This is a genomic window from Fibrella aquatica (genome assembly GCF_041321135.1).
Taxonomy (GTDB): Bacteria; Bacteroidota; Bacteroidia; order Cytophagales; family Spirosomataceae; genus Fibrella; species Fibrella aquatica.
This window is the reverse complement of sequence record NZ_JBGGWF010000007.1, coordinates 57,672-173,014: the sequence shown is the minus strand read 5'-3', so window position 1 is coordinate 173,014 and position 115,343 is coordinate 57,672. Positions and strand designations below refer to the sequence as shown.

Sequence of the window (115,343 nt, the reverse complement as noted above, 5' to 3'; positions counted from 1 at the left end):
GGCCCGTAAAGTGGGCTGGTATGCGCATAAACCGCTTACCCGACTTTTTCAGAGAGGCATCGGTGACCTCAACGCTGCTTTGGCCCAGCACGTCATCATCGTCGAGCTGATTGGCGAATTGCAGGCCCATCCCCGCCGCAGTAAGCCCGGCAGCTACGTATTTCAGAGGCGTTAAGGCTTCGACCCCCGCCAGCAGAATGCCCGCCGGTACGCTGATGACCGTATTCACTTTCTGAATCTTGCTAACCATCTCCGATGCCTTGTTGTAATCGTCGACCTCGATCAGCACCATCGACGCCACAATACGCCCGTTTTTAGGCATCGGCAACCGAACCGGTATTGCCTGACTCAGATCGGCCGAGGCACCTTTTGCCATTGGTTGCACACCCCAACCCCCGTTGATAACGCCAACGGCTTTGTTGTTGGCGTCGTAGCTCACCAGCGAATAAGCCAGCATGACCTCATCACGACGGCTAACCGTTTCTTCCAGGTTATTGGCCTTAAGTGAGTTAGGTTTCAATTCGGCCGTCAATGAGCGAGGGGCCGCGCAGGAGGCAAGGAGAAGAAGCGAAAGGCCGCAGAGCGGAAGTTTCATATGGCAATGGAGAAGCTTTACGGTACAACGGATTTGAGGCTGAAAAAAGTCTTTTCTTTGCACCATGCGCTTAGTTACCTATAACGTGAATGGCATTCGGGCGGCCATCAAAAACGGCCTGATCGACTGGCTGCGGGAGAATCCGGTTGATGTGCTTTGTTTGCAGGAAGTGAAAGCCACGCATGATGTGGTTGATCTGACGTTGCTCGATGAGCTTGGCTACACCTACCACTGGCACGCCGCCGAAAAGAAAGGCTACTCTGGCGTGGCCACCTTCGCCAAAATGCCCGCCGACAACGCCGTTATGGGTTGCGGACTGGCGCATTACGATTGTGAGGGCCGTATTCTGCGCACTGATTTCGGCGACCTCACCATTCTGAACTGTTATTTTCCGTCAGGTACGTCGGGTGACCTTCGGCAGGGATTCAAGATGCAGTTTCTGGACGAGTTTTACGACTACGCCCAGAATCTCCGGCAGTCACGACCCAACCTGATCGTGGTGGGCGACTACAACATTGCCCATACCGAGATTGATATTCACGATCCTGTTCGTAACAAAAATTCAACGGGTTTTCTGCCTGAAGAACGTACCTGGATGACGAAGTGGTTTGCCAGCGGTTTTATCGACGCCTTCCGCGAAAAGAATCCCGACGCTGTCGAATACAGCTGGTGGAGCTACCGGGCCGGCGCGCGAGCCAACAACAAAGGCTGGCGTATCGATTACATCTCCCTGGCCGAACCCCTCCGCGACCGCCTGCTTGCCGCCGGTCATCACGCGTCTGCTGTGCATTCCGATCACGGACCTGTTTGGGCGGAGATACGTAACGCGGACTTTAGTCCGCATTTATAGCGATTAAAATGCGGACTAAAGTCCGCGTTACGTTATGCACTACCTCATTTACAAACCCTTCGGTATGCTCTCGCAGTTTTCGGCGGAGGGCGGCAAGCAGACGCTGGCTGAATTGTCGTTTGCTTTTGAGCGGGATGTATATCCCGTAGGGCGACTCGATGCCGATAGCGAAGGGCTGTTGCTGTTGTCGAACGATAAATCGATCAATCACCGCCTGCTCGACCCGCGTTTCGCGCACGAACGTACCTACTACGTACAAGTCGACGGGGCCATTACAGATCAGGCGTTGCAACAACTGGCTGAAGGCGTTACTATTACCGTTGACGGAAAAGCGCACCATACGCTGCCGGCCGTGGCCCGGCGAATCGATGAGCCTGACCTGCCGCCCCGTAACCCCCCCATCCGGTTTCGCGCCAACATTCCTACGTCGTGGATTTCGTTGACATTGACCGAAGGCAAAAATCGGCAGGTACGTAAGATGACGGCCGCCGTTGGCTTTCCTACACTCCGGCTCGTGCGCTGGTCTATTGGCCATCTGACGGCCGAAGGCATGCAACCCGCTGATGTTCGTAACGTACCTGAATCTGACATTACCCAACTTCTGAACACAAATGGATCAGCCGCTCCGCGTATGCCTCTACGGCCCCGAAAGCGTTGGTAAAACAACCATGGCCCGGCAGTTGGCCGGCCATTACCAGACGGTGTACGTACCCGAAGTAGCGCGCGATCTGATTACATCGAACGATCTGACAGCCGACGATTACGCCCGAATTGCCGTGGCGCAAACCGCCGCTGTTGAACAGGCGCTGCCACTGGCAAACCGCGTGCTGATCTGCGATACCGACCTGATCACAACGCAATTGTACGCGACGATCTATGGCGTACCGCATCCGGTGATTCTGACCGAACTAGCGGCTCAGGAAACGTTCGACGCCTATTTTCTGCTCAACACCGATGTTCCCTGGGTAGCCGACGGATTGCGCGATCTGGGCCACCGTCGTGATGAGATGTATGCGCTTTTCGAGCAGGCACTCACCGAGCGCGGCATTAGGTACGTTGTTGTGTCAGGGGCCGACTATACCGCCCGAACGGAAGCCGTTATAGCCGAAATTGATCGGTTACTAGCTGGGGGAAGGTAGCCAATAGCCGATCAATTTCTGTCTGTTCTTGATCAATGGCTGAACCAACTGTCGGGGATATCCATTGGCTCGCCGCCGTTGAGGCTGTACTTGAGTTTCAACGTGAAGCCGCCACCTCCTTCGATGAAATCAACTTCGAATGGGTGCGCTCCTTTGGCCAGCGCTACCTGCCCGCTTTTTTCGATGGGCGAGTGATTGCCATCGTTGTCAACGACAAGCCGATTGGCCATTCGTAGCACGCCGCCATCGTCGCAGTTATAGAAGAAGCTGTAAATGCCCGTTTCAGGTACGTTCACGTAGCCCCGAAACTGAATGCCGAAACTGGGCGCGTTGACCGACTTAGGCACCACCACATTGTTGATGACATACGTACTGTCGGCGGTTCGGCCGGTCATGCCTTTCGTGTTGCGAAAGTATTTCTTGTAATAACTGCACTGCAAACCCGGTTGCGCATTGGCAGCACCGACCGGCGTAGCGTAGGCCTGTTGCTGATACCGAAGGGCGTACAAATCGCCCCGAACACCCGATGGCGTAAAAGCCGCCACGTTGACCACCTGCGGTTTATCGATGACCAATCCCGCGGGCAGTTCGGGCGAGGTCTGTTTAGGCTGGGTGCCATCGGTGGTGTAGCGAAGCGTATAGCTGGCGAGCGGTTTGTTGATTCGCAGCGTGGCCCGATCAACGAAAACGTTTTCCTCAGCGAAGCCCGTAAGGTCGGGGAGGCGGTAGTTGATGCCCATTGCTTCCATGCGCAGAAAATGGGTTTGTAACCGCTGCTGATACGCGGAAAAATCGGGTCGGGCGGTCCAGACTAATTCGGCGAGGGCCGTCATACGAGGCATCACCATGTAATCGGCCCGGTTTTCGGTGGGGATGTACTCGGTCCAGAGGTTGGCTTGGGCGCCCACGAACTGCTTTGCCTGCTGAGCGGTCACCCCGTTAGGAATAATGTCGAGGTTGTAGACACCTTCGACGGAGCGAATGCCGGGTGGGGCATCGAAATAGAGATTACTTCCGGGTGTCATCACTACCGTATTTCCGTTACGAGCAGCTTTGACCGGGGCATCTTTCACCCAGCTACGCCAGTACATCACGGCCGTCGACGGCTTCAAACCACCTTCGAGGGCATCGTCCCAAACCATCAGTTTCTTGCCTTTCGACTGCACGAATTGCTCAATCCGGTGCACGAAATAGCTTTGCAACTCCTCTACATTTTTGATGCCTTCCCGTTTCATCAGCTCCTGACAAGCGGCCGACTGTGCCCAGGTCGTTTTCTCTACTTCGTCGGCACCAATATGCACGTACTCACTGGGGAACAGGGCGATTACTTCGCTCAGCACCGTTTCCATAAACGTGTAAGTAGGCTCGTTGCAGGGGCAAACCGGTACCGAAAACGTTTTGCCCATCCCCGGCTGACCCGTGCAGCTCAGAAACGGATAAGCTTTAATGGCGGCGCTAAAGTGGCCGGGCATATCTATTTCGGGAATGATCTCTACATGGCGGGCGGCGGCGTAGGCAATCAGCGCGCGTAGCTCGTTTTGGGTGTAGAACCCGCCGTATTGAGTCTGGCCGTTCTGTTGCCGGAGATGGGCTTTTGGTAAATCAAAATCAGGATTGGTCACGGCTCGTTTCAACACGACTGAGTCCTGATCATTAAACGTGCGCCAGGCTCCTTCGGTGGTCAGCTTGGGATAGGCCTTTATTTCCATCCGCCACCCCTGATCGTCGGTCAGATGCAGGTGAAACTTGTTGAACTTATAAAGCGCCATCCGGTCGATGTATTTCCGCAGGTAATCCATCGAAAAAAAGTGGCGCGACACGTCGAGGTGCATCCCTCGCCAGGCGTAGGCAGGCTGATCCTGAATCTGTACGGCGGGGAGCGTCAGGGCTTGCGCGGGTTTGCCTCTCTTCTGTTCAATACCGACGGGCAGCAACTGGCGAATAGTCTGAATAGCCCGAAACATACCTGTAGGCGTGCTTGCCCGCAACGTAACCTGCCGGGGCGTGATGGTGAGCCCGTACCCCTCAGCCGACGAAATGGCCGGATCGTATTGCAACTCAATTGTCGAACCGGTGCCCCGCGCCGCGAGCGGTTTCCCCAAACTCGGTTGCAGCAATTGGTTCAACTGGTCGGCTTCTGAACGAAACCGGCTGTCGTTGACCACCAACGCTGTTTGTGTCGTAATTCTGAACTCACCTTGTGCGGGGGTAAGCGTGGTCGGAAACGGAATAAGCGGATACCGTTTGGCTAGTTCCTGAGCTTGACCAAAAGAGGTTATCAACAGGCTCACTATCAGGCAGTAAATTCGAATCATGGATTGAAGGAATAGGAGGGGAGATAAGGTCAGGGTTAGCGATAGACGTAGCCTAGATCACTACAGCAGTGATTTTGCCAGCCGTTTTGCGGAGTTCGATGCAGGCCGGGAAAACAAGACCCGGATCGTGGCGGCGCATTACCGTTTCCTGCAACGTACCCAGTGTCCGGTTCACTTTCCCCTTGAAAACGCGTTTCCCGTTGTAACGTACCTCAACAGGTTTGCTCAGGTTCATCATCGTATCGTTCAGGCGAATGATCAGGGTGTCGTACTCGTTCTTGTCGATGGTGACGACGTTGCCTTTGTATGATGCCATGACCTCGCGTCCGGTTTTAGCCTGTTCGTCGGGTATGGCCAGCCAGTAAAAATCAAGATGAGTCCGGTCGTCCTGCTTCCAGATTACTTTGTTTGGGACCGGATTCCGCCGGAAAGGCATCATCTAGGCTACGGCAACGGTGTCTTCGCGTTGCATCCAGTGGCCGCGCCCCTCATGCAACTGCACTAGGTGTTTGTAGCCGTCGGGGTCGGTGGTTTGCAGACTGTCGAGCCAGTGACCCCATCGGTCGGCAATCTTGTTGCGGTCGTAGGCTTTGTCTAACGCGCCCATGTGCAGGGTAAAGCCAATATTGCGCAGGTTTACCGGCGTTACTTCGTTGGGGTGCCCCGCCATCATCGCGGCTGCTGCCCAGCGGTCAGCCATGCGGGGAGCCAGTTGATATACCCCGTCGCCCCCCGCCGAATAGCCCATTATGTACACTTTGTTGGGATTTACACCCTCCATCAGTACAGCGGCCTGGATGAGCCGATCGAGCATCGGGTCGATGTGGGCTTCGTGCCACAGATTCCAGGTGTTGGTGGGCGCGCGTGGGGCTACATAAACGCCCTCGGCCGGTTTGTAAAGCCCGATCTGGTTTTTCCATTGTTGATCGTTGACTTCCGGCTTGGCGTTGCCACCGCCGTGCATGGATATGAACAGGCTTCGTCCGTCGGCGGGTTTGTCGCCGAACAGCCGGTACTCGAACTTCATCGTGTATTCGCCTTCGGTTAGTGTTTTGTCGGTCCAGCTTTTTTTCAGCGAAGCCGCCCGTTGGTTACGTTCATCGTTGAGTAGCAGGGCGGCGGCTTCGGCGGCTTCCTGCCGTGTCAGGCCGGCTTTGGCAGCGGGTTCACTTCGTAACGAAGGCCGTTGGGCTGAATTGGTGGTCAGCCATTTTTTCAGGTACGTTACCGGTTGGGCGTATCCTGTCGTGGTTAGCAATACAAGCGCAATCAGGGAATATAAAGGAAGTTTCATAACGATTAATTAGTGGCGGATTTGTCTGGGTTCATAACGGTTAAGGTGGGTGTCAGTTTCCAGTTGTTGTCGAAGAAACCGGCCATTCGCACGCCCCGGCTATCATCGTGCACCATGTCGAGCCTAAAGACCATAAAGTCGGGAAAACCGCTGGCCCCCGCAAAATACTGATTGGCCAACGCCCGCCCGCCTTTCAGCCCCGTGCCGACAATAACGCCTACCGATGCTGTGGCTAAGCCTTTGATAGGCCAAACGAAGTTAGCCACCAGATCGTCGCCTTGCCCTTGTTTTGGCATAACGGGGAGGGTAAATAGAGAGGGCTTTTTCTTAAAAAATTCAGCAACAAAAAGTACTGAAATTTTCAAGAAAAAGCCCTGGATAAATAGATACAAAAAGCCTTTAATTCGACGCTGTATTGCAGTTGTCGGGCTTCATATCGGGGAGTTTTTTCTTCGCAGTCGATTCGGTCACCTCTGTGAAAATGAGTTTATCACTCATAAAACGGACTTTTACATCGCCCTGAATGAAATACACTTTATTGGCTTCCAGGTCCAGGCTAAGCCCGTCTTTATCCGGAATATTCAAACCACCGGCAACGGAGGTGAACTCAACCTTTCCTGGTTTCAACTGCGCGCTAAAATACCGTTTGTTACTAAGACGGCAGAGTTCAGTCCCATTGGCGCGGATAGTGAAGTTGACGGCCGCACGGGTAAACTGTGCGGGCCGATAAAAGACAACCGTAGCCATATCTTTTGTAGGCTCTGGAATTTGGGCTGTCGCTGCGCTGGCAATAGCCAACAGGGCAACCATGGAGCAAATAAAGGAACGCATATGTAAAGGGTTTGATGTGATAATGTCGAAAGATAGGGGCAGAGAAAGTCTGTTTAAAATAATTCCCGCGCAATCTTTTGTACGTTATCGCCTTTGCCCATGGTGTAGAAATGGAGTACCGGGGCACCAGCGGCAATCAACTCTCGTCCTTGCTGAATGCTCCACTCAATGCCCACCTGACGGGCCTGTGCGTCGTTTTCGCAAGCGGCAACGGCATTCACGAGATCGTCGGGCATATGGAGGTGAAACAGGCGCGGTAAGATCTCCAACTGCTTTCGGGTACTGATTGGTTTCAGGCCGGGAATGATAGGAATCGTGATGTCATGTTCGCGGCACCGCTTCACAAAATCGAAATAGCGCGCGTTGTCGAAAAACATCTGCGTAACGATGTAATCTGCTCCTTTGGCCACTTTCTGCTTCAGGAAATCGAAATCAATATCGTGGTTTTCGGCTTCGAAATGCTTCTCGGGATAGGCCGCCACGCCAATGCAGAAGTTACTCGGTGTCATGGCCGTATCTTCTTCGTGCAGGTAATGCCCCTGATTCATGTTGGCCACCTGTTCAACGAGTTCACTGGCGTAGGAAAAACCGTTTTCTTTCGCTTTGAAGGTTTTGAACGGCTTGGCCGGGTCACCCCGCAACACCAGCACGTTATCGATACCGAGGTAATTCAGGTCGATCAGGAAATCTTCCGTTTCGTCACGCGAGAAGCCGCCGCAGAGCACGTGGGGTACGGGGTCGACGTTGAAGCGGTGCATAATGGCCGAGCAGATACCGACGGTACCGGGCCGTTTACGGGTCACGATCTTCTTAATGGTGCCGTCGGGCTGCGGTTGCTCAATGTACTCCTCGCGGTGGTAGGTAACATCGATAAACGGCGGCTTAAACTCCATCAGCGGCTCAATGTTATCGAGCAGGTTTTTCAGGCTATCGCCCTTGATGGGAGGAATGACTTCAATCGAAAAAATAGGTTTGCCATTCGCTTGGCGAATATGATCCGTAATTTTTGTCATTAGGTGGGTGTCGTTTATAAAGTAAACACTACTCGGAAACAAAACTTGTGCTGGAAATGCTCCATCGGAAAGCCACACCGCTGGCAAAACCACTGCTCCAGGGGGTTACTGATACCCGCACAGGTCGATTACCAGGTCGGTTTTCGTGCAGCCTGGGAATGCCCCATCCAGCCAGTGAACCAACGGCCGCGCCAACCAGTAAATCGCTGGGGAAGTGCTGCCCGGCTTCGTAGCGCAGGTAAGCCGTGCCCGTTGCCAGTCCGAGTGATCCAGCCCAAATCCAGGGTTTAGCCTTTGAGTTGGGATGATAGTTTCGAAAGATTTCACCCGCAAATACGGCCGTAGCAAAGGCGTTGGCAGCATGCCCCGAATAGAAAGCCCGTTGCGTATCTTTCTCCAGCTTCTCATCGAGTGGGGCGGCGGGGTTATAAGCGAATGGTCGGGTACGTTCAAACGCATTCTTAACGGTACTCTTTACCCCGTTGGTCAAGAGCATGGTTTCTACGTACATCACGCCTACGGTAAACAGTTCGCTCTTGAAAAAAGAGTTGTTGGGCGCTGAAGATGACCTGTCGGGCATGGCGTTAACGGGCGCTTTGGCCGATAGCATCACCAGTCCCGTGAGACCAATACCGGCTCCCAGCGTAAGGTCACTCAGCCGATCGGCATCGGGCGAATACTGGTCGAGGGCCGACCGGTCGAAATTGGGTACGTTGGCCCGATTGAGTTGCTGAACGGTGGTAGGTGTCAGGGGCGATAAATTTTGGTTTAGCACATAAGCGGTGCCATAGGAGGCCACGCCGGTACCCAAAATGATTGCCTCGCGGCCGGTTTTCAGGGAGTATGGCGACAGGGATTGCGCCCGTATCTGAGCCGTCAGCGAAAGGCTGATCAAGATTCCGGTAACTAGTTTTTTCATATACGCTCAACGCGGGGCACGTTTCCCAGCCAGACAATCCGGCCCTCAACGGTGGGGTAGCCCATTTCTTTGTATAAGTCGATAAAGGTAGGGAGGTATGATTCTGTTTTGGCACCCACACTCTCGTATTGCACCAGAATAACGCCACCATCGGGCTGGTGAACAACGCGGTGGGGCGCTCCTTTGGCCTGATTGCGGGTTAAAATGCTCCGATCGGTATCGATGCGCCGGTCGTAGCCAAAAACGTCGGTTAACCGTTCGTGGCTGACAATGGCGGTTAATCCATCCCGAAGATCGGCAATTTCAACCGAACGAATAACGCCTTCCCGCACCAGTCGGGCCAGGGTTTTATCAACGCAGTCGATGCCTTTTATCAAGCTTAGGGCAGCGCAAAGCTTGCGATCTCGTTCGCGGTTCTGTTCAAACGTGCGGGTATCGAAAACGCGCTCGGCCATGCGGCGTAGCTGCATATTCTGACCGCGCGACCCACTCTTGATGAGCTGAAGATCAATCGATCCCCGTTGGCTGCCGGTCATTGTTGGCGCATGTTCGTTTGGAGTTCGTGGCCCCAACCCAAGAACGAGAACGTACTGCCCACGACCTTCTGCCCACTGGCAACCGGCCTGTTCTGCTACCTGACTGTCGCGCAAAAAACTGTGTAGCCAATAAGCCGATGTAGCCTGTCCGCGTTGCGATGAAAACTCTTTCCGTTCCGCAATGATGTACAGCCGGTCGGTTGGTCGGGTAAAGGCTACGTAGAGCAGATTCATGTTTTCAATGAACGTGCGGCTTTTCTCGTTGGCGTACTGTTCCCGAACATCATCGGGCGTGGAATCGAGTTGTTGCGTCAGGGTCACCTGCGCGTTCATTAGCCGATTCATACTCCCATCCGGCATGGCTACCGACAGTGGGGCGGTGTCAACACCAGCCAGATCAACCCAGATGGTATCGCGCGGATTAGGGTCAACAGTCCAGTCGGCGAAGGGGATAATCACAACGGGGTACTCCAGCCCTTTCGCTTTGTGGATGGTCTGAATGGTAACGGCATCGGTAGTAAGACCCTCGCTGACCGATACCTTGAGGCGGGCCGTTTCCCAATGCGTCAGGAAATCGGCGAGGTGACCACTTTCGCGGCTGGTAAACGTCAGAATTTCGTCGAGAAAACGGAACAGGAAGGGCTGATCGTGCGGCCGGTCGAAGAGGTGGAAACAGTGAGCCAGTTTTTCGGCCAGTTCATATACGTTCAGCTGCACCAGGCCTGCCGGGTTTAGATCGTAACCGTCATTGGCCAGATAGTCGAACACGGGCGCTTCGTCGAGTGCATCGGCAACGTACCTGAGTGTTTCGGTTTGGGCATCGTCGGGTACGCGGTTATGCACAACGCTATGGTACAGATACAGCATTTCGTACCGTACCTGCTTTTGGCCGGGCCGACTCAGCATGGTCAGCATGGCGATCAGTAGCCGCACCGGTTCCGAAAATTGCAGGGATAACGAGTCAGCCGACGACAGTGGAATGCCCAGCCTGTTTAGTTCGTTGGCAACAAGCTGCGCACTTTTTCGGCTACGGGTCAGCACGGCCATATCACCAAACGAGTACCCGTCGGCCTGCGCCTGATGAATATGCTGGATGGTCAGCTTCACCATTTCGCTGGACACTTTGCTATCTGTGCCCAGGTCGTCGGCACCAATAAAATCGACCTGAATATGCGCCGAATCAGGTGCTTTGGGCGACGGTTTCTGCTGGAATGCTTTCAGTTCGTCATATACTTCATCGATCCGGTGATTGGTGTGGGCATACTGACGGGCTACGTAATCGAAGAAAACGTTATTAAACTCCACAATGGGCCGGGCCGAACGCCAGTTGGTGTCGAGCGTCTGGGGCGTAATCTGTCCGTGCAACGCATCAATGCGTTCGGCCGTCCAGGTGTGTTGACCGTGCAGGCGTTGCAGGGTGTTGAGGTTACCTCGGTGCAGGGCCACAATCTGATCCATGTCGCCCCCCCGAAAGCGATAAATGGCCTGTTTACCATCGCCCACCGCCAGGTTAAAATACCCGCTGCCAAGTGCGTTTTCAATCAGCGGCATCAGGTTGGCAAACTGCAATTGCGACGTGTCCTGAAATTCGTCGATCAGGATATGGTTGTATTTACTGCCCAGCCGCTCGAACAGAAACGGCACAGGTTCGGTCTCGACAATGGCTTTGATGCGCTTGTTGAACTCCGAAATATGCACCCGGTTGTCTTTTCGAAGCAGGTCCACAAATTCATCGCGGATTTGTTTCAGCAGGGCCATTTTCTGCAAGTGGGGGTCAATGGCCTTGTAAAGCGTTAGCAGTTTTTCGTTGGCATCGCGTTCCTCCCGAATGGCATTGAAGCACTGACAAAGCGAATCGGCAATGGTGTCAATGGCTGCCCGTGTATTCAGGGACGTGGTTTTGGTGCACCATTCACCGTCGTTGATGGCTTTGGTGGCGGTTGCATTGGCGGCCTTTCGCGTATCACCTTCGGCAATGGCTTTGAAGAATCCACCGATGCCTTTCTCGCCGAGTTTGAAGTCGCTGGCGCTCAATCCGGCGTTTAGAATGTGCCCCCAGGCGGTTTTTCCGTGATCCTGAATGCGGTCAGCTACGTCGGCACCAAAAGCAAGCAGCTGATTTCGGATGGTACGAATCTGACCGGGTGTTAGGTCGGCAATACGGCCTACTGCCTCGTAATGTTGATCGGAAGTAAGCACGTTGCCAAACTCGCGAAGGGCTTCGGCAATCTGATTCCAGCTTCGGCCGTCGCGGGCGGTTTCCTCAAAAATCTGGTGAAGAATGGTCGTAATATCGGCCATTTCTTCTGTGCCCACTCGCTCGATCAGGTTATCGACGGCCACTTCCAGCACCCGGTCAGTATCCATTTCTACTTCAAACGAATAGGGGAGGCCCAACTCGTCGGTAAATGCCATGACGAGCCGCTGCGTGAAGGAGTCGATGGTGGTGACCGAAAAATCGGAGTACCGGTGGAGAATAGCATGAAACAACCGCTGACAGCGTTTCCGGATCAGTTCCGTCAAAGCCGGAAAGTCGGGATGATCCGATTGTTTGAGGGTCAGTTCAGCCGTGAGTTCGGCCAGAAAACGGTCTGATTCAGGGTTATTCTGTGCAATGCCTGATACTTCGCGCAGAATCCGCTCTTTCATTTCATTGGCCGCCGCATTGGTGAACGTGATGGCCAGAATATTCCTGAAATACGTGCCTTTAAACGTGTCTGATTCTCTAATCAGCCGACCTTCACCCAACGCCAGTTTGAGGTACTCTTTGGTCAAAGTGTAGGTTTTCCCCGACCCGGCTGAGGCACTGTATACGTTGAACATGGAAGTTTTAAGTTTCAAGTTTCAGGTTTCAAGTTTCAGGTGCGCCGCTACAACATGAATTTGTTGATTTAGCAGCGCACCTGAAACTTGAAACCTGAAACTTGAAACTCTTTTCAAAGATTAAACCGTATGCCCACGCCTGAACTGAGGTTCATGAAAAGCGGGGCGGGAAGCACCTCGACATAGAGGCCCGTTTCGACAAAAATGGAGTACTGCTTGTTAGGCACAAAGTATTCGAGACCAGCCACGGCTGAACCACCCAGTGCGATGGCACTCTCGTATTCATTCAACGCTGCCAGCCGTTCGGGGTAGTACCGGCGGCTGTTGATTTGGCCACCAAAGCCGTAGTACCCGCGAAAATTGTCTTTTCCGAAGAGCCGGTCGTGCCACAGGTAATGCCCCTGAATGCTCAGGCCAACGGTTTTGTAGTTCCCGCTTCTGTAGGCCCGGTTGTTGCCGTAAAGCCCGCCATACGTACCTACGTTGAGGTCGAACGCGTGGTTGTCGCCAAAATATTTCCGGACATTGACCCCTGAGGGTTCACCTAGCCGGAACCCAAACGCCCAATTGTTATATTGGGCCACTGCCTGTTCCGGTAGGGTAACAAAGGCAGTTAGAAGTGTGATTAGTACACAGATACGGCGCATATGAAAGAAAGATAAAATGAGAATCAGTTTTCGGGCTGATTTATTACTGAAGACAAGTTTTTTTGACAGGATTAACTTGATTTACAGGATTTTATGTTTGCTCTAGAGAAAGAGAAAATCCTGTAAACCCTGTCAAAAAATAACGCGTGAACCGGCAAAGAAATCAATGAAGTACGGCAATGGAGTGAAGTACGTCGAGCAGGCGGGCGTTTTCAACTTCGGTGCCCACCGTAATGCGCAGACAATCCTCGCAACGGGTCACGCTCGACCGGTCGCGTACGATGACTTTGCTGTCGATGAGTTGCTCGAAAACGGTGTGGGCTTCGTCGAAACGAACAAGCAGAAAGTTAGCATCTGAAGGAAACACATGCTGTACGTTTGGCAACGTACCTAGCTGACTAGCCAGCCGGTCACGTTCTGCCAATGTTTGTTTCACCATGTTGTCTTTATCGACACTGTGTTCCAGGGCTTCCAGCGCCAATAGCTGCGACGGGGCCGAGATATTGTAAGGCGGTTTAATCACGTTCATCACCCGGATCAATTCAGCTGAGGCGAAGCACATGCCCAACCTCAACGCAGCCAGCCCCCAGGCTTTGGAGAACGTTTGCAGCACCACCAGATTGGGGTACGTATTCAGATACGTTGTCCAGGATTGGTAGTCTGGTCCGGCAAAATCGATGTAGGCTTCATCAACGACCACCAGTGCATTGTGGGCCGTTTCGATCACCTGCCGAATGGCGTCGGGATCGATCAGGTTACCCGACGGGTTGTTGGGCGAGCAAATCCAGATAATCTTCGTTTGCGCATCAATGGCGGCCAGTACTGCGGGAAGATCAAGTTGATAGTCAGTAGTGAGCGGCACCTTGTTCACCAGTACATCGTTCAGCCGCGCCGACACTTCGTACATGCCGTAGGTAGGCGGAAGGAGCAACACATTATCTACCCCCGGCCGGCACGTAGCCCGAACCAGTAAGTCAATCGGTTCATCAGAGCCATTTCCCAGGAAAAGCTGGTTGGGCTGTACGCCTTTCAACGGGGCCAACCGAGCTTTGATCGCCGTTTGATGCGGGTCAGGATATCGGTTATAGAGTCCCGAGTGGGTAGCTGACCCAAGGGCATTTTCGTTAGCATCCAGGAATACGCCTTCTGTACCCGTGTATTCATCACGAGCCGATGAGTAAGGCGTTAATGAAGCAATATGTGGCCGAAGAACGGCGGCTAAATCAAACATCATAGCTGGGTAAACATGTCACTTAACAAAGGTAACGCTACCGCCTTTAAGTTCAGTCTCAACTTTAGTGTCATAGACGGGTAAGATTAGCTATGTTTGTCGCTTTTCTGAAATGGTTAACTAGTAAACTCACGACATGCAACAATCTGTTAATACCGTTAAAACACAGTTTTGGGCCCTTCTCATGGCCTTTTTTCTGATTGCCAATCTGGCGTCAGCCTTTGCTCCCAAGCGCGAATATTACCAGTTGAAAGTGTATCATCTGGCTGATAACAGCCAGAAATCCAGGTTGGATACGTACCTGAAAGAGGCGTATTTACCTGCTCTGCATCGTGCGGGAATCACCAATGTGGGTGTATTCAAGCCGGGTGCAGGGGCCGACTCGCTGGTGTATGTACTGATTCCCTTTAAATCGGTCGATCAGTTCATGGGATTATCCGACAAACTGGCCAAAGACAAGGCCTACAGCACAGCGGGGCAGGATTACCTGAATGCGGAATTTAACAAGCCGGTCTTCAAAAAATTTGAGTCGGTATTGATGGAGGCCTTTGCGGGGATGCCCAAGCTGGTTCAGCCAAAATTAAACGGACCCGTGGCTGAGCGTGTATACGAATTGCGCCTCTACGAAGCCGCGACCGAGAAACTACATGAGAATAAGATCAGCCAATTCAACAACGGCGAGCTCGATATTTTCAGCCGGTTAGGCTTCAACACTGTTTTTTGTGGACAGGTGAAAGCGGGCGGTAAGCTACCCAGCATGATCTACATGACGTCGTTTGACAATAAAACCGAACGCGATGCGCACTGGAAAGCGTTCGGTGCCGACCCTGCCTGGAAAAAGCTGAATTCACTACCCGAGTACGCCCACAATTTCCTCCGCGCCGACATCTATCTGCTCCACCCAACCGATTATTCAGACATTTAACGGTCTCCAATTCAGATCACAAAAAATGCCTCAGGTACGTACCTGAGGCATTTTTATGCCAAACCCATAAGGTCTTTGACGGGCGCGCCCAGCCCTTATAGGTTTGTTTTCACTACGACTGCACCTGCATTTTGATCAGGTTCAGGGCTGAACCCGCCTTGAACCACTCGATCTGACCCTGGTTGTAGGTATGATTTACCGGGAACTCATCGGTTGAACCGTCGGCGTGATTCAGTACCACCGTCAGTTGCTGACCGGGGGCAAAGGTGGTCAGGCCTTTGATATCGATGCTGTCATCTTCCTGTACTTTGTCGTAATCGGCGGGGTTGGCGAACGTTAAGGCCAGCATACCCTGCTTTTTCAGGTTGGTTTCGTGAATACGCGCGAACGAACGAACCAAAATGGCCCGCACACCCAGGAAGCGAGGCTCCATAGCGGCGTGCTCACGTGACGAACCTTCACCATAGTTTTCGTCGCCAACCACTACCGAACCAATACCGGCTGCTTTATAAGCGCGTTGTACGGCAGGTACTTCGCCATACTCACCGGTCAGTTGGTTTTTCACAGCGTTGGTTTTCTCTGTATAGAAGTTCACCGCGCCGATCAGCATGTTATTCGAGATGTTGTCGAGGTGACCACGGAATTTGAGCCATGGACCAGCCATCGAAATATGGTCCGTCGTACACTTGCCTTTCGCTTTGATCAGCAGTTTCAGGCCGCTCAGGTCGGTACCTTCCCAAACCGGAAACGACTCCAGCAGTTGCAGACGATCTGACGTTGGCGAAACGGCGATTTGAACGGTTGACCCATCTTCGGCAGGAGCCTGGTAGCCCGCGTCGTCAACGGCATACCCGTTTACAGGTTGCTCAATGCCTTGTGGCTCGTCGAGCATGACCTGCTCACCCGCTTCGTTTGTCAGCGTGTCGGTCATTGGGTTGAACGTGATATCACCGGCAATGGCCATCGCGGTCACGATTTCGGGCGAGGCCACGAACGCATGTGTGCTGGCATTACCATCGTTCCGCTTGGCAAAGTTCCGATTGAACGACGTGATGATCGAGTTTTTGCGGGTAGGATCGTCCATGTGACGCGCCCACTGACCAATGCAGGGACCACAGGCATTAGCCAGAACCACGCCGCCAATGCTTTCAAAGGTAGTCAGCAGACCGTCGCGCTGCGCCGTGAACCGAACCAGTTCAGAACCCGGTGTAACCGTATACTCTGATTTGGTCTTCAGGTTTTTGGTCGCCGCCTGTGCTGCAATGGAAGCTGCACGGGTCATGTCTTCGTAGCTTGAGTTGGTGCATGAGCCAATCAGACCCACATCCAGTTTCTCTGGCCAGTTGTTATCACGAACGGCTTTGGCGAAGTTCGACAGGGGCCAGGCTAGATCCGGTGTGAACGGACCGTTGATGTGTGGCTCCAGCGTGTTCAGATCGATTTCGATCAGTTGATCGTAGTATGAGGCTGGGTCAGCGTATACTTCGTCATCGGCCCGGAGGTGTTGCTTCACGGCGTCGGCAGCGTCAGCAATGTCGGCGCGGCTCGTGGCACGGAGGTAGTCGGCCATCTTCTCATCATAAGTGAAAATCGACGTGGTTGCGCCAATTTCAGCACCCATATTACAGATCGTACCTTTACCCGTAGCCGACAGGCTTTCGGCGCCGTCGCCAAAGTATTCAACAATGCAGCCGGTGCCACCTTTTACGGTCAGAATACCCGCCACGCGAAGGATAACATCTTTAGCCGATGCCCAGCCCGACAGTTTGCCGGTCAGTTTGACACCGATCAGTTTTGGCATTTTCAATTCCCAGGCCAGACCCGCCATTACGTCGCAGGCGTCGGCACCACCAACACCAATGGCGATCATACCCAGACCACCCGCGTTTGGCGTGTGTGAATCGGTACCGATCATCATGCCACCGGGGAATGCGTAGTTCTCGATCACTACCTGGTGAATGATGCCTGCGCCCGGTTTCCAGAAACCGATGCCGTATTTGTTTGAAATTGACGACAGGAAATCGTATACCTCTTTGTTTTTGCTATTGGCCGTGGCTAGATCGGCGGTGGCACCCACTTCGGCCTGAATCAGGTGATCGCAGTGAACCGTTGATGGAACGGCAACCTGGGGCCGACCTGCCTGCATAAACTGCAACAGAGCCATTTGGGCAGTGGCGTCCTGCATGGCTACGCGGTCGGGAGCGAAGTCGACGTAGGCTTTTCCCCGCTCGAAAGCCTGAGAGGCCGTACCTGATGAGAGGTGAGTGTATAAAATCTTCTCCGACAGCGTCAGTGGTTTGCCCACTGCCTGACGGGCTGCTTCGACACGCTCGCCAAGTTGGGCGTACACGTGCTGAATCATATCTAAGTCAAAAGCCATAATAAAAAGAGATAACGATTACTGAATAAGGGATACACTAAAACAACCAATGAATTGCAGGAATGGATTCAGATTGTTACGCCAAAATTAGGGGATTCTCACTCGGTATGGAAATAATCTATGTACCGATCCGGTACCGGTTACCCTATAAATCACAGACCAGCGTACTGACAAACAGGGCAGATAGCTAATAATTTGTTTTGAATTACGCATCCAATGAGGTTAGTATACCGTACACTGTGTAAGCACACTGTTTGCCCTTTTATGGGTGAATAATGGAGATACGTACCTGTGTTATGTAACATTTGTGGTGTATATCTGCTTATTTAGCCGTTACCAATCAAAACTATACGATCATGTTTACAACCCGAAACCGCTTCACGTTAGCGGCCACTCTGCTTATTGGCTCTGTTCTTGGCCTAAGTAGTTGCTACGAAAATACAGCCAACACCAGCACAGCCCCGATTCCACAACCTTCTGTTCAACTAACGGCAACGCTGAATGGCGCTCAGGAAAAACCAACACCAGTTACCTCACCAGGCACAGGTACGTTCACCGGAGTAATTGATCGTACATCGCGTGTGATGAGCTATACCGTGACTTTCGCCGGTATTACACCTACTGCCGGTCACCTGCACCGCATCACCAATGCCAACGGCACCGGTGGTGTGGCCATTCCATTCGCGTCGCTTACCTCGCCAATTATCGGCACAACGCCTACCCTCCGCCAAACGCAGATCGATAGCATGACGCAAGGTTTTTTCTACGCCAACCTGCATACACCTGCTTTCCCCGCCGGCGAAATCCGTGGTGACATCCGGGTGAAGTAAGGATTAAAAGTTCAAGGGTTCAATGTCCAACGTCTAATGTTGCTCCGCGTTTAATCAAAATACGGAGCAATTTTAGACGTTGGACATTGAACCCTTGAACTTTTTAAAGTACCCCTTTCGTGCTTGGCAAGCTATCGAGGGCCTTGATGTCACGTTTCACGGCCATTTTGATGGCTTTGGCGAAGGCTTTGAAAATGGCTTCAATCTTGTGGTGTTCGTTATCGCCTTCTACCTTGATATTTACGTTGGCCTGAGCGGTGTCAGCAAATGACTTGAAGAAGTGAAAGAACATTTCGGTAGGCATCTCGCCAATCTTTTCGCGTTTGAATTCCGCGTCCCACACCAGCCACGGCCGTCCCGAAAAGTCAATGGCTACCTGAGCCAGCGCTTCATCCATCGGTAACAGGAATCCGTAGCGGCTAATGCCACGCTTGTTGCCCAACGCCTGCCGATACGCTTCGCCAAGAGCCAACGCGGTATCTTCAATTGTATGGTGTTCGTCTATGTGCAAATCGCCATTGACATGAATACTCAGATCGGCTCCCGAATGCTTAGCCAGTTGGTCGAGCATATGGTCGAAAAAGCCGAGACCGGTGTTCATGTCGGCTTTGCCGGTTCCGTCGAGGTTTAGCTCAATCTTAATCTTTGTTTCGTTGGTATTCCGTTCCACACTGGCAGTGCGGGCGGGTAAGCGCAGAAAGGTGTAAATCTCGTTCCAATCGCTGGTTGTCAGGGCAATCGCCTGCTTCATCTCATCGGTCAGACCATCGGTGTCGGCCGCCTGCGTATCGGGGTTGATATTGGGCGGGATGAACAGAATAGCTTTGGCTCCCAGGTTTAGGGCCAGCTTTACATCGGTCAGCCGGTCGCCAATGACGTAGCTGTTGGGCAGGTCATAGGCGTCGGTGAAATAGCTGGTGAGCATGCCGGTTCCCGGTTTGCGCGTGGGTACGTTATCGGCCGGGAAGGTGCGATCAATGTGCTGGGCGGCAAAATGAATATTCTCGTTTTCGAGGGTCCGCATCATTTTCTGATGCGTTGGCCAAAAGGTTTCTTCGGGAAAAATGGCCGTTCCCAGTCCGTCCTGATTGGTGACCATGACCAGTTCGTAGGGTGTTTCTTCGGCTATCTTCCGCAGGGCCGAGAGCACACTGGGAATAAATTCAAGTTTTTCGAGCGAGTCGATCTGGAAGTCAGACTGCGGTTCGATAATCAGGGTACCATCGCGGTCTATAAATAATACTGGTTGCATGGGTGCAAGTTAGTAGTTGAGCGAGAAACAATTGGCCAGAAAGGCGTTCAAACCGGTTTTTGCGCTATATTTGGGCCTAGAAAAAAAGAATCAGCCGGAAAGGTCGGCCAGTAATTATCCTTCGTATACGTTTAGCTTAATTAATTAAAGTAAAGGAATACAATTAGGTATTTGTTAGACATAAAATTAGCAAGGTTGATTAATTCATAACTCGTTTTTAGTTCATCTACCTACTTAGCTAGCTTACCAGAAACAAATTCCCAACGGCCACAATTGAGCAGTGTACTAGTTTCTCCTATTTTCATATATAATCGTTTCGTACAAAAAAATGCAGCAGTCAAGACCCACTAAACTCACCCGTATTGGCGTTTTTTATGATGGTAACTATTTTCTTCATGTAAGTAACTACTATAATTATTCGCATGAGCGCCGGAGCCGGATCAGCATCTCGGGGCTACACGCGTTTATTCGCAGTCAGGTAGCTGATGCCGAAGATACCGACAAACATCTGTGTCAGATCGTTGATGCTCACTACTTCCGGGGGCGCTTAAATGCCCACGAAGCCAGCCAACGAGGTAATCAACTGTTTTATGATCGCCTCTTCGACGATATTCTGATGTCGGAAGGGGTCGTGACCCATTACCTGCCGGTCAAAACGTATCAGGGATACCGTCAGGAAAAAGGAATTGATGTATGGTTGGCCCTCGAAACGTACGAATTGGCTACCTACAAACAGTTTGATGTGGTTGTGCTGATCACCGCCGATGGTGATTATGTGTCGCTCATTCGGAAGCTGAACACCTTGGGTACCCGCGTAATGGTACTGAGTTGGGATTTTGAATACTTAAATGATCAGGGCGAAAAAATGGTAACCCGGACGTCGCAGGATCTACTGGAAGAAGTGTCTTATCCGATTCCGATGCACGAGATCATTGATAATCGACTGAAAAAGAACGATTCCATGATTCGCGACCTGTTTGTAAAACAACAGCCCCGCACCGATGCTGTTCCCCGCCCATTCTACCAGAATGCCACGGCCAACGGTAATGACAATGGCAATGGAGCGTACCAGGCTGGGGCTTTTTCTGGCGAAAACATACAACTGTTGCCCGGAGAAAGTGAAGGCGATGATGAGCTACAGCCTGATTTCGAGGAGTCGGATGAGCGTCATATAAGTACCGTTCGGAGTCTGAAAACAGGATACGGATTCATTAACTGGCCCCCCAATAATCTGTTTTTCCATTATACCAGCGTTACTGCGGGTGATTTCAATGATTTCCAGATCGACGATGAGGTATCGTTCCGGTTGGGGAAAAATAATGAAGGCAAAGATATTGCCATTGATATACAAGTGGTTGAATACCAGCCATGAACCATTTTCGCTTCGCGGCTGCTGAGTTAATCCGTGCCGGTTTTTCAAACTGGCGCCAAACCTTACTGGCTGCTGCTGAAGTCACGTTTAATGAGGTTGTTTACCTGAATAATAACGACCTCACGTACCCTAACGACCCGTTTCCGAACCGACTGTATGCCGGTGCAGAGCGGGTCGTTCCGTTTTCGGGTAAACAGGACTTAGAAACGCTAGCCGATTTTCACCGGCAACACCGTTCCCATCTGGTTGGGTACGTTGGGTATGAGGTGAAAAATCAGCTCGAAAGCCTGCAAAGCCGCCACGTCGATTTGCTTGGATTTCCGGCTATCTGGTTCATGGAACCAATTTACCTGATTGATTTCGAGGAGGATGCCATTGTTGTTTGGACCAAAATGGCCAACGCCGGTTTGTGGGCTGATTGGCTTACGTATCCAGGTACGTTACCTGGCCTGGTAACGCCACCTACAGTGCCAGGAACGGTGCAGGCGCGAGTTACTGAAACAGACTATGTAGCCGCGGTGCAGCATATCCGGTCGTTGATTGAGGCGGGAGACGTATACGAACTGAATTATTGCATTGAGTTTTTTGCCCGCGACGTGCAACTCAATCCCGTTGAGGCCTACCAAGCACTCTGCCAGCGGTCGCCAATGCCTTTTTCGGTATTTCTCAAGCAGCAATCCAGGTACGTCCTGGGTGCATCGCCCGAACGGTTTCTGAAAAAAACGGGTCGTCGACTAGTGTCGCAACCGATCAAGGGTACGATTCGGCGTGGGCAGACGGTGGGGGAGGATGAGGCGTTGAAAAGTCAGTTACGCAACAGTGAGAAAGAACAGGCCGAAAACCTGATGATTGTAGATCTGGTACGCAACGACCTGGCCCGATCGGCCGAAACAGGATCAGTACAGGTCGACGAACTGTTTGGTATTTACACCTTTCAACAGGTGCACCAGATGATCTCGACCGTGTCGGCTACGGCGCGTGCAGACTGTTCGCTGGCCGACGTGATTGGTAACGCCTTCCCGATGGGCAGCATGACTGGTGCCCCCAAAATACGAGCCATGGAACGGATCGATGAACTCGAAGCCAGTCGTAGAGCTGTGTACTCGGGCGCAATCGGTTATATCACGCCCGCCGGTGATTTCGATTTTAACGTGGTCATCCGTAGTCTGCTTTACGATGCTTCGAGCCGATATGCCAGTTTTACGGTGGGAAGTGCCATTACCTACGATGCCGACCCAGTGCAGGAATATGCCGAATGTCTGCTGAAAGCCAGGGCCATGCGGGCTGTGCTGGAAGGGGAGTAAACCCATTTTCTCAACATCTGGTTGCGTATCTTACATTCGTTCTAAACCCCGATTTCATGTCGCTTTACATTATGGCCGCGCTATATATACTCGCGGGTATCTGGCACTTCATTCGCCCGAAATTTTATCTCCAGATCATGCCACCCTACCTGCCTGCCCACAATGAGCTGGTGTTCTGGAGCGGTGTAGCTGAACTGCTGCTTGGGCTGGGCTTGTTGTTTCCTGCTACACGCATCTGGGCTGCCTGGGGAATAATAGCCTTGTTGATCGCCGTTTTTCCCGCTAACTATTACATGGCCGTTGGTGAAAAATTTCAGCAACTGTCGCCGTGGATACGGTGGGGGAGGTTACCGCTCCAAGGCGTGTTGATCTGGTGGGCATACCAGTTTACGAAATGAGTCAGAAAACAGTCTACGAAGTCCAAAGTCTTGATAGTCGTTTTTAGCGTAGATACAGCTTGTTCATCGTTTCCAGACCGGTTATGAATCGCTTATATACCATTTTTTATTCGCTTGGTGCTTCGTTGTTTACACAACTCACACAGGCTCAGTCGCAACCCGTATCGAGCGCCGACCGGGTTCAATTTAGTCAGCAGCGTTACAATCACGGACGCACGTTGGGTTTGTCGCTGGGAGGCTATGCCCTGGCGAATTTGGCGGTCAGTGGTGTTGCGTTGGGGAAATCATCGGGCGAGACAAAGTACATTCACCAGATGAATATGTACTGGAATGCCGTCAATCTGGGTATTGCCGGCTTGGGATTGCTGAGCTTGCGAAAGCAGCATCCTGAGTCAGAAACATTGGGCGAAGCCGTGCAGAAGCATGAATCCATGAAACGGACGTTGCTCTTCAACGCGGGGCTCGATGTAGCCTACATTGCCGGAGGTCTTTACCTGACCGAACGTGCCAACTCACGCCCCGATCAGGCCGATCGATTGCGGGGATATGGCAAAACCGTAATGGCGCAGGGTGCTTTCTTGCTGGCTTTCGATGCGGTTAACTACCTTGTTTTCAAGAAGCGAGGCGACCCTCAGCAAATACAGCTAATTGGTCAGACGCCGCTGGGCATGGGCGTAACGATCCCGATAAAGTAATAATCAGGGTTTAGCGTGCTAATTTCGCCGCGGAAATACTTTATCAACCAGCAGACGCTTGTCGTCACTTTTTGAATGCCGCAACCAAAACGCGCCAGCGAATCGCATACCATCATGACTGAGATGGTATTGCCCAATGATACCAATACGCTCAACAACCTGATGGGGGGGAGGCTCCTCCACTTCATGGATATTGCCGCCGCCATTGCTGCCCAAAAGCACTCTAATCGTATTGTTGTTACCGCTTCGGTCGACAATGTGTCGTTTGCTGAGCCTATTAAACTAGGCAATATCGTGACCATGAAAGCGCAGGTGACGCGCGCATTCAGCTCATCGATGGAGGTCTTTATCGAGGTCTGGGCCGAAGATATTCCGGCCGGTATCCGGGTCAGCACAAACAGCGCCTACTACACGTTTGTGGCCGTTGATCAGAGCGGACGGCCCATCGAAGTGCCGCCAGTTATTGCGGAAACAGATGCCGAAAAAGCACGCTACGAGTCGGCCCTACGTCGCCGACAGCTACGGCTTGTGTTGGCTGGCCGTATGAAACCGCAGGAAGCCACGGAACTCCGGGCTTTGCTGGAGATGGAAAGTTAGTTGGTTTGGGTTGGTGAAATTCGGTAAACCAGCACCTCGTAAATGCCTTTGCCGCCGAATGAAACACCGTTACTTTCCTCTCCTGGAAATATGAGGCTGGTAATCTTACAAGTGGTGGATGCGCCGAATACCTCCACCGATGATCCGTCAACATAGACAGAGTAGTACAAAAACGCCTCGTTATTCCAGCCACCTATTGGCTGAAAGGGGGCTTTAATAACCGGATTTGCTACAATACTGCTTGTCATGACACCGGAGCGGCTGCGGTCAAGAACCATTTCCCGCGCAACTGAGTCGTACCGAACAACGGTTTGTTCTTGTCCTGAGCCGCTGCGTACCCGGATGTCGTGGTTGCCTGCTTTGGCCTTTATGTACAATTTGTAGCTGGTACTCCCGGCCAGAAAAGTTTTTATTCGTCGGCTGAGCTCGGTTGTATCGGTAGTGCGAACAGTAAGCGAATCACTTTTCGGCATTGGACATAGACAATCAGGAACCTGAATCAATGAATACATGCCTTTGCCGGCCGGGTCTAGTTTCAGGGTACGGGGTAAGGTCATGGCTCCCTGGAAGGACATACCAGATTGGCTTTTTGCAGCTTGTGGATTATTCATCCAGCCCATGATCTGCGGATAAGCCGCGCCATTTATGTCAGGTTTACTGATTGGAATGGCTCCGTAAAAATCAGTGCCATAGTCTAACCAGCGGGTTTGGTTGTCTTGTGGCATAAACTGACGCCCGTTGAACGTACCTATAAAATATTGAACCCCCGCCCCGCCCGATGGTGCTCCGCTGCTGACCGATACCAGCAATACCCACCGCCGGGCTAGGGATTGGGGATCAAATGGTCGGCCCTGGCGAATTACAGTAACGTGTGCCAGTGTATCGACACCTTGTTCAGTAGCAAGGCGCACTTCATGCAAGGCAGACGATACTTCGAATAGAGCCGGTGACTCCCAGTGGCCCAGACTATCGTTGGGTGCGGAAACCGAGCCGGCCGGTACCCAGTTGCGCAGGTTTTTTGATTGGTAGAACTGCACGCGCTGCTCGCTCGGAAACGCCACGCTCATCACCCAGCGGTCCAGCGATTTCCACCAAAAGACATGCGGATCAGTAAAGTCGGCCCGATTAAGATCGAGCACCGGGTTGAATGCGTATTTCTTGAACGTGCGTCCGTTGTCTAGGCTGTAGGCCAGATGCTGACTCTGGTTACCGTTCTGATGGGCCGTGTAAATGGCCACCATCGCGTTTTTGCCGAAACCCGCCGTGTTTTTACGATCAATCACACAACTTCCCGAATACGCCTCTGTCGAATCGGCGGCAAGCACCGGCGGCAGCTCTTGCCAGCGGTGAAGATCCTTGCTAACGGCATGCCCCCACGAGCTGGGTATGTGTGTTGAGTCTGGCGATTTTTGCTGAAAAAACACATGGTATTCTCCCTTGTGATGAATCAGCGCTGTTGGTTTGCCAAGCCCGTTTTTTTTTGACGTAGCATGAAACTGAGGTCGCCAATGTGGGGATGGAGATCCCGTTACGCTGAGTGGTTTAGAGGAAACAACTTGGCCGTTGACCGGGAACGTACCCAGACAGACGCACAGTAACGTACCCAAAACGGTCGCAACTGAGGCAGGTAATTTGGCAATCATCAGTAGGAAACGTTGAGGAGTATTTGGGAGTCAAAATAGGCTAAGCAACCTTAAATCCATCGCCCAGGGCAAAAATGGTTTTCAGGCACTGAGCAGTCAAAATAGCATCTTCGAGCGCGTTGTGGAATGAATCTTCGCGCTCGAAGCCAAAGTGTGCAGCAATGGCAGTCAGACTCAAGCTTTTGGGCGTGGGCTTGCCGTTTTTTTGCAATACCCTGAACACGAAGTAGCTGAGCGTGTGCAAATCGACCAGCGTGCGGGAGAAGGGCCATTTTAGTTTCTCGTCGATGTAGGCCTGTTTCAGGAAATTGATGTCGTGCATGACACTCTGTCCGCAGATGACCACATTGCGTAGAAACGGCGTTTTATCGACCTGATTGGGTGGAACCCGCAGGTTTAGCTTTTCGCAAATCCAGTTTTCAAACTCCGGAATGACATCATAGATCATCGGGGCATCGTCGAGATCGGCCAGAGAGAGATTATGCACTTTTTCGGCTGAGGCGGTGAAGGCTTCGGCGTTTTCGGGGTATACATTGCTCAGATACTGACCCTTTTCAACCCAGTTATCATCAAACAGGACAGCTCCGAGCTGAATGATTTCGTTAAATCCCGGCTCGGGGCCTGACATTTCTAAATCGAGAACTAAAAAAGGCATTGGTTCTGAACAGCCCAAGGGCTGATGTAAAGTAAGACGTGTAAACAAAAGTAAGCCCTTGTGCCGTATTGGTCGAACTTTTTGATCGGTAAATGGTTTCATTTGTATGTACAAATATAATACTCACTAAACAGATTTATCATCATGCATTATGCTATCACAGGCTCATTGGGCCACACCGCTAAACCCATTACAGAAGGACTACTAGCCGCTGGCCATACGGTTACTGTAATCACCAGTAAGTCTGAAACGGCCGCAAAAATTGAAGCACTGGGTGCCAAAGCAGCCGTCGGCGATCTGGCTGATCCATCCTTCGTTACTACTGCGTTTGCCAACGCAGACGCTGTTTATCTGATGATTCCGCCTAGGATGGATGTGACCGACTGGCGTGGGTATCAGAATCAGATCAGCGATAGTTTTGTAACGGCTATTCAGGCCAACGACATTCGGTTTGCAGTGGTGCTCAGCAGTATCGGGGCACACAAAGGTCAGGGTACCGGGCCGATTGATGGGCTTCATGATCTGGAACAGAAACTACAAACGATTGAGGGGCTGAACATCAAAGCACTTCGGCCGTCGTACTTCATGCAGAATCTGTTTACGACGATTGGTATGGTGAAAGGGGCGGGCATTATGGGCAATAACTTCGGTGATGAGCCCGTGGTATTGGTGCACACGAATGACATTGCCGAAGCCGCGCTCGACGAATTACTCCGCCTCGACTTTACCCGTTTCCAAGTACGTTACGTGGCTGGTGATGAGAAAACAGGTGCCGAAATTGCACAGATTCTAGGCAGTGCTGTCGGAAAACCCGAGACGCCCTGGATCGTGTTCACCGATGAACAAACCAAGCAAGGCATGCTTCAGGCAGGTTTAAACGAAGAAATCGCCAGCAAATACACCGAACTGGGAACCTCCCTGCGCGATGGTTCGATGCAGAGCGATTACATGGTGAACCGCCCAACGCTAAGCAAAACCAAGCTTGAAGACTTCGCTAAAAATGACTTTGCCCCAGCGTTCAACGCGTAATAAGAAGGAGTGCCGAGTGCATAGTGCCTAGTCTGGAAAGCCGTTTTAATTATGCCGAAATAGTACGATCGAACTTTCGAGGCTCGGCACTATGCACTCGACACTACACACTCGGCACTCCTTTTAACTATTTACCCTACCTTTGCCCGGCGTTACAGCGACCCGGATCGTCTTATCGCCTCGCTTTCGGGTGGGGAGGAAAGTCCGGACAGCATAGAGCACCCTACTTCCTAACGGGAAGGCGGGCGGAGGGTAACCCCCGTTCGACAGCCAGTGTCACAGAAAAGATACCGCCATTCAGTTAACAGTTATCAATGATCAGTTATCGATTTTGCGCCGAGTCAACGGCTGATAATTGTTTACTGATAACTGTTAACTGATTAGGTAAGGGTGAAAAGGGGGTGTAAGAGACCACCGCGCGCTGGGCGACCAGCGGGGCAGGATAAACCTTAGGGGCTGAAAGATCAAATATGTGCCGGATGCGGGGCTGCTCGTCTCCACGCTATCTTCGGGTGGCTGCCGGTACGGGTAGATCGATAGAGGGAGTCGGTGACGGCTCTCCCAGATAAATGATAAGACGGTTCGATGCGCCCACGGGTACGGTCGGGCCGACAGAATCCGGCTTATAGATTCGGGTCGATGTAGCGTTTCTTTTCGTACCTTTGCACCCATGTTTCACCCGGGGGACGCGTTCCCCCCATGGAAAGACGAGTTCTTTCCGGGTTTTAAAAACTCCAGACAATGGCAGTTAAAATTCGCTTAGCGCGTCGTGGACGCAAACGTATGGCTATCTATGACATCGTAGTAGCCGAGTCTAAATCACCTCGCGACGGTAAGTACATCGAGAAAATCGGTTCGTACAACCCAAACATTGACCCTGCCCGCATCGTATTGCAAGCCGATCGTGCTGTGCATTGGCTGATGGTAGGTGCCCAACCTTCAGACACAACTCGTTCGATCTTCTCACACGAAGGGATCATGCTGAAAAAACACCTTCAAGTAGGTGTTGTAAAAGGCGCGATCACGCAGGAAGCTGCCGATCAGAAATTTGCTGACTGGAAAGAAGGCAAAGCTAGCCGTGTTGCCGGTACTGCTGATACTAAAGATCAGGCGAAAGACAAAGCTCGTCAAGAGCGTCTGGCGGCTGAGCAGAAAGTATCTGCTGCCCGTGCCGAAGCTATTGCGGCCAAGTACAAAGTGGAAGAGCCAGTTGTTGAAGCACCTGCCGAAGAAGCCCCTGCGGCCGAAGAAGCACCGGTTGCCGAAACCGCCGCTGAAGAAACACCTGTTGCTGAAGCGCCTGCTGCCGCAGACGTACCTGCTACGGACGAACCAGCTGCTTAATTCGCATTCCTGTCAATGCAAAAAGCCTGTTCAACCGAGCAGGCTTTTTTTATAGAATAAATTAATAAAAAGAGTTTCAGGTTTCAAGTTTCAAGTTTCAGGTGCGCTGCTTATTAACGACTGTTTCGTAGGCGGGGCAACTTGAGACCTGAAACTTGAAACTTGAAACTCCCTTTCAAGCATGACTAAAGACGACTGCTTTCAACTGGGGCATATTACCAAGACGCACGGCCTGAATGGCGAGTTGGTGTTGTTTTTGGACGTCGATGACCCTACCGAATACGAAGACCTTGATTCGGTACTGATTGAAGTGCGTGGCGAACTGACACCCTACTTCATTGAGTCATCATCGATCAACCGCGACCGGGCTATTTTGGCGCTGGAAGATGTAGATACGCTGGACGAGGCCAAAAAACTGATCAACTGCCCGGTGTGGCTGCCTCTCGACAATCTGGAACAGATCACAGATCCCGACCGGTTTTATTACCACGAAATTATTGGCTTTCAGATTATTGACGAACAGGAAGGACCGCTTGGAACGGTCTCGTCGGTCATGGCCATGGCCACGCAGGATCTGATTGCGATGGACTATCGGGGACAGGAAATGCTGATACCGATTAACAGCGCTATCGTGAAAACGGTTGACCGTGCCGCCAAAACGCTGAACGTCAACTTGCCGGATGGATTACTCGAAGTCTACTTGTCGGAGGCTGGTTTGCCCGACGATAATGTGGATGGAGACGCCGAGGATACCGACGACGATAAAGTTTAGCTGACTCATGCGGATCGACATTATTACCTGTCTGCCCAGACTTCTCGACAGCTTTTTTGGCCACTCGATTTTGCAACGGGCGCAGCAGGGTGGACAAGTGGAGGTATATGTACACGACCTGCGCGATTACACCGAAGACAAGCATCGGCGCATCGACGATTATCCGTTTGGTGGTGGGGCCGGTATGGTGATGCAGATCGAACCAATCGCCAAATGCATCCGTAAACTACAGGCCGAACGTACCTACGATGACGTCATTTACATGACGCCCGATGGCGAACGACTCGCTCAGCCACTGGTAAATCGTCTTTCGCTGGCCCAGCATCTGATCATTCTTTGTGGTCATTATAAAGGGGTGGATGAGCGCGTACGCGAGCATTTTATCACCCGCGAAATTAGCATTGGCGACTACGTATTGTCGGGTGGGGAACTGGCGGCGGCCGTACTGGCTGATGGTATTATTCGATTGATTCCCGGTGTGCTGGGCGACGAAACGTCGGCCCTGACTGATTCTTTTCAGGACGATTTACTGGCTCCTCCCATCTACACCCGCCCTGCCAGTTTCGAAGGCTGGAACGTACCTGATATTTTACTGTCGGGCCATGAAGCTATGATTGATAACTGGCGCTACGAACAAGCCCTGGCACGTACCCAGGCCCGCAGGCCGGATTTGCTGGAATGAATTAGTTTGTGGTTTGTAGTTGGTGGTTTGTTGTTGCGCTGCCTATCAACCGGAAGGTGCTATAGCAAAGCAACTACAAACCACACACGATAAACTACAAACCTGAAAATATGAATCGTCAACAACGAATAGATGCATTTGTCAAGGTAGGCGACGTACTCCGTAATCCGGCCCGTCGGGTTGATCGGGAGGAAGCGGCTTACCGGGCTAATTCAAAAAATAACTGGTTCAACCCGGAGAATGTGCAGCGTGCGCTCGATGCTATTGCCGAGCGTATGCTCACCCGCGCGGCTCTGACTGACTGGACGAGCCATTACCCGGCCGAGGCGGTGGTGCCGCGTTGGGTTGGCGTGGTGATGGCGGGCAATATTCCGGCGGTGGGTTTCCACGATATGCTGTGCGTATTAATCAGTGGCCATAAACTACTGGCCAAACTGAGCAGTCTCGATGAACTCTTGATGCGCTATCTCATTCACACACTGATCGAGGTGGAGCCCGCTTTTAAAGAACGGATCAAAATTGTGGAGCGCCTGAACGATGCCGACGCGTTTATTGCGACGGGTAGTGACAATACGGCCCGATACTTCACGTATTATTTCGCGAAAAAGCCGAATATCATTCGCCACAATCGTTCATCTGTCGCGGTGCTTACAGGCGATGAAACTACTGATCAACTGGCGTTGCTGGGCGATGACATCCTGACATATTTCGGGTTGGGTTGTAGAAACGTATCGACCTTATTTGTGCCTGCTGATTATGACGGAAAGCCGTACAGTTTCACCCCACTGCTCCACACACTCGAACCCCGGTCGTCGGAATTTCTAAGCCAGCATAAGTACTCGAACAACTACGATTATAACCGGTCGATCTACCTCGTCAACCGCGTTGATCATCTGGACAACGGGTTTCTGATGATTACTGAGCAGCCCGGTCTGGTATCGCCTATTTCGGTGGTGTATTTTCAGACGTATCGTGATCTCGACCACCTGCAGAGCTTACTGGCCGAGCACGCCGACAAAATTCAGGTTGTGGCTTCTGCCAGCGGCTGGTATGCCGGTTCTGTTCCATTTGGACAAACGCAGTTTCCCGACCTGATGGATTATGCCGATGGCGTTGACACCATGGCGTTTTTAACGTCGTTGAACTGAATTAGGGTAGCTTAATATGTTGATTAGTTGGTAGTAAGCAAAAATGCGTAGTTTTAAGGTAGCTGTAGCCTAACCTATCTACGCCATGTTTGTCTGGCCTCTTTCGTACCTGCCACTCCGCCTTTTTCTGGATGGAATGCTGGCCATGATGGCCCTTTATGGGTTGCTGTCGTACGCACAACATCGAAAAGCGATTTACTGGCAATATGCCCTGTACATTGTTTGTATGGTCATCACCTTCAGGATCGATGATCAGGAATACGCGCAGGCCGTTTACAAGCCTGGTGTGAATTATGCCGTTACCCTGCTTGAGTCGCTGGCCTTTCTGCTGTATATCCGGTTTGCGATCATGCTGATGGATATAACCCATAACGACCCGCGTAGCTATCGGTTGCTGATGGGCATGGTTTGGTTGTTGGCGGGGCATCTACTTCTCGATACGGTGCTTTGGTGGCTGGGTACCTCGGCCGATATCCGGTCGTGGTTATACGTGGCCAACCGGACAATCCTGGCTGTTGGGGCGCTGTTTGTGGTGCCCCGCATTATTCGTCTCAGGCAGGCCGTGATGGTCTATTTTATCGTCGGCTCCTTCTTTTTCGTGATGGGTTGCCTGATAGCCCTAACCGTCAATTTTATCCCCGGTCTGTTCACCCGCGAACTTACCAACGCGTTGACGTTTCCTGTTACCTACATGCAAATTGGCGTGGTGCTCGAAGTGCTGTGCTTCACCATGGGAACCTCTCTCGCCAACCGTCAGATAGAGCGTGACCGGCTACGGGTTCAGGCTGAACTAATTCAGCAATTGCAGGAGAATGAACGTCGTCAACGACAACTGGAGCGTATTCGCGCCGATATTGCCCGTGATTTACACGACGATATTGGCGGCGATCTGAGCAGTATCAGCATGCTGAGTCAGGCAGCCGGGCGGCAGGTTGCCAAACACCCCGAACAGGCTATGGCCATATTACAGCTGATTAACGAGTCGGCCCGGCAGGTGTTGACCAACATGCGTCAGATTGTGTGGAGTCTGACCGAAACTCCCGCCGGTGGCGATGTTTTTGCCAGCCGGTTCAGCGAGATAGCACGTGCGCTTTTTGAGTTTCAGGACGTGGAACTCCACCTGAATTTTCCGCCACTTTCGGCAGGAAACCTGGTCTCGGCACCGCTGAAACGCGCCGTCTTTCTAGCCTACAAAGAGTTACTTCACAATGCATTACGGCATTCATCGGCCAGCCACATTTATGTAACGCTGTCGGTGCAAGAGTCGGTGCTGACGTTGACGGTTACTGATGATGGAGTTGGTTTCTCGGCTGATGAAGAAGCCTTTAGTGGCAATGGACTTCGCAGTTTGCAGCAACGGGCCACTGATATGGGCGGCACCCTCACCATTCGGTCAGGGCCAGGCGAGGGTGCTAGTTTAACCCTCGCCTGGCCTTTAGTTTACCCGGTAACCAGTATGCAACCTGCATAATACAGTACCGCATTAGTAACGCCAACTGGTTAGGTCGGCTCCGGCGGGGTGGTTATCGGCAATTCGTTTCAGGATTTTGTCGATGTACATGGTGTTGTAACGCAGGCGGCTGATGTAGTTAGGTACGTTCGGGTCGCCGTTCCAGCAATGCTCGAACCGGTCGCCGTAGGCCACTTCGCTTTTTGCCGCGGGGTTTTGTACTGTTTTCAGGAAGTCTTCCATCAGGTACACGGCATTGTTAAGGTAATAATTGTCCATGTCGCCGCAGTACAGGTGAATCTTGCCGGTCACTTTTGGCCCCAACGTTTTCCAGTCGCGGCGTAGGATGTGGAGCAGATCGAAATGCTCGCGCCAGTAGGCAGCAACCGTGGTATCGATCACCCCCGTTTCTTTGTTCCAAATGCGTTTGGGGTAGCCATCTGAGCCTACTGGCGAATACACCGCCTCCCATATGTCGAACTGATCGCCGGATCGTGAATGAGTACCGAGGGCCAGTTCGCGATGGTTCGTTTCTTCCATCGTTACCTTCACCTGACCCAGCGAGTTGCGCTGGCTGGGGCGTGGCGTACGCCGGAAAGGTCCTTCGGAGAAATAGGCATTCTTGTCTTTGTAGAGGTTAAAAACCGTGTAGGCGTCAAAAGCGATAGGGTCGGGGCAGGCGGCAAAACAGCCGTTAAATTCATCGGGGTAGAAAACCTGCGCTGCCAGTGCTTCCCAGCCGCCTGTGCTGCCGCCATAGGTAAAGCGCGCCCAACCCTTCCCAATGCCCCGAAATTGCCGTTCAATTTCAGGCAAGAGTTCATACATGATAGCGTCGCCGTAGGGGCCAAGATTTTGTGAATTAACCGCGTATGAGTCGTCGTAGTACGGATTGGCATGTTGAATCTCGACAATCAGCATTCGGGGAAAATTGGGGCTGGTCCACTTTTTATAGAAATCGTATGCTTCCTGTGCCACAATTTTGTTGTACCCCTTCAGCTTAAACCGGTCAATATAGTCGGTCGTGTCCATATTGGCGGGAGGGGGCGTTTCGCTGAATCCATCAAAATCGGCCGGAAAGTGGCCGTGAAACAGGCAGAGTGGGTAACGTGCTTCGGGGTGCTGATCAAACCCGGCGGGTAGTAATACGTTGGCGCCGAGATACATGGGCCGTCCCCAGAATTTGCTGAGCCGTTCGCTTTTAATCTTGATGTGCTTGATAAACCGGGTGTCTTTCGGCTCGCTAATCGGCGGATTTACCTGACTCAGGCTAATCGACATGGCCCCTTTTTGCCCTGCCCTGATCGAAATGCGTTGTGGTTTACTGAACAGGTTACCGGGAGCCGTACGCCAGTTTTGGCCCTCGCCCCGGTCCATGGGCAATTTCACAGTATGGCCGTCACTGCGGGTAAACGTTTCGTAGCGATGCAGTACGGCCTGCACGTAATACTCACCAGCGGGCAACTCGCGGAGGCTACGTTTCGGATAGCCAAATGCGCCAGCGTCAACGGTAACAGGCTTACCGGGCTGCATCCCGTTTACATCGAGACCAAAAATCTGGGCTGTTTCTACCGCATCTCCCACCTGCAATTTGGGCTCGGGCGATGCCGTTTTGGCCAGTATCAACAATACCCGCCCGTCGAGGGTGGCGGTGGTGGTACTGGCCGGGAATGATACGGTGAAAGAGGGTTGGGCGTGTAGCGAAAAAGCCAGCAGACAGCCAAACAGGAGAAGACAGGTACGTTGCATGATGGGATGGGGGAGATGTATAAGGTGGTAATATACATCGTTTCCCCGTCCGACAGCCTGGCTTGAGCCAACTCGTTTCAACAGTAAAATAAACTATTTATGGGGTGGATAGAGGCGGGAAGCCTTTTGGGTACCCCAAAGTTCGACAATCAGGTAACGCCGCGACATACCATAAAAGGGGGATGCTGACGCTCTGTTACGGATGTAAAAGCTGCGTACCTGAGTACGTACCATTGCTATTGATAAACCCGCACATAGTCAACTTCCATCCGGCGGGGCCATATGGTTTCGTCAACGCCTTTCAAGCCGCCCCAGTTGCCGCCTACAGCCACGTTTAGAATCATGAAAAACGGCTGTGTGAACGGCCATTGCTGTTGCGTACCGCCTGTAGTCTGGGCGTTCATGCTATAATACTTTTGGTCGTCTACGTAGAAGTCTATCTGGTTATTGGTCCAGTCGATGGCGTATACGTGGAAGGCAGACGTGGCTGTTGCTACCGTTGTTTTGCCTTCTTTCTGAGTGCCTTTGCCGTGATTGTATGCATCGGTATGCAGCGTACCGTGTACCACGCCTTCTTCGTAGCCCACATGCTCCATAATGTCTATTTCGCCGCAAAGAGGCCATCCGGCGGTAGAAATATTTTCGCCCAGCATCCAGATGGCCGGCCACGTACCCAGACCCGACGGAAGCTTTGCTCTTACTTCCATACGACCATAGCGCCAGGTGGCCGTTTTCTGGGTAAGCAGTCGGGCCGAGGTGTAGTTACGGCCCTGATATGACTCTTTGTGCGCTTCAATGATCAGGTTACCTTTTTCAATATGGGCGTTTTCTTTGCGGTCTTTGGTGTAGTACTGCAACTCGTTGTTTCCCCAACCATTACCGCCTACATCGTATCCCCATTTTACGGGGTCGGGCAGACCCTCTTTGTCAAATTCATCCGACCAAACCAGCTTTCGCTCTTTCGGCTCCTGCACCACAACGGTAGTGGGCGGGGTCTGTACTATGGGTTGAATCGCTGCTTTATTGCAGGCAAGCAAGACCGCCATGGCCGTAATGGGTATAATCAATTTCATGGTTCAAGAATAGTTTATTGGGTTGTTAATCAATTTGTTGGTGTAAAAGTAGCTATCAGTAGTAGCTTACTTACCAAAGGCCCAGGTCAAAAAATTGGGCATGATGGCGCTCCAGGTGTGCTGATTGTGTTCGCCGCCTACAACCTCAACATACCTGATGTCGTGGGCATTTCCATTCGCTTCGCGCTGGTAGCCTTTCTTTTCCAACTCTCGGATGATATCCATGGTGTCATCGATCGAATCGATAATTCCGTTGTTATTCCGATCGCTGGTTTCATCGTTGGTACCTGTCTGAAGCCAGAAACGAACGGCCGGTTTTTGCTTAGATTCTCTGATGAGGCTGTGCATGATTCGGTCGGTCTCGTCGTCATAAGCGCTGCTGAACTGTTTTTTACGCCACCAGAAGGAACCCGAAAAAACACCTACCCGACTAAATCGGTCGGGATTATGAAAGCCAATATCAAACGCCGATAAACCGCCCAACGAAAAGCCCGCAATTACATTCTTGTCTGGATTATTTGATACGTGGTAATGCTTCTGAATGAACGGCAATAACTCAGTTAGTACAAAATCGGAGTAGGCACCGGCTTTGCTGCCGCGCTTCATGTAGTCGGCTTGCGAAGCCGTTCCATACTCCTGAATACGGTCGACGTTGGCGTGCATGGCTACTACCACAAAAGGATTGACTGCCTGTGTTTTATACAGCGAGTCGAGCACAGCGCTCAGGTTCAGGCGCGGTATGTCTTGCCCATCATTAAGGTAGAGAACCGGATATCGGGATCCATTTTCAAGGTAAGAAGGTGGTAAGATCACGGTGAGGTGAACGGGCCGATTGAGGGGTACCGATACCAGTGAATCGTCGGGCAATACCGTCACAGAAGCCGACGGCTGGGCTGCCGCAGAGGTAAGCATAAGCACAAGCAGGGAGATAAACAGATGTTTCACAAGTGGTAAAGTTCCCACATTTTAATGAATAGTCAGTTCTGGCGGGTAGGCTTTCGTACTTTTACGGCATGAAAGAGTCGTACATCAAGTATTATTCACACCATTTGGGGCGCGACATTGAAATGCTCGTGTATGGCGACTGGGGTTATCCGGTACTGCTATTCCCAACCACGATGGGCCGGTTTTACGAAGCCCGTGATTTTCAACTTACTGAAGCTGCGCGCGGCCACATCGAAGCAGGTCGGATCAAACTATACTGTATCGATAGTGTCGACCGCGATAGTTGGTATGGTCGTCACCTGCATCCCGGCACCCGCATCTGGAACCACGTACTGTACGACCGTTTTCTTTGCGAAGAGCTGGTGCCGTATATTCAACGCGAATGTAATGTCGGAAAAATTGGCGTGGCTGGTTGTAGCTTCGGTGGTTTTCAGGCACTTAACTTTGCATTCCGTCATCCCGATCAGGTAGCGCACCTTATGTCGATGGGCGCAAAATTTGACATCCGTTCTTTCATGGATGGGTATTACGATCAAAACGTATACTTCAACAATCCACCCGACTACATACCTGGTCTTCAGAACGATCACCTTTACCAAATGCGTATTGTGCTGGGTACGTCGGAGTATGACTTTTGTAAAGAGTCAAACATTCACATGTCGAATCTGTTAGGGGCAAAAGGTATTTCGCACTGGCTCGACATTAAACCGTGGGGCGATCACGACTGGCCTGTCTGGCGCGATCAGTTTCCGCAGTATCTGAATGGTATTTGATAGCCACTTAAACCAACAAACAACTCATATGAAAAAAATTGGAATCCTATTCGGCATGGAACGCTCGTTTCCACAAGCCTTCGTTGATCGTGTTAATGAGAAGCAGTCTGATTTTCAGGCTGAGTTTGTATCTATTGACCGGGTAGAGCAAGGTGTTGCCAACGACTATGCCGTCATCATCGATCGTATTTCGCAGGATGTTCCCTTCTACAAGGCTTTTCTGAAAAACGCGGCCCTCACGGGTACTGCCGTGGTGAATAACCCTTTCTGGTGGAGCGCCGACGAAAAATTCTTCAATAACGCGCTGGCCGTTCACCTCGGTGTGCCTGTGCCGAAAACCATTCTGTTGCCCTCGAAAGAACGTCCCGACGATACACGCCACGAATCGTTCTCGAACCTGCAACACATGAACTGGGACAATATATTTCAGCATATTGGTTTTCCGGCGTTCATGAAACCCCATTCGGGCGGTGGCTGGAAAAGCGTGTATAAAGTCGATAACCCGCACGAAATGTTCAAAGCCTATGACGAAACCGGGCAACTGGTGATGTTATATCAGGAGGCTATTGACTTTACCGACTATTTCCGCTGCTATTGCATTGGTGGTAAGGATGTGCTGATTATGCCTTACGAACCCCGCAACCCGCACCACCTGCGTTACGCCACCGAAATGAAAACCACCGGCGACGCGGGTAAGAAGCTTATGGCAACCATGCACGATTACGTGCTGAAGCTGAACCACGGCCTGGGCTATGATTTCAACACGGTTGAGTTTGCCGTTCGCGACGGCGTGCCCATTGCCATTGATTTCTGCAACCCCGCTCCCGACGCCGATATTAACTCGGTAGGTCAGTCAAACTTTGAGTGGGTGGTTGAAGCGGCGGCCAATATGGCCATTGAGCGGGCCAAACTCGTTCGAAAAGGAAAGGATAACCTGACCTGGGGTACGTTTGTTCGGGGTTCGGTGGCTGGTACGGGGCTCATTCAGCCCGAGCGCGTTAAGAAAACGCCACCCGCCACAGTAGAAGTAGGCGAGGCCATGAAAGAGAGCAAGCCTAAAAAGTCTGAAAGAGGCTCGAAAGTAGAGGCCAAATCTGACATTAAGCCCAAAGAAGACAAGCCTAAAAAGAAGAAATAGGCACGTTTCTCGATAAAGATGAAAATGGTTCTTACCGGGCTTGACCGCCCGAGGAGAACCATTTTTTTGTGAACCCGCAGGTACGTTTTCCTGGCCTAAACGAGACAATTCACAGGGAGTGACTGTTATGTATGTATGAAAACGCATACGCTTCATCTTGAACTACTTACCCCAGCCCACGACGAGAGACCCGTATTTATGACGGGTAATTTTTGTAACTGGGCTGTTGACATACAAACCCTGCAATTACAGTCAACAGGCGATGGTCGTTTCGAACTAAATCTGTCGATTGAAGACAACTGGTCCGATCCCATTGAATACAAATATTACCGGGGCGGCACCGATAGCCTCGAACTGGACGAATTGGGTGGCATTACGGCCAATCGGGTTCTGGACCGCGATGCAGAGCAGTCGCAGGATTATGTGCCTTACTGGCAGTGGAACGGCCAGCCAATCAACCCGGCATTTTTACCCGTTGAACAAACGATTTACGCTGATTATCCGGGTAGCCCAACTCCCCGACGGGTGCAGGTAGTGTTGCCTTATGATTACGACAGCAGCGATGAGTCGTACCCGGTGCTCTACCTTAATGATGGGCAAAACCTGATTGGCGAGGGGAAAGGCTATGGCTCGTGGCTCACCGAGTTTCGACTGGCACAATTAGCTACCCGACGGCAGCATCGCCTGATCATTGTAGCCATTGATCATGCCGAACAAAACCGGATAAAGGAGTATACCGTCGAGGCCGTTAAACCGGGGCTGGGGCAGGGGAGAACGTACCTGAATTTTTTGGTCAATACCGTGAAGCCGATGATCGATGCTCGTTTTCGTACCCGGTCCGACGTAGCCAATACAGGAATAGGGGGTTCGTCGCTGGGCGGGCTCATCTCCGTCTGGGGTGGCCTGTTGTACCCGGATGTGTTTGGCCGGTGGTTGGTTTTTTCGCCTTCGCTCTGGATTTCGCCGGGTGTTTACCGGGCCGCCGCCGAAAAAATGCTGGGCGAACATACCCGCGTGTATCTGTACGGGGGTGAATCGGAATCGAAATTCATGTCACCTAATCTGAAACGCTTTCAGGATAATCTGCGCTGTGCGGTTGCCAACTGCGCTTTCGTGCAGACAGCCATCGATCCTGACGGCTTACACGAAGAATCTTGGTGGAGCGCTGAGTTGCCCAGGGCTATTCAATGGCTTTTTTTCAGAGAAGAAGAAACAATGAACGAAACCCCGGAGCAACACGAAGAAATGGGTCTGGTAGTTTGAAGCAATTGTAAACAGGACGCAGCTTTTGCTGGATTTAACTACACCCAACGAATTGAAACGGCCTGTTCCAGATCGGGATGCAGGCTGATGGCCACGGGGCAGGTTTGCGCAATACGCTCCAATTTGGTACGCTGTACGTCAGTGAGGGGTGTTTCGTCGGTGGTACGGCCTTTTAGCACCATATTAATCTCAATTTTAGCGATACGACGTGCTCCTTCCTGCGACATAATCTTGGTAACAGTGGCTTCGCTACCTGCCAGTTCTATGCCATCGCGGCGGGCAAAAATGGCCATCGTTGTTATGATGCACGTACCCAGGGCATTGGCTACCAGATCGGTCGGCGAGAAAGCTTCGCCCCGACCCTGGTTGTCGGTAGGGGCGTCGGTGTTAATGCGGGTGCCCGACTGGAGGTGAATATCTTCGGTGCGTAGATCGCCAGGGTAGTTTATTGAAATGGTTGCCATGCTGCTGGGGGTAACTCATGAGTGAATTGCAAAAATAGGTAAAGCGCCCCAACCAGAGGGTAGGAGGGCCGATAGTGTGCAAAATTGTGGTTAGTTTTGTTGGTGAGCGCTCTTTCCAGATTCGTTAGCTCCTAACTTCTTTCTCTTCTAACTCTCTATTGTGCATGGTAAACGAACCCGTTTCCTCTTCGGGCCAACCCCTCACGCAGCAAACCGACAATCGCTCGGCACTGTACACCCTAATGTCTGTCTGGTTCTTCTGGAGCTTTGTGGCGGCCTCGAATGGTATTCTGATTCCGCTCTTTAAAGACAAGTTTCAGCTAACTCAAACGCAGGCGCAGTATATCGATTTTGCGTTCTACGCGGCCTATTTCGTCGGGTCAATTCTGTATCTGTTGGTATCGGCTTCGATGAAAACGGATGTGCTCAACCGTATTGGCTACAAAAACGGAATCATCTACGGTCTATTGATCTCGGCCGTAGGTACGTTGTTGTTTTACCCTGCCGCCGAAATGCAATCGTATAGTTTGTTGTTATCAGGTCTGTTCATTGTGGGACTTGGTTTTTCGTTGCAACAAACTGCTACACAGCCTTTTATGGTTGCGCTTGGGCCACCCGAAACCGGTTCGCAACGCATTAACCTGGGTGGTGCCGTGAATAATCTGGGCGGTACAATTGGTCCTGTGCTGGTATCGTTTGCCATTTTCGGGTCTATCTCGCCTGAAGCAGCCCAAAGCGCTACTGTAGAATCGGTGAAGGTGCCTTACCTGGTTTTGGGAGCTTTATTTCTGGCAATGGCGGTATTTTTTAAATTCTCTAAACTGCCCCACATCACCAACGACGAAAAAATAGAAGTAGGCACGGGCGTACTCCGGTTTCCGCAACTAGTGCTGGGCATGACCGCTATTTTCGTGTATGTGGGCGTCGAAGTAACCATTGGCTCAAACCTGGGCGAATACCTCAAACAGGTGGAAAAGCTCGAAGCCTCACAGGTTTCCAAGTACGTTTCGCTATTCTGGGGGAGTATGATGATTGGCCGCTGGACTGCTTCCATCGCCAATTTCAACCCGTCGGCGGCCTTGAAAAGGGTGTTGGTCGTTGTGGTTCCCTTTGTCGCGTTTGCCATTGTGCTGGGCGTGAATGCCCTGTATAGCGGCGACGTAAGCGATCTTTATCCATACGTCATCTGCATTCTGGTTATGATTGCGACTTACATTGCCAGCCGTGAGAAACCGGTGACCATCCTGCTGTATTTCACGGCTGTCGGGGCTATTCTGAGCATCATCGGTGTTTTTGCCACGGGTAAAGTTGCTTTGTTCTCACTCATCAGCGGCGGGTTGTTCTGCTCTATCCTGTGGCCAAGTATTTTCTCACTCGGAACGGCTGGCCTCGGAAAGTACACCAATCAGGGAGCGGCTTTCCTGATCATGATGATTCTGGGAGGCGCTATCATTCCCCTTATTCAAGGCAAGGTTGCCGATATGGTGGGCATTCAACTCTCGTACTTAACGGCTGTAGTCTGTTTTGCCTACCTGTTTTTCTTTGGCTTGCGCGTACAGGCTGTACTACGCAAACAGGGCATCGATTTCGATAAAGCGGTGGTCAGTAAGGGCGGCCATTAATGGCTGTAAAGTTGCCTGAAACGGCACTAATAAAGGGCTGGTTTTGATTTGCATCAGTCGATGAAGACCAAAACCAGCCCTTTATTGCGTCGAAAATGAAGGCAGCGGAAACGGATGCTTGCAAGAAAATAAGCCGTTGAAACAAATGCCGTGAAACAACCGGCCAAGCATGAACGTTTTTACCTAAAAGTGCTATCTTTCGTGTTCTGACGTTACAACGATGAAATCCATATATACGCTCGTTTTTTGCACGCTTACAGGCCTTCTCTCGCTGACTGTACCCGCCTGTGCCCAATCTGCTGATGGTTCTGACGAAGATAATTTTCAGACGGTTACCACCTTTGGTATCACCACAAACACGAATGCAGGCCTCCTGGGTGGTTTCGTATTCCGGCAGTCGAAAAAACTGGACGGTGATCTCTTCGGTAAAACGCAGTACCGCTACATCAGCGTCGAGATTGTCAACGTGAAACACCCCCGTGAGTATGCGGCTGGAAGCAGCAATTTCGGCGGGTCTTTTCTGTTGGGGAAAGAGAATTACCTCTTCGCCTTGCGCCCGCAGTATGGCCGCGAACTGGCTCTGTTCCGGCGTAACACCGACGAAGGTATTTCGGTCAATGCCATTTTTGCCGCTGGTCCTTCGTTAGCTATCATCAAGCCTTACTACGTAGAAGTATCGTCGGGCAATACTACTCGTCAAATACCTTACTCCGAAGCTGTTTCTTCGCCTACCGCTGGCGGCCGGTCTGAGTTCATCGTTGGTTCTGGCGGCTTCTTCCAGGGGATAGGCCAATCGAGCCTCAACGTTGGTGTACACGCCAAAGCGGCGCTGAGTTTTGAGCTGAGCGCTTTCCGTAACAACACAACCGGCCTCGAAATCGGGTTTTTGTCTGAAATCTACCCCAGTAAAATTGTGATTGTACCCAACACGAATACCGCCCTGGGCGACCGCACGCTGGGCAACCGCAGTTTCTTCACATCCGGGTACGTTACCCTCTTCTTCGGCACGAAGAAATAAGAGAATCGGGTTTCGGGTTTGATGTTTTGGGTTTGATGTTGCGTTGCTGACGTAGTCAGTCAGCTCCTTTAGGGGTTTTGGGTAGCAGCGCAACCACAAACAACAGACTACAAAGGACAAACTCCACCTTGCCGAACTTTACCCCGCCCAAACGCATTTTCTAGGAAATAAGCGGCTTTACCATCATGATCGAATTACCTGTTATCGCATCCGAAAAGCAACGTGCGAAACGGCCTGACTGGCTACGGGTGAAATTGCCTATTGGCCCGGAATACGCAAAAGTCCGGAAACTGGTCGATACCTATAAACTGCACACGATTTGCGAGAGCGGCAACTGTCCCAATATGGGCGAGTGTTGGGGGGCCGGCACAGCTACGTTTATGATTCTGGGCAATGTGTGTACCCGCAGCTGTACGTTTTGCGCGGTAGCTACCGGGCGGCCCAATGAATATGATACTGACGAACCGCGCCGTGTGGCCGAGGCCATTGTATTGATGAAGGTTAAACACGCCGTCATCACCTCTGTGAACCGCGACGAGTTGAAAGATAAGGGGGCCGAAATCTGGTATCAGACTGTTCGGGCTGTGAAAGAAGCATCACCCACTACCACCATCGAAACCCTGATTCCTGATACAAAAGGTAACTGGGATGCCCTGATTCGGATGATCGAGGGTGGACAGGAGGTTGTCTCGCACAACATGGAAACCGTTGAGCGTCTCTATCGCCGGGTACGTCCACAAGCGCGTTACGAGCGTAGCCTCGAACAGATTCGTCGTACGAAAGAGTACGGGCAACGCACCAAAACGGGTATTATGCTGGGTTTGGGCGAAAAAACCGATGAGGTGCTGAAAGCAATGGACGATCTGGTCGAGCATGGTTGCGATATACTTACGTTGGGGCAGTACCTGCAACCCACTAAAATGCACCATGAAGTCATTGACTGGATTCACCCCGATACGTTTGCCATGTATAAAGAGCAGGGCGAGTTGCGGGGTATCAAGTACGTTGAATCGGGTCCGTTGGTTCGTTCAAGTTATCACGCTGAAAAGCACGTGAACGTATAACCAACTGATCTCTAAACTGGTTATACTACCAAAGCCTTGTCTGTACGGCAGGGCTTTTTTTGTTTGAACCATGAAAAAGTACGATTACGTGATTGCGGGAGGAGGAATGTCAGGACTTAGCCTGGCCTATTACCTGACAATGTCCCCTTTGCAAGACAAGTCGGTGCTCATTATCGATAAGGAGGTCAAAAACGCTAACGATCGTACCTGGTGTTTCTGGGAACGCGGGGAAGGTCCTTTTGAGCCTATTTTGTTCCGTAAGTGGAATACCGTTGATTTTTACGGAACCACATTGTCGGGGCCACTGAACATTGGCGAATATCAGTACAAAATGCTTCGGGGTATTGATTTTTACGATCATATCCGAACACATCTGGCTAAGTTTCCGAATATTGAATTTAAACAGGGTACTATAAACCGCCTGAAAGACACGGCCGATGGTGGTTTCCTGATTGTTGATGATGAGCCTATTATTGCCGATTTCATCTTCGACAGCACGTATGCGCTCAACCTGAAAGATCCGGATAATCATAACTTGTTGCAACACTTCAAGGGATGGGTCATTACCACCGAAAAGCCTTGTTTTGATGTAAATAGGCCCCGGATGATGGATTTTAGAGTAGCGCAGAAAGGCGATTGTCGTTTTTTGTATGTGTTACCGTTCAACCCAACCACCGCCATGGTTGAGTACACCATCTTCAACGATCATTTGCTGGAACCGGAAGAATACGAAGCATCGCTCCGTCATTACATCGATCAGTTTCTCGACACGGGTAGCTATCAAATCAGTGAAACCGAATTTGGAATCATTCCGATGTCTGATGAGCCAACGCCCGAATTTCCTGCCGACCATATCGTCAGAATCGGCACGTCGGGTGGTTATACCAAGCCGTCAACAGGCTACACCTTTCAACGTACCCAACAATACCTGCGCGAACTGGTAAATATGCTAGCGGCTACCGGACGACCCGAGCGGCGCAAATCGTGGTTTACAAAACCGTTTAAGGGCCTGCTCGATAGTGTCTTGCTCAACGTGTTGCAACACAAGCGCCACCCCGCCGACGATATTTTCACGCGCCTATATGAGCGCAACCCGCCCGCCCGCATTTTCCGGTTTCTGGATGAGGATACCAGCCTGTGGGAAGACCTGCGCATTATGAGTACGGTGCCTTTGGGGCCTTTTACGGCGGGGGCATTCGATGTTATTCGTAAGCGGCTATTCTAGGCAATCAGTAATAAAGGCCGTACGCGCTGAACTGTCCTCGGGTATTCAGTTCAATAGCCGGAAAGGGCAGTTTCAGCATGAACATGCTCTTGAATAATCCATTCAGGAGCCTGCTTTTTGTTTTGATCTTCGTCCAGTCTACATCAAGCGAGAATAAGAATTGGCGGTAACGTTTTGTTTCTGGAATAGAGACCCCGCCGTAGTATTTCAGATTCCTAAACTCGCCAAACATGCCATTGGCGCCGTATCCGACAGATACACACAGCCAGGCCGGTATATTGGGCGATTTGATTATTCGGTTCAGGCTCATGCTAAGCCAGTAGGTGTGACCATTATAGTCGTTGAATAGCTGCCCGAGCGTTGTGGTGCCTAAGTAGCCATTGGCCTGCCGGGCATAAGGCGAGGGGGCGAAGCTGAATTTATAGGTTAGGCGTTGTTCATCGAAAAGATGCTCCTGCACCAGAAACAAGGAGGTCCCGAAGGCATTGGCGCCTATATCGCTCCACGAGAAGCCCCAGCCTTCGTAGAGGCCATCCCAGATTTCGATGGGTGCCTGTAGAAAAAAGCCCAGCGTAGCGCCATAGAGCAGCGCTTTTCGTTTGGGCGCTCCCGCCCAGCGTAAAGCATGGTAACCCAAATGACTCTGCAGATATGCCCCATAAGCATGTCCGAACTTGTCGACTTGAAGATAACCACCCGAATCATTGTAAAACTCGAAGGGTACCCGTTTTTCGCCATTGTACCAGACAAATTGCAGATAGGCCATGCTGCCTAAATACAAAGCTGATTCTGTAGCAACAACCGTGGCTAAGCGGCTTCTATGAACTGTAGATCGCACCAGAGTATCTGTATATATCCGTGTGCTGTCCACAGACTGCCCATAAAGGGTAAAAACGGTCAGGAAACAAAAAAGGAGAATAGTAAATGATTTCATCGTGTGGGATTAAGGCGTCAAGTTAAAGCAATACCTTCGGCGGTTATTGGGTAAGTCCAGTCAATGTTACTTTATGGTAAATTCACTATACGCCCTGCTGAACTAATGGCCAATCAATCAACTCTTGGAGTCAGTTGAGAGCGTAAGCGAGATGTGTCATTGAATTTGCTTGGAAAGCCTTAGTTTTGCGACTTCAACCAAGTTATAACGGAGTCGCAATGCCTTATCTTTTTACGTCCGAGTCAGTTTCTGAAGGACACCCCGACAAAGTCGCCGATCAGATCTCCGACGCCCTCATCGATAACTTCTTAGCTTTTGATCCCGATAGTAAAGTCGCCTGCGAAACCCTGGTAACCACGGGTCAGGTGGTACTTGCCGGCGAAATCAAGACGGAAACGTACCTGGACGTTCAAAAAATTACCCGCGATGTAATTCGCAGAATTGGATACACCAAGAGTGAGTATATGTTTGAAGCCAACTCGTGCGGCATTTTTTCAGCGCTGCACGATCAATCGGCTGATATTAATCAGGGCGTTGACCGGAAGGTTGAGAACGACGATTTCGAGACGAAAGCCAACGCACAGGGCGCTGGCGATCAGGGTATGATGTTTGGATACGCTACTAACGAAACCGACAATTTCATGCCGCTGCCGCTGGATCTGGCTCACACCATCCTGCGCGAGATGTCTCTAATCCGTAACACCGAGCCCGGCCTGATCGGATACCTTCGACCCGATGCCAAGTCGCAGGTGACGATCGAGTATTCTGATGACGATAAGCCCATCCGGATTGATACGATTGTGGTGTCTACTCAGCACGATGACTTCGACACGGATGAGATCATGTTGGCCAAAATCCGTGAAGACATTATCAACCTGGTTATTCCACGGGTGAAAGCCAAGTTGAAGCCTGAATTGCAAGGTCTTTTCAACAACGATATCACGTATTACATCAACCCTACGGGCAAGTTTGTTATTGGTGGCCCACACGGCGACACCGGCCTGACCGGGCGGAAAATTATCGTTGATACCTACGGCGGTAAAGGGGCTCACGGTGGTGGTGCCTTCTCGGGTAAAGATCCCTCGAAAGTAGACCGTTCAGCCGCTTACGCGACCCGCCACATTGCCAAGAATATGGTGGCGGCAGGCCTTTGCGATCAGGTGCTGGTACAGGTGTCTTACGCCATTGGGGTAGCCAAACCCTGTGGGCTATATGTAAACACCTACGGTACAGCTAAGATCGACATGCACGACGGTGTAATTGCTGAAAAGATCGCCCAATTGTTCGACATGCGTCCGTACGCTATTGAGCAGCGGTTGAAACTTCGTAACCCGATTTACTCAGAAACAGCTGCTTACGGGCATATGGGCCGTAAGAATGAGATCGTCACGAAAACTTTCGGTGGTAACGGGCATACCAAAGAAATGGAAGTAGAACTGTTTACCTGGGAGAAACTCGATTTTGTTGATCAGGTGAAAGAAACGTTTGGGCTGTAATTCAGTCTTGCAAGTCGTATAAACTAGTCTTGTAAGTCGTATAAAAAGGGAGTCCCGAGTCTGGAAAGTCATTGCTTAATAGCGACTTTCCAGACTCAGGACTCCCTTTTTATACGACTTACAAGACTAACTATTAATACTCGTCTTGTTCAACTTCAATGGTTTCTTCTTCCTGTTGGGCTTTTGCTTTTGTAATGGCCGGGCTTGAAAAATCAGTTCGTTTTTCTTTGCTACGGACCAACTTGTCTTTCATCACATCCATTAAATGCTCAATGGCGGCTTCAAAAGACTTGCTTCGTTCGGTGACGAAGAGTTCTTTCCCGGGGATGTTTAATCGTATCTCAACGATTTTGTCTTTGACTTTAGCGGTTTCGGCTCCGTCTAGTTTAAGAAACACCTCTGCACTCACGATTCGATCGTGGAAGGTGTCGAGCTTGTTGAGTTTCTTCTGAATGAAGTCCAGAAGGGTTTGGTCGGCCGTAAAGTGTACGGCGTGAGTTTGTACTCTCATACTGTCCAAGCGGTTATCAAGTGAAACATATACCTATGGAGTACCTAAGTTGATGATTTAGGCTATACGAGTCAAGGCATACGAAGAAATGTCCAAACGTGTTTCACGGGTCAGCAACTCAAACGTATACTCTACGTTATGCTAACCTCAATATAGGCCCGTTCGTGGAACATTGACAAAGTGAAGATTCTTCCAATTGTATAAATCAGCAGAATCATTCAGATGATCGGCAAACAGAACGTCCGGCTGATGATTAGATCAGCCGGACGTTCTTATGTGGTAAGGTGCCTATAAGTCGGCCACCGATTTGCGTATTTCGTCTTTGGTCTTACCCGTTTTTTCCTGTACCCGACCCCACATTTCATCTTCTTTGCCTTCGGCATAAGTTAGATCATCGTCGGTTAGGTCGGCGTAAGCTTGTTTGATTTTACCTTTCATTTGGTCCCATAGACCGCTGGCTGTTGTCTCGTTCATGACGTTAAGTTTTTATTGAGTGAATAATGCGACTCACCCTGAGCCGTGGATATATAACTGAGACAAGAAAATTTTGTTTATCAGGTCTATGGGGTTACATTAAATTATTCCCAGATAATTACTTCATCATTTTCATACCAGGGTTGCAGGTTATCGTTGTAGCGGGCCTCGATCACGTTTCGCTTCATCTTCATCGTAGGTGTCATCAGGTTGTTATCTACCGTCCAGGCGTCGCGCACAATGACCAGTTTGCGTACTCGTTCATAGGCATGTAGTTTAGGATTTACCATGGTAAGTGTATCCTCCAAACTACGTTCTACTAAAATCCGGTCGGCGTGGCGGCCTATTTCTGAGAGTACGATCAGGGCGAGTGGTTGTGGAAGGTGTTGCCCGGCAACACAAATTTGTTCGATGTAGGCGTTATCGGCAAACCCAAATTCAATTTGAGAAGGGGCTACATATTCTCCTTTGGCCGTTTTATACATCTCTTTCACCCGTCCGGTAATACTCAGATAACCATCGGTGTCCAACGTACCTACGTCGCCGGTTGCCAGCCATCCATCCTGCATTATGCTATTGGTAAGCGCTGGTTCTTTGTAGTAGCCCCGCATCAGCCAGCCGGATTTGGTCAATATTTCGCCGGTCTGTGGGTCTAGCCTGACTTTCATACCTGGGTAAACCTGACCAACGGTACCGTCGCGCATATCGTGGCGGGGCATCAGGCTCACAGCGCCCAAATTTTCAGTCATGCCATAGGCTTCCTGAATATGAACGCCAAGGGTACGGAACCATTTAATGAGCGATTGAGGCATGGGCGCCGCTCCGGTCAGGATAAGCACTGCATCGTTTAGTCCCAATGTTTGCCTGATCTTACGTTTTACGATACCTGCCAGAATGGGAATCTGAAGCAGCACATCAAGTTTTTTCTGGGGCATTTTGGCCAACACCCCCTGCTGAAATTTAGTCCAGATACGGGGTACTCCCAAAAAGTGGGTGGGCCGGGCCGCTGACAAATTTTTAGCGAAAGTTTCCAGTGATTCGGCAAAATAGACGGTGCCGCCCGTGGCCAGACTGATGGCTTCTACTACGTTGCGTTCGGCAATGTGGCAAAGGGGAAGGTAGGAGAAGAATCGGGCATTGGGTGTGTCGTGCAACATCTTTACCCGTGTTTCGGCCAGGGCTTGTGCCACGGCTTCGTAGTCGACCATTACGCCCTTTGGGTTTCCGGTTGTGCCGGAGGTGTAAATGATCGTAAAAAGGTCGTTGGGTTTAGGTTGGGCCACCTGTTGCATGGGCTCATAGTCATCCATGATGGTTTGCCAGGCCACCAGATCCGGGTCTATAAGACCTGATGGGCCATAATCGGGAAAGCCAATCAGCGTAACGCCGTCGGGCACACCCGGTTTCATTGCGGTCCAATTGTCGAGCTTTCCGGCAAATAATACGGCGCATTCGCTGTGTTCCATTACTTGCCTGAGTTGGTCGGCGGTAAGAGTAGGGTAGAAGGGGACCGATACGTGGCCCGCCATCAAAATGGCCATGTCGGCAATAATCCAGTGAGCGCAGTTTTTCGAAACAAGTCCGATGTTGCTGCCCGGTGCCAGGCCGAGTGAACTCAGGTACGTTGCCATTCGCCGAGCCTGTTGACCTACCTCACCCCATGTGTAGTCTTTGTAGCCATCGCCAACGGGTTGCCGCAGGTATGTAGCCGTGGGTTTTGTCGCCTCCCATTTCAGGAATAATTCGGGGAGAACGAGCGTCTGTATCGAAGGGTCGGATGCCGTGAGCGTTGCCATAATTCCTGAACAAGTTGATGTTTTGAGTACAATTTAATACTGAAAAAACCATACTTGCTGTCGCCAAACAAAAATATAATCATAGGGTTATTGTCTGACCAGAAGGAGTTACTAATCAGGTAATACATCTGGAAAACCCAACACAACGTTATGGCAAAGGAGACAAAAAAAGTATCGGCTACCGGCGATAAACCGGCTAAAAAGAAGGCTACCACTTCATCGAAAAAATCGACGAAGAAAGAGGATAACTACACTGATCCTGAACTTCGTGAACGGCTGAAAGAAAAAATAAAAGCCGGAGATAAAGGTGGGAAACCCGGGCAGTGGAGCGCTCGGAAATCGCAGTTGCTCACCCATGAATACGAAAAGGAAGGCGGTGGCTATAAAGAGGCTAAAAAGACTGATGCCCAGAAGGAGTTGAGCCAGTGGACCGATGAAGACTGGCAAACGTCGGACGGTAAACCCGCCGATCGGGAAGGGGGCACGACGCGGTATTTGCCCAAGGAGGCCTGGGATAAGCTATCGGATAGCGAAAAAAAGGCGACCAACGTAAAAAAGAAGACCGGCTCGAAAGCCGGAAAGCAGCACGTGGCAAACACTAAAAAAGCAAAGGAGGCAAAGAAAGACGAGTAGATGAACATGAAAAATGGGTAACTGCTCCTTAGTGGATTGGTAACCCATTTACTGATACCCGAGTAGTTACACAATCAGTTTCCGGGCTCGGGCTGTAACCGGCCAGCTATCGTTGGCCAAACCGTCTTCAACCACTTGTACCGCTTCGTACAGGGCTACGGTCGGGCAAATATGTTTGGGAATACCATACCAGACATCGCCGGATGTATATTTCCGGGCATTGGGTACGTTCACCACCAGATGTTCCTCACTCTGACCAATCAGCTCGGCGTTGGGATGTTCGGGGAAAACTACGCGAGGTTGTGGGTTCTCGGCCGCTACCGATTTGTGTCCCAGATCAAGCGTGAGCGTATGGTCATCAATGACCGATATAACCCGCGTGAGCAACACAGCAGCTATCTGAAACGGTAAATCGGGGAGTTGTTCGGCGTAGCCCGCATCCCAGAAAACGAACGTACCCGGACTAGTCTGCACCCGTTCGCCTTTCTGTTGGGCATGAATGCTAGAGGTAGGTGTGCCGCCCATAATCAGGGTTAGTTGCGTTGACTGACCGGCTTCTATGCTGTCACGAACGGCTAGCGCAGCCTGGTAACCCTGATTGGCGCGGCTCGTGCGCGTGGGTACGTCAGTATCACGGATATGCCCATCGTAGGCGTGTAACCCTACCACCCGAATGCCCGGTAAATTGGCGCAATCGTTGGCCAACTGATGGGCATCGGCGGTGGCAATACCGGTGCGACCCATGCCCACATTCAGATCGATAAACACATCTAGCGGCTGATCTGCAAACAGAATAGACAGTTGCCGCGCTGTAGCCAGATTATCGACCAGACACGAGAAACGGGTTTCTGGGTACGTTACCGTCAGGGTTTGCAAACGGGCCATTTTAGGACCCACCACCGGATAGGCCAGCAAGACGTCGGGCGCACTAGCCTGACCCAGCATATCGGCTTCGGCAATAGTAGCGCACTTGAATTTCGTAATGCCTGCCCCGATCATCAACCGGGTTACCGCCGCCATTTTGTGCGTTTTAACGTGCGGCCGTAGTCGCTCAACCCCACCAGCGAGTGTGATGGCCAATTGAATATTTTGCCCTACCCGATCGGGATAAATCAGTAATGCGGGCGAATCGATGGTATCGGCGTTTTGAACGGTGGCCCAGGAAGTAGTTAACATTCTTGACGGAGTTATGCACGAAAATAACTAAAAGCGGGCTGGTCGGTACACCGAATCTGTGTACTGACCAGCCCGACCCGGGTTGTCATTAGTCAAATATTACTTCAGCGTCAGGAGGTAACCAATGGTGAAGTTGGCATCCCAATCGAACACAAACTGCTGTGTGCCGGTGGCGTCGGCTACGCTTTTGTAGATGTTGACACCCGCTTTTTGCTTTGCATTTTCGCTCTTGTAATCAGCAGGCATTTTCAATACGGTGTATCGTTCCTTACCAACACGTACTTGCTTGGCGAGTTCGAAGGGAATTCCCCCAATGATGAAACATGTCTTTCTTCGGTCGGCAGGCACTTGTTTGGCTTTGCTTTTTACTTCTTCATAGACTTTAGTATCATCATCGCCATTCTGGAAATACTTGGCTCCGTATGTTTCTACAGCTGAAATATTTTCGCCGTTTTTCCACGATATTTTGGTGTTGCCCGAGCCAATGTCTACCACGAACGCGTTATCGTCGAACTCAGCCGGTAAAGCGGCCCGAAGTGCCAATCTGCCTTCCTGTTCGGGGGTAACGGTATTGACCACGTAGTTGAGGGCTTTCAGGTTTTTGATGATCTTCTGCGTGGTTTCGGCTTTCATGGCTCCCGAACTTACCACAAACTGAATTTCACGTCCATTGACGCCGAAATTGAGCATGTTGGCGATGTACTGTTTCAGGCCCGACCGAATATCCAGGTCGGTGGCCATATTCTCAAGCACAAGACTATTCCCAAAATCGGCTTTTTCGAGCTTCCAGCGCTTCTGGTCATCTACCCGGACGATAAACGAATTGAAACCGCTGGCACCTAGTTCAACCACACCTTTCAATTTACCACCTTGAGGTTCAGGAGCCTGAAAGTTGAAGGTAGACCGAGTGCCCGGCTGCGATGAGCCCTCTGAAGTCTCCTCAGAAGTTGCCATGCTGCTGCCGGTACCTTCCGCCGTGGCGGTGGCATCCTGACCGGGAGGAAGCGTGGGCGATGACGCATCGGTTTGTTCGGACTTGTTGCCGCCTTTAAATTTCTCAATCAGGTCAACGCCCGCTACGTATTTTAAGCCAAAGTAAATCAAGGCCAGAATCAGGGCCGTAATCATCAGGCGGCCTGCAGTAGTCAATCGGTTCATGGTATAGAATAAAGAGTTAAAGAAGAAATGGAATTAGAGACGAGACGTAATTAATCGAGCAGGCTGCGGTATCCTTCGTCTTTGGGCGGGTTAATAACCCTGGCTTCCTGCGAACGGTCGGCGGCTGGAGCGTTGAGCTGGACGAATGAAAATTCACCTTTATTATAGGCTTCCAGCAGGTTTTGTCCTTTGTCGGAGAGCATACCATTCTGAATGTCGACGCCGTTGATAAAGTCCATCGAGAGATCCATGGCGCGTTTCATTTCGCCGAGTTTTTTGCTCATATCGTCCTGGATATATTCCATCGACTCATCGAAGTAGAATTTCTTGTCCGGGTTGCCTTTGAAGATGCTCACGGCGGTTTTCAGGGCATTTGAGCTTTCCTTGACAATCCGGTATTCCGTTTCCTTCAGCTTAACTTTAATATCGGTCTCTTTAATCAGGTAATCGGCCGATTTATTGACCTTCTCCATAAACTCGAGCACGAGTTTCATATTGCGCTGAAGGGGGAACAGTTTCTCGTTCATTTCCTGCAGGCCCGCGCCTTCCATAGTAGCCAGGGTGGCGGCTTCTTTCATGCCCGGCCGGGTGGCGGCCAATTCGTTGGCCTTGTTGGCTTCGGCAAACTTCTGCTTGATCGATTCGTTGTTCTCGTTGATCTTTTTGTTCAGTTTCACCAATTGCCCGGCCAGCGTGTCGATCTGCCCCTGCATTTTCTCGCGTTTCTCGCGCAGGTCCTGCACGTAAATTTTCATGATCGCGATGGGATCTAACTGAATAATAGTGCCGGTGATCTTACGCATCAGGGTTTTGTAGAGGAAGAACGCAGCGGTACGCACATCGCGGCTGGTGAACAGGAACACCAGTAAAGCCAGAGCGCCAAGGAGAAAAGCCAGGTACAGGGTATTCTCGGTTGCCCGAATCAGGAATTCCATAATCCGGTTGAAGTACACCAGGCCTACAACGCCCAATGCGCCCAGCGCGAGCATACCGGTAACACCCTCCGGACGGCTCCAGAACGACCCTTTAGTGCTGTCGCTGGCACCACCGCCCGCTAGTTTTGAAAAATCAGGAGAAGCCATGTCAGTTATCAATTATCAGTTATCAGTAAACAGTTATCAATGATCAGTAAACAGTTATCGATGAACAGTTATAATTTGACTATCAGAATGTTGTGAAGCAAGGCTGATAACTGTTCATTGATAACTGTTTACTGTCTCAGGTACGTTGCCATTTTGGAAACATCGGCCTTGATTTGGTCGGTGAAGGTGGCGTAGGTTGCTTCGAAATTAGCGCGGTTTTGGTTGATCTTTGAACTCTGTTCAATGACCTCACCATTAATTTTCATTAACCGGTCGGCGTTGGCGGCCGATCGTTGCTGCAACTCGGCAATTTGTTTGGCAATGGCTTCATTATCGGCCTCAAGTTTCTTCTGCTCTTCCTGAAGACCACCCACCCGGTCCTGCATAGCTGCGTCGACACTTTTCAGGAAAGCATCCCGGTCTGTACTCAGGGCAGCTAGGTATTGATTGGCCGCTGTAGCCAATACGCCGGGGTCACCAGTGCCTGCCATGGCCTTGAAACTGGCCCAGGCGGCCTGAAACTGTTTTTCTTCTGATAAGCCCAGGTTACTCAGATTACGAAGAATTTCGCGAAACTCGAAGTAGTCCGGCCCCTGTAGGTTGGCTTTACTCAGTACGCCCGAGAAATGATCAACGAACTTAGTATCAACCGAGCCGGTAACGCCGCTGGTTGACGCGCCTGTCGACGAGGGTAGTGGGGCCGGTGTAGGCGTCATGGCAGGACCCGAGCGGTTAGGTGCCGGTTGGGCAGCAGGTACGTTAGCGTTTGCTGGGTCTTCTTTGATAAAGAAACCTAACAGCTTATCGCCTAAACTCTTGTCAGCATTTTTGGCAGAATCGGCCATAGTTGATAAATCGTGGTTGACGGAACAATACTACACGCTTGTGTGAAACCTACAACAGCCAATACGGATAAACGGTTATGGGACTGGCCCAATGAACCCCAGACTTGACCAATAAAAAAGCCAGCCCGAAAGGCTGGCTTTTTACGAATTGCTGAGACCTCAGGCGTTACGCCATTTGGGCATTCAGTTTTTGTTCCAGTACTGACTTGGGTACAGCACCAATTACTTTATCAACCATCTGACCGTTTTTGAACACCATCAGGGTTGGAATGCTACGGATACCGAATTGCATGGGCACCTGCGCATTTTGGTCTACGTCCATTTTGGCGATAACCGCTTTGCCATCGAATTCGGCGGCGAGCTGCTCCACAACGGGTCCAATCATTTTACAGGGGCCACACCATTCGGCCCAAAAATCGACCAAAACGGGGATGTCTGAATTAATGAGGTCGTTGAAATTAGCGTCAGTCGCTTCGATAGCCCGTGATCCTGCTGCCATGAGTATACTTGAGTTTTAAGTCGTTCAAATTTCTTTCAATGCCATAAACCCCACCCGAAGTCTTTAGTTCCCCCGACCCATTGAGCGGTCCTGTGGTCTGTTCAAAGGAGTAGTTTCAGACAGGCAATCCCTACGCCTGCTGCCAGCACATACCGGAGAGTTGGAATGCTGTAACGACGGCTCCCCAGATAACCACCCACCAGTCCGCCTGCGAAAGCTGCTGAAATCCAGGCATATTGCTGCGGGTCGGGCGTGTACCCCTTTGCCAGCAGACTGACTAACCCAGACAAGGAATTGACAAAGATGAACAGAGCTGATGTGGCAGCCGTTTGGCGGGTAGTAGCCCAACCAAAAAATAACATCAACGGACTCAGAATAATACCGCCGCCAATACCAAGCATCCCCGATAGCAACCCAATACCACCGCCAGTCACGAGACCAACTCCCAGCGGAACGGGTCGAGAATCGGTTTCGTCGGCCCGGGCCGACCAGACGAGACGGATAACTAGTAGCAAAAGCGACCCCGCCAGTAGTTGCCGGTACAACTGATCGGAGAGGGGGAGGCGGGCCCCTAAAAAGGCCAGTGGTACGCTGGCCAGGGCAAACGGCCAGAACGTGTTCCACCGGAAATGGCCAGCCCGGTAAAACTGAATGAACGCAACCGACGAAACAAACAGGTTAAGCAACAGCGCTGTTGGTTTGATCACCGCCGGAGCAACCCCCAACAGCGTCATGGTGACTATGTAACCACTGGCTCCACCGTGCCCGGCTGAGGCATAGACAAGACCAACCACAAAGAGCGCAATCAGGAGAAGCATGAATGGTGAATCGATGAGTAACCAGCTTTCAAAAAAGAAGGGCTAAGGTACCGATTAAATGTACTGGTTCGGCGAGTGCTACTTACCAGGCTGTCTCCTGTTTATCGAGCCAAAATTTGCCCGTTTCAGCGGGAGATGCATCGGTAGCAAGCCAGACAATAGTTTCGGCTCCTTTCTCAACCGAGTCTGACGCACTGCTACCGCCCATGTCGGTACGTACCCAGCCGGGGTTCACACAATTGACCGCCATATCCGGCAAAGCACCGGCAAACTGCCGCGTTACGGCATTAAGGGCTGCTTTCGAGATACTGTAGGCAGGTGCATAGGTGTGCATGTTTTCCAGTGCCCCGGCTCCGCTCGATACGTTGATAATTCGGGAGCCAATCTGCTCTCTGTTCGGGCTTTTCTGAAGGTAGGGCAAAAAATCCTGCGTTACCATGATCACACCCTTTACATTCGTGGTGAGTGTACGGTCGAGCAGTTCAGGGTTCAATTTCAGAATGGTTTCGCCGTGATCTTCCAGAATGGCCGCGTTGTTAATGAGCACATCCAGATGATTGGCTTTTTGGGAGAATGTACCTGCTGCTTGTTTTATACTAACTGGATCGGTAACATCGAGCTGGATAAAAGTGGCCTCGTAACCCTCATCGCACAGAGCTTGCGCAGCGGCGCGTCCCTTTGTCATGTCGCGTGAGCCAACAAATACAGCAAAACCACGTTTAGCCAATTGGCGGGCTATTTCAAATCCAATGCCTTTATTTGCGCCTGTAATCAGGGCTGTTCTGGGATGTTGAGTTGTCATTGTCTACTAGTATACGTTAACGGTATAAGCAGAAAGTGTTGGCTTTGTTTGAAAAAAATCTTGCATCCAGAGCCGTTACCTCAAATGAAATAGTAAGTCATTCAATAACCTGTCAACTTTGTTCAACACGTCGATCACCCGTCAACCACATCTTTTTATGAAGTCAATAGTCGCCCTGTTGCTTTTTTGCTTCAGCCTGTCGGTCGCTACCGCGCAGACTACCCCCAAGAAAAAAGCAACGACCACCAAGAAGCCTGTTACTACCGCTCAAAAGGCCTCGACAACTAAAAAAGCGACCACCACCGCAGCTAAAAAGCCAGTAGTAACCAAACCACGGGCTACAACCGTAGCGCCGGTGGTTACAGAAGCAGCGGCCTCAACATTGACATTCCCAAGCACAGAACCCGAAAACGCTGCTACACTGGATGCTGTGAAAAAGCAACAGATGTACGACGAATTACACGGAATAAAGCCGCAGTCTACAGTGCCTAATACGGGGCGAAAAGGCCGGACGCGTGATTCTGACGAAATGGCTACCCGGGCCGACCGTCGCGCTGAAAAGGCATCTTCGGGTGAAGCAGGTACCTATATTGGCGTGCGGCTTGGTGGCAATTATACGGCGTTTTTAGAAAGACAACAGGTAGCCGATGGATTGGGCGGTTTTCTGGACATTACGCCCGACCCAATATATGGTTTCCATGCTGGCGTCGTATTCCAGTTTGGCCGTGGCGGTGTCGCCTTTCAGCCCGAGATTAACTTTCACCAGGATTATAGAACCGTTATAACACGAACCGCCACTACCATAACTACTACAACAGAGCCGGTAAACAGTATTGTGGTTCCTTTGCTGGCTAAGTTTCAGTTCGGGCAGCAGGGTGCTACGCGCTTTTTTGTGAACGTTGGCCCTTACGGCGCCTATTCGCTCGATGCCGGCAACTCAGAATCAGTTATCGCGTATGGTGGCGCGTTGGGGCTTGGGTTGGGTATACCAGCCGGATCGGGCAAGTTTACCGTTGAAGCTCGGGGCTATTACACACTCGGCGACACAAAAAATAGCTTTGATTTTGGTAACCCTCCCGGTAAACCGTTCCTAGGGCAATTGTCTGTGGGTTATTTATTCCCTCTGGGAAGCCGTTAATTCTCGTTAAAATCAGGCTTTTTATAGCAAACACAACGGGTGGCACATTGCTGCCCGTTTTGTTGTTACGTACTTTGTAATCAACAATGCCGACGGGTTGGGTAGCGTTCACTTGCTGAAATCCGTACTTTTACGGCACTATTCGCAACGAAATGCCAATTAACAAACGCAATGTCCTGCGCTATTCTGCCTGGACTGTGCTAACACTGCTGGTACTGGGCATAGCCGGAGCCGTTTACGCCTACAATCAGCGTGAGCGCCTGCTCAGTATAGCCATTGAGCGGGCTATAAAAAAAGCCAAACGAGACTACGACCTCACGCTGCATATCGGGTCGGCCAACTTTACTGGTCTCACCTCGCTGTCGGTAACCGATGTGTCGGTAGTGCCAGCCAACCGGGATAGTCTGACCCGTATTGATCAGGTACAGGTGAGTGTTCGGTTGTGGCCATTATTGGTTGGCAATATTGCCTTGTCTGAACTGTCGGTAGAAAATGGCTTTTTTCAGGTAGTCAAACGAGATTCGCTGACTAACCTGGATACCATTCTGAAGCGACCGAAAGACTCAACGGCTACCCGGAAACCCAGATCCAACACGAATTTGGCTGATGTGGCCGAAAACCTGATCGAAAATCTGCTGACTAAAATACCGGATGATCTGAATGTGAAGAACTTCGATTTCCGGGTGATCGATAACGAACAGCAACTAAACCTGCTGGCATCTGAGGCTAAAATTGACAACGGCGAAGTGACCTCAACGCTGTTGCTCAACGGAAGCGAAGCTATATGGCACATAACCGGAGACGCATCACCCTCGGATAAAGAATACAATATTGATCTCTATGCTGTTGGCAAGCCTCTTGAAATCAAGTATCTGGAGAGTCGTTTCAAGCTAAAAGCGCAGGCCGATACCCTTCATGCCGAATTGCGTGATGTTGACCGCTCGGGCGGGGAGTTTCGGCTGGAGGGCATTGGCTCGGTTCGTAACCTGCGGTTAAATCATCCGGCGCTTTCGCCAACCGATGTGGTGGTACAGCGCGCTGCGGTAGACGCCAATCTGTTTGTGGGCGAAAACTATGTGGGGGTCGATAGCAGTTCAACGTTGTATTTGGGTGAAGTGAGCGCCCACCCTTTTGTGAAGTATACTCTGGCTGATACCAAAGCTGGTACAGGAAAAATTTTCGACGTGCAGTTGCATACAGATGACTTGGATGCGCAGGCTCTGTTCAATTCATTTCCGAAAGGTTTATTTGCCTCACTCGACGGTATGAAGGTCGCCGGTAAACTGCGCTATGATCTGAACTTCAACTTCGACACGAGCCTTCCCGATTCCGTAAAGTTCGACTCTGGCCTCACATCGAACGAGTTTAAGATTCTGGCCATGGGACGCACCGATTTCCGGCGTATCAATCAGCCGTTCGTCTATACTCCCTACGAAAAAGAGAAGCCGGTTCGTGACATTACCGTATCAGATGCCAATCCCGACTTCACGCCCCTGAGCTACATCGCGTCTGACCTGAAAAATGCGGTGCTTACCTCGGAAGATTACAATTTTTTCACGCATAAAGGCTTTAATGAAAAGGCGTTCCGTGTGTCGATTGCGACCAATTACAAGGCCGGTTCGTTTAAGCGTGGTGCAAGCACACTGTCGATGCAATTGGTAAAGAACGTGTTTCTGAACCGGAACAAAACACTGTCACGCAAGGTCGAAGAAATTCTAATTGTCTGGTTGATGGAGAATCAGCAGTTGGTCTCTAAAGAGCGGATGTTCGAGGTGTATTTGAACATCATTGAGTGGGGTAAAAATATTTACGGCATTGGTGAAGCGGCTCGCTATTATTTTGATAAAACGCCCGCAGAACTCAATTTAGGTGAAAGTATTTTTCTGGCCTTTGTGGTGCCAAGTCCCAAAAAAGCGCTAACGTATTTCCAGCCCGACGGCTCACTTCAGGTACGTAATGTGCGCGGATACTTTAGGATCATTGGCCGAATTATGGCGAAACGAGGCCTCACGCAGCCAGATAGCGGAGCCTATGGCTTTTATGATGTACGGCTACGCGAAAGCCTGAGACGGCAAGTGATGCCACAGGACTTTTTTGAGTCGGATAGTTTGGGCACCGATCCTGCCGATGAAGGCGGAGGTATGGATGACTTGTTTAACCGGCTGCTAAATGGCAATCCCGACGATGATCAGAAGCCTGCCACTCAACAATCTGTTGACGAAACCCCGACGCCACGCACTGCACGCCCTGCCGACGAGGCCGTTGCCAGCGATACGGTGAAGACCCGAAAACAGCTTCGCCAGGAACGTCGTGAGCAGAAACGCCGCGAAAAAGAAGAGAAGAAAAAGCAGGAAGAAGCGAAGGGTGTGGAATAACTAACTGCAACGTTATTAGAGGGTAAGACTGACAATTCGATGATCGGATTTGTCAATTACTGATGTCAACTATTACTTTTTTCCGCCTCCCGCCAACTTTAAATATTTATATTTGTTGTCTCAATATCAGTTCCCCGATTATTAGCCAGCTAAATTGCTTCGATTATGGCCATTATGATTACTGAGGAGTGCATCAACTGTGGTGCCTGCGAACCAGAATGCCCAAACACGGCCATCTATGAAGGTGGTGTAGAGTGGACATGGGGTGGCGGTACAGCCCTCGATGTGGTTGACTTTGGTGATGGTACCGTGATTAGCGGAAAATCACCACAAGCACCGGTCTCTGCCGAGTTTTATTATATCGTTACCGATAAATGCACAGAGTGTAAAGGATTTCACGAAGAGCCGCAGTGTGCTGCCGTTTGCCCGGTAGATTGCTGTGTGCCCGACCCTGAGCACGAAGAAGACGAAGAAACCTTACTAGCCAAGAAAGCCTGGCTACACTCAGAAGAGTAGGAGCTTTTAGTCTTGAGAGTCGTTAAAAAAAGAGTCCTGAGTCTGGAAAGTCGCTATTAAGCATTGACTAGCCAGACTCAGGACTTTTTAAGTTTAGTCTGGATAGTCGTTAAATAAGGAGTCCTGAGTCTGGATAGTCGCTACTAGCAATGACTTTCCAGACTCAGGACTCCTTATTTAACGACTATCCAGACTAAACTTTAATGCACTACGCTAAACAGCCGGTTCCAACGAATCTTGTTGGCGGCGTTAGCTGGATTTGGGTCAATCGACATCCAGATAAAGACGGCTTTACCTACGATGTGGTCGGCGGGTACGAAACCCCAAAAGCGTGAATCAAGCGAGTTGTGGCGATTATCACCCATCATAAAGTAGTAATCCTGCTTGAAGGTGTACGATGTGATGGCTTTTCCTCCAACTGAAATGGATTTGTCGGTAACCTCTACATTTTCGTTGCCCTCGTATTTTTTGATAACGGTGCCATAGAGAGCGATCGCTTTTTCGTCGAGTTGTACCGTTACGCCTTCCTTGGGCACTGTGACAGGGCCAAAATTGTCAACCGTCCAGTTAAATTTTGTACCTGCATACAATTGCGAATAGGCTGGTGGCGTTTCGCCGGGCTCTTCGTCGTAAGGCGTCACCTTTTTAACCCAGTCGAGTGTTTTTAGCTTTTCGATTGTTTCAACAGTTGTGTTCAGTTTGTAGCCAACAACCTTATTGGTTCTCGATACTGAATCGAGCTGCTCGATCGGCTGCCAGTTAAAGGTGCTATTTGGGTAATCGTTGATAATCGCGTACTCCCGAAAAAACGCGTCGTCTAGATCACCTTTGGTTGTTTCTACAAAATACGACATCTGCGAGAAAGGTGGTACTTCAGCAGCTTTGCCGTTTACGAACACCTGCCGGTGACGTACCTCCAGCACATCGCCGGCAATACCCATACAGCGTTTGATGTAGTTCGTTTTCAGGTCAGTGGGATACTGATCTTCGGGCGGGAAGTTGAAGACTACAACGTCGCCGTTTTTCACGCTCGAAAAGCCGGGTAGACGAAACTGAGGCAGTTGAATCCAGTCGAGGTAAGAAGGAATTTCGGTACCCCAGATTTTCTGGTGGGTGAGCGGAACCTGCAACGGTGTTTTGGGGGTACGGGTACCGTAGTGGAACTTACTGACAAACAGGAAATCACCCACCATCAGGCTCCGCTCCATAGAGGGAGTAGGAATGGTGAAGGCTTCCATAAATAGCCAGCGGATAAGCGTTGCCGCTACGACCGCAAACAAAACAGAATCGAGCCACTCGCGAAGGGCTGATTTCTTCCTGACCGGTTTAGTGGCCTTCGTTGTTGTGTTGATTTCAGACACAGGAAATTGATGTTCTTGGTGCGTGATCAGTTGTTTGGGGCAAGTACCTGTTCCCGAACGCTGACCAACGAACTTTGTTTATTCGACAAAAATACAATCATTTGGCTGCAATCGCCCAACCGCCTGTCCGGTGGTTGGGGCTACTTGTCATTCTCCGAGCAGGTCGTCCATGCCGAAAATGCCTTTACGCGGGGCTAGCCACTCAGCCGCCACTACCGCACCAATCGCAAATCCCTGCCGACTGTGGGCCACGTGCGAAATCTCGATGCGATCTACCTCCGACTCAAACCGGACTACGTGGGTGCCAGGTACGTTGCCTTCGCGTACGGAATCGATCACAATAGCGTTAGCAACGTCTCCTTCAGCCGGTTTGTCGACTTCCGAAACGGCCCAACGGTTTTTGTGGGGCAGTTGATCCAGCAAACCCTCGGCCAGTGTGATGGCCGTACCCGAAGGAGCATCTTTCTTTTCAGTATGGTGCACCTCTGTCATCGACACCTGATAGGCCGGGTAATCGTGCATGAACTTAGCCAGCGTTTTGTTGAGTCTGAAAAATAGATTGACACCAATGCTGTAGTTCGATGCGTAGAAAAAAGCGCTGCCCCGCTCGCGCACAGCCGCCTCGATAGCCGCCCGCTGACTAAGCCAGCCGGTAGTACCGCAAACGACTGCCCAACCCCGCCCAATGCAATAGCGTAAATTATCGACAACCGATTCTGGCGAACTGAACTCAATAACGGCATCTACGGCATCGTCGGCAAGGGTGTCGAGGTCAGCGCGGTTGTTTAGGTCTATCCGACCCACGATCTGATGGCCACGGTCGAGGGCAATTTGTTCGATGGCTTTGCCCATTTTGCCATAACCGAGTAAAAGAATATTCATTGGTACTACTACGTGTTTTAAGGCTACTTTTTAAACGTCATGGTCAGCTTTACGCCTGGTGCAAAGCCCGTGGGCGATGGTATGACGGTAGGAGCGTATTTCATGGTGAGGCTGTCTGATAGATCGAACGTTTTCAGGTGGGCTGTAACATTAGCATCCACCACGTTCAGACCCCAGAATAGGGCTGTAAAGATAATATTGTAATCGCGCCAGCGCCGCCAGAAATCGGTACCCTGTTTCAACTGATTAAGGTCCAGTTCACGACCGTTTACGATGGCTACCTTATCCCTCGGGTCGGTGATAGGTAGTTGTGTGACTGGGTCTACCGTCATGGCTGAAGCGGTTCTATACCCAGTTAGGTATTCCTGATAGTTACCGGTATACGTGACGATGAAATACCCCAACGCGCCGAAACCAGCATAGATAATGGGGGCTTTCCATTTCTGGCCGTTGTAAATCTGTCCCAGACCCGGCATAGCCAGTGATAGCAGCGCCGCCCGCTTGGGAATGATCTTGCGGATTTCGGCGGTGGCTTTTTCGGAGAGTTGCACGGTATCAACCGCCACACTGTCGCCTTCATCAACCAGTAGGGAATCAACTAGTAGGGCAGCATTTTCGGTCGCCATTTCAGGGGTCAGTGTATCTGGAGCCGGTACACCGGGACGAATAATAGGGCGTTGCCGGGTGGTATCGGGCGTTTGGGCCAGCAACGTACCTGGCATAAAGACACCCAGCCACAACAGGAGGCAAAGAAGTAGACGTTCCTTATGGATATGTCTGGCGTGGATCTGCCCGAAGAAAAGAACCTTGTTTTTCACTTGTTTACCCGGTAATAACGCGACCGGCGCGAACGTTTGTAGCTAAGCTCGTAACGTAAACGCCGGTCGAAATGACACTGTATTGGTTCTTAAACTATGTTAAGCCGAATAGTTAAGCACGTTCAAAATGCGGTCGAGGTCTTCCTGCGAGGTGAATGGAATCTTGATTTCACCCGTATGCTTTTCATCGGCCTTGATGACCACTTTGCTGCCAAACATCGACGAGAGTTTGAATTGGAGACTGCGCATTTCCTGTTTGGGTAGCGTTGTCTTACGTATCGGCCCATTATCATCGGCCATGGAGAGGTTGCGTACTGCTTCTTCTACCTTTCGTACCGACCAGTCTTCCTCAATAATCTTGTTGAAAAGCTTGATCTGTGTCTCCGGGTTCTCGATGTTGATGATTGCCCTGGCGTGGCCCATCGAGATCCGGGTGTCGCGCAGAGATGCCTGGATGGCGGGGGGTAACTTCAGCAACCGGATGTAGTTGTTAACCGTTGTCCGGTTTTTTCCGACGCGCTCGCCCAATTCTTCCTGTTTCAGGCTGCATTCGGTGATTAGCCGCTGATAGGAGAGGGCAATTTCGATCGAGTTCAGGTTTTCACGCTGAATGTTTTCGATCAAGGCCATTTCCAGCATCTGCTGATCATTCGCCGTACGCACATAGGCTGGTATGTGCAACATGCCAATAATCTTGGACGCCTGCAATCGGCGTTCGCCCGAGATAAGCTGGTAATGGTCTTTGCCTAGTTGCCGTACCGTGATGGGCTGAATAATGCCCTGCACGCGGATAGAATCGGCCAGTTCGTTCAGGGCTTCTTCGTCGAACCGGGTACGTGGCTGGAACGGGTTTGTTTCGATCTGATCGAGCTGAATCTCGCACATGGTGCTGATCGACTCATAGGGCGAAGGTTTAGTCTGTTGCCGACCGTCGCTGTCTTGCAGCAAGGCACCAAGCCCCCGACCGAGGCCCATCATTTTATTGTTTTTTGGCGCACCCGCCTTCGCATTTGTCGTATTCATCGAAAATGAGTTCAAGGTCCAACCGTTCAATGTCTAAGGTTAGCCAACTGGGCTGATTTGGACTTTGGACTTTGGACATTAGACATTTAAACTGTCTCCTGTGGCATGAGGCCGTTTTTGACCAAAATTTCGCGGGCCAGGTTCAGGTAGCTGATTGCTCCTTTGCTGTCGGCATCCTGCGCCAGTACAGGTACCCCAAAACTAGGCGACTCACTCAACCGAATATTCCGGGGAATAATCGTGTGAAACACCATCTGCTGAAAATGCGAGGTCACCTCGCCCACTACCTGATTCGACAAACGTACCCGCAGATCGTACATCGTGAGCAGAATGCCTTCAATAGCCAGATCGGTGTTTAGCCGCGACTGAATGATCTTAATCGTGTTGAGTAGCTTACCGAGGCCTTCCAGCGCAAAGTATTCGCACTGTACCGGAATAATCACTGAATCGGCAGCGGTCAGGCTGTTGATGGTAATCAGGCCAAGTGAAGGTGAGCAGTCAACGATGATGAAATCATAATCATCGCGAATCTGATTCAGGGCCTCCTTCATTTTATCTTCCCGGCTTTGCAGGTTGATCATCTCAATTTCGGCACCTACCAGATCAATATGGGAGGGAAGCAGATCGAGATTAGGGAAGTCGGTCTGAATGATGGCATCGCGCGTCTGCACATCTTCAATCATGCACTCGTATATGCTATTCTCGATTTCCTTAGGGTTATATCCCAGCCCGGAGGTGGAGTTCGCCTGAGGATCAGCATCGACAATTAGCGTTCGAAATTCTAAAGCGGCCAGACTGGCAGCCAGGTTAATCGTTGTTGTGGTTTTACCGACGCCACCCTTTTGGTTGGCAATGGCAATAACTTTACCCATGGGTTTGTTCGTTGCAGTCCCAAAGATGCCGGAACCAAGTTAGCTTTCCAAGAAACGTTTCACGAAAATGTTTCACAATAAAAAGTTTCAGGTTTCAGGTTCCAGGTTTTAAGTGCATTGCTAAATGCCAACTCGCTGGTAAGCAGCGCACTTGAAACCTGAAACTTGAAACCTGAAACTTAATTTATGCCCACACCTTAGCGCCTTCGGTACAATTTTTACACATGTCGATCTCGGCCCGGTTCTGGATCAGTGTTTGGCGGAAACGGCGATAAGCGTCGCTGAACCACACTTCCCTGAAGCTGTGGTCCTGCAACGTACCCAACTGATGATCGGCGTCTTTATCGAAGCAACAGGGCACAATTCGGCCATCCCAGGTCATGACGCATGAATGCCACATGCGCCAGCAATGGTCGAGCAGGGCGTTTTTAATTCCGAATGTACCGTCGGGCTTTTGGGCGTAGCGGCTGTATTTTTCAATGGTCGGCATCAGGTCTGATCCTTGTTCGTAGTCGTAGATCTGAGCGGTTTTTAGTTTTACCTCATCCACGCCCAACTCGCGGGCCAATGCGTGCACCTCATCAATCTGATGTTGATTGGGCTTCACGACCAAAAACTGGAAAATTACGTGTGGTGTGGCTGATTTTAATTCTTTCTTCCACCGAATCAGATTTCGGGTGCCTTCCAGCACCTTGTTCAGGTTGCCACCCACCCGATACTGTTCATACACATCCTGCGAGGTGCCATCGATCGAAATAATTAACCGATCCAGGCCTGATTCAATGGTTTTGCGGGCGTTATCGTCGGTGAGGTAGTGGGCGTTGGTACTGGTGGCTGTGTAAATTTTACGGTCAGTCGCGTAACGGACCAACTCTAAAAAATTGGGATGCAGATAGGGCTCGCCCTGGAAATAGAAAATCAGATACAGTAGGGTGTCGTGCAACTCATCGATGGTTCGTTTAAACAGATCTACACCCAGCATGCCGGTAGGGCGGGTAAATGAACGTAGGCCACTAGGGCATTCGGGGCAGCGCAGGTTGCAGGAGGTCGTAGGTTCAACCGAGAGCGATACGGGCAGTCCTCGCTGATTGGGTTGACCCGACTGCCGGGAGGCGTAAAAGCTAGTTAGCACACGCACGGCATTGGCTATACGCCGGGGTGTAAGTTTGGCGGCAAAGTTCAGTCCGTCGCGGGTACGTCCCCAAAGAGATGAGCGTGTCATATACGTAAAGGTACAACCTGCCGGCTTGGGGGAAAACAAAGAAGGTATCCGCCAGAAGCAGATACCTTCAACGAGTACAACAAAACCACAGTCCGATGGGCCGTAGCCGAGGCCACGTACGAACACCTTAGCCTGTGGGTTTGTCGTTATATTTTAGTTCAGAGTTGAAGTGTTTAAGTAATCGCCTGAGCTGATAGAGTCAATCTCCGATTCAGCCGACGTGCCAGAAAAGTAAAAATCGTAATTAGGCGTCGATCAGGAACTCGTCGTGCTGACTGATGTCGAGACCTTCTTTTTCGTCGGCTTCTGAAACGCGCAGGGGCAGGATCAGGTCAGTTACTTTCAAAAGCAGCAGCGACATAACGAAAGCGAAGGCTGATACCGCTACCAGCGCGATCAGGTGGTTGGTGAACAGCTTGGTGAAGCCGTAGGCCAATCCTTCGTCAACAACGGCTGAGTTAACGCCTTTGCTAGCGAAAATACCGGTCATCAGCATACCAACCATACCGCCTACACCGTGGCAAGGGAATACATCGAGCGTATCGTCAAGCGTTGACTTAGAGCGCAGGTGAGCAACGAAGTTAGAAACCATCGAAGCGATTGTGCCAATGAAGATAGCTTGTGGGATGGTAACGAAACCGGCCGCAGGCGTGATGGCTACCAGACCAACTACCGCGCCGATTGAGAAACCAAGTGCCGACACTTTCTTGCCTTTGGCGGCATCGAACAATACCCAGCCCAAACCAGCCGAAGCAGCGGCCGTATTTGTAGTAGCAAAAGCGATAGCAGCCAGGGGAGAAGCACCAACGGCCGAACCGGCATTGAAACCAAACCAGCCAAACCACAGCAGACCCGTACCCAACAGCACATAAGGAATGTTGGCAGGTGGCAGGAAACTGGCGCTCACGTGACTCTTACGACGCTTCAGGTACAGCGCACCTGCCAACGCAGCCCAACCGGCCGACATGTGTACTACGGTTCCACCGGCAAAGTCAAGCACACCGAGTTTGAACAGGATTCCTTCTGGGTGCCATGTCCAGTGTGCTAATGGAGCGTAAACGAACAGGCTGAACAGGATCATGAAGAGCACGTATGACCGGAAGTTGATCCGCTCGGCCATTGAACCGGTGATGAGGGCAGGAGTGATAACGGCAAACTTCAGTTGAAAGAAAGCAAACACAACCAGTGGAATTGTTGCTGCCAGCGGCCACGGCTTACCGTCGAGTACGCCTTTGAACATCAGGAAAGTACGAGGATCACCAATGAAACCACCGATTGAATCACCGAAGGCCAGGCTGAAACCGCAAACTACCCAGATAATGCTGATCACACCCATAGCTACAAAACTCTGTAACATGGTAGAGATAACGTTCTTGTTGCTAACCATACCGCCGTAGAAATACGCCAGACCGGGCGTCATCAAGAGCACAAGGGCAGCAGCCATAAGCATCCAGGCGGTGTCGCCAGAGTTGATGCCTTCGGTCACGATGGTGGTAGGCACCGACGGGCTAAGTACGGCCCATAAGCTGATAGCCAGCAGAATGAGCAGTGGAATAATTGCGGGTTTTTGCATGACAGTTAACTGGTTTTGTTGTAAGAAAAATTGGTTATGTATTCGTCTGTTGGCTCAACACCAACAGACAAATAGCCTATTTTTTAGAACTTGAAGATGGCAGCCATACCCAGGGTTGCCTGGCTTTTGCTGAGTGAACCGTCGTTCATTTCAAACTTATCAGCTGAATATGAATCGATCCGTAGTTCTGGCTTTAGCAGCACATGGCCACCCGCCGAAATGATATTGCCGGTGAAGGTGATCGAGTTCACGCTGGCACCCATACCTGATGCGTCAAGCAAACCACGGGCTCCATCTTTGTTATCGAATGTTTCGTAACGAACGCCAAGGCCAAACTTATCGGTGAACGAGTAGTTTGAATACACCGCCACACCGCTCCAGCTTGCCGCTGTTGATGGACCACCGTATCCCTGGTAATCACCTTTCTGTGAGCCGATGGCTGCATTCAGGCCCAGGAAGAATTTAGAGGTCAACTGGTAGGTCGTTGTCAAATCGAAGAGTGAGTAGCTGGCATCGTCAGCTGGTACACCCGTCACATCGTCCGATGCTTCATTCGATACAATACCGTTCAGGTACACATTCCAGTTGGCGGCTGGTGAAATGAACAGCTGACCAATCAGTCCCTTCTTCTTATTGTTGTCGTACAGGTTATCCACGTTGTTTACCACACCGAGCATCAAATACGCTTTGTCGCTGAAGGAGTACTGAGCTTTCAGGCCGATGTGGTAGAAAGGACCGTTGTTAAACAGGTTCGACAGTGAGTAGTTGTAGTTTACTGGTGCGTCGATTACTTCGTAACCAATGTGTGTACCAAACTGACCTGCTGTGAACGACAGTTTTGGCGTAGCCTTTAAAGTAACGTAAGCCTGCTTAATTGCCAGGGCTGAAGAACCTGCTCCCAACGGACCAACGTAGTTACCGTAGTTGCCCAAGTCAGCAAAAGGGCCAATCGCCATATCCATCACGGCGTCTACTTTGTCGGCGGTATATACTGCTTTGGCCTGAATCAGACCGATACCGAACTGACCAGCACGCTGATCAAATGCCCGGGCAGTTCCCGACACGCCTTCACCATTCAAACCCAGGTTCGACTGGCTTTTGGGATTGTTAAAGTTGCCGAAATAGTAAGTATCGAGATAGCCTGAGAACGTAAACTTACCGGTATCTTCTCCTTCTGCTTTTGGGCTGGTTACTACTGCTGGAGCAACGGCTGGCTGAATGGCCAGAGGCTTATTTACACTAGTTGTATCTGTGGCATTGGCAGCTAAAGCTGAACTTGCTAAAAATGTAAGTAAAAATGATTTTTTCATGCTGTTTGTTTTGTTAGACTCGACGATGGTAGTAGTTAGGTTTCGTGCAAATTTTATCTAACAAAATGGCTGTTGCAAGGTTTTTGCCTTCGAATTTTAATGAAAATGGCCGTTAAATAGAAGATTCATTAAATATTGCTATTAAATAAAGGCAAAAGTACAGCCATATACTCACAATGATAAACCTTTTAACATATTCTGCGTTTTCTGAAAATTGCAGAATATTATACTGAACTTGAAATAAGCTAAAATCTTCTGGATTACAGTCAATCAGTAGCTGCACTGGCATTAAACAGAAGAAGCCCCGCTTAATGGCGGGGCTTCTTCTGTTTAATGCTTTGTTAATACCTGCTTAGTAGTGCTACCCTTGGTTAGACGAACACTACCAAACAGTTATCCTGGCATTCGCGGGTTTGTACATCTTATCGCCGGGTTGCACGTCAAAGGCGTTGTAAAAAGGGGTGAAATTCATCAGCGGTCCGTTTACGCGCCATTTTGCCGGCGAGTGCGGATTGGTGTTGACATACATGCCCATGTACGCATTTCGGGTTTTTACGCGCCATATCCGGGCAATTGAGATAAAGAACCGTTGGTCGGGGGTAAAACCATCCAGCTTCGTGGTGCTTTTACCCTGCTCAGTCATTTTAAAAGCATCGTAGGCAATGGCCACTCCGGCAATGTCAGCGGTGTTTTCGCCCACGGTCAGCGCTCCTTTTACGTGAACAGAATCGAGCACCGTAAACTGATTGTATTGATCAATCACTTGCTGGGTACGTCCCTTGAATTTTGTGTAGTCTGTTTTAGTCCACCAGTTGGTTACGTTGCCGTTCTTATCATACTGCGCGCCCTGATCATCGAAAGAGTGGGTGATTTCGTGACCAATTACCATACCGATACCACCGTAATTCAGCGCATCATCGGCATTCACGTCGAAATAAGGAGGCTGGAGGATGCCCGCCGGAAATACGATCTCATTGAGTGGAGGATTGTTGTATGCCGTTACTGTAGGCGGCGTTGTGCGCCATTCTGTTCTGTCGACGGGTTTACCAACCTTAGCCAAACTCTGGACGTAGTCGTTCTTGTTGGCCGATAAGCGGTTTTCAAAATAGGTATCTCTCTTTACGTCGACCTTTGAATAATCGCGCCATTTGTCGGGATAACCGATTTTCTCGGAGAACGCGTACAACTTCTCTTTGGCTCTGGTTTTGGTTGAATCACTCATCCAGTCCAGTTTATTGATCCGGGCTTCAAAGGCTTTTTTGAGATTGTCGACCAAAACTACCATGCGTTTCTTGGCTTCTTCTGGAAAATACTTTTTCACGTATAGCTGCGCCAAGGCTTCGCCCAGCGAACCATCAACTGCCTGCGTCATTTCCTCGGCCCTTGATTTCATGACTGCCTGTCCGGTCAGAATCTGGGTATAGGCAAACGATGCATCTACAAACGGTTGGCTTAGGTGATTGGCATAGTTGCTTAGGGTGTGGGCTTTCACATAGACTTTCCAGTCTTCAATGGCAATAGCCGTCAATAGCGTATTCAACTTGTCGTAATAAGCCGGTTGTGCCACGTTAACCGAATCAGCCTGAACGCCTAAATCAGCTAATAATGTAGCCCATTGCAGGGTTGGCTGTTTTTGCGCTAGTTCAGCGACGGCCAGTTTATTGTAGTTGGCCTTCACATCTCTACGCTCAATGTTGGTCCTGTGTGCGATGGCCAACTGTTTCTCGATGTCGTAAACAACAGCTGCGTTCTTCTGGGCAGCAGCCGCTTCAGTGCCTGTCAATTCAAAGAGGCGGGCAACAAAGTCCCTATATCCTTTTTGAACCAAGAGAGTCGACGGATCGGTCTTGATGTAATAATCTCGTTCGGGTAAGCCAATGCCGGTTTGGCTAAACTGAGCAATATTGATGGTGCTTCGCCGTGTATCAGGCCCCACATAAAAACCAATCATAGACCGGTTACCTACCTTTTGTTCTTCAGCAACCAGCTTCAACAGTGAAGAAACGTCCGAAACGGCATCAATACGGGTGAGCAGAGGCTTGATGGGGTCATACCCCCGTTTGTTAATAGCGGCGATATCCATACCGCTGGCGTAAAAATCACCTACCTGTTGTTCAAGGCTACCCTTCGGATGTTGACCCGCCGAAACGCTGTCGAGAATTGCCTGCAACCGTATGCGCTGCGGATAATTCATGAACGAGTAAGCCCCAACGCCTGCCTGACTTGCGGGTATCTGGGCGGTATCGCTCCATATACCGTTGGCATAGGTGAAAAAATCATCGCCCGGTTTTTTAGACGTGTCTATGCCTGTGACAACAACACGTTTAGCGTTGGGAACCGAGGCACGCTGACAGGCTCCTGCCAACAGCAGCGGTACAAAAAGATAGAGAAGTCTCTGCATGGGTTATTTTGTAAAGATGCTGTTAAGGAATAAAATCGTTCTATTGGCTTACTAAGCTACTTTGCAATGGACTCCGTCGAGCGACCGAAGTCCGTTGAGTAACGTATTCGCTGGTGCGACGCGCAACGACCGCGACAGTAAGCCAACTTCTACGCGCTCGTCATTATCCACTACTTTCATCAACAGGCTACACGTACCTGGATGGGCTTTTATCAGTTCATCGATGCGGGCAATCATGTGTTCGCTCAGGGAAGCAATGTCGAGGGTGATCAGTAATTCTTTGCATAGCTTCTCCCGAATTTCGCTGAGGTAGCGGATACTGGTTGGCTTAAACTCGAGTTGGTCGGAGTTCCACCGGTTTTGCGTTTTACCGGTCACGTGCAGGAATAAGCCCACTTCTACGTATTGCGCCATTCGGGCATAATCATCGCCAAACAGGGTCATCTCCATGGATCCCTGGTAATCTTCGAGCTTAAAAATCATGAAGGGGTTGCCGTTTTTGGCAATGCGCGTTTGCACGGCCGATACAATACCCCCGATCTTAATGTCTGGCGCGTTGGTTTCGTACACCTTGTCTAAGGTGCAGTTGCAAAAACCGTCGAGTTCAACCTGAAACTCGTCGAGTGGGTGGCCGGTGATGTAGAACCCAACTACGTCTTTTTCGTATTTCAGCTTTTCGATCTGGTTCCAGATCGGTACAAAGGGTGGCTTCGGCCGGGGCATGGCCACGTCGTTACCAGCTCCGCCACCAAATAGCGACACCTGAGCCGCCGCTTTTTCGGCGTGGTGTGTATTGGCGAATCGGATGATTTTTTCAATAAACGTGGCGTTCTCTCCCGCCGGTACCTCGAAATACTGGGCGCGGTGAACCTGTTCGTCCAGGGCATCGAACGCACCGGCATACGCCAGTGATTCAATGGTTTTCTTGTTAACCGTCCGAAGATTGACCCGGATAATGAAGTCGAAAATATCGGTGAAGGGTCCATTCTGGGTACGTTCGGCAATGATGTTTTCTACTGCTGCATCGCCTGATCCTTTGATGGCGCCCAGGCCAAACCGGATTTCGCCTTTTTTATTAACGCCAAATACCCGCTCCGATTCATTCACATCCGGGCCAAGCACCGGAATGTTGATGTTCTTACATTCTTCGAGGAAGAAGGTGATTTTTTCGATGTTGCCCAGGCAGGATGTCAATACCGCCGCCATGTATTCTGACCGGTAATGCGCTTTTAACCAGGCTGTTTGGTAGGCGACAAAGGCGTAGCAGGTCGAGTGCGATTTGTTGAAGGCATAAGACGCAAAGGCCTCCCAGTCGGTCCATACTTTACCGCAGGCTTTCAGCGGGAGTTTATTGGCTTCACAGCCGTCCATAAACTTGCCCTTCATCTTATCCAGCGTGGCGCGGTCTTTCTTACCCATCGCTTTCCGCAGCACGTCGGCGTCCCCTTTGGTGAAGTTGCCCAGCTTTTGCGATAGCAGCATCAATTGTTCCTGATACACGGTAATGCCGTACGTATCTGCCAGATATTCTTCCATCTCCGGCATGTCGTAGGTCACCGCTTCGCGCCCATGTTTCCGGTTGATGAAGTTTGGAATATACTGGATAGGGCCGGGGCGGTACAGGGCGTTCATGGCAATGAGGTCTTCAAAGCGGTCAGGCTTCAAATCCTTCATGTACTTTTTCATGCCGTCGGATTCAAACTGGAAAATCGCGTTTGTTTCTCCTCGCTGAAATAACTCGTACGGTTTCGGATCATCGAGCGGAATTTTGTCGATGTCGATAATGATGCCGTAGTTCTGCTTGATCAATCGCAGACATTCCTTGATGATGGTAAGGTTACGCAGACCCAGAAAGTCCATCTTAATAACCCCCGCATCTTCAATTACTTTTCCTTCATACTGGGTGATAATCAGGTTGGTATCTTTCGACGTAGAGACCGGCACGATGTCTGACAGATCGCTGGGGGCAATGATGATCCCCGCCGCGTGAACGCCCGTGTTGCGCACCGTTCCTTCGAGACGCCGCGCCTGTTGCAGTACGTTCTGCACCTTTTCGGTGTCGATCAGCTTCATGACGCGGCCTACCCCCTGATCGCCTGATTCGAGCGCCCGCATTTTCCTAACGTTTTCTACTTCGTCGGGCGAAATGATATTTGATAGCCCACCCGGCCCGTCGATCGGATCTTCAAAAATCCGCTTTAGGGTCATGTTGTAGGTTGGCTTGTCGGGCACGAGCTTGGCCAGGGCATTAGCGTCGTTGAGGGGCAAATCCATCACCCGCGACACGTCTTTGATGGCCGATTTAGCCGCCATAGTACCATACGTGACAATGGCCGCTACCTGCTGTTTCCCGTACTTGTCGACCACATAATCGATCACTTTCTGCCGGCCTTCATCATCAAAGTCCGTATCAATATCGGGCATCGACTTCCGGTCGGGGTTCAGAAACCGTTCGAACAGCAGGTTGTACTTAATGGGGTCAATGTTGGTAATGCCAATGCAGTAGGCCACCGCTGAACCCGCTGCCGAGCCACGTCCGGGCCCCACCATGACGCCAATGTCGCGCCCGGCTTTAATGAAGTCGGCCACGATGAGAAAGTAACCGGCAAAACCCATCGTTCGAATCGTGAACAACTCGAAATCAAGTCGTTCCTGCACTTCCTGTGATATGTCGACGTACCTGACTTTTGCCCCTTCGTAGGTCATGTGCTTCAGGTATTCCCACTGGTTCATGACATCATCGGCGTGCTGCTGAAACTCCTTCGGAATGGGGAAGTTGGGCAGCATGATGTCGCGTTTCAGCTTCAGCGTCTCCACCTTACCCACAATCTCGTTGGTGTTGTCGATGGCGTCGGGCATGTCTTTAAACAGCGTGGTCATCTCCTGCGTGTTCTTGAAATAGAACTGATCGCTGAAGAAGGCGAAACGCGTGTTTTTAGGCATCGCCTCATCGTCGCTGAATTCCTTCATCGACGGTGTGCTCTGCTTCTCGCCGGTGTTTACGCAAAGTAGAATATCATGCGCCACCCAGTCATCCTGATCCACATAGTGCGAATCGTTAGAGGCGATAACCTTGACGTTGTACTTCTTGGCAAACTTCACCAGCACCTCGTTGGCCTTAATCTGATCGGGAATCTCGTGGCGCTGCAGTTCCACATAGTAGTCTTCCCCGAACCGGTCGAGCCACCATTTGAATTCGATCTCGCCTGCTTCTTCCCCTTTTTTTAGAATTGTTTTCGGTACCATAGCACCGATGCAGCAGGTGGAAGCAATCAGTCCTTCCTTATACTGCTCGATGAGCGCTTTGGTAATGCGCGGATATTTGCCGTATAGGCCCTCCATGTAGCCTAGTGAGCAAAGTTTCACCAGGTTTTTGTAGCCTGTAGCGTTTTTAGCCAGCAGCAGTTGGTGGTACCGAACGTCTTTTTTCTCTTTGGTGAACTGCTTGACGTGGTGGTCTTCAACCACGTAAAATTCGCAGCCAACAATGGGTTTGATACCCTGCTTGGCGGCTTCGGCCACAAACTCGAACACGCCGAACATATTGCCGTGATCGGTGATGGCTACCGCAGGCATATTGTCTGCTTTAGCCTTCTTAATCAGCTTTTTAATGTCAGCCTGCCCATCAAGTAAGGAGTATTGGGTGTGGCAGTGGAGGTGTGAAAATTGCATTAACTATATATGTCTTTTCGGTTGCCTATTCGAACAACCTCTATGGAAAGAACTTGGTCCTCAATACTGTACACAATCCGATAATCACCGGAGCGGATTCGGTACAAGTTTTTAAAGCCTTTCAGCTTTTTACAATTGGTTGGGCGGGGTTCAATGGCGAGTGCGTTAACGGCTAACTGAATTCTGTCAATTACGTCTATTGGTAATTTGGCTAATTCCTTCTCCGCTGATTTAGCAATCGTGATGCTATAACTAGCCATTCTGCTTTTCGACGCGTATGCGATCAACGGCAGCGTTAAAATCTTCCCTTGGCTCGTTTCGCCTAGCTTCTGCCTCCAAACCGTCCAGGAAGTCTTCCAGTTCTTCGCCGTACGTTTGAATATCAATGACTACGGCTGTTCGTCGACCGCTGTCATCGGTTAAGAAATTAATGCCTTTCATCAGTTTAAACGTTTACGTGTCTGGTAAAGATAGCCAGAATCTCCTGATTGGATATCTGCCAAGAAATACGGGACAACCTTACAGCTTGACGTTCAACTGTTTGTTAACTTGGAAAAGCTGTATCCAAAATTACCTGCGCTTTTATGAGGTTTTCTATAGTTGACTCAGAATCTAAATTGTCTCCACTTAAAACCATATACTCTTTCCAGTAAGCAACTGTCATAGCTCGGCCGGTTCGCATATACTTGGGCCTTTCCACTCCACTCAAACCAAGTTGACGAGCAGCTTGCAGAATTAGTCTATTAGCCTCGTCCTGCGCCGTTTTCTGGTTTGCCGGATCAGTAACCTCAATTTTGAAGCACAGGATATTCTGTTCCAGTTGCAGGTAAGGCATATATGTCTTATTAGACTGAGGTTTGAAATACCACCAGTAACCGACAAAGCCGCCAGATGGGTTGGCTACGTACCCCCAGTTCGCTCCGTCGTCTTCCGAGGAACTGCTTAAAGTGGAACGCTGATCGTATAGAACCGTAAAGAAACCAACCCAATCATGGTACTCCCATTTGTCGACTGGTCTGATCGAAAACTGCTTTATCAGAAAGTCTACTTTTTGTAGATGGGCGAGGAAGTCGTCGTAAATGGCATTAGCTACACCCTGTTGCTTTCCCCGTTGCAACACGGCTAGAAAGTCGTGACGCAAGTACGTCTTGAATTTGCCAATTGTGTCAAATCTCGACTGGTACCCTGTTTTGAAGTACAAGGGCACCATTTGACTCACTCCATACCCAGCTTCTTGAACGATTTTGTAGTAACGATCCAACTGGCCTGAATGATTACTAGTATGGGTTTTATCCTCAACCAGAATCGCTAGTTTATCAGCTTTGTTCTTATTGATTTCAATAAGGATGTCCAGCTTCTCAAACTGAGGCTTAACGTTAACGGTCTCGATAGTAGACGGATTGAAGGTAGCATGCACTTTATGAATCATGTCTGCAACAAATGCTTGCCCTGTCTGATGAAGTATCGGGTCTACATGTTTCCATTTCGGATCAGCCCATTCGGCCAGCCAGCAGATAAAGGCATCTTGTGAAAGTTCACTGGTTGCGTAAGCAAATAGGTTGGGCTGAGTCTGGATGATCATGGTTTAGAATAATTGATATAGTGACTCCCTGAACAACTTCACGGCTTACGCTTGTATTTCCTACAAGGTCTTTGCCAGAAGATCAACAATAGCAGTTGCTGGTAGTTTTTGCTGTTCGCCGGTGACCATGTTTTTCACGGTCAGTAAACCCGATTGCACTTCATCGGAGCCAATCAGCACTACGTAGGGAATCTGCTTTTGATTGGCGTAATCGAGCTGCTTCTTCACTTTAGCCAGGTCAGGATACAATTCGGCAGGTACGTTGGCGGCGCGTAGCTGACTCAGCAGGGGAAGGGCCAGCGCCCGGCCGTCGGTGTCGAAGCAGGAGAGGAGTACCGTGGTGCCCTGACCTGCCGACGCTGGAAATAGCCCTAGCTCGTCCATGACATCGTAGATACGGTCAACACCGAAGGAGATACCCACGCCCGATAGGCCCGGCATACCGAACGTACCGGTGAGGTTATCATACCGACCACCGCCGCTGACGCTACCGATAGACACTCCGTTAGCTTTCACTTCAAAAATGGCCCCGGTATAATAGGAGAGGCCCCTTGCCAGCGTAACATCAATCTCAACGCGTGAGTCAGTTAGCCCCAGGCTGGAAACAAGCTGTAGCGTTTCGGCTAACTCGGCAATGCCTTGCAGAGCAAGTTCTGAGGTAGCAAGCCAGGTACGTAAGCTGTCGAGTACGTCAGCGGGTATACCGCTAATGGTGAACAGGGGCTGAAGAGCCTCAATGTTTTCGTCAGAAAAACCCCGCTCGCGTAGTTCAGCCACTACTTTTTCCTGCCCAATTTTATCCAACTTATCAATGGCTACAGCCAGTGTGCTTTCTTCTCCTGCCCGGCCAATAGCTTCGGCAATGCCAGCCAGAATTTTACGGTTGTTCACCTTTAAGGTAAAGTCCTGCACGCCGAGGTTCCGAAAAACTTCGTGCACCATTAGCACAATTTCAGCTTCACATAGGAGTGAATCGGTACCTACCACGTCGGCGTCGCACTGGTAGAATTCGCGGTAGCGCCCTTTTTGCGGCCGGTCGGCGCGCCAAACGGGTTGCATCTGGTAGCGTTTGAAAGGCATGGGCAGGGCGTGGCGGTTCATAACAACGTACCTGGCAAAAGGCACCGTGAGGTCATAGCGAAGGCCCTTTTCGGCAACGCGGGGCGTTAATTTTTTGCTACCCTGAGCAAGATCGGCTTCGGTAATCCCCGCCGCAAAATCGCCTGAATTGAGAATCTTGAAGAGGAGTTGGTCACCCTCGTCGCCGTATTTACCGGTAAGCGTCGAGAGGTTTTCCATGCTGGGAGTTTCCAAAGGCTGAAAACCGAATCGGCGGAACGTTTGCCGAATAGTATCGAAGATAAACAGCCGTTTGCTCATCTGCTCCGGCCCAAAATCGCGCGTCCCTTTAACTAGTGATGGTTTCATGCCACAAAGGTACGGAGGGATTTTCCAGTACGCAGGTGCCATTGAAACAGCTGTGGGTTATATGGCTACTGAACGGCTGGTTACCTGCTAATTAGAAATTGACAACAGGTTTTACCAGACTTGAGTTACCTTTGTCGATTAAGTATAATTTTTTTTGAGAATAGTACACCGTAACTGAAGCTTTACCAACTAAATAAAACTGAATGCTTTTTAATTCTCTTCACTTTCTTCTGTTTTTTGCCTTCACTACGCTTGCTTATTTTAGTTTACCACTACGAGGTCGGTGGATACTTCTTTTAGCCGCTAGTTGTTATTTTTACATGGCTTTTATTCCAGTTTATCTGCTCATTCTAGGGGCGGTTATTCTGATCGATTATGTGGCCGGTATTTACATTGAACAAGCACAGGGCAGGCAACGTATTGTGTTTCTGATTACTAGCTTAGTGGCCAACATTGGGCTGTTGGCTATTTTCAAATACTATGATTTCTTCAATGAACAGATAGGCACACTGCTATCGGAAATCGGCATTCCATACGCTGTTCCAATGATTGGCGATCTTATTCCGGGTATTGTGTTGCCCATCGGATTGTCGTTCCATACATTTCAGTCTATCAGTTATACCATTGAGGTGTACCGTGGTAACCAGAAAGCCGAACGTAATTTGACTGTGTATGCGCTCTACGTTTTGTTTTACCCCCAACTGGTAGCCGGTCCGATTGAACGGCCACAAAATATACTCCACCAGTTTCATACTTTTCAGCCATTCGATTGGGTTAGGGTGCGGTGCGGCCTTCTGCTCATGGCGACTGGTTTCGTGAAAAAAGTGGTCATCGCCGATCGTATGGCGCTTGTGGTCGACCCCGCGTTTGGCCAGATAGATACCGCCAATGGGGGAACGTTGTTCCTGGCAGCCATCTTCTATTCTATTCAGATTTACTGCGATTTCTCAGGCTATACCGACATTGCTATTGGGGCCGGTCAGGTATTGGGAATTCGAATGATGAAAAACTTTGATACACCCTACCTGTCAGCCTCTATTGCCGAATTCTGGCGGCGGTGGCATATTTCACTATCAAGCTGGTTTCGCGATTACGTTTATATTCCGCTAGGCGGAAACCGGGGATCGGCATCCCGAACGTACCTGAACGTATTCGTCGTGTTCGGGCTAAGTGGGTTGTGGCACGGTGCTAACTGGACGTTTATTATCTGGGGGCTACTGCATGGAATGTACCTGGTTATCGGGCAGTTACGAACAACGCACAACCGTCGAAAAGCGTTAGGAGTCAAACAGGAGCCGGAAGCACAAATCGTGGAGGTTAAAGGCCTGGTGGGTCATCGAGTCAATCAGATGCTTACGTTTTTACTGGTTACGTTAACCTGGGTTTTTTTCCGGGCTGCCACCACGAGCGATGCCTTTGCGATTCTGGGTAAAATTCTAACAATGAACCCATTCGACACGTATCAGGTAGCCATCTCGAATGCCGAACTTGTCTTTTGCTTTTTACTCATCGCTGCGTTAACGCTGGAGCCCCGTTGGAGTAGGTTTACCCGCCAGGCCAACACGAATCAGTTCTGGATGGTCATTACAGGGCTGGTGCTTTTTTGCTATTTCTTTGGTGTGTTCACGGCCAATCAATTTATCTATTTTCAGTTCTGAGTATGATCGGCAAGTGGTTACAACGAATAATGCTGGTTGGGTCGGGGTTTTTGTTTATTCTGGCGCTTACACCATCTGCACAACGCTGGCTAAGCAGACACAAGGTCATTCCAGATCAGTATAACTATGGAGATTTGTATAATCTGTCTAACCTGGCTCAGTTCCGGGAGGTTGATTATATACGCGAAGCCACGCTTACTCAGGAAGATAAGCCTGCCAAGCGGAACAGCACGGTTGATCTATATACCATTGGCGACAGCTTCACGCACATCGATACATCGTTCTATGCGGGCAACCGTAATATTCATAGCTGGGCCAACTACGAACCTACGGTTAAAGCGGTGCTGGATACCACGAAAAAGAATATTCTGGTGCTTGAGTTTGTTGAGCGGGTGCTACAGGAGCGATTGTACTGGCCTGATTACCACATCAATTATATACAGAACGGTATTGTATTTGCCGATGATGAGAAATTGGCCCCTGTAGAGAAGGTGGTAGTGGCCAACAAACCATCAGCACCCGTGTGGCTACAGTTTCGGTTTGGCAGTCAGATCAATCAGCGCCTCGAATTTTTGCTCTTCAACAACGAGTTGTTTCTGCGTATTAAAGAGTGGAAAGCTGCCTTGCTCTACGCTGTTTTCGGTCGCCTTTCAGGTGTTCGATTATCCTCTAACCGTCAGCATCTTTTTTACGAGTTTGAAGCCGATTCAGTGAACCGGGCAAGTTCGTTCAAACACCTGACTGACCAGCAAATAGACACGATGGTGACCAACCTGAACACGATTCGGAAGCACTATTTGGCCAAGGGTTTTGATGAGGTTTATATTTGCCTGATTCCAAACAAGGTGACCGTTCTTGAGCCAATGTATGGGACGTATAACCATCAGATCGCCCGAATAGAAGCACATCCCGGTTTACAGGCGCCTCTTCTATCAACAATCGACACCCTGCGTCAACATCCCGACTGGTATCATCCGGGCGATGGTCACTGGAATCGGAAAGGCAAGCAGTTTTGGATCAGGCAGGTAAATGCGCTGGCAGCAACCTGGGCAGAGAAACGCTGAACTGTCTGATGAGTACTAATGCACAATTAACGTAACTGAACATAAAAAGAAATGGACGTAAAAGACAGTAACGGCGCTATTTTGAGTGAAGGCGACTCGGTAACATTGATCAAGGATCTGAAAGTAAGAGGGTCATCTACCGTTTTGAAACGAGGCACCACCGTGAAGAAAATCCGGTTGACAGAAGACCCCGCCGAAGTCGATTGCCGGATTGGTGGAACAGCAATGGTGCTGAGGACCGAGTTTCTGAAGAAGGTGTAAGTACGCGCATTGTTGAGCAAATTCGGCATTGATACCACTTATTTGCCTGAAAATGCCTACTTTTGCGTTCCAAAAATTGAACCGACAATTAACGATATATCACAATGGGAGTTACCAAACTACTTCGGAAAGGGCGCAAAAACCGCGCTACCGCTAACAATGCAGTTAAAGCGATCAAGCAACTGACGCTCAAGCCAACGATCAAAAACGTTGACGTAGAAGCTATCAAAGCTTCTTTTGCTGAAAATAAAGCAGCATAAAATGAGTTCAGGGTTTGATGTTTCGTGTTTGAAGTCGCTCTGCTGCATGAGCATATCAGTGGTTAGAAGGGCAACGTTAAACGCTTAACATCAAACACTAAACCTGTTTCAAGGAGCTCCATCCCTTTTCGGTGATGGGGCTTTTCGTTTTTTATTGAATTCTTTCTGGCGGCGTTTCATCTCCTGCCGAATAATCTGACGGGTATCAATCATGACCCGGAAGCGAATGGCTGATCCGAAAATAGATAGCCCTCCATTAATCAGAATCAAGCTGTAGGTTCCTTTCAAAAACCACCGCATAAAAGGGGCTCCTGTTTGCATTTCGTAGCCGGCACCGTGGAAAACGCACAGCCCAAAACCGATCAAAAGAAGACCTACTGGTGCCATAATCAACCATTTGGTGCGGGCGCTCATGCGTTTAACCAGTCGTTGTCCGGGCGCTTTGATCGGGTTGGCCATGTACTACATCAGAGGGTTAAGGTGAAGGAAAGAGGTGCAAAATACGGTGTTTCACCATCCGGTCGATGTTTGGATGGGCTAGGCTGCCTTTTTTTGATCAAAAAAGTGCAACCATTCACCCAGAAAACCAAAGCCGTAGGCCGAAAGTTGGGTGATAGCGGCCTGAAGGCTTAACCAACCCACTGCCACACTTTTCTCTCGCCGGGTAGCGTCCTGAAACACCAGTAAGGCAAACAGCAGATAACATGCCAATCCGAACCAGGCAAGTGGGGCCCAGAACAAAAAGAGTATGGGCAGACTGAGCCAACCCAGGGTGAAGACAACCGGAAAGGTGTGTACGAGTTTGATAGGAATGCCGAAGGATCGCTGTAACTGCACCCGCGTTCGACCAAAATTGATGATTTGCTGAAAGAAAGCTCCCAACGTACCTCGTCGTTTATGGTACACTACTGCGTTTGGGATGAGTCCAACGCGGTAACCGAGCCGGATGAGCCGGGTACTTAGCTCCATATCTTCGCCCATATCGCGTTTGGCAAAACCGCCCGTTTCTTCAAATACCCGTCGGGATAATCCCATATTGAACGAACGGGGTAAAAACGCACCGCCAACATTCTGCGTTTTGCCCCGAATACCACCGGTAGTAAACACCGAAGTCATGGCGTAGCTAATGGCTTTTTGCGTGGCTGAGAAATCAGGACTTGCTCCATCGGGTCCTCCGTAGGCGTCGAGGGGCGTGTGCATCAGGTACGTCGATACTGTTTCCAGGTACGTTGGCGGAATGATGGCGTCGGAATCGAACACGATGAAGTACTCGCCCGTGGCCCGTTCAAAACCGTAGTTGCGCGAAAAGCCCTGTCCTGTGTTTGGCTTCTCGAAGTAACGTACCCGGAGTTTATCCAGGTACGTTGCTACTACCTGATCGGCTTTTCGGGTCGACCCATCTTCTATCACCAATACCTCAAAATCCGGCAGGGTTTGTCGCGTCAGGCTTTGTAGCAGATCGGCAAGCTCGTCAGGTCGATTGTATACTGGAATGATAATGGAAAAGGTCATGAGAGTCAGTTCTACGCCACGGTTGTGGCTGCTATCAGGCTTTCTTCGTTAGCCTGAATAACCGTATCGATAAGCTCGTCGGTGAGGGCTGTAGACACGAACAGGCTTTCATACTGGGCAGGAGCAAGGTAAACACCCCGGTCGAGCATGGCATGAAAATAACGGCCAAACAGCGGAATATCTGATGTCTTTGCCGACTCCAGATCGGTAACAGGCTTATCGGTCGTAAAGAGCGTAAACATCGAGCCAATCTGGTTTACGGTATAGTTCAGTCCCAGTTTAGCGGCACTGTTGCGGAAACCGTTGGCAAGCCGCGACCCGATTTCGTCGAGGCGGGTGTATACCTCAGGTTGGTCATTCAGGTGATGGAGCATAGCTAGCCCCGCCGACATGGCAATGGGGTTGCCCGACAGCGTACCTGCCTGATAAACAGGTCCTGCCGGAGAAACCATGTTCATGATATCGGTTCGGCCACCGTAGGCCCCTACGGGCATACCACCGCCAATGATTTTACCCATCGTGGTCATATCCGGCATTATGCCAAACCGCTCCTGTGCGCCGCCTTTGGCCAGTCGGAAGCCGGTCATTACCTCATCGAAAATAAGTACAATCCCGTGTTTGGTGCAGAGGTCACGAATTCCTTGCAGGAAACCGGGTTCGGGCAACACACAACCCATATTGCCAACCACTGGCTCCAGAATCAGGGCGGCAACCTGGTTTGGATTGGCATCGATCAGGTGCTCCACCGCGGCCAGGTTGTTGTAGGGCGCTGTCAGTGTGTCGTGTGCCGTTGCCTTCGTGACACCGGGGCTATCTGGCGTGCCCATAGTCATGGCTCCGCTTCCCGCCGCAATCAGGAACGAATCGGCGTGACCGTGGTAGCAACCTTCAAACTTAATTAGTTTATCCCTGCCCGTGAATCCACGTGCTACCCGAATGGCAGCCATCGTAGCTTCTGTTCCCGAATTGACCATGCGGACTTTCTCGACAGAAGGCACCATATCAATAATCAGTTCGGCCATTTCTACTTCCTTGCGGGTAGGGGCGCCGAACGAAAAGGAGTGCTGAATGGCATCGCGAACGGCTTGTTCGACGGGTTCAAACGCGTGCCCCAGAATCATGGGTCCCCAGGAGTTGATGAGCTCGATATACTGACGGTCATCTTCATCGGTGATATAAGCTCCTTTGGCTGATTTGATAAAGAGAGGATTACCACCCACCGCCCGAAACGCCCGTACCGGCGAGTTAACGCCACCCGGAATCAGCCGTTTCGCTTTTTCAAATAGTTCTTCGCTTTTCATAAAAAGGAAATGACCGAAAGACAGGTTGGAGATAGCTTGCCGTTCAACAAATCGACGAACGGGCAAGGCCATTTTTAACCCTTCTTTCGGTCACTCATTGCCTGTGTTTAGTTTATTTTTACAAACCGCTCACCATCAAACTTAATGATGGGAACAACCTGATTATCATTTGATTGAGTGTAATTAAAGCCTGACAAAATGTAGTCGTCGCTGTCGTCTGTTCGGAGTATAGAACGGTTGTTCATGGTACCTTTTGCCAACTGCCGACCGAAAAATAACAGCATATCGTGCCCTTGCGCCGCAAAAGTTGAAGGTATACTGTTGCGTTTCGAGAGGTACGTTTCCTGAAAAATTTCGGTAGCAGGTCGCCCCATATCCATAAACTCAGGAGCAACCAGATACAGTTCGCGCCTGGTAAATGTGGCCAGTGAATTTTTGAAATAATCGAAAGCCGGGTACGTGGCAATCAGGGGGCTTGATACCGCCCTTCTACTGAGTGCATCAAGTACGGCAGGCCCATCACTGCTGTTACTGCTGGCAAAGAAAATGTGTCCGGGTTTGTTATCATCGGTCAATTTCATGGCTGACGCCATAGTGACTGCCTTGCCGCTTAATTTCCGGAAATCGACTATTTTGAACCCTTTCGCTTTTAGCGCTGCCTGATAGGATGAGGCAAGCAACGAGTCTTTACGGGACAGACCAAAATAAACAGCAGCCCTGCGATTAGTTGTCAGTTCACCAGCAAACATGGCCGTTTCAAGTGCCTGTTGCGTGGTCGATGGCTGGGCCAGATACGCATTGGGTTGATTGGTAATTAGTTCGCGCGTAGTGGCAATTGGGTTAATGATCGGAATGTTGTTTTGTGCCGCAAACTCGGTAACGAGTCGGTTTGGCTCGGTATAGAGGGGGCCAATGAGCAGATCATTTTGGGCGAACGAGGCATTGTTAATCACTTCCAAAGTCTGGTCGGCGTCGTTGTCAATATCGTAAGCAAACAGGTTAACGACAATGCCTTCGCTGAGCAGTTTGGCTTTAGCTAGTTTCATGCCTTCGTACAGGTCAAACACATATTGATTGGCCCGCACCCGTTCGGTCGTACTGAACCGATTGATTCGGAATGGGAAGAGAACACCTACGTTTACGTATCCTTTTGTTCTTACCCGTTCATTGCGGTTGATTGGGTTTGGCTGGCTAACCGGGGTATTTTCAGGAGCACGCGTAGCGGGCGCTTTGGCTACCGGCGTGACAACGATTCCATAGCGGTTTGAAAGCCGGTCCGAAAGTTCAAGGTCATCTTTGTCGGATGACGTACGTTGAATGAGATCGACCAGTGTATGGGCGAGGGTTTTGTTTTTTAGGTATTGTTTCTGCAACCCTTTTAGCCGATTGAGGTCGCTAATTCGGGGCAAAAACGTTTGCTCCATCTTGTCGACTTCCACCTTTAGCTCGGGGTCGTTGATAAGTTGCGTATACGATAGCCCTTCATCGTATAAACCCTGTTCATAGGCCGCCGCGGCCGCCAGGTAGTAGGCTTCTTCTTTTTTAAGCCAGTTCGGATAACGATCAATTAGCTCTTTCAGCGTAACGCGAGCGGCTTCATATCGTTTCTGACGGTACGAAGCGTCGGCAAAATAGTAGTAGGCGAAAGGAGCGTAGCTACCACCTCGTTGCATCACCGGTTGTAACTCGGTTCGTGCCCGGTCATAATCACCCAATTGTACAAACCGAACGCCTGTCTTGTAGCGACGTTCAATATCTTTCGTTTTTTGTGCATTGGACGCTGTGCTAAACAGCGTACCAATCCAGCAAATGATCAAGACTGCACTTTGATTTCTGGTCATAACTAATGGTGAAACGCGAAAAAAGCAACGCCTGTTCTGCGTTGCTTTTTAAGTTGTCAGTTCAGGCGTTTTTCGTTGCTATGCGATTAAGACGAATCAAATCGGCTATGGCAACAAAAACACGAAAAACTTATTTTTTTGCCCGTTTCTTGGCTTCATCGGCTTGCTTGCGGGCTTCTTCAGCGGCCGATAGTTGCTTCTGAAGCATTTCCTGAAACTTCGATTTCTTACCACCTCCGGCCGCAATTTTCTTCCGGTTTTCGTCGAGCGTTGCTTTCAGCTTGGTTTCATCCACAAAGTTCCGAATGAGCAGTTGCTGCGCAATAGTCACCACGTTCGATACAAAGTAATACCAGGTCAAACCCGCCGGGAATGAGTTCAGCACGAACATAAACATGACCGGGAAGATGTAGCTCAACGCTTTCATGTTTACCGGACCGGGCTGTTGAGGCGTTGTCTGGTTATTGTAGTACGCGTAAGCGATGCTTGAGATGGTCATCATCACCGTGAATAAGCTCAGGTGGTCGCCTACGAATGGAATGGTAACGCCAAACTTGATAAACGAGTCGTAGGTCGATAGATCGGGAGCCCACAGGAATTCCTTCTGCCGGAGTTCGATCAGGTTCGGGAACAACTGAAACAGCGCAAAGAGAATAGGCATGGTGGCCAACACAGGAATACAGCCGCTCAGGGGCGAAACGCCTACTTCCTGATACAGTTTCATCTGCTCTTGTTGCTGCTTGGTCATGTCGTCGCCCACACGTTCCTTAATCACCGCCAGTTCAGGAGCCAACACACGCATTTTGGCCATGCTGATATACGATTTGTACGTCAGCGGAGTCAGTACCAGCTTCACAAAAACCACCAGGCAGAAAATCAGCAGGCCATAGTTTCCGATGAATTTCTCCAGAAAGTGAAATACCGGAATGAAGAAGTACTTGTTAATCGGTTTCAGGATTGAATACCCGAGGTAAATGTTCCGATCAAATTCGGGTGCAACACCTTCATTGATGATCTGGAAATCGTTGGGTCCGTAGTAGTAACGAAACTGCCCTTTGCCCGATTTGATATCAGCCATTGGAATGCTCACGTCAGCGATAGCCGTTTTTACGGTGCTGCTATCGGCAAGGTCAACAACGGTCTGGAATTTGGCTTTGTTGAGTTGCGTGTTCTGAGCAATGAAAGCCGACAGGAAGTATTTGTGTTTGATCGCGAACCATTGAACCGGATCGGTCACTACAGCTTCATTGCTACTTTCGTTTTCGGCCAGCTGGTCGAAATTTTCGTTGGTAGTCAGGTAGTTAATGGTAGCAGCGCGCCGATTGTTGCTCAGGTCGTTCTCAAACTGTGGCATCCGGTCTTCCCATAGAAAACGGACTTCACCATTGCCGGGTACGTTGTTGATTCCGTTCGCTTTCAGCGCATAATCAATGGTGTAGCCGGTAGCCGGTACGGTGTACGTTTGCTCGATAGACTGCCCATTACCTACGTCGGCTTTAAAGGAGATCACCTGCGATTGGCCGGTAACGGTACCCCCCTGGGCGGTAGTTTGGTAATACAGGCCGTGCAGGTCTACTTTTCCGGTTTGGGTTGGTAATTCCAGCGCTGTTCGGTTGGTTTTGGCATCGATCAGGAGAAGAGGTTTTCCGTCGAATGTCTTGTATTTTTTCAGCAACACTTCCTTAACACGGCCTCCTTGTGTGCTGAAAGTCACTTTCACCTCGGGGTTTTCAACAACAATGTCGCGTGCCTCGCCGGTTGCGGCAGTAGCAAAATCGCCGAACTTAGTTCGAGCAGCAGCAGAATCGAGTGGGGCAGCCGCAACAGTGGTACTACCTGGTGCTGGTGTTGTTGTTTTGGTTATTTGAGCCGGTTTCTTCTCCGGTGCGGGTTTTGGTACCAGGTACTGGTAGCCGACAAACATGGCCAGAATAAGTAACAGGCCAATTAGTTGATTGCGATCCATTCTATAGGGTAAAGTTCAACGTTCAAAGTCCGATGTCTAAAGTGCTTTGCTCAAGGCCAATGTGCTTTAACCATTGGACGTTGAACGTTGAACAACATTAAGCTGCAAAATTACGCCAATACGCCCGCTTAACCAACAAGGGTTTCACTGGTGACGGGGGCTGCGTAGGCCTGCCGGTGGTCTGAGAAGGCCATAGCGGCTTTCACGAATTGCACAAACAAGGGCTGAGGGGCCATTACCGTGCTTTTTAGTTCGGGGTGAAACTGCACGCCCACAAACCAGGGATGTTTGGGTAATTCAATAATCTCGATCAATCCGGTTTCCGGGTTTGTTCCAACAGCGCGCATTCCGCCTTTCTCGAATTGGTCGGCATAGGCATTGTTGAATTCATACCGGTGCCGGTGGCGCTCGCTGATGGTCATTTTACCATAAGCCTGATAAGCCAGTGAATCTTTCTTGATTTTGCACGAGTAAGCTCCCAGCCGCATAGTACCACCCATATTCACCACTTTTTTCTGGTCTTCCATCATGTTAATGACCGGGTGCGGCGTTTCGGGGTTCATCTCGAACGAATGGGCATCGGCCAGACCCAGCACGTTCCGGGCGTACTCGATCACGGCGCACTGCATACCGAGGCAGATCCCGAAGAAAGGAACACCATTTTCGCGGGCATACTTAATCGCATTAATCTTGCCTTCAATCCCCCGTTCGCCAAAACCGGGCGCTACCAGAATTCCGTCGAGGTCACGCAGACGATCTTCAACGGCCGCTTCATCGGCCAGGTTTTCCGACTGAATCCAGTCGATATGTACTTTGCATTCATTCTTCGAGCCGGCGTGGATGAACGATTCGGCAATCGATTTGTAGGCATCGTGCAGTTCAACGTACTTACCAACTAATCCGATACGTACCTCGTGGGTTGGATTTTTTAGCCCATTCAGAAAACCTTTCCAAGCTTCCAGATCCGAATCCTGATCGTTGTAAATGTCGAGCATATACAACGCCCGCTGATCGAGCTTTTCTTTCTTCATCAGCAGGGGCACGTCGTAGATCGTTTCAGCGTCCATCGCTTCGATCACCGAGTTGACCTGCACGTTACAGAACAAGGCAATTTTCCGCCGAATGTCCATCGGGAGTGGATGCTCTGTCCGACAAACCAGAATATCGGCCTGAACGCCTGATTCCTGCAACATTTTCACTGAGTGTTGCGTGGGTTTGGTCTTTAGCTCGCCCGCTGATTGCAGGTAGGGAACCAGCGTCAGGTGAATAATCAGTGTGTCGTGTTCATCCAACTCATGTTTGAACTGACGAACGGCCTCGATGAAGGGCAGAGATTCAATATCGCCCACGCATCCGCCAATTTCGGTAATAACGATATCGTACTCACCCGAGTCGCCGAGGAGACGAAGGTTGCGTTTGATTTCGTCGGTGATGTGTGGCACTACCTGAACGGTTTTGCCGAGGAAATCGCCTTTGCGTTCGCGGGTGATTACGTTGTTGTAGATCCGCCCGGTAGTAATGTTGTTGGCCTGCGACGTCGGTGTGTTCAGAAACCGCTCGTAGTGGCCCAGGTCAAGGTCTGTTTCGGCGCCATCGTCAGTTACGTAGCACTCGCCGTGTTCATACGGATTGAGCGTACCTGGATCGATGTTGAGGTATGGATCGAACTTTTGAATGGTGACCGATAAGCCGCGCGATTGCAGCAGTTTGGCCAGAGAAGAGGCGATGATGCCTTTTCCAAGTGATGATGTTACCCCGCCGGTAACAAATATGTATTTCGCGGAAGTTCTCGCAGATTTGGTGCCCGTTGCCGCCATAAGGATAATCAGGTTGAAGCGTTACGGGGTATAAAGATACTACTAAGCGGGCAGGAAAAAGGAAAGCACCTTCGGAAATAATGGGCAGACCTATTTTATCAGAGCTATTTAGCGGGCCACTGATCCGGCTCAATCGACTGAGTGTGAAAGGCCCAGACATACTGAACGTCATCTCTAAAAAAAATCAACGCATCCACTTACATTTTAACGGCTTCTCCGATGAATAGGCAACACAATCAGCCGAGGAAAGCCCCTGGCGGGAATACACTATAGCAGTTCATGATCGGTCTGGTTAAAACTAATGATTTGCTTTTGGTGTGCCGACAGCAGGCGTTTTTGATGCTTTCGTATCAGGTAACTTCCAGTCAGTGTTGTACTGATTGTGGCCAACACAACCACCGGCCAAAACTGCCGCATCGGGAAGAAGCGTACCAAGGTTTCGGCCCAGAAAGCAGCGTATAAGCCAACTACCGACCAATTCATGAAGTAGTAATGCAGTTGGAGCCAGCTACCACCCGCTGGTCGTTTCAATATGACGGGCAACGTACCTGCCATAATCGAGAACAGGCTAAAAATGGCCATGTAGTGAAATGGGCCAAACCGGCCAAACAGGGCATAGATCTGAAAGGCTGTACCGTTTAGAACGACCATCGAAAAAACATAGGCATAACCAAGCCGCTTGTGGCGTTGGGTTGCTTTCGTGTTCAGAAAAACCAACGTGCCCAGAAGTAGAGCAACAACGGCAGCACCAACATGCAGGGCACCAACGGGAGAATGAATAAAATTGGCCATCGTTCGAGAGTCGTGCTGAAATAGATCGGTGTGAAAATAGCCGAAGACCGGGGGGAGCACCAGCGCTTTCCGACGAATGCCGTATTTTGCGGGTCTAATAGTGTACTGAGCATGACGAATTCTGATATAATTGATAGTCTTGAACTGACCGCTCGTCTGATGGAACTCCACAATGGGGATCCGTTTCGGATAAAAGCGTTTTCAGGCGCGGCTTTTTCTCTTGAAAAACTAACCGACGACCTTACTGAACAGACGGTTGCAGATCTGATTAAACTACCGGGCATTGGTAAAACGGTAGCCACCAAGATCCGGGAGTTTGTCGATACTGGCCACATGGCTGAACTCGATGAACTGCTTGCCCAAACACCGCCCGGCGTGCTCGATATGTTCCGAATTAAGGGCCTGGGCGTGAAAAAAGTAAAAACGCTTTGGCATGAGTTGGGCATTGAAACCCTGCGCGATTTGCGGCAGGCGGGCGAAACAGGACGGGTGGCGGCCATCAAAGGGTTCGGCGAAAAGATTCAGCAGAATATTCTCGATAGCCTCGATTTCCTGGAAAGTCAATCAGGTAAGGTGCGGATGGACAAAGCCGATCGACTGGCCATACAGCTTCGTGATGAACTGGCCGCGTTAGGTAGGGTAGAGGTAAGCGGTCAGGTACGTTACCGGGCTATTGAAGTGGATACCGTAGAACTGCTTGTCGAGTCGGAAGACCCGGTAACGGTGCAAACATACCTGAATGCAAAGCCCGGACTTAGGCAGGACGTAACCGCGTCGTCGCCCTTCATCTGGCGCGGCCGTGCTGAAGGTACCGATGTGCAGGTGGCTATCATAACGTACCCAGCCAGCCAGTTCGACCAGCAATTGTTTATCCGGTCAGCAACGGAAGCGCATTTGGCCGAGATAGGGCCCACGGGCAAAACGCTGCTTCAAAGTGCCATGACCGCTTCGGCCGGATCAACTGAGGAGACCATCTACGCGCAGGCAGGCTTGCCGTTTGTAGTGCCCGAAATGCGCGAGAACCAGCAGGCTTTCGTGTGGTCGCAACGCTACCAACCCGATCAGCTAATCACCTGGGATAATCTTCGGGGTACGTTGCATAACCATAGTACCTGGTCGGATGGCAAACATACACTGCGCCAAATGGCTGATTATGCACGTGAATTGGGCTTGCAGTACTTTGGAATTGCTGATCACTCGCAAACGGCCAGTTATGCTGGTGGACTAACGCCCGACCGAGTGGCGGCTCAGCAGTTGGAAATCGATGCCCTCAATGCCGAATATGCAGCCTCAGGAACTGACTTTCGTATTCTGAAGGGAATAGAATCTGATATTCTGGGCGACGGCTCACTGGATTATACCGACGATGTACTGGCTTCTTTTGACTATGTGGTGGCCTCGGTGCATCAGACGTTGACGATGACACAGGAAAAAGCAACCGCACGCTTACTGAAAGCCATCGAAAATCGGTATACGACCATACTTGGGCACCCGACGGGACGGTTGTTACTGGCTCGCGAAGGGTACCCACTCGACTTTCGGGCCATTATTGATGCCTGTGCGGCTAACCGGGTTGTGATCGAAATAAACGCCAGTCCGTATCGCCTCGACCTTGACTGGCGCTGGATCGAGTATGCCATGAACCGAGGAGTGCTGTTGAGCATCAATCCGGACGCCCACGAGATGCGTGGATTGCTGGATATGCACTATGGTGTTAACGCCGCCCGCAAAGGCGGGCTAATTCAATCGATGACGTTTAACGCGTTACCGCTTAACCAAATAATTGAATACCTTGCGAAGTAGCTAAAGCAGGAGTCGAAAACTGGAAAAAGTACTATTACAGCCGAACCTATTTTTGATTTAATCGTATTTAAAGAAACGCATGAAATTTTCTGTATAAACTTTGTGCGCTTAATTACACGCTGGCCATGCTTAAGCGCATTTTATCCTGAAATACGAACATTCATATAAAAAGTGTTTGGTTGAACTGGCTTAGTTTCCTTAATTTAGACCCCAAAATTTAGTACGTAGCTTCCTTGATCGTACACAGTAGCAACTGTCGCCAATATGAGAAAACTGCAATGCCCCAGGTTTGAACTGGGCGATACCCTCACCGCTGAACAGAAGAATTTTTTTGATAAGCACGGAATAATCATTTTCCCGAACTTCCTGAACCGTGATACTGTAAAGCTATTTTTAAGCGAACTGGCCCGAATTGAGCAGGAGTGGCTTGCCGACGGCCGGGACAAAATAAATGGCGTGCCCCTAAAGTTCGGGCGCGACGAAGCCGGTAATAAGGTAATTCAGCGGTCTTGTTTTCTATCGCATGCCAGTCAGGTGTTGCATGAATTCCTGCAAGACCCCCGTCTACAAACGGTGGTCGACCTGCTTCAGCCCTTTGAAGGCCGGATGGGTGAAAACGAGAAAGATGGATTAGTGTTGAACAATTACGTTCGCACCCCAAACAGCCAATATTCACAAATGGGCTGGCATACCGATAGCCCCCGCGACATTTTTCTTGGTCAGCGCATCATGCCGATGTTGAATGTAGGCATTCACCTCGATGATTGCCCTATGGAGAACGGTGGTCTTCGCGTATTGCCTGGTACCCACAAGCAGAGCACATTCCGTATGCTGTTCGGCAAAAAGTACTTTGTTGATAATAACCCCGATCCGCGCGAAGTGGGTCTTGATATTCAGGCAGGCGATTTGACGGTGCATGATGGCCGTATCTGGCACCGCGTACAGCAGTCGCCCCTGATGGGAGAAGCTAGCCGCCGGCGGGTCATGTACGTACCTGTAGTTACGGGTAAGTACAAGCCGAAGAACGAATTCAGCAAAACCCCATTCTATCACCGCTTCATTCAGAAGGTGAATATTTAAAGTATATCTAATTAAGTGTTTGTGGTTTGTTGTTTGAGGTTTGTAGTTGCTCTGCCAATAAGCGAAGCAACTACAAACCTCAAACAACAAACCACAAACTTTTTTTATGTCCTACGCACTCATTACCGGAGCCAGCCGGGGTATCGGTCTGGCTATCGCCACCGAACTGGCTCGCCGCAAGTATAATTTATTGTTGGTAGCCCGCTCAGGTGATCAGCTTACGTCATTGTCGAGTCAGTTAGCCAGTGATCATCAGGTAAAGGTCTACTCACTAGCCATTGATCTGGCCGATTCAACAGCGCCTCAGAAAGTGTTCGACTGGTGCAAAACCAACCAGTATGACGTATCGGTGTTGGTGAACAACGCGGGGTATGGACTGAGTGGACAGTTTGAACAGTACTCGGTAAGCGACAACCTGGCCATGATGCAGGTGAACATGACTTCCCTGGTTGAACTGACCCAACTATTTTTGCCCGAACTCCGTCGGCAGGCGCGTGGGTACGTACTCAATATTGCCAGTTCAACGGCCTATCAGGCATTACCGGGTATGAGCCTTTATGCGGCAACAAAAGTGTTTGTGCTGAATTTCAGTCGGGGATTGCATCATGAACTGGCCGGCACGTCGGTGAGCGTGACCTGCATCAGCCCCGGTGCTACTGATACTGGTTTCAACGACCGGGCGCAGATTAATCAGAAGGCGCGGGAAGCGGCGAAGAAAATCACGATGACGCCCGAGGCGGTTGCCAAACAGTCGGTAGCGGCCATGCTGGCCGGAAAAGCTGAATTGATTACGGGTGGCATCAACAAACTTGGTGCTTTTGCGGCATGGCTACTCCCAAAAGGGTTGGTTGAGAAAACGGCATACAAGATCTATAAAGAATCCTGACTGGCCATGGCTACTTCGGTAAATGGAATGGGGCGGTTGACGCTTTCTTCGAGCGAAATGAATGTTTCGGTTCGTTGAATACCCCCCACTTTCTGAATTTTATCGTGCAATACCTGTCGAAGATGCATGGTGTCGCGGCAGACGATCTTGGCGAAGATGCTGTAAATGCCGGTTGTGTAATGAATGTTCACTACCTCGGGAATAGTCATGAGTTGTTCGGCCACTTCTTCGTACAGCGAACTTTTATCGAGGTAGATACCTAGAAAGGCGCTTATATCCCAGCCTAGTTTGGTGTGATCGATGATAAGCTGTGAGCCACGTACAATACCCATATCTTCCATCTTCTTCATGCGTACGTGCACGGTGCCTCCTGATACGAAGATACGTTTGCCTATCTCGGTATACGCCATAGTGGCATCCTGCATCAGCAGATTTAGAATTTTTAGATCAACGTTATCAATTTCTAAATTTTTGGCCGGTTTTTCCATAGTCATTTTGATGAATTGCTAACAAAAATAGCCTTTTTTTGTCTAAAGCATAAATATTGAGTTATTTTTATAAAATACTTGCAACGAAACTACTAGCTCCTTTATCTTTGCATTGTCAAGTTGATCAGGGAGTTGAGACGCCCAGATGCATAGACTAGACGTTGTTTTCATTGTAGGGTGTCGAAATTGGCAGACGTGCCCTCCTGTCTCGGGGGTGGTGATAAGGGATAAACGCAGCATAATGCCGCTTTGCGGAATTCGTTTCTTCGGAGCGACTGGGGTTGACCACCAGATGTTGTACTGTAGCTAACCGCACCGTGGGTGGTTCGAGTCCCCCTCCTACAGCTTTTTGGTTTTTAGTTTGTTGATGAAGTGTAATTATGACACGCCGGCTCAAGTTGAGGCCGGCGTTGTTTGTTTCAAAGCAGGCAACTAAGTCCTCGGTCTTCTGTCCTCAGTTGCGCTGCTTACTAACGTCAGGTCCGTTTTATGGCGGCGCAACTGAGGACAGAAGACCGAAGACAGAGGACTTAGCTGTTGTTTAGGAATAATTAACAGCCCCCGTTGGCGCTTATTTCGCTATTTTTGGGCATTCTTTAAGTTCAATCCCTACACAAACATGCTTTCCTACAAACGCCTGAATAACCTGACTGGCTGGGTCATTTTCGCGGTGGCATTGATTACCTATGCTTTAACCGTTGAACGTACTGCCAGCTTTTGGGACTGTGGCGAGTTCATTGCCTGTGCCTATAAACTACAGGTGCCCCACCCACCCGGTGCCCCTTTCTTCCTTCTCCTTGGCCGCCTCTTCTCCTTTTTAGCCGCTGGCGACGTAACAGAAGTAGCCTACTGGATCAATATGGTGTCGGTGCTATCGAGCGCGGCCACGATCCTGTTCCTCTTCTGGACGATCACGATGCTGGTGCAGAAAACGCTACCGCAAGCCGAAGCTGACTACACCACCGCCGATGCACTGCTGGTTGTTGGTTCGGGTGCCGTTGGTGCTTTGGTCTACACGTTCTCTGATACGTTCTGGTTCTCGGCGGTCGAAGCTGAAGTATATGGATTGTCGTCTTTCTTCACCGCTATCGTTGTGTGGGCCGCCCTTCGCTGGGAACGAATTAAGGACGAAGCTACTGCCAATCGCTGGGTGTTGCTGATCGCATACCTGACTGGTTTGTCAATCGGTGTTCACTTACTGAACCTGGTTACACTGCCTGCGCTGGCGCTGTTATTTTACTATAAACATTACAGCCGCCTGTCGCCCCGTGACCTGGTAGCTACTCTGTTGCTGGGCATTATGCTGATGTTAGGGCTGGTATTGCTCGAAAGCCTGATCATGCGTAGTATTTACATGGCAGCACTGGTCGGTGCTTTTATCATGGTCATGCGTACCATGCCAGGCACCAAATACACGCAGCCAACTACCTGGGGCGTTATTCTCTCATTCAGTATTGGGATGGCCTATCTCGGTGTGATCAATGCCGGGGTAATTCCGGGACTGCCGAGTTCAGCGTTTGCTGTTGAGCGTTTTGCCGTTAATACGCTGGGTCTTCCTTTCAACGTGGGTGTCATCACTTTTGTGGTCGTCTTCTTCAGCGCGCTGATTTACCTGATCATCTGGTCGGCGCGGAAACGGAACGTAGCACTGCACACGGGATTGCTGGCGTTTGCCTTTGTCCTGATCGGGTACGCCTCGTTCATTCAGGTGCTGGTTCGGTCAAACTATAATACGCCCATCAATGAGAATGATCCGAGCGATGCGCTGAACTTTATCTCTTACCTGAAACGGGAACAGTACGGTAGCCGCTCGCTAACCTACGGCCCAATCTTCACGGCGGAGCCAACCGGTCAGGAAAGCGACAAAAGCAAGCTGGAACCGGTGTATATGAAGAACAAAACCGGCTATGAAATTTTCGACTACAAGCCGGTATATACTTACGATAAGGGCGATCAGATGCTGTTCCCTCGCGTTTGGAGCACGCAACAAAACCACCCGCAACTCTACCGCCGCTGGCTGAACCTGGCAGAAGGACAGAAGCCCACATTCGGTGATAACATTAATTTCTTTATTACCTATCAGCTTGGCCACATGTGGGCACGGTACCTGATGTGGAATTTTGCCGGTCGCGAAAGCGACATCGAAGGAGCCGGTTACCTGACCCCTTTCTCGAGCAATAGTGATTTGCCTGAAATTCTGCAAACCAACAAAGGCCGCGATAACTTCTATATGCTGCCACTGATTCTGGCGCTACTCGGCATTGTATACCAGGCTTTTCGGCGGAGCGGTGATTTCATCGTAGTGATGTTGCTATTCCTGTTCACTGGTATTGCCCTGCAGGTGTTCCTGAATTCACCTCCCTCTGAGCCCCGCGAACGGGATTATATTTATGTCGGCTCGTTCTACTTCTTCGCCATATGGGTGGGCATGGGCGTAACATCCATTGCCGAGGGCATGAACAAGTTCATCAAAAACGCCACCGTGCGCAACGCATTAGTACCGGCCGTTTTCCTGCTGGTACCGCTGATGATGGGCATGAAGAGTTGGGATAACCACGATCGCTCGAACCGGTACCATTCCGTTGATTTTGCCAAGAACCTGCTGAATTCATGTGCCCCCAATGCGATCTTGTTTACCGGTGGCGATAACGACACGTTTCCATTGTGGTACGCTCAGGAAGTAGAAGGCATTCGTACCGATGTTCGGGTGTGTAACCTGAGTCTGCTAGGGACAGAATGGTACATTCAGCAGATGAAGCGCGATACCTACGAGTCGAAAGCGCTGCCTATCTCGCTGGAAATGGAGCAGTTCAACAAGGGTAAAAACGACATCGTCCTGTACTACGCCAACCCGTCGGTGAAGAGTGGTATTGATCTGCGTCAGTATATCAGCCTCATCAAACAGGGAAGCCCTGCCATTCAGGTGCCGCTGACAACCGGCGAAATGGCCAACACCTTGCCATCGTCTACACTCTTCCTGCCTATCGACAAGGCGGCGGTAGACAAGGCCAATTTTGTGCCTGCCAACCTGCGCCCGTTCCTGAAAGATACCCTTCAATGGACAATCGGTGAGCGCAATCTGTATAAACCTGACCTGATCATTCTCGATATGATCGCAGCCAACAACTGGGAGCGGCCGATGTATTTCTCGGCTACGCTGGGTGGTGAAAGCTACCTGAACCTGCGCGATCATATGCAACTGGAAGGTTATGCCTACCGACTGATGCCCGTTGCCATTCCCGGTGTGCAGGATGGGTACGTTAACAGCGACGTCATGTATAAAAACATGATGACCAAAATGGCATGGCGCGAAATGAACAATCCGAATACCTACTACGATGAAACTTTCAAAGGGTCTCCTGTTGTATCGGCCCGGATTGCTTTCTTCCGTCTTGCTGATCAGCTTATGCGGGAAGGTAAAACTGCCCAGGCTAAGCAGGTATTAGACCGGAGCCTGAGTGTACTGCCCGACAAGAGCATTCCATATGATCAGGTATCGGCCAGTTATGTCCGCTTGTTGCTTGAACTGGGTGATACCAAACAGGCCACCCACATTGCTGATACCATGAGCCGCCGCGCCGATCAGAATCTGACTTATTACGAAAAAACAGGCCGAACTGTGGGTGAAACCAATGCCGACCTGTACGGGTTGCAAATGCTGGCAGAGGCTTACAAAGAGGCTAAACAGCCGCAGTTATCTAAAAAATACGAAGACCTGTTGCAAAAGCACTTGTCAATCGTTGGTAATTAATCTGGACAGGCCCCGCACGGGGCCTGTTTTGTTTTTATCTTTGTGCCCAATCATTTGTGACAAATCAGTTGTACGTATCTGATCTCTGCAGGGGTAGGTACATTCACCAAAGTTGCTTTACATTACGTTTCGATAGTCATGACACACGATACCTATTCAACCATCGGCACCCTGATTTTCTACGCCGTGCTGCTCGTCGCTTCTTATATCACAGGCCGTTGGCTCGTGAGCAAAGAGCGGAATTATTAGGATAGTTCAACAGTTTAATGTCTAAAGTTCAATGCCTGTTGTTTTCAGGCGTGAATTTTAGACATTTGCTTTTTAATACCCTTATCAACTTTTCGCTTCTATGCTTGGCGCGCTGCTTACCCGAATTTACCACTTCTTAGGTTGGAAAATTGTTGGTCCCTGGCCAACGGTACCTAAGGCTATTTGGGCAGTAGCACCACATAGCACCAACTGGGATTTTCCGATCGGGCTCTGGATTAGGCACGAGGTGGGTAGCTATGTTGGCTTTCTAGCCAAAAGTTCATTGTTTACCTGGTATAGTGGGTGGTTGTTCAAAGCGTTGGGTGGAACGCCTGTTTATCGCAGCAAATCGAACAACATGGTCGATAGTGTGGCCGAGACATTCAATCGCCACGATGTGCTGCATATTTGCGTGACGCCCGAGGGCACGCGCAGTGATGTAAGCAAGTTGAAAACCGGCTTTTATTTCATGGCCCAAAAAGCCAACGTACCCCTCATTTTGGTCGGTTTCGATTGGACACGCAAAACCATCGTACTCAGCGAGCCTTTGTACGTTACGGGCGACTATCAGCGCGATATGCTGCCTTTTTACCAGTTCTTTTCCGATCTGGCTGAACCCAAAAAAACGTGGCTGCATAACTGGGAGAAAACTGGCGAGATTCCGGCTCCAACTGCGCTTTCAGCGGTAAAGTAGTTAACTGGTAAGCATCTGACGGAGTGCAGCGACCATCGCCGCGCCTGCCCGATCAGAAGCACCTGCCCTGCCCATAATTTGTTGTAAATTAGCGTATCCTGCTAACACATCGCTACGCCGTGCGCCATCAGGGAGAATAGCCCGTAGTTCATTACTTGTGCGCTCCGGTGTTAGATCGTCCTGAATCAATTCGGTAACGAGCGGGCGATTAACAATCAGGTTCACCAGAGAGATATAGGGCACTGCAATCAGGCGGCTGGCAATAACATAGCTGAGCCATGATGTTCGGTAGCACACCACTTGTGGAATTGTCAGCAAAGCCGTTTCAAGTGTAGCTGTTCCCGAAGTAACCAGCGCTGCGGTGGCGGCCTTCAATATGTCATAGGCTGAATCGGCGACTCTTTCTACGGCGGGGTAATCAGCTAACAACAAATCATAAAGATCATCGGGCAGATTACTGACCGTACCCACCACAAACTGATAATCAGGAAACCGACGGGTTGTTTCGAGCATGATCGGTAAAATGGCCGTAATCTCCTGACGGCGACTACCCGGCAAGAGTGCAATCAATGGCTTGTCGAACTGGCTAAACCGGGCAATCAATGCTGGGTCTGGTTCGTGGTTGGCCAGCGCATCTAGCAAGGGATTGCCTACATACTCGACCTCATAGTCGTATTTACTGAAGAAGGGTTTTTCGAAGGGAAGAATCACGAACAGCCGGTCAACGTTAGCTTTAATTCTCAACGCCCGCCGCTGATTCCACGCCCACACTTTGGGGGAGATGTAATAGAAAACCCGAATGCCGTGTTGCTTAGCCCACTTAGCTATGCGCAGGTTAAAGCCAGCATAGTCGATCAAAATGAGCACGTCGGGGCGGTGAGCCAGTACATCTGCCTGGCAGTCGCGCATAAGCTTACGGATAGTGCCCAGATTTTTGGCTACTTCCCAGAACCCCATAAAGGCCAGATCGCGGTAGTGTTTGACCAGTGTTGACCCGGCAGCTTCCATCTGTTCGCCACCCCAAGCACGTACCTGTGCCTCGGTGTCGTGATAGCGGATAGCCCGTATCAAGTTAGCACCATGTAAATCGCCCGACCGCTCGCCAGCAATTATGTAGTAGGTCATTTTGAAGAGTTAAGAATTAAGAGTTAAGAATTAAGACGGTCCGCCGTTGCGGTTGCTTCGCTAATGAGCATATTCTGCTGACAACGGAGCAACCGCAACGGCGGACCGTCTTAATTCTTAACTCTTAACTCTTAATTGGTCTATTCGCCGTAGTAATCAACAAAGTTGCGTTCGGTTTCGAAGAGGCGGATCTGGTAGAGGCGGGCTTCGGTAAGGGGAGAGAGGGCCGCTTCGAGCAGACGCCAAATCTCCATTACCAGAATTTCGCAACTCGCCATTTTGCCCTGCATAAACGGAACGTCGAGGTTAATGTTCTTGTGATCTAACTGCTCGATGATCTCTCGTTTAATGACATCACCCAGCACTTTCAGGTCGATGACAAAACCAGTGTCGGGGTCGGGTTCACCTTTTACCGTTACGATTAGTTCAAAGTTATGACCATGCCAGTTGTGGTTGGCGCAAGGGCCAAATACTTCCTTGTTACGCTCGTAGGACCAGTTGGGATTAAACAGCCGGTGGGCAGCGTTGAAATGTTCTTTGCGACTTATGTATACCATTTTATCTGGTTAGTTTACGGCGGTTACCAGATAACGCCGACTGATTGATGGCACAAAAGTACGGCTTTTTTGTCCGACAGTGGTAAAATGCAATTGAATGCGTTAACACGTTTTAAGCCATGTTCACTCTCTGGAAGAGTCGGTGTCGTCTATTCAATGATGTTATTGTTAATGACTTGTAAGCATCAGTATACTGCATAAGGGCCATTTGTTTCGGTCATAAAAAGGTCTATATCTTTAAATAGTACTATTTATTAAAAGAATACGTTATGGTTTCCTTTTTTTTAAGCCCGTACCTTTACAGTCCAATTTTAATATTTGTACGGCCTTTTTCGGTAATACCCATCGACCAGACGTTTAACAGAAGTTCTCTATGATTATTGTGACGGGGGCTGCCGGTTTTATCGGTAGCTGTTTAATTGATAAGTTAAACGCTGAAAACTTTAATTATATCATCGCTGTCGATGACTTCTCGAACCCGGACAAAAAGCCAAATCTGGAGGGTAAACAGATTCAGGAATTCGTTGAGCGTGAGCAGTTTTTTAGCTGGCTCGATGCCAACTATCAGGAAGTTGAGTTTCTGTTTCATATCGGTGCCCGCACCGACACCACCGAGTTCGACTACGCTATATTCGAGCATCTAAACGTCGCCTACTCCAAGCAAATCTGGGAGAAATGCATTGATTATCAGATTCCGCTGGTATACGCTTCATCGGCAGCTACCTACGGCCTGGGCGAGTTTGGTTATGACGACAATGAGTCGATTATTCCGCAACTGAAGCCGCTAAACCCCTATGGCGAGTCGAAAAACGAGTTTGATATCTGGGCCTTATCGCAGGAACGTAAACCGTTTTTTTGGGCCGGTTTGAAGTTCTTCAACGTGTATGGCCCGAACGAATACCACAAAAGCCGGATGGCGTCGGTCATTTTTCATGCGTTTCATCAGATCAGTAAGACAGACCGCATGAAGTTGTTCCGCTCGCACAACCCTGATTTTACGGATGGCGGTCAAATGCGCGACTTCGTGTATGTGAAAGATGTGGTTGATGTGTGTCTGTTTTTGATGCATCACCGGCGAAACTCGGGCATCTACAACCTCGGTAGCGGCACCGCCCGTCCATTCCTGGATTTGGCCACCAGCACATTTGCCGCCATGAATCGGGAGCCCCAAATCGATTTCATCGACACGCCCGCCGATATTCGTGACAAATACCAGTACTACACGCAGGCCAACATGAGCAAACTGCGGTCAATTGGCTACGAAAAGCCATTCCACAGCCTCGAAGCGGGCATTACTGACTACGTACAGAATTACTTGGCAAAGGGAGAATATCTCTAGTTTCGGCTGGGTACGTTACCACTTCTTGAAGATAAAGAAGACGGCAATAACCAGGAAAACAAACCCGACCAGGTGATTCCAGGCCAATTTATCTGTCTTGAAAAAATAGACGGTAATTAGCGTAAACACGGTGAGTGAAACCGCTTCCTGAATGGTTTTGAGTTGAAAGAGTGAGAACGGCCCGCCCGTTTCTTCCGAGCCTATACGGTTGGCGGGTACCTGAAAAATATATTCAAAAAAAGCGAGTCCCCAACTAAGCATGATGATGCCAAAAACAGATAGTTTGGCTAGCATGGGATACTGTTTTAGTTGCAGATGACCGTACCAGGCCAGGGTCATAAATACGTTCGAAAGCGCCAGCAGGAGTACGCAATAAAGTCCTTTCATCGGAAACAGAGAAGCCTTAAAATGAAGGTAAGTTAGTGATTGTTGGCCGGAAGCGTCAGTTCACTAGTGAACGTATATGCCTGCCAGTTCAATGATAACTGACCATTCAGTAACATAGTTAATCGGTGGCTTATCCACAAGCCCAATCCGTGCCCTTCTTTGAGAGGATCGGCCCGGAAATAGGGTTGTAATAAATCGAGCGTTGGTCCGCTTTCACGCGCGGTCTGGTTCTGAACGCTGATTGTGTGCTGGATCAGGTACATTGTCTGCACAGTAATTGTACTGCCTGTCACTGCGTATTTGATGGCGTTCTCGATCAGGTTCAGCAGAATATGTTCCAGCTTGACAGCATCGGTTAGCACGGGTAAGTCGGCATCTTCGCCCAGTATGAGTTGGATCGTCACCTCATAATCGAGCGTAAGAACAGTTAATTGATCAACGCACTGCCGAAGAAGGCCAGCCAGATTTACGTCGGTGACGTTAAGCGAACGCGCCGACGATTCGGGGCGACTGAGGGCAAGAAATTCATCGAGCAACCGGGCCAGTCTGCTTACATCGTCGAGTTGGCTGGTCAGAAACGGCTTTATGAGGTGGTCGACCTCGTTACTGTTTAGCGTTACTTCAAGACCCGTTTTCATGATGGCCAATGGGGTACGTAGCTCGTGGGCGGCCGCACCAAAAAAATTTCGCTGTAGTTCGGTTGTCTCCCAAATACGTTCTAACATCTGGTTCAGGGTATCGGTCAACTGATAAAGCTCGTCGCGTGAGGCTGGTAATGTTATTCGCTGGCTTTCGGTGGCGTTGCTGATGTCGTTGGCCTGATCGATAATAGCGTTTAAGGGACGCAACAACCAGCCCGCCGCCAGATAACCTGTGCCAAAAGCGATGAGTAAACTGAGCAGCCACCCCAACCCAGCCATCCAGCGTAACTGCTCAATGTCTTGCCGTAAGCTGGCGTCCGGAACGGCCAGCTTAAGCGTGAGCTGACCGTCGGAAAACTGATCGCTAGTCGACTGAATGGTAATGGCCCGGTATGTATACTGTACCGGAAGTCTATTTCGTCGGGGGGCGGTTGTATTGGGAAAGCCGGGGCTTTTGAATAACTGGCGGCTCTGGTCATACGTTTGGTAAACCACCAGCATCCGTTCCTGATCGATGGGCAGCGGAATCACTACCGGATCAACATTGACCATCGATAAAAGCCATTCGGCCCGCGTTTGAACGGCCCGGTCAAATGCCCGTTCTAAGCTGTTTTCGGCCCGGTTCAGCAGTAATAAGCCAGCCAGGAGGCTGATGCTTGCAAACACTGTTGCCACGGCAATAACGATGCGGCTGCGCAGGCTCATGCGTTTTTGAGGCGGTAACCCCGACCAATAAGCGTTTCGATCAGCCCCGTCGTACCCAGCGCATCCAGCTTTTTGCGAAGCTGATATATGTGTACTTCAATCACATTGCTACCCCGGTCAAAGTCAATATCCCAGACTTTCTCAGCAATCTCGTGTTTGGTAATGACCTGACCTGCCCGGCGGGTGAGTAGTTCGAGCAGGGCAAATTCACGGTTAGTCAGGGCAAGCGAAACCCCGCCTTTGATTACTTCGTGGGTAACCAGCCGTATCTCTAGATCAGCAACCCGCAGCACTACTTCTTCGCCCGATGTATTTCGGCGCTGAGTCACTCGGATTCGTGCCAGCAATTCACTGAAGTCGAATGGTTTTCGGAGGTAATCTACAGCACCCAAGTCAAGGCCGCGAACGACCTTATCCGGGTCGCTCAGCGCCGACATGATGATGACCGGCACACGAAGGTCAAAGGCGCGAAGGTTTTGAAGTACCTCGAATCCGGTTTGGCCGGGCAGCATCAAGTCAAGCAATACCAGATCGTAGAGCCCGCCCGCCAGCAGGTCGAGTCCTTCGGCTCCTGAATGCGATAAATCAGCGATGTGACCATGCTGTTCTAAACCCTGCTTGATAAACCGAGCTAGTTTGCGCTCATCTTCGATGACTAAAATTTTCACGTAGCTGGTGAATGGTAACGTACCTGAGCGATGGTCGATAACCGCTCAGGTACGTTGTGGATGATTAGCGAACCAGGTATTGCTGTCCGTTGATGGTCAGTACTGACGCCCGCAGCACAGTTAGTTTTTCGAGCTGAACCTGCCCTTCACGAACTGGTCTGGGATAGCCCTGCACAGTAATGGTATTGCCTTTTTTGGCCAGTTCGGTAAGCTGGTAAGCCGTGTGCGCGGGAATAGCAACGACCGTTTTTTCGTCGAGAATCAGGCCTTTTACACGTCCGCCACGGTCGAGTTGGTAATCGGTGATTTTACCCGTGGCCGTTACCAGAGCCGGTTGAACAGGCGGAGTGGCGGGCCGGGTGGGTGGCGTATCCATGATCGTGGTTTTGCCAACAGTTACACTATTGAGGCGGAAGAAGCTTTCGCCACCGGGGCGTGTTTCTGTAAAGCCCATTACACTTACTGAACTACCAGGTTTAATGGCTTTCTGAAGTTCGGTTCCCAGGTGCGGGGGGAACTTCACGTTACTGGGTGTTCCCGATCCGGTATTCAGCGTGAAGCCATCGAGAATAAAATCGTCGTTACCTGCCCATTGTCCAACCGTACCCGATACTGTGGTCAGCGACGTTAGCCCACCGCGTTGTCCTTCGCCCCGCTGTCTTCCTTTGCCTTGTGGGCCATGTTGCGCACGGCCATCCATAGACCGATCTTCGGGGGTGTGTGGCCGTTTTTTGCCGTGTCCCCTCATCGCCAGGCCATGTTCCCGGTCGGGTGGTCCATCGGGGCGTTGCTGGGCGTTCAGGAGGGGTGACACGAGCAGGCTGGCAACCAGCGTTGTGGTCAGAATAAGTGCGTTCGTTTTCATAGTCAATAGCTTATTTGTGCGTGATTATGAAACAAAGCTATTGGTGCGGTATAAGGCCAGCCTGAAGCCCAGATTAATTTTTCTTCATACCCACTTTATTCCCAAATGACCTCAATGACTTCGGTCTTCAGATCAACGGTGGTTTGTTTCACATCGGCCGCCCGGCGCAAAGACACTTTCCCGTTGTTCACCTTCAGGGCTTCCTGTTGTAAAACATGGGTAGCATCTTTTTTATGGAATACGGAAATGATCTTTTCCGCCGTGTTGACGGGTAAATGCAGGGTCTTGCCCGTTGCCTGTACCGATCGGGCGGTTTCGGGTAAAGGCTGACCACGCAGCAATGCCAGCGCTCGGGATGCCTGTGGCACGCCATAACCAACGTAGTTGTTGCCGTAGGGGTACAAATGCGACGATTTTTCAATCACGTCGCGCAATTGCTTATTGGTAAGTTTGGGATTGGCTTGCATGAGGCAGGCGGCAAAACCCGTAATGACCGGGGCAGCCAGTGACGTGCCATACAAAGAAAAACACGATACGTTTGGTTTCAGGTACGCCAGCGCTTCCGGGCCAATGCTACTGTAGCCAATGCGGTTCCAAAGGCGCGAGTTAGTCGACCCAACAGCAATGACACCCTCGGCGTCGGCGGGAGTGCTAATAACGCGCCAGCTTCGGTCATCGCCTTCATTACCCGCCGAAACGATAATCAACATGCCCTTTTTGTCGGCTGCCAGTTGTGCCGCCTGACTAATCAGGCTGGTGCGGCCGTCCATTTGAGAAGGCTGGTAATTTTCGGATGGGTTACTGAATCCTTTAGCGTAGCCCAGTGATGTGTTTACTAACCGAACGCCGAGGCTATCGAGCCACTCAATAGCCTGCACCCAGTTGTCTTCTTCGCCTCTGAATTCACGGTTGCCGGCGTCGGTTCGGGCCAGGTAAAACGTGGCATCATAGCCGAGGCCGAGTTGTAGATTGCCTACCGGATCATACCCGCCAATGGCCGCCAATACCTCTGTGCCGTGCATGTCCGACATGGTTTCGAGCGTGCGGAAGAGGTTATTTTGTGTTTTGGGGCGGTTAACATAATCACGTACCTGCCTGAAGCCACCCCGGGCCGTAATCGGTTTTAATACCGCCACAGAATCGGCTCCGAAAAAGCCTGCGTCGATGACGCCCACCTGCACAAAACGACCCGTAAGATTTTCTAAAGCAAAGGCCGACGCCTGTATCTGCGACATGACCGGCGCCAGTTTGGCTTGATTGATCCGATCTGTCGACCGTGCCGTAACCGTAATGGATGGGTCGATCGCCCGTACTTCGCGCACAAATGGTAACAGACTTACCTGTTTACGTTGCTCGGGTGTGAGAGTAGCCGATACTGCATTGAGCCACCTCGACCGGCAGTTTACCTGAATGCCAAGTTCGGATAGTTGTGCCAGGTACGTTGCCGAAACAGGCCGGTCCGTATCGTCGATGGGCAATTGCAGGGTGGCGCGGTTAATGAGCGCCGAAGGCGAGAGTGCCGGAGCATCGGTGGCCTGTTTGCCGGTTAGTAAAATCCAGTAGGTAATTGGCCGCGCCTGCGCAGCAACAGATACGAACAGGAAGAGAAGTATACGGGCTATATGCACAATTTTTATGGGCTAAAGTTGCGGTTTTAGTCTGGATGGCGGAAGTTGCGGCCCGAACGTACCCAGCAACCGGTTGAGGAAAACAAATGCAGGGGCAATGTTACTTAATACACCTTACTTGGTAAACTGAATTTATGCGCTATTTGGCTATTAACAACTCTCTTTTTACACAAAACCGTCAGCGGCTGGCTCAATTACTGCCCGAAAAGGGGATGGCTTTGCTGAACGCAAATGATATTATGCCCACCAACGCAGATGGGTCCATGCCATTTCGGCAAAATAACGACTTGTTTTACTTAACCGGTGTTGATCAGGAAGAATCGCGATTGGTATTATTCCCGCAACATCCGGATCCCAAATTCCGGGAGGTGCTTTTCCTTCGCGAAACGAGCGAACACATCGAAATCTGGGAAGGGCATAAACTCACTAAAGCTGAGGCAGAACAAGTGTCGGGTATACCTCAGAAACAGGTGTACTGGATGAGTCAGTTCGAGAGCATTTTCACGCAACTGATTTTCGAGGCCGACCAGGTGTTTCTAAATACCAACGAACATACCCGCAACGGGCTGTCGGTACAAACGCAGGACGATCGGTTTATCGCTGACTTCAAGCGTCAGTATCCGTTACACAAATTGGGTCGGTTGGCTCCATTGATGCATCGGCTCCGCGCCATCAAATCACCCATCGAGGTCGATTTGTTGCAGCGCGCCTGCGATACGACCGAAAGTATGTTTCGGCGGTTACTCAAATTTGTGAAACCCGGCGTATGGGAGTATGAAATTGAGGCCGAAATGATGCACGAATTCCTGCGGAATCGCTCGCGTGGAGCTGCCTACACCCCAATCATTGCATCGGGGAAAAACTCGTGTGTACTTCATTATATCGAGAACTCAGCGCAATGTCAGTCTGGCGATGTGCTGTTGCTGGATCTGGGGGCCGAATATGCCAATTATAACGCCGATATGACCCGCACCATTCCGGTCAATGGCCGTTTCACTGCGCGGCAACGGGCTGTTTACGATGCGGTGTTGCGCGTAATGAAAGCGGCACAGGCCATGCTGGTAACGGGGAATATCTGGGACGAATATCACCGCCAAGTTGGGCACATCATGGAAGCCGAACTAATTGAACTGGGACTGATTGACCGGCACGATGTGGCCAAACAAGACCCCGACGCGCCGCTTTACAAGAAATACTTCATGCACGGCACCTCGCACTTTCTGGGCCTTGATGTTCACGATGTAGGGAACAAATACCGCCGTTTCGAGCCGGGCATGGTTTTTACCTGCGAACCGGGTATCTATATACGTGAGGAAGGAATTGGGATACGACTGGAAAACGATATCCTCATTACTGAGTCGGGTAACGTTGATCTGATGGCCAATATTCCGTTGGAAGCCGACGAGATTGAGACGCTGATGAATGAATAAAAAAACGTGGGTTGATCGGGTGAGGTTACCCGATCAACCCACGCCTGAAATTTGTGTGTGTGTTGTGTAGAACTTCTGGGGTAGGGTAGGCTATTTAGCCGGAGTTGTCTCCTGTGCCTCCAGGGCATAGCTTAGGCTGCTGAATATACGCCGAACGGCCGTCTCGATACGTTCCCAACCTTCGTCGGTACTCACGTCGATATCAACCACTTTGTTGCGATTGTCGCTAACCAGTGTCAGGTACGTTACGCCGCCTAATACAATGGCTGTCAGGGCAGTAGGATCATAGGCCGGGAAGGGGGCCAGCTTATCGATTATTTTCTTGTAAGACTCATTGCGGAATGCTGAAAGACGGCGGGCCAGTTCGGTCTCGCCGTTTTGCATCTCCCACCGGATCAGTTCTTGTGATGATTTCCGGCTCCGGAATTCGCGAGCAACTTTAATGACGTATTCCGACCAGATTTTGCTTCGTTCTTCCAGGCCCGGGTTTGATGGAACCGTATCGAGGAAACGGTCATTAAACATCGAGAGGAAAAAACCGCGCTGTACGTATGCTTCTAAAAGCCCGTTCCAACCACCAAAATAGCGGTAGATAAGCACTTTATTAACGCCGGCTTTCTCTGCAACCGCATTGATGCCTGCTTTTTTGGTGCCTTTTTCAGCCATTACATCGCCCATGGCGCGCAAGATGCGCTCCATAGTCATGGCCCGATTACGTCGTTTTACTTGCTTCATAGTCACTCTGTTTTAGGGATGATTACTCAATAAAGGATCCGTTTCACGACAAAGCTGTACAATTAGTCTCATGTTACCAAGTGGTAACGTTAAAATTAATTCTGTTTTAAGTAGCGTAATTGGACGTATAAGTAAATTGAAGATCATATATAATGAAAAGTAACGAAGTGATTATCAGCTTTTTTAGCGTATTAGTGCCCAAATGGCCGTCCTTTTCGACAAGTTTTAAAGTTGCTAAAGGATACTGAGCTTTGCTACGAAGATTTATCACACGGACATTCATCAATATAGAGATGGCAGTGAGCCACGATTGATGTATGTATCTTTGCAGTAAATTTTTAATAAGCAAACAATCATACTTATATGGCCAATGTGCTGATAATTGGAGCGGGTGGCGTAGGAAGCGTTGTTGCACACAAATGTGCGATGAATGCAACTGTTTTTACGTCGATCACGCTTGCCAGCCGCACCAAATCAAAATGTGACAAAATTGCCGATGAAGTTAAGGCAATGCATGGCGTTACGCTGGAAACGGCGCAGGTAGATGCCGACGTGGTTGCCGAGGTGGTAGCACTGATCGAGAAAGTAAAGCCATTTTTGGTCATCAACGTGGCATTACCCTATCAGGACCTTCCAATCATGGACGCTTGTCTGGCCACAAAGACACACTATATGGACACGGCCAATTATGAACCGAAAGACGTGGCCAAGTTCGAGTATAGCTGGCAGTGGGCGTATAAACAACGCTTTGAAGAGGCGGGCATCATGGCTCTGCTGGGTTGCGGGTTCGACCCCGGTGCCACGCAGGTCTTCACGGCTTATGCGGCGAAGCACCAGTTCGATGAAATGCACTATCTGGATATCATCGATTGTAACGCCGGTAACCACGGCAAAGCGTTTGCTACCAACTTTAACCCCGAAATCAACATCCGGGAAATTACGCAGCCCGGTCGCTACTGGGAAAATGGCGAGTGGATCGAAATTCCGGCGATGAGCATTCATAAACCGATCGACTACCCGGAAATTGGCCCTAAGGAGTCGTATGTGCTGTACCATGAAGAACTGGAATCGCTCGTCAAGAACTTTCCAACGCTGAAACGGGCACGCTTCTGGATGACGTTCGGACAAGCTTACCTCACTCATCTGGAGGTGCTGCAAAACGTAGGCATGACCCGCATCGACCCTGTAAAATTCCAGGGTATGGACGTTATTCCGCTCGAATTCCTGAAAGCTGTATTGCCCGCCCCCGATTCGCTGGGCGAAAACTACACGGGCCAAACCAGCATTGGTTGCCAGATAAAAGGCATCAAAGACGGACAGGATAAAACCTATTACATCTGGAACAACTGCGATCATGCCGAAACCTACAAAGAGGTTCGCGGACAGGCCGTTAGCTACACCACCGGCGTACCAGCCATGATTGGCGCGATGTTACTCGTAACGGGAGTCTGGCTAAAACCCGGCGTCTGGAACTGCGAAGAACTAGACCCCGATCCATTCATCGAGCAGATGAACAAGCAGGGTCTCCCCGTTCAGGATGCCGTGAACGTGGCGTTACCGCACGAGTATTGAATTAAGAATTGGGAATTAAGAATTAAGGATGGCTCCGCTTGTAGACGTACTGTGCTACAAGCGGAGCCATTCTTAATTCCCAATTCCTAAACCGGTGGTACTCCTACACTGGTCCAGCCGCCGTCGATGGTTAAGGTTTGGCCGGTGATGTGGCTGGCTTGGGGAGAAAGCAGAAAGAGGGCTGCCGCTGCAATATCATCAACCGTGGCAGGGCGACCCATCGGTGTAATTCGCGACCAGATTGGAATATAGGTTGGGTCGTCGGTTGTGCGTTCGGTCAGTGTAGCGCCGGGGGCCACGGCGTTGATCGTGATTCCGTGCGGTGAAAGGTCTATCACGGCCTGACGGGCCAGCATTTGCAAACCGGCCTTTGTCATACTATATACGGGTAGCCCTGGATGACCTAACTGCCCCACCACCGACGACATTAGCATAATCCGTCCGGCACTTCCCTGCTCATTACGTCCTTGGGCGCGCATCTGTGTTGCGGCAGCCTGCATTAGAAAAAACGAACCCCGCAGATTGAGGTTGACGATCGTTTCAAAAGCATCGGGAGTGGTCGTAAACAGATCTCCGAAAACGGTAATACCGGCATTGGCAATAGCCATATCGAGTCGTCCGAACGTACTTACGGCAGTCGCTACCATTTGGTGAATAAAGTCCACGTTGGAGGCATCGCCCGGATAGGCTACGCACGAGCCGCCCGACTGCCGAATAGTCGCTGCTGCCGCTTCTGCCAGTGTACCGTCAAAATCATTCAGGACGACATTAGCCCCCTGTTCGGCCAACGAACTGGCCAGCGCAAAACCAATGCCCTGTCCGGCACCGGTAATTAGCGCGGTTTGATGTTGGAAGTTCTTAATAACCAATGGGTTGAATTTTAATGCGAATCGCGCTTCACCACGCTGCCTGAACTGCCGCGCAGAAAATCGAAGTCAGCGCCTTCGTGTGCCTGAGTTACGTGGTTGATAAACAGATTTACGTAACCCCGTTCGTACCCCAGATTTAGTGGCTTGAAATGGGATAGCCGCAAGGCCAGCTCTTCATCGGACACGTGCAGATGCAGGCTTCGGTTGGGTACGTCGAGGGTAATCAAATCGCCGTTCTGAACAAACGCCAGATTACCGCCCACGGCCGATTCGGGCGAAACGTGCAACACCACCGTGCCAAATCCGGTGCCACTCATTCGGCCATCCGAAATGCGCACCATGTCGTGAACGCCCTGCTCCAGCATCCGCGCGGGAAGCGTCATGTTGCCTACTTCGGGCATGCCGGGGTAACCACGCGGCCCTACGTTTTTCAGCACCAACACACAACTGGCCTCAAGTGGGAACGTACCTGCCGATAGTTCGGGGTCATCGATCCGCTTCTTGTAATCGTCGATATCTTCGAATACCACCGCCCGGCCCGTATGTTGCATCAGTTCGGGCGTGGCCGCCGACGGCTTTATCACCGCTCCGTTCGGGCACAGGTTACCGCGCAAGACGGCAATGCCCGAATCAGGTTTAAACGGTTCTTCTAGCGTGGCGATCACAGCCGGGTCATAGCAGCGGGCTTCGGCACAGTTTTCGCCTAGTGTTTTCCCGTTCACGGTCAGCGCATCGGCGTGCAGATGGGGGAGGAGTTCACGAATCAAGGCGGGCAATCCGCCTGCGTAGAACAGGTCTTCCACGAAATGCTCACCCGACGGTTGCAGATTGGCAAGCAACGGTATTTGTGCCGATAGCCGGTCAAAATCATCAAGCGTTAAATCGACCGTATCGCCCAACGTACCCAGGCGACCGGCAATGGCCATCAGGTGCAGGATGAAATTGGTTGAACCACCCAGCGCCGCGTTAATCATGATCGCGTTTTCAAAGGCTTTCCTGGTAAGTAACTTTGAGGGTGTTAGTCCTTCGCGTACCAACTCAACGGCCCGAACGCCCGTCATGTGAGCCAGCACTTTTCGGCGTGAATCGGCGGCAGGGATGGTGGCATTGTCGGGTAGCGACAGGCCGAGACTTTCAACCATGGCGGCCATGGTACTGGCGGTGCCCATCACGGCGCAATGCCCCTGACTGCGGGCCATGCTGGCTTCGGCGGCAATAAACTCGGCCTGACTCATCCTGCCCATCTTGTATTCTTCGGCAAAACGCCAGAGGTCAGACGTACCTATTTTCCGGCCCTGAAATCGACCGGCCAGCATCGGACCTCCCGATACCACCATCGTCGGAATATCGACCGAGCAGGCGCCCATCACAAGCGACGGCGTGGTTTTGTCGCACCCGCACATCAGAATAACACCGTCGATAGAGTTACCCCGAATGCTTTCTTCTACGTCCATGCTCGCCAGATTACGGAAGAGCATGGCGGTAGGCTTGATCTGGCACTCGCCCAGCGACATCACCGGAAATTCGAGCGGAAAACCGCCCGCTTCCCAAACGCCGCGTTTTATGGCTTCGGCCAGTTCGCGAAAATGGGCGTTGCAGGGCGTCAGTTCCGACCAGGTATTACAAATGCCGATAACGGGTTTCCCCTCAAACTCGTGATGCGGAAAGCCCTGATTTTTCATCCAGGCGCGGTAAATAAAGCCGTCTTTTCCAGTCCGGCCAAACCATTCTTGTGAGCGCATTTTTAAGTTCAATGTTTAACGTTTAACGTCTAAGGTTGCGTTGCTATGGTAGCTCTGTTGTAATATAGCAGGGCAACTTTAGACGTTAAACGTTAAACATTGAACTCTATACTTCCTTACCAACCCATTGGCGTTTTCGATTCTGGGTACGGTGGCCTGACCGTGTTGCGGGAATTGGTGGCTGCATTGCCCGATTATGACTACCTCTACCTGGGCGATAATGCCCGAAGCCCCTACGGAACGCGTTCTTTTGAAAC

General features: G+C 50.5%; 103 protein-coding genes and 1 other RNA gene (2 of these 104 cut by a window edge). 42 read left to right on the top strand and 62 right to left on the bottom strand.

The window, feature by feature from the left end:
- A protein-coding gene (locus tag ACAW87_RS17165; protein WP_370724862.1) for a hypothetical protein crosses the window boundary here: on the bottom strand, window positions 1-595 show its 5' portion. The gene continues 83 nt to the left of window position 1, outside the view; 595 of the gene's 678 nt are visible here — the first part of the coding sequence; the start codon lies at window positions 593-595; the stop codon falls past the left edge of the window.
- A 64-nt stretch (window positions 596-659) separates the two neighbouring features.
- Here ACAW87_RS17165 and ACAW87_RS17160 point away from each other — a divergent pair, with 64 nt between their 5' ends.
- Genes ACAW87_RS17160 through ACAW87_RS17150 form a run of 3 tightly spaced genes read left to right on the top strand, consistent with a single transcriptional unit; the run spans window position 660 to window position 2,584 of the window.
- Entirely contained in the window at window positions 660-1,445 is a 786-nt protein-coding gene (locus tag ACAW87_RS17160; RefSeq protein ID WP_370724861.1) for an exodeoxyribonuclease III, read from the top strand.
- Between the two features lie 34 nt (window positions 1,446-1,479).
- Window positions 1,480-2,106 (top strand): pseudouridine synthase, encoded by a 627-nt coding sequence (locus ACAW87_RS17155; RefSeq protein ID WP_370724860.1) that lies wholly within the window; start codon window positions 1,480-1,482, stop codon window positions 2,104-2,106.
- A complete protein-coding gene (locus tag ACAW87_RS17150; RefSeq protein ID WP_370724859.1) occupies window positions 2,057-2,584 on the top strand; it encodes an AAA family ATPase in 528 nt (175 codons plus the stop codon). The genes ACAW87_RS17155 and ACAW87_RS17150 overlap by 50 nt, the downstream gene beginning before the upstream one ends.
- A 32-nt stretch (window positions 2,585-2,616) precedes the next feature.
- On the opposite strand, the gene ACAW87_RS17145 is transcribed toward ACAW87_RS17150, so the two are convergent.
- From ACAW87_RS17145 to hisC, 10 genes are all read right to left on the bottom strand, one after another.
- Window positions 2,617-4,899: a family 20 glycosylhydrolase gene (locus tag ACAW87_RS17145; RefSeq protein ID WP_370724858.1), complete on the bottom strand. Its 2,283-nt coding sequence runs from the start codon at window positions 4,897-4,899 to the stop codon at window positions 2,617-2,619.
- Window positions 4,900-4,951: 52 nt separating this feature from the next.
- The gene (locus ACAW87_RS17140) at window positions 4,952-5,338 is read right to left on the bottom strand and encodes a hypothetical protein (RefSeq protein ID WP_370724857.1); all 387 of its coding nucleotides are present in this window, start codon (window positions 5,336-5,338) and stop codon (window positions 4,952-4,954) included.
- Window positions 5,339-6,193: a hypothetical protein gene (locus tag ACAW87_RS17135; protein WP_370724856.1), complete on the bottom strand. Its 855-nt coding sequence runs from the start codon at window positions 6,191-6,193 to the stop codon at window positions 5,339-5,341.
- Between the two features lie 5 nt (window positions 6,194-6,198).
- Window positions 6,199-6,489 carry a hypothetical protein gene (locus tag ACAW87_RS17130; RefSeq protein WP_370724855.1) on the bottom strand — a complete coding sequence of 97 codons (291 nt, stop codon included), beginning with the start codon at window positions 6,487-6,489 and terminating at the stop codon, window positions 6,199-6,201.
- Between the two features lie 103 nt (window positions 6,490-6,592).
- Complete coding sequence (locus ACAW87_RS17125; protein WP_370724854.1) at window positions 6,593-7,024, bottom strand: DUF2846 domain-containing protein; 432 nt, start codon at window positions 7,022-7,024, stop codon at window positions 6,593-6,595.
- 53 nt (window positions 7,025-7,077) lie between these two features.
- A complete protein-coding gene (locus ACAW87_RS17120) occupies window positions 7,078-8,037 on the bottom strand; it encodes a methylenetetrahydrofolate reductase (protein ID WP_370724853.1) in 960 nt (319 codons plus the stop codon).
- 28 nt (window positions 8,038-8,065) lie between these two features.
- Window positions 8,066-8,956 carry a phosphatase PAP2 family protein gene (locus tag ACAW87_RS17115; RefSeq protein ID WP_370724852.1) on the bottom strand — a complete coding sequence of 297 codons (891 nt, stop codon included), beginning with the start codon at window positions 8,954-8,956 and terminating at the stop codon, window positions 8,066-8,068.
- The gene (locus tag ACAW87_RS17110) at window positions 8,953-12,315 is read right to left on the bottom strand and encodes a UvrD-helicase domain-containing protein (RefSeq protein WP_370724851.1); all 3,363 of its coding nucleotides are present in this window, start codon (window positions 12,313-12,315) and stop codon (window positions 8,953-8,955) included. The genes ACAW87_RS17115 and ACAW87_RS17110 overlap by 4 nt, the downstream gene beginning before the upstream one ends.
- A gap of 113 nt (window positions 12,316-12,428) precedes the next feature.
- Entirely contained in the window at window positions 12,429-12,962 is a 534-nt protein-coding gene (locus ACAW87_RS17105) for a hypothetical protein (protein ID WP_370724850.1), read from the bottom strand.
- Window positions 12,963-13,125: 163 nt separating this feature from the next.
- Window positions 13,126-14,193 carry a histidinol-phosphate transaminase gene (gene hisC / locus ACAW87_RS17100; protein WP_370724943.1) on the bottom strand — a complete coding sequence of 356 codons (1,068 nt, stop codon included), beginning with the start codon at window positions 14,191-14,193 and terminating at the stop codon, window positions 13,126-13,128.
- 136 nt (window positions 14,194-14,329) lie between these two features.
- Between hisC and ACAW87_RS17095 the strand changes: the two genes are divergently transcribed.
- Window positions 14,330-15,118 carry an NIPSNAP family protein gene (locus ACAW87_RS17095; protein WP_370724849.1) on the top strand — a complete coding sequence of 263 codons (789 nt, stop codon included), beginning with the start codon at window positions 14,330-14,332 and terminating at the stop codon, window positions 15,116-15,118.
- 112 nt (window positions 15,119-15,230) lie between these two features.
- On the opposite strand, the gene ACAW87_RS17090 is transcribed toward ACAW87_RS17095, so the two are convergent.
- Window positions 15,231-17,498 carry an aconitate hydratase gene (locus ACAW87_RS17090; RefSeq protein ID WP_370724848.1) on the bottom strand — a complete coding sequence of 756 codons (2,268 nt, stop codon included), beginning with the start codon at window positions 17,496-17,498 and terminating at the stop codon, window positions 15,231-15,233.
- A 356-nt stretch (window positions 17,499-17,854) separates the two neighbouring features.
- Here ACAW87_RS17090 and ACAW87_RS17085 point away from each other — a divergent pair, with 356 nt between their 5' ends.
- Window positions 17,855-18,328 (top strand): CHRD domain-containing protein, encoded by a 474-nt coding sequence (locus ACAW87_RS17085; RefSeq protein ID WP_370724847.1) that lies wholly within the window; start codon window positions 17,855-17,857, stop codon window positions 18,326-18,328.
- Between the two features lie 103 nt (window positions 18,329-18,431).
- On the opposite strand, the gene hisB is transcribed toward ACAW87_RS17085, so the two are convergent.
- Window positions 18,432-19,580: a bifunctional histidinol-phosphatase/imidazoleglycerol-phosphate dehydratase HisB gene (hisB, locus tag ACAW87_RS17080; RefSeq protein ID WP_370724846.1), complete on the bottom strand. Its 1,149-nt coding sequence runs from the start codon at window positions 19,578-19,580 to the stop codon at window positions 18,432-18,434.
- Window positions 19,581-19,908: 328 nt separating this feature from the next.
- Here hisB and ACAW87_RS17075 point away from each other — a divergent pair, with 328 nt between their 5' ends.
- From ACAW87_RS17075 to ACAW87_RS17055, 5 genes are all read left to right on the top strand, one after another.
- Window positions 19,909-20,952, top strand: coding sequence for an NYN domain-containing protein (locus ACAW87_RS17075; protein WP_370724845.1), 1,044 nt, complete (start codon window positions 19,909-19,911; stop codon window positions 20,950-20,952).
- The gene (locus ACAW87_RS17070; protein ID WP_370724844.1) at window positions 20,949-22,256 is read left to right on the top strand and encodes an anthranilate synthase component I family protein; all 1,308 of its coding nucleotides are present in this window, start codon (window positions 20,949-20,951) and stop codon (window positions 22,254-22,256) included. The genes ACAW87_RS17075 and ACAW87_RS17070 overlap by 4 nt, the downstream gene beginning before the upstream one ends.
- Window positions 22,257-22,312: 56 nt before the next feature.
- On the top strand, window positions 22,313-22,654 hold the full coding sequence (locus ACAW87_RS17065) for a DoxX family protein (protein WP_370724843.1): 342 nt from the start codon (window positions 22,313-22,315) through the stop codon (window positions 22,652-22,654).
- An 83-nt stretch (window positions 22,655-22,737) separates the two neighbouring features.
- Window positions 22,738-23,349, top strand: a complete 612-nt coding sequence (locus ACAW87_RS17060; RefSeq protein ID WP_370724842.1) for a DUF6992 family protein — start codon at window positions 22,738-22,740, stop codon at window positions 23,347-23,349.
- A gap of 75 nt (window positions 23,350-23,424) precedes the next feature.
- A complete protein-coding gene (locus tag ACAW87_RS17055) occupies window positions 23,425-23,946 on the top strand; it encodes an acyl-CoA thioesterase (protein ID WP_370724841.1) in 522 nt (173 codons plus the stop codon).
- On the opposite strand, the gene ACAW87_RS17050 is transcribed toward ACAW87_RS17055, so the two are convergent.
- Window positions 23,943-25,589 carry a glycoside hydrolase family 32 protein gene (locus ACAW87_RS17050; RefSeq protein ID WP_370724840.1) on the bottom strand — a complete coding sequence of 549 codons (1,647 nt, stop codon included), beginning with the start codon at window positions 25,587-25,589 and terminating at the stop codon, window positions 23,943-23,945. The genes ACAW87_RS17055 and ACAW87_RS17050 overlap by 4 nt on opposite strands.
- A gap of 40 nt (window positions 25,590-25,629) precedes the next feature.
- Window positions 25,630-26,244 carry a 3'-5' exonuclease gene (locus tag ACAW87_RS17045; protein ID WP_370724839.1) on the bottom strand — a complete coding sequence of 205 codons (615 nt, stop codon included), beginning with the start codon at window positions 26,242-26,244 and terminating at the stop codon, window positions 25,630-25,632.
- Window positions 26,245-26,388: 144 nt separating this feature from the next.
- Here ACAW87_RS17045 and ACAW87_RS17040 point away from each other — a divergent pair, with 144 nt between their 5' ends.
- The 7 genes from ACAW87_RS17040 to ACAW87_RS17010 all read left to right on the top strand — a co-directional run bounded on the left by ACAW87_RS17040 (window position 26,389) and on the right by ACAW87_RS17010 (window position 32,690).
- Window positions 26,389-27,273: an NAD(P)H-binding protein gene (locus ACAW87_RS17040; RefSeq protein ID WP_370724838.1), complete on the top strand. Its 885-nt coding sequence runs from the start codon at window positions 26,389-26,391 to the stop codon at window positions 27,271-27,273.
- Window positions 27,274-27,432: 159 nt separating this feature from the next.
- Window positions 27,433-27,915, top strand: an RNA gene (gene rnpB / locus ACAW87_RS17035) — RNase P RNA component class A.
- 99 nt (window positions 27,916-28,014) lie between these two features.
- On the top strand, window positions 28,015-28,617 hold the full coding sequence (locus ACAW87_RS17030; protein ID WP_370724837.1) for a 30S ribosomal protein S16: 603 nt from the start codon (window positions 28,015-28,017) through the stop codon (window positions 28,615-28,617).
- Between the two features lie 181 nt (window positions 28,618-28,798).
- Window positions 28,799-29,389, top strand: a complete 591-nt coding sequence (gene rimM, locus ACAW87_RS17025) for a ribosome maturation factor RimM (protein ID WP_370724836.1) — start codon at window positions 28,799-28,801, stop codon at window positions 29,387-29,389.
- 7 nt (window positions 29,390-29,396) lie between these two features.
- Window positions 29,397-30,071, top strand: a complete 675-nt coding sequence (gene trmD, locus ACAW87_RS17020; RefSeq protein WP_370724835.1) for a tRNA (guanosine(37)-N1)-methyltransferase TrmD — start codon at window positions 29,397-29,399, stop codon at window positions 30,069-30,071.
- A 110-nt stretch (window positions 30,072-30,181) separates the two neighbouring features.
- The gene (locus tag ACAW87_RS17015; RefSeq protein ID WP_370724834.1) at window positions 30,182-31,219 is read left to right on the top strand and encodes an acyl-CoA reductase; all 1,038 of its coding nucleotides are present in this window, start codon (window positions 30,182-30,184) and stop codon (window positions 31,217-31,219) included.
- 85 nt (window positions 31,220-31,304) lie between these two features.
- The gene (locus tag ACAW87_RS17010) at window positions 31,305-32,690 is read left to right on the top strand and encodes a sensor histidine kinase (RefSeq protein ID WP_370724833.1); all 1,386 of its coding nucleotides are present in this window, start codon (window positions 31,305-31,307) and stop codon (window positions 32,688-32,690) included.
- Window positions 32,691-32,702: 12 nt separating this feature from the next.
- Here the strand turns inward: ACAW87_RS17010 and ACAW87_RS17005 are convergent, their stop codons facing one another.
- From ACAW87_RS17005 to ACAW87_RS16995, 3 genes are all read right to left on the bottom strand, one after another.
- Complete coding sequence (locus ACAW87_RS17005) at window positions 32,703-34,418, bottom strand: alpha/beta hydrolase (RefSeq protein WP_370724832.1); 1,716 nt, start codon at window positions 34,416-34,418, stop codon at window positions 32,703-32,705.
- Between the two features lie 236 nt (window positions 34,419-34,654).
- Complete coding sequence (locus ACAW87_RS17000) at window positions 34,655-35,491, bottom strand: glycoside hydrolase family 16 protein (protein WP_370724831.1); 837 nt, start codon at window positions 35,489-35,491, stop codon at window positions 34,655-34,657.
- Between the two features lie 66 nt (window positions 35,492-35,557).
- A complete protein-coding gene (locus ACAW87_RS16995) occupies window positions 35,558-36,403 on the bottom strand; it encodes an alpha/beta hydrolase (RefSeq protein WP_370724830.1) in 846 nt (281 codons plus the stop codon).
- A gap of 101 nt (window positions 36,404-36,504) precedes the next feature.
- Here ACAW87_RS16995 and ACAW87_RS16990 point away from each other — a divergent pair, with 101 nt between their 5' ends.
- The 3 genes from ACAW87_RS16990 (at window position 36,505) to ACAW87_RS16980 (ending at window position 39,610) form a co-directional block, all read left to right on the top strand.
- Window positions 36,505-37,209: an esterase family protein gene (locus tag ACAW87_RS16990; RefSeq protein ID WP_370724829.1), complete on the top strand. Its 705-nt coding sequence runs from the start codon at window positions 36,505-36,507 to the stop codon at window positions 37,207-37,209.
- A gap of 28 nt (window positions 37,210-37,237) precedes the next feature.
- Complete coding sequence (locus ACAW87_RS16985) at window positions 37,238-38,347, top strand: ATP-grasp domain-containing protein (protein ID WP_370724828.1); 1,110 nt, start codon at window positions 37,238-37,240, stop codon at window positions 38,345-38,347.
- 135 nt (window positions 38,348-38,482) lie between these two features.
- Complete coding sequence (locus tag ACAW87_RS16980) at window positions 38,483-39,610, top strand: alpha/beta hydrolase (RefSeq protein WP_370724827.1); 1,128 nt, start codon at window positions 38,483-38,485, stop codon at window positions 39,608-39,610.
- 38 nt (window positions 39,611-39,648) lie between these two features.
- Here ACAW87_RS16980 and ACAW87_RS16975 read toward each other — a convergent pair whose 3' ends face one another.
- Window positions 39,649-40,074, bottom strand: coding sequence for an OsmC family protein (locus tag ACAW87_RS16975; RefSeq protein WP_370724826.1), 426 nt, complete (start codon window positions 40,072-40,074; stop codon window positions 39,649-39,651).
- A gap of 164 nt (window positions 40,075-40,238) precedes the next feature.
- Between ACAW87_RS16975 and ACAW87_RS16970 the strand changes: the two genes are divergently transcribed.
- The 4 genes from ACAW87_RS16970 to ACAW87_RS16955 all read left to right on the top strand — a co-directional run bounded on the left by ACAW87_RS16970 (window position 40,239) and on the right by ACAW87_RS16955 (window position 45,003).
- The gene (locus tag ACAW87_RS16970; RefSeq protein WP_370724825.1) at window positions 40,239-41,696 is read left to right on the top strand and encodes a sugar MFS transporter; all 1,458 of its coding nucleotides are present in this window, start codon (window positions 40,239-40,241) and stop codon (window positions 41,694-41,696) included.
- A 220-nt stretch (window positions 41,697-41,916) separates the two neighbouring features.
- The gene (locus ACAW87_RS16965; protein ID WP_370724824.1) at window positions 41,917-42,714 is read left to right on the top strand and encodes a hypothetical protein; all 798 of its coding nucleotides are present in this window, start codon (window positions 41,917-41,919) and stop codon (window positions 42,712-42,714) included.
- 185 nt (window positions 42,715-42,899) lie between these two features.
- Window positions 42,900-43,778 (top strand): lipoyl synthase, encoded by an 879-nt coding sequence (lipA, locus tag ACAW87_RS16960; protein WP_370724823.1) that lies wholly within the window; start codon window positions 42,900-42,902, stop codon window positions 43,776-43,778.
- 70 nt (window positions 43,779-43,848) lie between these two features.
- The gene (locus ACAW87_RS16955; protein ID WP_370724822.1) at window positions 43,849-45,003 is read left to right on the top strand and encodes a lycopene cyclase family protein; all 1,155 of its coding nucleotides are present in this window, start codon (window positions 43,849-43,851) and stop codon (window positions 45,001-45,003) included.
- Window positions 45,004-45,007: 4 nt separating this feature from the next.
- On the opposite strand, the gene ACAW87_RS16950 is transcribed toward ACAW87_RS16955, so the two are convergent.
- Window positions 45,008-45,769: a DUF2279 domain-containing protein gene (locus ACAW87_RS16950; protein WP_370724821.1), complete on the bottom strand. Its 762-nt coding sequence runs from the start codon at window positions 45,767-45,769 to the stop codon at window positions 45,008-45,010.
- A gap of 386 nt (window positions 45,770-46,155) precedes the next feature.
- On the opposite strand from ACAW87_RS16950, the gene metK reads away from it, so the two are divergent.
- Window positions 46,156-47,433 carry a methionine adenosyltransferase gene (gene metK / locus ACAW87_RS16945; RefSeq protein ID WP_370724820.1) on the top strand — a complete coding sequence of 426 codons (1,278 nt, stop codon included), beginning with the start codon at window positions 46,156-46,158 and terminating at the stop codon, window positions 47,431-47,433.
- Window positions 47,434-47,566: 133 nt separating this feature from the next.
- On the opposite strand, the gene ACAW87_RS16940 is transcribed toward metK, so the two are convergent.
- The 3 genes from ACAW87_RS16940 to ACAW87_RS16930 all read right to left on the bottom strand — a co-directional run bounded on the left by ACAW87_RS16940 (window position 47,567) and on the right by ACAW87_RS16930 (window position 50,214).
- Complete coding sequence (locus tag ACAW87_RS16940; RefSeq protein WP_370724819.1) at window positions 47,567-47,944, bottom strand: HPF/RaiA family ribosome-associated protein; 378 nt, start codon at window positions 47,942-47,944, stop codon at window positions 47,567-47,569.
- A 288-nt stretch (window positions 47,945-48,232) separates the two neighbouring features.
- Window positions 48,233-48,418, bottom strand: coding sequence for a CsbD family protein (locus ACAW87_RS16935; protein ID WP_207330592.1), 186 nt, complete (start codon window positions 48,416-48,418; stop codon window positions 48,233-48,235).
- A 104-nt stretch (window positions 48,419-48,522) separates the two neighbouring features.
- On the bottom strand, window positions 48,523-50,214 hold the full coding sequence (locus ACAW87_RS16930; RefSeq protein WP_370724818.1) for an AMP-binding protein: 1,692 nt from the start codon (window positions 50,212-50,214) through the stop codon (window positions 48,523-48,525).
- 150 nt (window positions 50,215-50,364) lie between these two features.
- On the opposite strand from ACAW87_RS16930, the gene ACAW87_RS16925 reads away from it, so the two are divergent.
- Window positions 50,365-50,847, top strand: coding sequence for a hypothetical protein (locus ACAW87_RS16925; protein WP_370724817.1), 483 nt, complete (start codon window positions 50,365-50,367; stop codon window positions 50,845-50,847).
- A 66-nt stretch (window positions 50,848-50,913) separates the two neighbouring features.
- Here the strand turns inward: ACAW87_RS16925 and ACAW87_RS16920 are convergent, their stop codons facing one another.
- The 7 genes from ACAW87_RS16920 to ACAW87_RS16890 all read right to left on the bottom strand — a co-directional run bounded on the left by ACAW87_RS16920 (window position 50,914) and on the right by ACAW87_RS16890 (window position 57,227).
- Window positions 50,914-52,023, bottom strand: coding sequence for a D-TA family PLP-dependent enzyme (locus tag ACAW87_RS16920; RefSeq protein ID WP_370724816.1), 1,110 nt, complete (start codon window positions 52,021-52,023; stop codon window positions 50,914-50,916).
- Window positions 52,024-52,122: 99 nt separating this feature from the next.
- Window positions 52,123-53,181, bottom strand: coding sequence for a hypothetical protein (locus ACAW87_RS16915; protein WP_370724815.1), 1,059 nt, complete (start codon window positions 53,179-53,181; stop codon window positions 52,123-52,125).
- Window positions 53,182-53,231: 50 nt separating this feature from the next.
- The gene (locus tag ACAW87_RS16910) at window positions 53,232-54,263 is read right to left on the bottom strand and encodes a hypothetical protein (protein WP_370724814.1); all 1,032 of its coding nucleotides are present in this window, start codon (window positions 54,261-54,263) and stop codon (window positions 53,232-53,234) included.
- A gap of 128 nt (window positions 54,264-54,391) precedes the next feature.
- The gene (locus ACAW87_RS16905) at window positions 54,392-55,108 is read right to left on the bottom strand and encodes a hypothetical protein (protein WP_370724813.1); all 717 of its coding nucleotides are present in this window, start codon (window positions 55,106-55,108) and stop codon (window positions 54,392-54,394) included.
- 166 nt (window positions 55,109-55,274) lie between these two features.
- Window positions 55,275-55,607, bottom strand: a complete 333-nt coding sequence (trxA, locus tag ACAW87_RS16900) for a thioredoxin (RefSeq protein ID WP_370724812.1) — start codon at window positions 55,605-55,607, stop codon at window positions 55,275-55,277.
- 101 nt (window positions 55,608-55,708) lie between these two features.
- Window positions 55,709-56,425, bottom strand: coding sequence for a sulfite exporter TauE/SafE family protein (locus ACAW87_RS16895; protein ID WP_370724811.1), 717 nt, complete (start codon window positions 56,423-56,425; stop codon window positions 55,709-55,711).
- Between the two features lie 82 nt (window positions 56,426-56,507).
- Window positions 56,508-57,227, bottom strand: coding sequence for an SDR family oxidoreductase (locus tag ACAW87_RS16890; RefSeq protein ID WP_370724810.1), 720 nt, complete (start codon window positions 57,225-57,227; stop codon window positions 56,508-56,510).
- 157 nt (window positions 57,228-57,384) lie between these two features.
- Between ACAW87_RS16890 and ACAW87_RS16885 the strand changes: the two genes are divergently transcribed.
- The 3 genes from ACAW87_RS16885 to ACAW87_RS16875 all read left to right on the top strand — a co-directional run bounded on the left by ACAW87_RS16885 (window position 57,385) and on the right by ACAW87_RS16875 (window position 61,256).
- Window positions 57,385-58,365: an outer membrane beta-barrel protein gene (locus tag ACAW87_RS16885; RefSeq protein WP_370724809.1), complete on the top strand. Its 981-nt coding sequence runs from the start codon at window positions 57,385-57,387 to the stop codon at window positions 58,363-58,365.
- Window positions 58,366-58,517: 152 nt separating this feature from the next.
- Complete coding sequence (locus tag ACAW87_RS16880; protein WP_370724808.1) at window positions 58,518-60,740, top strand: transglycosylase domain-containing protein; 2,223 nt, start codon at window positions 58,518-58,520, stop codon at window positions 60,738-60,740.
- Between the two features lie 165 nt (window positions 60,741-60,905).
- The gene (locus tag ACAW87_RS16875; RefSeq protein WP_370724807.1) at window positions 60,906-61,256 is read left to right on the top strand and encodes a 4Fe-4S dicluster domain-containing protein; all 351 of its coding nucleotides are present in this window, start codon (window positions 60,906-60,908) and stop codon (window positions 61,254-61,256) included.
- 200 nt (window positions 61,257-61,456) lie between these two features.
- Here the strand turns inward: ACAW87_RS16875 and lepB are convergent, their stop codons facing one another.
- The 14 genes from lepB to hisS form a co-directional block, all read right to left on the bottom strand.
- The gene (gene lepB, locus ACAW87_RS16870; protein ID WP_370724806.1) at window positions 61,457-62,617 is read right to left on the bottom strand and encodes a signal peptidase I; all 1,161 of its coding nucleotides are present in this window, start codon (window positions 62,615-62,617) and stop codon (window positions 61,457-61,459) included.
- Between the two features lie 147 nt (window positions 62,618-62,764).
- Entirely contained in the window at window positions 62,765-63,499 is a 735-nt protein-coding gene (gene dapB / locus ACAW87_RS16865) for a 4-hydroxy-tetrahydrodipicolinate reductase (protein ID WP_370724805.1), read from the bottom strand.
- Between the two features lie 23 nt (window positions 63,500-63,522).
- Window positions 63,523-64,317 (bottom strand): DUF5683 domain-containing protein, encoded by a 795-nt coding sequence (locus tag ACAW87_RS16860; protein WP_370724804.1) that lies wholly within the window; start codon window positions 64,315-64,317, stop codon window positions 63,523-63,525.
- A gap of 99 nt (window positions 64,318-64,416) precedes the next feature.
- A complete protein-coding gene (locus tag ACAW87_RS16855; RefSeq protein ID WP_370724803.1) occupies window positions 64,417-65,340 on the bottom strand; it encodes a ParB/RepB/Spo0J family partition protein in 924 nt (307 codons plus the stop codon).
- Between the two features lie 86 nt (window positions 65,341-65,426).
- Window positions 65,427-66,212 (bottom strand): ParA family protein, encoded by a 786-nt coding sequence (locus tag ACAW87_RS16850; RefSeq protein ID WP_370724802.1) that lies wholly within the window; start codon window positions 66,210-66,212, stop codon window positions 65,427-65,429.
- Window positions 66,213-66,396: 184 nt separating this feature from the next.
- Complete coding sequence (locus ACAW87_RS16845; RefSeq protein ID WP_370724801.1) at window positions 66,397-67,434, bottom strand: radical SAM protein; 1,038 nt, start codon at window positions 67,432-67,434, stop codon at window positions 66,397-66,399.
- 244 nt (window positions 67,435-67,678) lie between these two features.
- Window positions 67,679-69,007 carry an ammonium transporter gene (locus ACAW87_RS16840; protein WP_370724800.1) on the bottom strand — a complete coding sequence of 443 codons (1,329 nt, stop codon included), beginning with the start codon at window positions 69,005-69,007 and terminating at the stop codon, window positions 67,679-67,681.
- Window positions 69,008-69,090: 83 nt separating this feature from the next.
- Window positions 69,091-70,317, bottom strand: a complete 1,227-nt coding sequence (locus tag ACAW87_RS16835) for a porin (protein WP_370724799.1) — start codon at window positions 70,315-70,317, stop codon at window positions 69,091-69,093.
- A 382-nt stretch (window positions 70,318-70,699) separates the two neighbouring features.
- Window positions 70,700-72,718: a M13 family metallopeptidase gene (locus ACAW87_RS16830; protein WP_370724798.1), complete on the bottom strand. Its 2,019-nt coding sequence runs from the start codon at window positions 72,716-72,718 to the stop codon at window positions 70,700-70,702.
- A 51-nt stretch (window positions 72,719-72,769) separates the two neighbouring features.
- The gene (gene dnaE, locus ACAW87_RS16825; protein ID WP_370724797.1) at window positions 72,770-76,390 is read right to left on the bottom strand and encodes a DNA polymerase III subunit alpha; all 3,621 of its coding nucleotides are present in this window, start codon (window positions 76,388-76,390) and stop codon (window positions 72,770-72,772) included.
- Window positions 76,390-76,650: a type II toxin-antitoxin system RelE family toxin gene (locus ACAW87_RS16820; protein WP_370724796.1), complete on the bottom strand. Its 261-nt coding sequence runs from the start codon at window positions 76,648-76,650 to the stop codon at window positions 76,390-76,392. The genes dnaE and ACAW87_RS16820 overlap by 1 nt, the downstream gene beginning before the upstream one ends.
- Complete coding sequence (locus ACAW87_RS16815; protein ID WP_370724795.1) at window positions 76,643-76,831, bottom strand: hypothetical protein; 189 nt, start codon at window positions 76,829-76,831, stop codon at window positions 76,643-76,645. Before ACAW87_RS16815 ends, ACAW87_RS16820 begins: the two co-directional genes overlap by 8 nt.
- 103 nt (window positions 76,832-76,934) lie before the next feature.
- A complete protein-coding gene (locus tag ACAW87_RS16810) occupies window positions 76,935-77,972 on the bottom strand; it encodes a hypothetical protein (protein WP_370724794.1) in 1,038 nt (345 codons plus the stop codon).
- A gap of 60 nt (window positions 77,973-78,032) precedes the next feature.
- Window positions 78,033-79,400, bottom strand: a complete 1,368-nt coding sequence (hisS, locus tag ACAW87_RS16805; protein WP_370724793.1) for a histidine--tRNA ligase — start codon at window positions 79,398-79,400, stop codon at window positions 78,033-78,035.
- A 203-nt stretch (window positions 79,401-79,603) separates the two neighbouring features.
- Between hisS and ACAW87_RS16800 the strand changes: the two genes are divergently transcribed.
- The 4 genes from ACAW87_RS16800 to ACAW87_RS16785 all read left to right on the top strand — a co-directional run bounded on the left by ACAW87_RS16800 (window position 79,604) and on the right by ACAW87_RS16785 (window position 82,643).
- On the top strand, window positions 79,604-81,058 hold the full coding sequence (locus ACAW87_RS16800) for an MBOAT family O-acyltransferase (RefSeq protein WP_370724792.1): 1,455 nt from the start codon (window positions 79,604-79,606) through the stop codon (window positions 81,056-81,058).
- Between the two features lie 2 nt (window positions 81,059-81,060).
- Window positions 81,061-82,122, top strand: coding sequence for a hypothetical protein (locus ACAW87_RS16795; protein WP_370724791.1), 1,062 nt, complete (start codon window positions 81,061-81,063; stop codon window positions 82,120-82,122).
- Window positions 82,123-82,173: 51 nt separating this feature from the next.
- Window positions 82,174-82,383, top strand: coding sequence for a zinc ribbon domain-containing protein YjdM (locus ACAW87_RS16790; RefSeq protein WP_370724790.1), 210 nt, complete (start codon window positions 82,174-82,176; stop codon window positions 82,381-82,383).
- 104 nt (window positions 82,384-82,487) lie between these two features.
- The gene (locus ACAW87_RS16785) at window positions 82,488-82,643 is read left to right on the top strand and encodes a hypothetical protein (protein ID WP_166691052.1); all 156 of its coding nucleotides are present in this window, start codon (window positions 82,488-82,490) and stop codon (window positions 82,641-82,643) included.
- Window positions 82,644-82,751: 108 nt separating this feature from the next.
- Here ACAW87_RS16785 and ACAW87_RS16780 read toward each other — a convergent pair whose 3' ends face one another.
- From ACAW87_RS16780 to ACAW87_RS16750, 7 genes are all read right to left on the bottom strand, one after another.
- A complete protein-coding gene (locus ACAW87_RS16780; RefSeq protein ID WP_370724789.1) occupies window positions 82,752-83,102 on the bottom strand; it encodes a hypothetical protein in 351 nt (116 codons plus the stop codon).
- Window positions 83,103-83,180: 78 nt separating this feature from the next.
- Window positions 83,181-84,155, bottom strand: coding sequence for a glycosyltransferase family 2 protein (locus ACAW87_RS16775; RefSeq protein WP_370724788.1), 975 nt, complete (start codon window positions 84,153-84,155; stop codon window positions 83,181-83,183).
- 11 nt (window positions 84,156-84,166) lie between these two features.
- Complete coding sequence (gene hemL, locus ACAW87_RS16770; RefSeq protein WP_370724787.1) at window positions 84,167-85,456, bottom strand: glutamate-1-semialdehyde 2,1-aminomutase; 1,290 nt, start codon at window positions 85,454-85,456, stop codon at window positions 84,167-84,169.
- Window positions 85,457-85,563: 107 nt separating this feature from the next.
- Window positions 85,564-87,297 (bottom strand): ABC transporter substrate-binding protein, encoded by a 1,734-nt coding sequence (locus ACAW87_RS16765; RefSeq protein ID WP_370724786.1) that lies wholly within the window; start codon window positions 87,295-87,297, stop codon window positions 85,564-85,566.
- 130 nt (window positions 87,298-87,427) lie between these two features.
- Window positions 87,428-89,263 carry a membrane protein insertase YidC gene (yidC, locus tag ACAW87_RS16760; protein ID WP_370724785.1) on the bottom strand — a complete coding sequence of 612 codons (1,836 nt, stop codon included), beginning with the start codon at window positions 89,261-89,263 and terminating at the stop codon, window positions 87,428-87,430.
- A 128-nt stretch (window positions 89,264-89,391) separates the two neighbouring features.
- Window positions 89,392-91,080 carry a CTP synthase gene (gene pyrG / locus ACAW87_RS16755; protein WP_370724784.1) on the bottom strand — a complete coding sequence of 563 codons (1,689 nt, stop codon included), beginning with the start codon at window positions 91,078-91,080 and terminating at the stop codon, window positions 89,392-89,394.
- 267 nt (window positions 91,081-91,347) lie between these two features.
- Window positions 91,348-92,043, bottom strand: coding sequence for a DUF2306 domain-containing protein (locus ACAW87_RS16750; protein ID WP_370724783.1), 696 nt, complete (start codon window positions 92,041-92,043; stop codon window positions 91,348-91,350).
- Here ACAW87_RS16750 and ACAW87_RS16745 point away from each other — a divergent pair.
- The 3 genes from ACAW87_RS16745 (at window position 91,984) to ACAW87_RS16735 (ending at window position 95,641) form a co-directional block, all read left to right on the top strand.
- On the top strand, window positions 91,984-93,675 hold the full coding sequence (locus ACAW87_RS16745; RefSeq protein ID WP_370724782.1) for a helix-hairpin-helix domain-containing protein: 1,692 nt from the start codon (window positions 91,984-91,986) through the stop codon (window positions 93,673-93,675). The genes ACAW87_RS16750 and ACAW87_RS16745 overlap by 60 nt on opposite strands.
- A gap of 264 nt (window positions 93,676-93,939) precedes the next feature.
- Window positions 93,940-94,755 (top strand): phytanoyl-CoA dioxygenase family protein, encoded by an 816-nt coding sequence (locus ACAW87_RS16740; protein WP_370724781.1) that lies wholly within the window; start codon window positions 93,940-93,942, stop codon window positions 94,753-94,755.
- Window positions 94,756-94,861: 106 nt separating this feature from the next.
- Complete coding sequence (locus tag ACAW87_RS16735; protein ID WP_370724780.1) at window positions 94,862-95,641, top strand: SDR family NAD(P)-dependent oxidoreductase; 780 nt, start codon at window positions 94,862-94,864, stop codon at window positions 95,639-95,641.
- Here the strand turns inward: ACAW87_RS16735 and ACAW87_RS16730 are convergent.
- A complete protein-coding gene (locus ACAW87_RS16730; RefSeq protein WP_370724779.1) occupies window positions 95,626-96,129 on the bottom strand; it encodes an Lrp/AsnC ligand binding domain-containing protein in 504 nt (167 codons plus the stop codon). The two genes, ACAW87_RS16735 and ACAW87_RS16730, sit on opposite strands and share 16 nt — an antisense overlap.
- 619 nt (window positions 96,130-96,748) lie before the next feature.
- Between ACAW87_RS16730 and ACAW87_RS16725 the strand changes: the two genes are divergently transcribed.
- Window positions 96,749-99,880: a protein O-mannosyl-transferase family gene (locus tag ACAW87_RS16725; protein ID WP_370724778.1), complete on the top strand. Its 3,132-nt coding sequence runs from the start codon at window positions 96,749-96,751 to the stop codon at window positions 99,878-99,880.
- A gap of 349 nt (window positions 99,881-100,229) precedes the next feature.
- Entirely contained in the window at window positions 100,230-100,823 is a 594-nt protein-coding gene (locus tag ACAW87_RS16720; RefSeq protein WP_370724777.1) for a 1-acyl-sn-glycerol-3-phosphate acyltransferase, read from the top strand.
- Here the strand turns inward: ACAW87_RS16720 and lpxB are convergent, their stop codons facing one another.
- Together lpxB and ACAW87_RS16710 are read right to left on the bottom strand one after the other, a co-directional pair.
- Window positions 100,824-101,948 (bottom strand): lipid-A-disaccharide synthase, encoded by a 1,125-nt coding sequence (gene lpxB / locus ACAW87_RS16715; RefSeq protein WP_370724776.1) that lies wholly within the window; start codon window positions 101,946-101,948, stop codon window positions 100,824-100,826.
- A gap of 140 nt (window positions 101,949-102,088) precedes the next feature.
- A complete protein-coding gene (locus tag ACAW87_RS16710; RefSeq protein WP_370724775.1) occupies window positions 102,089-102,505 on the bottom strand; it encodes a 6-pyruvoyl trahydropterin synthase family protein in 417 nt (138 codons plus the stop codon).
- A gap of 373 nt (window positions 102,506-102,878) precedes the next feature.
- On the opposite strand from ACAW87_RS16710, the gene rfaD reads away from it, so the two are divergent.
- The gene (gene rfaD / locus ACAW87_RS16705) at window positions 102,879-103,844 is read left to right on the top strand and encodes an ADP-glyceromanno-heptose 6-epimerase (RefSeq protein ID WP_370724774.1); all 966 of its coding nucleotides are present in this window, start codon (window positions 102,879-102,881) and stop codon (window positions 103,842-103,844) included.
- Window positions 103,845-103,859: 15 nt separating this feature from the next.
- On the opposite strand, the gene ACAW87_RS16700 is transcribed toward rfaD, so the two are convergent.
- From ACAW87_RS16700 to ACAW87_RS16680, 5 genes are all read right to left on the bottom strand, one after another.
- Window positions 103,860-104,231, bottom strand: coding sequence for a DMT family protein (locus tag ACAW87_RS16700; RefSeq protein ID WP_370724773.1), 372 nt, complete (start codon window positions 104,229-104,231; stop codon window positions 103,860-103,862).
- Window positions 104,232-104,263: 32 nt separating this feature from the next.
- A complete protein-coding gene (locus ACAW87_RS16695; protein WP_370724772.1) occupies window positions 104,264-105,577 on the bottom strand; it encodes a sensor histidine kinase in 1,314 nt (437 codons plus the stop codon).
- Window positions 105,574-106,245 (bottom strand): response regulator transcription factor, encoded by a 672-nt coding sequence (locus ACAW87_RS16690; RefSeq protein ID WP_370724771.1) that lies wholly within the window; start codon window positions 106,243-106,245, stop codon window positions 105,574-105,576. Before ACAW87_RS16690 ends, ACAW87_RS16695 begins: the two co-directional genes overlap by 4 nt.
- A gap of 64 nt (window positions 106,246-106,309) precedes the next feature.
- Complete coding sequence (locus tag ACAW87_RS16685) at window positions 106,310-107,110, bottom strand: hypothetical protein (RefSeq protein WP_370724770.1); 801 nt, start codon at window positions 107,108-107,110, stop codon at window positions 106,310-106,312.
- 95 nt (window positions 107,111-107,205) lie between these two features.
- Window positions 107,206-108,732, bottom strand: coding sequence for a S8 family serine peptidase (locus ACAW87_RS16680; RefSeq protein WP_370724942.1), 1,527 nt, complete (start codon window positions 108,730-108,732; stop codon window positions 107,206-107,208).
- 140 nt (window positions 108,733-108,872) lie between these two features.
- On the opposite strand from ACAW87_RS16680, the gene ACAW87_RS16675 reads away from it, so the two are divergent.
- Window positions 108,873-110,168 (top strand): aminopeptidase P N-terminal domain-containing protein, encoded by a 1,296-nt coding sequence (locus tag ACAW87_RS16675; protein ID WP_370724769.1) that lies wholly within the window; start codon window positions 108,873-108,875, stop codon window positions 110,166-110,168.
- A 90-nt stretch (window positions 110,169-110,258) separates the two neighbouring features.
- On the opposite strand, the gene ACAW87_RS16670 is transcribed toward ACAW87_RS16675, so the two are convergent.
- The gene (locus ACAW87_RS16670) at window positions 110,259-110,903 is read right to left on the bottom strand and encodes a TetR/AcrR family transcriptional regulator (protein WP_370724768.1); all 645 of its coding nucleotides are present in this window, start codon (window positions 110,901-110,903) and stop codon (window positions 110,259-110,261) included.
- Window positions 110,904-111,266: 363 nt separating this feature from the next.
- On the opposite strand from ACAW87_RS16670, the gene ACAW87_RS16665 reads away from it, so the two are divergent.
- Window positions 111,267-112,475: a saccharopine dehydrogenase family protein gene (locus tag ACAW87_RS16665; protein ID WP_370724767.1), complete on the top strand. Its 1,209-nt coding sequence runs from the start codon at window positions 111,267-111,269 to the stop codon at window positions 112,473-112,475.
- 86 nt (window positions 112,476-112,561) lie between these two features.
- On the opposite strand, the gene ACAW87_RS16660 is transcribed toward ACAW87_RS16665, so the two are convergent.
- Window positions 112,562-113,338, bottom strand: coding sequence for an SDR family NAD(P)-dependent oxidoreductase (locus ACAW87_RS16660; protein WP_370724941.1), 777 nt, complete (start codon window positions 113,336-113,338; stop codon window positions 112,562-112,564).
- 17 nt (window positions 113,339-113,355) lie between these two features.
- A complete protein-coding gene (locus tag ACAW87_RS16655; RefSeq protein WP_370724766.1) occupies window positions 113,356-115,086 on the bottom strand; it encodes an IlvD/Edd family dehydratase in 1,731 nt (576 codons plus the stop codon).
- 108 nt (window positions 115,087-115,194) lie between these two features.
- Here ACAW87_RS16655 and ACAW87_RS16650 point away from each other — a divergent pair, with 108 nt between their 5' ends.
- Window positions 115,195-115,343 carry the beginning of a glutamate racemase gene (locus ACAW87_RS16650; protein WP_370724940.1) on the top strand. 721 nt of this gene lie beyond the right edge of the window, so 149 of the gene's 870 nt are visible here — the first part of the coding sequence; the start codon lies at window positions 115,195-115,197; its stop codon lies beyond the right edge, outside the window.

What these genes read in the sequence shown, in the direction of transcription:
- ACAW87_RS16840 (WP_370724800.1), bottom strand. Translation starts at nt 69,007, where the DNA reads ATGCAAAAACCCGCAATTATTCCACTGCTCATTCTGCTGGCTATCAGC.
- dapB (WP_370724805.1), bottom strand. Translation starts at nt 63,499, where the DNA reads ATGAATATTCTTTTACTCGGTTATGGCAAAATGGGCAAAGCCATCGAA.
- ACAW87_RS16910 (WP_370724814.1), bottom strand. Translation starts at nt 54,263, where the DNA reads ATGGCTTCTCCTGATTTTTCAAAACTAGCGGGCGGTGGTGCCAGCGAC.
- ACAW87_RS17140 (WP_370724857.1), bottom strand. Translation starts at nt 5,338, where the DNA reads ATGATGCCTTTCCGGCGGAATCCGGTCCCAAACAAAGTAATCTGGAAG.
- ACAW87_RS16735 (WP_370724780.1), top strand. Translation starts at nt 94,862, where the DNA reads ATGTCCTACGCACTCATTACCGGAGCCAGCCGGGGTATCGGTCTGGCT.
- ACAW87_RS17150 (WP_370724859.1), top strand. Translation starts at nt 2,057, where the DNA reads ATGGATCAGCCGCTCCGCGTATGCCTCTACGGCCCCGAAAGCGTTGGT.
- ACAW87_RS17110 (WP_370724851.1), bottom strand. Translation starts at nt 12,315, where the DNA reads ATGTTCAACGTATACAGTGCCTCAGCCGGGTCGGGGAAAACCTACACT.
- ACAW87_RS17145 (WP_370724858.1), bottom strand. Translation starts at nt 4,899, where the DNA reads ATGATTCGAATTTACTGCCTGATAGTGAGCCTGTTGATAACCTCTTTT.
- trxA (WP_370724812.1), bottom strand. Translation starts at nt 55,607, where the DNA reads ATGGCAGCAGGATCACGGGCTATCGAAGCGACTGACGCTAATTTCAAC.
- ACAW87_RS16790 (WP_370724790.1), top strand. Translation starts at nt 82,174, where the DNA reads ATGGACGTAAAAGACAGTAACGGCGCTATTTTGAGTGAAGGCGACTCG.
- ACAW87_RS17070 (WP_370724844.1), top strand. Translation starts at nt 20,949, where the DNA reads ATGAACCATTTTCGCTTCGCGGCTGCTGAGTTAATCCGTGCCGGTTTT.
- ACAW87_RS16665 (WP_370724767.1), top strand. Translation starts at nt 111,267, where the DNA reads ATGGCCAATGTGCTGATAATTGGAGCGGGTGGCGTAGGAAGCGTTGTT.
- ACAW87_RS16830 (WP_370724798.1), bottom strand. Translation starts at nt 72,718, where the DNA reads ATGCAGAGACTTCTCTATCTTTTTGTACCGCTGCTGTTGGCAGGAGCC.
- hisC (WP_370724943.1), bottom strand. Translation starts at nt 14,193, where the DNA reads ATGTTTGATTTAGCCGCCGTTCTTCGGCCACATATTGCTTCATTAACG.
- ACAW87_RS17005 (WP_370724832.1), bottom strand. Translation starts at nt 34,418, where the DNA reads ATGCAACGTACCTGTCTTCTCCTGTTTGGCTGTCTGCTGGCTTTTTCG.
- ACAW87_RS16700 (WP_370724773.1), bottom strand. Translation starts at nt 104,231, where the DNA reads ATGAAAGGACTTTATTGCGTACTCCTGCTGGCGCTTTCGAACGTATTT.
- ACAW87_RS16975 (WP_370724826.1), bottom strand. Translation starts at nt 40,074, where the DNA reads ATGGCAACCATTTCAATAAACTACCCTGGCGATCTACGCACCGAAGAT.
- ACAW87_RS16675 (WP_370724769.1), top strand. Translation starts at nt 108,873, where the DNA reads ATGCGCTATTTGGCTATTAACAACTCTCTTTTTACACAAAACCGTCAG.
- ACAW87_RS17125 (WP_370724854.1), bottom strand. Translation starts at nt 7,024, where the DNA reads ATGCGTTCCTTTATTTGCTCCATGGTTGCCCTGTTGGCTATTGCCAGC.
- ACAW87_RS16965 (WP_370724824.1), top strand. Translation starts at nt 41,917, where the DNA reads ATGAAATCCATATATACGCTCGTTTTTTGCACGCTTACAGGCCTTCTC.
- ACAW87_RS16775 (WP_370724788.1), bottom strand. Translation starts at nt 84,155, where the DNA reads ATGACCTTTTCCATTATCATTCCAGTATACAATCGACCTGACGAGCTT.
- ACAW87_RS16670 (WP_370724768.1), bottom strand. Translation starts at nt 110,903, where the DNA reads ATGAAGCAAGTAAAACGACGTAATCGGGCCATGACTATGGAGCGCATC.
- ACAW87_RS16780 (WP_370724789.1), bottom strand. Translation starts at nt 83,102, where the DNA reads ATGGCCAACCCGATCAAAGCGCCCGGACAACGACTGGTTAAACGCATG.
- ACAW87_RS16740 (WP_370724781.1), top strand. Translation starts at nt 93,940, where the DNA reads ATGAGAAAACTGCAATGCCCCAGGTTTGAACTGGGCGATACCCTCACC.
- ACAW87_RS17120 (WP_370724853.1), bottom strand. Translation starts at nt 8,037, where the DNA reads ATGACAAAAATTACGGATCATATTCGCCAAGCGAATGGCAAACCTATT.
- trmD (WP_370724835.1), top strand. Translation starts at nt 29,397, where the DNA reads ATGCGGATCGACATTATTACCTGTCTGCCCAGACTTCTCGACAGCTTT.
- ACAW87_RS17010 (WP_370724833.1), top strand. Translation starts at nt 31,305, where the DNA reads ATGTTTGTCTGGCCTCTTTCGTACCTGCCACTCCGCCTTTTTCTGGAT.
- ACAW87_RS16685 (WP_370724770.1), bottom strand. Translation starts at nt 107,110, where the DNA reads ATGAAAACGAACGCACTTATTCTGACCACAACGCTGGTTGCCAGCCTG.
- ACAW87_RS16990 (WP_370724829.1), top strand. Translation starts at nt 36,505, where the DNA reads ATGAAAGAGTCGTACATCAAGTATTATTCACACCATTTGGGGCGCGAC.
- ACAW87_RS16950 (WP_370724821.1), bottom strand. Translation starts at nt 45,769, where the DNA reads ATGGCCTATCTGCAATTTGTCTGGTACAATGGCGAAAAACGGGTACCC.
- hisS (WP_370724793.1), bottom strand. Translation starts at nt 79,400, where the DNA reads ATGAAACCATCACTAGTTAAAGGGACGCGCGATTTTGGGCCGGAGCAG.
- ACAW87_RS16985 (WP_370724828.1), top strand. Translation starts at nt 37,238, where the DNA reads ATGAAAAAAATTGGAATCCTATTCGGCATGGAACGCTCGTTTCCACAA.
- ACAW87_RS17015 (WP_370724834.1), top strand. Translation starts at nt 30,182, where the DNA reads ATGAATCGTCAACAACGAATAGATGCATTTGTCAAGGTAGGCGACGTA.
- ACAW87_RS16885 (WP_370724809.1), top strand. Translation starts at nt 57,385, where the DNA reads ATGAAGTCAATAGTCGCCCTGTTGCTTTTTTGCTTCAGCCTGTCGGTC.
- ACAW87_RS16880 (WP_370724808.1), top strand. Translation starts at nt 58,518, where the DNA reads ATGCCAATTAACAAACGCAATGTCCTGCGCTATTCTGCCTGGACTGTG.
- ACAW87_RS16745 (WP_370724782.1), top strand. Translation starts at nt 91,984, where the DNA reads ATGACGAATTCTGATATAATTGATAGTCTTGAACTGACCGCTCGTCTG.
- ACAW87_RS16890 (WP_370724810.1), bottom strand. Translation starts at nt 57,227, where the DNA reads ATGACAACTCAACATCCCAGAACAGCCCTGATTACAGGCGCAAATAAA.
- ACAW87_RS16725 (WP_370724778.1), top strand. Translation starts at nt 96,749, where the DNA reads ATGCTTTCCTACAAACGCCTGAATAACCTGACTGGCTGGGTCATTTTC.
- pyrG (WP_370724784.1), bottom strand. Translation starts at nt 91,080, where the DNA reads ATGGCGGCAACGGGCACCAAATCTGCGAGAACTTCCGCGAAATACATA.
- ACAW87_RS16855 (WP_370724803.1), bottom strand. Translation starts at nt 65,340, where the DNA reads ATGAATACGACAAATGCGAAGGCGGGTGCGCCAAAAAACAATAAAATG.
- ACAW87_RS16655 (WP_370724766.1), bottom strand. Translation starts at nt 115,086, where the DNA reads ATGCGCTCACAAGAATGGTTTGGCCGGACTGGAAAAGACGGCTTTATT.
- ACAW87_RS17090 (WP_370724848.1), bottom strand. Translation starts at nt 17,498, where the DNA reads ATGGCTTTTGACTTAGATATGATTCAGCACGTGTACGCCCAACTTGGC.
- dnaE (WP_370724797.1), bottom strand. Translation starts at nt 76,390, where the DNA reads ATGCAATTTTCACACCTCCACTGCCACACCCAATACTCCTTACTTGAT.
- lipA (WP_370724823.1), top strand. Translation starts at nt 42,900, where the DNA reads ATGATCGAATTACCTGTTATCGCATCCGAAAAGCAACGTGCGAAACGG.
- ACAW87_RS17105 (WP_370724850.1), bottom strand. Translation starts at nt 12,962, where the DNA reads ATGCGCCGTATCTGTGTACTAATCACACTTCTAACTGCCTTTGTTACC.
- ACAW87_RS16940 (WP_370724819.1), bottom strand. Translation starts at nt 47,944, where the DNA reads ATGAGAGTACAAACTCACGCCGTACACTTTACGGCCGACCAAACCCTT.
- ACAW87_RS16925 (WP_370724817.1), top strand. Translation starts at nt 50,365, where the DNA reads ATGGCAAAGGAGACAAAAAAAGTATCGGCTACCGGCGATAAACCGGCT.
- ACAW87_RS17060 (WP_370724842.1), top strand. Translation starts at nt 22,738, where the DNA reads ATGAATCGCTTATATACCATTTTTTATTCGCTTGGTGCTTCGTTGTTT.
- ACAW87_RS16970 (WP_370724825.1), top strand. Translation starts at nt 40,239, where the DNA reads ATGGTAAACGAACCCGTTTCCTCTTCGGGCCAACCCCTCACGCAGCAA.
- ACAW87_RS16995 (WP_370724830.1), bottom strand. Translation starts at nt 36,403, where the DNA reads ATGCTTACCTCTGCGGCAGCCCAGCCGTCGGCTTCTGTGACGGTATTG.
- ACAW87_RS16915 (WP_370724815.1), bottom strand. Translation starts at nt 53,181, where the DNA reads ATGAACCGATTGACTACTGCAGGCCGCCTGATGATTACGGCCCTGATT.
- ACAW87_RS16765 (WP_370724786.1), bottom strand. Translation starts at nt 87,297, where the DNA reads ATGACCAGAAATCAAAGTGCAGTCTTGATCATTTGCTGGATTGGTACG.
- ACAW87_RS16920 (WP_370724816.1), bottom strand. Translation starts at nt 52,023, where the DNA reads ATGTTAACTACTTCCTGGGCCACCGTTCAAAACGCCGATACCATCGAT.
- ACAW87_RS16905 (WP_370724813.1), bottom strand. Translation starts at nt 55,108, where the DNA reads ATGGCCGATTCTGCCAAAAATGCTGACAAGAGTTTAGGCGATAAGCTG.
- ACAW87_RS17155 (WP_370724860.1), top strand. Translation starts at nt 1,480, where the DNA reads ATGCACTACCTCATTTACAAACCCTTCGGTATGCTCTCGCAGTTTTCG.
- ACAW87_RS16810 (WP_370724794.1), bottom strand. Translation starts at nt 77,972, where the DNA reads ATGATCATCCAGACTCAGCCCAACCTATTTGCTTACGCAACCAGTGAA.
- ACAW87_RS17115 (WP_370724852.1), bottom strand. Translation starts at nt 8,956, where the DNA reads ATGAAAAAACTAGTTACCGGAATCTTGATCAGCCTTTCGCTGACGGCT.
- ACAW87_RS17075 (WP_370724845.1), top strand. Translation starts at nt 19,909, where the DNA reads ATGCAGCAGTCAAGACCCACTAAACTCACCCGTATTGGCGTTTTTTAT.
- yidC (WP_370724785.1), bottom strand. Translation starts at nt 89,263, where the DNA reads ATGGATCGCAATCAACTAATTGGCCTGTTACTTATTCTGGCCATGTTT.
- ACAW87_RS16850 (WP_370724802.1), bottom strand. Translation starts at nt 66,212, where the DNA reads ATGGGTAAAGTTATTGCCATTGCCAACCAAAAGGGTGGCGTCGGTAAA.
- rimM (WP_370724836.1), top strand. Translation starts at nt 28,799, where the DNA reads ATGACTAAAGACGACTGCTTTCAACTGGGGCATATTACCAAGACGCAC.
- ACAW87_RS16815 (WP_370724795.1), bottom strand. Translation starts at nt 76,831, where the DNA reads ATGAAAGGCATTAATTTCTTAACCGATGACAGCGGTCGACGAACAGCC.
- ACAW87_RS16800 (WP_370724792.1), top strand. Translation starts at nt 79,604, where the DNA reads ATGCTTTTTAATTCTCTTCACTTTCTTCTGTTTTTTGCCTTCACTACG.
- lpxB (WP_370724776.1), bottom strand. Translation starts at nt 101,948, where the DNA reads ATGACCTACTACATAATTGCTGGCGAGCGGTCGGGCGATTTACATGGT.
- ACAW87_RS16795 (WP_370724791.1), top strand. Translation starts at nt 81,061, where the DNA reads ATGATCGGCAAGTGGTTACAACGAATAATGCTGGTTGGGTCGGGGTTT.
- ACAW87_RS16955 (WP_370724822.1), top strand. Translation starts at nt 43,849, where the DNA reads ATGAAAAAGTACGATTACGTGATTGCGGGAGGAGGAATGTCAGGACTT.
- metK (WP_370724820.1), top strand. Translation starts at nt 46,156, where the DNA reads ATGCCTTATCTTTTTACGTCCGAGTCAGTTTCTGAAGGACACCCCGAC.
- ACAW87_RS17065 (WP_370724843.1), top strand. Translation starts at nt 22,313, where the DNA reads ATGTCGCTTTACATTATGGCCGCGCTATATATACTCGCGGGTATCTGG.
- ACAW87_RS16785 (WP_166691052.1), top strand. Translation starts at nt 82,488, where the DNA reads ATGGGAGTTACCAAACTACTTCGGAAAGGGCGCAAAAACCGCGCTACC.
- ACAW87_RS16930 (WP_370724818.1), bottom strand. Translation starts at nt 50,214, where the DNA reads ATGGCAACGCTCACGGCATCCGACCCTTCGATACAGACGCTCGTTCTC.
- ACAW87_RS16720 (WP_370724777.1), top strand. Translation starts at nt 100,230, where the DNA reads ATGCTTGGCGCGCTGCTTACCCGAATTTACCACTTCTTAGGTTGGAAA.
- ACAW87_RS17135 (WP_370724856.1), bottom strand. Translation starts at nt 6,193, where the DNA reads ATGAAACTTCCTTTATATTCCCTGATTGCGCTTGTATTGCTAACCACG.
- ACAW87_RS16845 (WP_370724801.1), bottom strand. Translation starts at nt 67,434, where the DNA reads ATGACACGCTCATCTCTTTGGGGACGTACCCGCGACGGACTGAACTTT.
- ACAW87_RS17050 (WP_370724840.1), bottom strand. Translation starts at nt 25,589, where the DNA reads ATGATTGCCAAATTACCTGCCTCAGTTGCGACCGTTTTGGGTACGTTA.
- ACAW87_RS17085 (WP_370724847.1), top strand. Translation starts at nt 17,855, where the DNA reads ATGTTTACAACCCGAAACCGCTTCACGTTAGCGGCCACTCTGCTTATT.
- ACAW87_RS17045 (WP_370724839.1), bottom strand. Translation starts at nt 26,244, where the DNA reads ATGCCTTTTTTAGTTCTCGATTTAGAAATGTCAGGCCCCGAGCCGGGA.
- ACAW87_RS16695 (WP_370724772.1), bottom strand. Translation starts at nt 105,577, where the DNA reads ATGAGCCTGCGCAGCCGCATCGTTATTGCCGTGGCAACAGTGTTTGCA.
- ACAW87_RS16820 (WP_370724796.1), bottom strand. Translation starts at nt 76,650, where the DNA reads ATGGCTAGTTATAGCATCACGATTGCTAAATCAGCGGAGAAGGAATTA.
- rfaD (WP_370724774.1), top strand. Translation starts at nt 102,879, where the DNA reads ATGATTATTGTGACGGGGGCTGCCGGTTTTATCGGTAGCTGTTTAATT.
- hemL (WP_370724787.1), bottom strand. Translation starts at nt 85,456, where the DNA reads ATGAAAAGCGAAGAACTATTTGAAAAAGCGAAACGGCTGATTCCGGGT.
- ACAW87_RS17095 (WP_370724849.1), top strand. Translation starts at nt 14,330, where the DNA reads ATGCAACAATCTGTTAATACCGTTAAAACACAGTTTTGGGCCCTTCTC.
- ACAW87_RS17040 (WP_370724838.1), top strand. Translation starts at nt 26,389, where the DNA reads ATGCATTATGCTATCACAGGCTCATTGGGCCACACCGCTAAACCCATT.
- ACAW87_RS17030 (WP_370724837.1), top strand. Translation starts at nt 28,015, where the DNA reads ATGGCAGTTAAAATTCGCTTAGCGCGTCGTGGACGCAAACGTATGGCT.
- ACAW87_RS16835 (WP_370724799.1), bottom strand. Translation starts at nt 70,317, where the DNA reads ATGAAAAAATCATTTTTACTTACATTTTTAGCAAGTTCAGCTTTAGCT.
- ACAW87_RS17130 (WP_370724855.1), bottom strand. Translation starts at nt 6,489, where the DNA reads ATGCCAAAACAAGGGCAAGGCGACGATCTGGTGGCTAACTTCGTTTGG.
- ACAW87_RS16875 (WP_370724807.1), top strand. Translation starts at nt 60,906, where the DNA reads ATGGCCATTATGATTACTGAGGAGTGCATCAACTGTGGTGCCTGCGAA.
- ACAW87_RS16935 (WP_207330592.1), bottom strand. Translation starts at nt 48,418, where the DNA reads ATGAACGAGACAACAGCCAGCGGTCTATGGGACCAAATGAAAGGTAAA.
- ACAW87_RS16710 (WP_370724775.1), bottom strand. Translation starts at nt 102,505, where the DNA reads ATGGTATACATAAGTCGCAAAGAACATTTCAACGCTGCCCACCGGCTG.
- ACAW87_RS16895 (WP_370724811.1), bottom strand. Translation starts at nt 56,425, where the DNA reads ATGCTTCTCCTGATTGCGCTCTTTGTGGTTGGTCTTGTCTATGCCTCA.
- ACAW87_RS16730 (WP_370724779.1), bottom strand. Translation starts at nt 96,129, where the DNA reads ATGGAAAAACCGGCCAAAAATTTAGAAATTGATAACGTTGATCTAAAA.
- ACAW87_RS17000 (WP_370724831.1), bottom strand. Translation starts at nt 35,491, where the DNA reads ATGAAATTGATTATACCCATTACGGCCATGGCGGTCTTGCTTGCCTGC.
- ACAW87_RS17160 (WP_370724861.1), top strand. Translation starts at nt 660, where the DNA reads ATGCGCTTAGTTACCTATAACGTGAATGGCATTCGGGCGGCCATCAAA.
- ACAW87_RS16980 (WP_370724827.1), top strand. Translation starts at nt 38,483, where the DNA reads ATGAAAACGCATACGCTTCATCTTGAACTACTTACCCCAGCCCACGAC.
- hisB (WP_370724846.1), bottom strand. Translation starts at nt 19,580, where the DNA reads ATGCAACCAGTATTATTTATAGACCGCGATGGTACCCTGATTATCGAA.
- ACAW87_RS17055 (WP_370724841.1), top strand. Translation starts at nt 23,425, where the DNA reads ATGCCGCAACCAAAACGCGCCAGCGAATCGCATACCATCATGACTGAG.